Raw genomic sequence first — 115,343 nt, forward strand, 5'->3', positions numbered from 1 at the left:
GGCCCAAACATTTTCAGAATGGTTTGATCAGAAGAATACGCAGAAAAAGTATCTATTACAGCAAATCGCTGCTTTGCAAGTCTATGCTGCCTATTACAAACAGGGCAACAACATTGCTCATAATGGTTTAGGCTCTATTAATGGCTCACTCACTTCAGAAAACGGTTTGCATACTACCTATTACAATAATCTCAAAAACGTTAGCCCGGTCGTAAAAAATAACAAACAGGTAAGCGATATTATGCAATGGCAGAAGGATATACTTACTCGTATGGGTAATCTGGATAAAACAGCCAATCTTAATGATAATGAAAAAAAGTACATCGTGCAGGTAAAATCAGCTTTGTTTAATGACTGCAATGAGCAAATAACCGAATTACAGAACGTTGTGACAGATAACAAACTTCAAATGAGTGATGAGGAACGATTAAAACATATCGGGGTGATTCATAAAGCCATGCAGGATAATTACCGCTTTGCTTCATCCTTTGCAGATCAGGTTAAAGTTTATGCTTTCCAAAAAGTGCAGGAAACCAACAATATCATCGCGGAAAAAAAGATTTACGGCCTTCAATAATAGCAATATGAAAAAGCATTTAAAACATATCATCACTATACTGACGGTTTTCACCTGTTTCGGAATTCCAAAAAAGAGTGAAGCACAGGCGCAAGAAATGCAGCAGTTGATTTTAGATATAGAAAAGCTAACCCAGCTAAAGGGGATTTTAACCGATATGAAAACCGGGTACCAAATCTACACGCAGGGTTATGGGAGTATATCACAATTATCTAAAGGCAACTTTGACCTGCATAGCGTTTACCTAAATGGGTTATTATCAATCAGCCCTACGGTTAGAAATTATGGCAGAATTGCAGATATCATTGTCCAACAGGCCAGCTTGATCAGCGAGTATAAAAGTTCTTATAAGCAATTCAGTCAAAGCGGAACGTTCAGCGCGAGTGAATTAAGTTACATGAGTAATGTTTACACACAGTTGGTAACTCAAAGTTTAGAAAATCTCGATGAGTTAACCAACGTACTGACAGCGGGCAAATTGCGTATGTCCGATGACGAACGAATGAGGGCGATTGACCGGATTTATGGCAACAGTTCCGAAAAACTTCAATTCCTCCGGCACTTCAACAGGCAAGGAGTCGTACTCAGCCTTCAGCGAAGTAGGGATTTAGGCGACACCCAAACCTTGAAACAGCTTTATGGTATAAATAACTAATCCGAAATTTTATGAAAAAGAAGATTTATTTAACCGCAATTCTTGCGGTAACGGGGATAGCTTTTCCTTTATTTTCCAGGGCAGACGGACTTGCAACTGATATTCAGGGTTTGCAGGGCACGTTAAACGGAGTTTATAATGATATGCTTCCAATGTGTAGCCAGTTGATCGGTGTAGGCCGGGCAATAGCTGGTTTTGGTGCATTATGGTATATAGGTAGCCGCGTTTGGCGGCAGCTTGCATGTGCCGAACCTATAGATTTTTATCCTTTAATGCGCCCCTTTGCCTTAGGGCTGGCCATTCTTTTATTTCCAACAGTGATTGCCGTTATCAATGGCATCATGCAACCGACAGTTAGCGCGACAGGTGGTATGGTTCAAAATTCGGATAACGCAATTGCTGCGTTATTAAAGGCTAAAGAAGCGGCGGTTGAAAAAACGGGTACTTGGCAAATGTACGTAGGGACTGATGGGGATGGCGACCGTGATAAATGGTATAAATATACTCATCCGGACGATCCAACAGGTTCTAATGAAGGAATGCTTGCCAGTGTTGGCAATGATATGAAATTTGCCATGTCTAAAGCATCATATAATTTTCGCAACACGATCAAAGAATGGATGTCAGAAGTGTTGCAGGTGCTTTACGAAGCTGCCGCTCTATGTATTAATACCATACGAACGTTTTATTTGATCATTCTCGCCATTTTAGGACCTATTGTGTTTGGGCTGGCTGTTTTCGATGGTTTTCAGCATACACTCACGGTATGGTTAGCAAAATATATCAACGTTTTTCTGTGGCTACCCATCGCTAATATTTTCGGTGCAATTATCGGAAAGGTGCAGGAAAATATGCTCAAACTGGATATTTCACAGGTTCAAAATGCAGGTGATACTTTCTTTAGTGCAACAGATACAGCCTACCTTATTTTTTTAATTATTGGTATCATCGGTTATTTCACCGTGCCAAGTGTAGCCAATTATGTAGTTAACGCAGGTGGCGGTAACGGGTTACTGCAAAAGGTAAACAGTATTGTAAGCAGCACCAGTCATTCCGTTGTTAGCGCGGCAAGTGGGGGTGCCGGTATGGCTGCTGATGCTTTTGGTAATCAAAGGGAAAATACCAGCCAAAGTATGGCATCTGGAGCCGTTTCAAAACCATACTTCCAGGATAAAGGCCAGTCGGCAAATAGCTATCAAGCCTCAAAAATTGACCCTCAAAAATCTTAATAAACTCACCTCTTAATCTTAATACTATGTTCGCACACCTCAAAAATATCGAAACAGCCTTTAAGCATATCAAGCTGTTCAGTTATTTGCTCATAGGAGCATGTACCTTAATTTCAGGCTTCGCCCTGTTTAAAAGTTTTCAAGCAGCAGATCTTGCCGGAAGGCACATTTACATATTAGCCAACGGGAAAGCATTAGAGGCTTTTGCGGCAGACCGCAAAGATAATATCCCCGTAGAAGCGCGGGATCATATCAGGATGTTCCATCACTATTTCTTCACCCTTGACCCGGATGAAAAAGTTATTGATGCTAATATCAGCAAAGCCTTATATCTCGCCGATGAAAGTGCTAAAAATCAATACAATGACTTGAAGGAAAAAAGTTATTACAATAATCTGATTTCCGGCAATATCAGCCAGGAGATAACTGTAGATAGCATTCAACTGGATATGAACCAATATCCTTATTATTTCAAATGTTTTGCCACTCAAAAGCTGATCCGCTCCACTTCAACAGTAAACAGGAGCTTAATTACACAGGGATACCTACGCAACGTTACCCGTTCCGATAATAACCCTCATGGCTTTTTGATTTTACATTGGGAAACATTAGCCAACAGGGATACCACTATTCAACACTAAAAAGATGAACTTATTTAAAAACAAGAGATCAAAAGAGGCCAGCGATAAAGTCAATGACCGGTTAGCGGCAGTATTGGCAAACAGGCTTATTAAAGTGCAGTTCCGCGTAGCCCATTACTTGAATGCCTGGTTTAACACCTATTCGGTTAAGCAAAAGAAATGGATACTGATTTTATCAGGATTATTGGTAGCCGGGTTTTTAATAACCGGTGTATTCAGCTCATTTTATAGCATACCGCTTTGGTCGCAGGGTAATTATACATCCGCTCATATCGGCATGGCTTCCGAAATACCCAAGCCAAATCTTAGTAAACATCAATTAATAGATTCTTTAACCATAAAAAAGTAGATCATGGAAACACAACAGGTAAGCGGCCAAACGCCGCAGCACTCGCAGGAGTTTTTAAAAGAACGCAAATTTTTAATGATTGTCCCTTTATTGATCCTGCCGTTCTTAACAATGGGATTTTGGGCTTTAGGAGGTGGTAAACAGGTAAATGGCCAGTTTGACACTTCAACTGCTAAAGGCCTCAATACCTCCCTGCCCCAGGCACAGTTTAAAGACGAGAAAGCTGAAAATAAGATGGGTATCTATCAAGATGCCAAAAGGGATTCAGCAGGATCGGAAAATAGCGGCGTTAATCAAAACTTCGTCCGCTCAATGGGGTTTGATGCCGCCAAAGCCAAACCTATAGATTCGATGGGCAAAGGTAATACAATCAACCCCGGCGACCCACAAAATACGGCAGATGCCAACGAGTTGAAAATTCAAGCCAAACTTGCGCAGATCAACCGCCAAATCAGTCAGCCCGAGACACCGCAATATTCAGGCGGTGGAACACAGGTCCAGCAATCGGGCCCGGATGTAAAAAGGTTGGAAATGATGATGAAAACCATGAACAATGGCGGTAGTGACCCGGAAATGCAGCAACTGAGTCAAATGTTGCAGCAGATCAATGATATTCAAAATCCGGGGAATGGAAATAGCCGCATACGCAGCCAATCCTTAAAAAACCGTCAACGGGCATATCCGGTAATTGCCGCTAAAGAGGATGACGAAGATGATAACGGGGTATCAAACGATCAGCCATCAGTCAGCTATGCTTCTTATGACGGCGGTGGCAAAGGCAAAAAACGACATACCGCAAATACAGGGCAGGCACCGGGCAATACGATTCAGGCAGTAGTACATGAAGATCAGACGTTGGTAAGTGGCGCGGTTGTCAAATTGCGTTTGGTTGACGGTATTTATGTTAATGGCCGGATGATCCCCAAAGGAAGTTTTGTATATGGCACCTGTGCATTGAACAACGAGCGGCTGATCATCAAAATTGCAAGCATCCGCTACTTAAATAATATACTTCCGGTTGCGCTTTCTGTATATGACCTGGACGGCATGGAGGGTTTGTATGTGCCTGGTTCTATTGGTAGAGATGCCGCTAAGAATGGTGTAGGTGATGCTGTCCAATCCGTACAGTTAATGTCAATGGATCAGTCTATGGGCACGCAAGCTGCCGGGGCAGGTATTGAAGCCGCCAAAGGGCTTTTTGGCCATAAGGTAAAACAGATTAAAGTTAAAATTAAGGCAGGTTACGAAGTGTTGCTAAAGGATAGCAACGAAAGGGACAATTAAACACATCATCATGAAAACATTAATCATCATCATATTTCTTGCCACCATAGGGACGGGTTCCTTTGCGCAGGATACAGCATATATCAGCCGGGATAGAACAACGGCATTGTTTTTTAAATCATCGGTTAAGATCATTGGGAAAACACCACCTGATTTTAAAGTCAGGCAGATTGAAAACGGCTTAATAACGCTAAAGGCGATAAATCCTGATTTCAAATCGGTAAAGCTGAATATACAAGATCAAAATACCAATCAGGTTTATCATATACCGGTACAGTATTCCTATGGTCGCGCTGGCCGGAGAATAGAAGTTGCCGGAAGCAGGTCCATTATTACCGTTATCAGAACGCCAGTAACCAACTATTCGGCAATTGGTAACCAGCTTGCATCCGGTAAACGTTCGGATGTGGTTGATCGTAAAAAAATAGGTGGGGTTAAAGCCTGGGTAAATAAGCTTTCCCTTGCAAATAACAAAGTGTTTTTCAGGCTGGATATTCGCAATCGCTCCAATCTGCCTTATGATGTCGATTTCATCCGTTTTTATATCAGAGATTTAAAGACGGTTGCCCGCATGGCAACCCACGAGCAGGAAATAGTCCCACTATATTCTAACCTGAATAAACACACCACCGTATTAAAAAGTAAGGAGATCGCTAAAGTATTTGGTTTCCATCGTTTCTCCCTATCAGAAGATCAGGCATTGAATATTGAACTCTACGAGCGTAACGGCAACCGCCACCTTTACCTTCAAATCAAACAAAAAGACCTTGACGATCTGCAAACCATAAATCCGGCTCCTCAGCAACCGGCAAATACTTTGGTTGCAAGCTTAAATAAAGGGAATTATAAAAGACGGAATTAAAAATAATGCGCCTGATTTGGACGGGGTAATTAACGACAGTGAAGACTATCGATTGGTTACAGGCCGCCTACAACAGGGCTTTGAAAAATTAGCATGGCAGTTGAATGACTTAGGGTTGGATGCGGTACCCTTGATGCCTGAAATATTACATCTTGCAAAAGACGGTAGTAGCCCATTTGAAGTTGAACAGACTTTGCTCTTTGAACAGGATAAATTGGTCATAAAGCTGCATTTTGATAACAATCATTCGACATTAATATTGACAGGCATCGAAGCGTCGATGGGAGGTTTTTCAAGTTTTTTTGATAGCAATATCACCGCTGAAACATGCTATATCAAATTAAAAGATACAGCTAAAAATAATTCATTTAAACACTTAAATAATAATAACATGAACGCGCAAAATTCTGAATTTTTGAAAAAAAGCTTGCTGAACCTGGGGTTTGGCGACAAATTAAATGGTGAACTTGACAAAGAAATGGAGGCGAAAACACCGGAGTTTACGCTGGGTATGCAACATGAGTTTAACCAGAAAACAATTGATTATACCCTTCATTTCAAGGCTGGCGATAACCAGGATATGTATTTCTTCAATAAATACGATGCAACGATCAGTCACAAGGATGATCCGGCCAAAGATGTGAACCAATCATTTTTTATCAATAAAGGTAGCGGTATCACTGCTAAAGAGGCCTTTAATTTAATGGAAGGCAGGGCGGTTCACAAACAACTGTACAACTTGGAAGGGCATAAATACCAGGCCTGGTTACAACTTGATGATAAGAATTTGACCGATAACGGCAATAAGAAGATCAAGCATTACCATGAAAACTATGGCTATGACATAGATAAAGTGATTGCCGGCAAGGGTATAAAGGAGTTGGATGACCCAAAAAGCAAAGAGGAGTTGATGCGTTCCCTTAGAAAAGGTAATGCCCAACAGGTTACTGTTGACCATGATGGCTCCGAGCAAAAGTATTTTATCGCCGCCAATCCGCAATATAAAACAGTGGATCTGTACGACCATCAAATGAAAAAGATCAAAAGGGAAGAAATATTGCAACCGGAACAGAAGGCAACTAAAAGTTTAAAACAACGGGAGCAACCAACGGAGGAGTTGCTAAAAAAAAAGCAGTCGCGTAAAGCGAAACTGAAAGTTTAAGTTTAAAAAAAAGAAACAGGTCAAATTTGGCCTGTTTCTTTTTTTAACTTATCTATGTGAATTTTACTCAAATGGCAATAATAGTATATATAGTAGGTAAATAACCGTCTATGACAAGACCATTGTTATGCCGGATACAATAGCATTAATTTTCATTGGCTGTAATTAAGTTATATTTGATTATCAATCAAACCTATTCGTATGGCCAAATTAGTACAATTAGAAATAAAGAACTATCGGAGCATCGAAAGTCTGGTGTTAAACTTTGACCCGGCATCAAACCTGGTGTGCTTTATAGGTCGTGGTGACAGTGGTAAGACAACGATTTTAGAAGCTATTTCAGCAGTTTTGTCCCCGTCCTGGAACCTGGCCTTTCATGATACAGATTTTTATAATTGCGATTATACCCGGCCTATTGAGATTTTGGCGTCGATGATAGACTTACCAGAGAAACTGGTGGATGCGGGAAAATTCGGTATGCACATCAGGGGCTTTAACTCACAAACGAAAACCATTATTGATGATGTTGCGGGAGACGGGGCCGAACAATGGCCTATACCGCTCATCACCATCAGACTATATGTGGATGAGCATTTAGAGCCAAAGTGGACATTAACCAATGAAAGAGCACAGGAAGATATACTCGTCAGCGCGTCGGAAAGAGAATTGTTAAATTGCTGCTTGATAGCCGACCATGTAGACCGGCATTTCTCCTGGAATAAAGGAAACCCCTTGTATGCTTTACTGAAAGCCCTGGATAAAAAAGATCAGCCTGAAGAAAAAAACGTAGTTATACGCTCACTAAGAGAAGCTAAAAATCATATTGATAAACACGGATTCAGCGAGTTACAAGAGGCTACTGATATTGTTGCCATGCAGGCGGCTGCCTTGGGGCTAAATATTCTGAACAGTGGGAACACACTTGATTTAAAAGAGCTTTCCATTAAGGACGGACGCATCAGCTTACATGAGGATCTGATACCCTTTCGTTTGAAAGGCAAAGGCTCAAAGCGCCTGGTGTCCCTGGCCATACAGTTAGCATTGGTCAAGAACGGGGGAATCATGCTGGTCGATGAGATCGAACAAGGCTTGGAACCTGATCGCATTAGACACCTGGTTCGTGTCTTAAAAGAAAACGCCGGTGGGCAGGTGTTTTTAACTACGCATTCACGTGACGCGATAACTGAACTCGGAGCTGAACCGCTTTGCCTGATCTTAAAGGACAAAGATCCGATGATTATAGAAGGCCGACCATTGAATTATAGCCAAGAGGTGCTCAACAAAGCTGTTCGCGCTTGCCCAGAGGCTTTTTTTGCAAAAAAAGTGATTGTTTGCGAAGGCGCTACGGAGGTTGGAATTTGCCGGGCTTTGGATAAATACCGGAAGAAGAAGGGAAAGAAGCCGATGTCTTTTATGGAATGTGCCTATGTGGACGGCAACGGCCTCAATTCCGCCGACCGTGCATTGACGATTGTAGGAGCCGATATGTCCACCGCCTTACTTTGTGATTCTGACGATGCTGTATTAACCGCACAAAAGCCTGCCCTGCTAAAGCAAAACGTTTTGATATGTGATTGCGAGGCTGCCAATTGCATTGAGACACAGGCGTTTAAAGATTTACCTTGGCAGGGCTTGCAAGATTTGCTTCAATTGGTAATTAAAACGCAAAAAAATCAAACCGAAAGCGCTATTGAAAACGCTGTTAAAGCGCAATTGTCTAAAGAGTTTAAGTATGAAAAGCAATGGCTATCTATTGAGTCAGATGATCTGAGAACCGCATTGGGATATGTAGCTAATAAAAGAGCCTGGTTTAAACGCATTGATTTTGGCGAATTTTTTGGTGATGTAATCTTCAATCATTTTGACCAACTGGATGAAAAAACACATCTAAAAAAAACGCTGGTGACTTTATCTGACTGGATCGATAGCTAATGGGATTACAGGAATTTGTAGATGGAGATAAAACATTTTTGATTGCACCAGCAGGCTATGGAAAGACGCATACCATTGTGGAATGTTTAAAATACACCACTGGTAGGCAACTTATACTTACACATACCCACGCTGGTATAGCATCTATTCGCGAAAAAATAAAAAACAGCCAGGTGCCTAATGATGCGTTTGCCCTGGAGACGATCAGTGGTTTTATTCAGAAATTTGTGCTGGCTTTTTATGTTGGCGATGATTTACCCGAGCAAGATGATGGGAAATCATATCATACTTTTCTTATTGAAAAAGCTATAAAAATCTTTGCCGCGCCGATTGTCCAACGCGTAATCTGCACTACTTATAACGGGCTGTTTGTTGACGAATATCAGGATTGTTCGAAAGCGCAGCACGAAATGATCATGGTACTTGCTGCGGTGCTTCCTACACATATATTAGGAGACCCCTTACAAGGAATTTTTGATTTTAATGGCGCTTCAGTTTCTATGGAAGACGATCTAACGGGATTTACAAAGTTCCCTGACCTGGAAACCCCATACCGCTGGTATAATAGTGGCAATGACGGACTTGGTGATTTGTTAAAAGAAACACGGGCAAGTTTGCTCAATATGCAGCCTATAAATTTAGTAACCAATAAAGCCATCGGGTTATTTGTGATTCCTGTAGCCGCTGGCGGTATAATTAAAGGGGAGCAAACGTATATCACTAACCTAAGTAAGATCATCGTTAACCGAAAGAATAACCCTGATTTTGAAAGCTTATTACTTATCATTCCCGAGTACGGTGAAGCCAACACAAAAGGTATTGTTGTCAGTCAGGGTGACATCAGCCACCGTTCAATGATAAAAAGCCGGATAGATTTTGCCGGAGCATTAACTTTACTGGAAGCGATAGACGACAAAATGTTTTACACACTTGCCCGGAATGCCGATCAATTGATCGCTGGAATGCCTCGTATCCATAAAAAAATAAAAAGGTTGAAAACCGATATTTTAGAAAAGTTCTTTGCGCCTTCAACTTTAGGTCAATGGGTAAAGGAAACGGCTTGGGTTAAGAAAACAAAAGTGACGGATAAGTTGGCATCGGAGAAAATACAAGCCTTGTTTGAAAGTTTTTTTGCAGAACCGAAGCCAAGTACACTATCATCAATATTATTGGAAGTTAAGAAGACCTTAAAAATCAAGAATAAACGTGATGAAGTGTTCAATAGTTTTCGTTCCGCTCTAAAATCCGCGGCAACAGAGAATTGCAGCGTTTACGAGGCCATGAAGGATAATCGAAATATTATCCGCAGAGTTGGTCGTAAGGTGCTGGGGAAATGTATTGGCACTACTTTATTAACTAAAGGCCTTGAGTTCGATACTGTGGTAATCATAGATGCGCACAAATTTACTTGTCCCAAACATCTTTATGTTGCTCTCACGCGTTGTTGTAAAAATTTGATCGTATTCACTGCCAACGACACCTTATCACCATATGGATAATGTTTATTACCGGGTATTCTTAAGACCTATTCCTGATAGTGTACTAATCTATATATGATATAAAAAGTAATTAGTATTTTTAAACCTTATCGTTGTGTTTTACCATAAACCAAGCCGTCTTGATTTTAAATATTGATAGTTCAAAGCTAACTGATTCGCCTTACACGGTTGATCGAAAGAAATCCTTTTTAATCGAAGATAATGAGGCTATCGATCAAATTACGCTCGAACTTAAACATGCCGCTCCTTCATCTTTTCTTATTTCTGGCTATCGGGGGGTGGGTAAAACATCGTTTGTAAATCGTATTGCTGAAAACCTTTCCAGCGAATTTGTTTGCGTTAATATTAACCTGGCTAAGTATGACGGGTATTCAACTTTGATCAAAAAACTGATCCGGGAGTTATATATCCAATTCGAAACATTCAATATTGACAAAACGCTCTCAGACAAAGATCAATTATTGAATACGGAGTTCAAATTACTGTATGACCGCACCTTCAATGATATTGTTAACAGCCATATCGTAAATTCCAAAAAAGAGCGAAAAATAGCAACAGACCTGGACTTAAACTTAAAGAAACTTATTCCCATCATCCTGATATTCGTTTCTGCTACGAACCTGTCCTTTGATTGGCTATCATCTCAAATATTGGGGTATCTTTTTTTTATAGCGTCCTTAATTTGGGCCTGTATAACGAGTTTTAAATTAACCTGGTCTAATGCAAAAAACGATTCTACTACGAATGAACTTTCTCGTAAAAGCTTATACGATGATGGCATTGCTGAACACCATTTATTAAACATCCTTCAAAAACTTCAAAAACAAGGGTTTAAAGTGTTAATCGCTTTTGACGAAATAGATAAAATTCAGGATATACAAGATGTTAAAGGAATAATTAGTGACCTGAAATTTTTATTACTGTCCGGCTATGCCAATTTTTTTGTCATCGCCGGGCAGGCGCTGTATTACGAGTTTGAAAAATCAGGGTATGAAGATGACCAGGTGATCAGCACTCTTTTCTCAAAAAACTTACATGTGCCATTTCTAAAATTTGCTACGCTAAAAAAATATTGCTTCGGTCTTATGTCTGATGAATCACAGAAATCGGATCATCTCGCCAATATTTATTTTGATACTATCATTTCAGCTTCTTCCAGGGTTCCGCGCAAGTTGGTTAATTTAATCAGGGCAAACCTACTGTGGAAAGAAAAGCAAGCTTACTTGAATATAGAGGAAGGTGATGAGCGGCGGTTGCAAAAGGAATCTGAGATGGGTGAATTATTGGCAAAAATCATGGACAGTAAACTACCTGATATTGCCAAGAATAAAGTTCAGCTTGATTTTTTTATTGCTCAAATCTATTTGTGGATAGTTAAAATGAAGGAATATAACGATGGAAGGTTTTTAATGAGCACCATTATGGATATCCCTTCCTACAAAGACAAGTATCCGGAAACCTATATTGCTCAACTTATTCCGCTAAAGGTGTTACTCATCGAAGAAATGCTTGAACAAAATATCATACAGGAAAAGCGTTCCGATGACCATGAAGTTGAAAGTTCGTATTCCTGGACGCCGGATACTATTGAAAGTTCATCTGAATCCGGTGAAGACGGATTACCGGGTCATGACGATCCTGATCAGGGCGGCCCTGACGATAGCACCAACGGCCGACCAATCGCGCCTTCGTTTGTGACAGACTTTGCTGAATTTGAAGCGTTTTTAAGGGAGATATATATTGAGTTCGTCCCTGAAGACACTAAACGAAAACACGCATTCCCGCAGTTGGTCAACCGTTTAATTGACATCGGAATTCTTACAAAAACTTGGTACAGCTCAACCAAAATCAAGGAGCTGATAGCTACAAAGAATAAAGTTGTTCATGGCGAAGCTGTAGGGCCCGAAGACCTCAATGTTATTCAAGCGTCTGTATTTACGCTAAGCAGGCTAAAATCTGAGGTGATCGAAGATTTAACTTTTTATGTCTCACAACGATATTTACAGTCTTTTAACGTTGCCAGGAATAAAGGTGGCTACGACTTTACCGCAACCAGGGACAATGATGTCATTCTTTTTGAAGTCAAGTATATTCAGGCGGGGCAGCCTGATACCAGGAGTATAAATGAAATATTTGATAAGTATAGTAATTATGCTCTTGGAAGCTCATTAGATATTTATTATGTCTTATTCTTCTTTCAGCCTAATAGAAGGAAATCATTTGATGATTTTTATATCAAATTCAACGACACGCTTAACGCAGAGCACCCGGAATTAAAAGCCAAATTAAATGTCTTCTATATATCTGAGAACAACGATAAGGGTTTAAAAAACACGATTGAAGATTATTTAAAAGAAGTTCTCGTCAAAATCGGCCCTCGCCAAAATCAGCCAATGTCCTATTTTAATGAATTCGAATTGGAAACAACGGAATCAACGATCAAAGAAAAAAGCCTGAAAGATTGGCCTGACAATTATGAAATGCAGGCGAGTGTGATTCAAAACCAGCAAAAAGCTTTGGAATCGTTAAAACGCCTTGACGCAAATGGATTGGGTGAAGATATTTTTAAGGTGATCAAAGAAAAGGCAAAGACGGAGTGGCCGAATGACTTCGAAATGCAATTGAATACTTTTCAAACCCAAACACAAGCATCGCAAACCTTAAGCGAGTTGAAGCCTGATAATTTATCGGAGGCACAATTCAGCACCATCATGAAAAATGCTAAAACTTCCTGGCCTGATAATTATGAAATGCAGCTCCATGAATTTGAAACTCAAAAAGAATCAGTGGTAGCTTTAGCGGGGCCTAAACCAGATGACATTACGGAGGAAGAATTTAAGAGAATTAGTGATAAAGCCCGCAGAGAATATCCGCACAATTATGAAATGCAGTTACACGAAAGAAAAAATCAAATCGAGGGTTTAAGAAAATTAAAATAATGAATCGGTAGAATACCATAATTAGCTTTAACTTCATTCATTATAATTTAACAATGTTTCTTTTATCTCTTTTTGCAAAGCAGTCGCTACATCACACTGATTTGCATAATCCGGCCATAATTTAAGGATACTTTCGATATGCCTGATGATCTCATCGGGTTTTTTTATGGTCATTTGTTTGGCCACTTCCAGTAGGTCTTTCCGGTTTAAGCCCTGTCTTTTTCCGTTAACACTTAATGATTGCTTTTTACATCATTAATAGATAAATAAGCACTTAATGATGGATATTTTAAGCATTAATATTTTCTGATTCGTTTTTATGCTGTCCCTACGGCCAGGCTATACGCTATATCTTTCTCTGAAAGGATGCCGCTGTTATCCTTGACAGGGGATTTTAAAAAGTTGCCTGCTTAAAAATCCTGCTACTGCATTTTCGCTGCGCTGCAAAAGCATCCGCTTTATTAAACTGCCGGAAGATGCAATTAAGAGCATCATTCAGGACTGCACTTGTTTACCCGCTCCATTGCATTGCGCCGGGAAAAGCGCGCTTGCCTTCTCTCTGCACTTAATTTATTGCTAAAAGATCAGACACTTTAAGTAGCTATTTTCCAATCGAAACGGAGAAAAAGGCAGCTAAGGTTTTGCCCGCATCACCTGAAGACTTCCAAAATATCCGCAAAAGACTACGGCATAATGAATTAGCTCGTCCCTCGCCAATTCACCCTGCGGGACTTATTCCGTTTCCTTTTGCCTGCTGCGGGCACCTTTTAATTGCTTTCTTTTTTTCCGTTTTTTCTTTTGAAAAATAGCTTTTTAGGAAAGTCTTCGGGAAAAGAGGGAAATAAAAAAACAAATTTTTTAACCCTTTAAAAGCAGTAAAAAAATGAAAACAGCAGAAAAAAATGCAACCGCAGTACAAGGTACAGCAGCAAAAAACAACCAAACAGCAAACCGAATTGAAAACCGCCCAAGCTTAACCCAAAAGGAAGCCAAAGAAGATGAAAACGTTAAAAATCAAGCACCTGCCCAAACTCCGCAAGTTGAGGCAACCCACAACGCCGAAATTAAGACCGATAGCCCCGCTACAGTGGATAACAAATCCGCTCACATTGACGGGCAACCCGAAAAGCCCGAATTGAAAGAAGAACCAAAGGCAGAGGCGGTAAAGGTGGCAGAACCAACAGCGGAAGTAAAGCCCGTAAAATTCGCTTTGAACTTAGAAAGCACCTTAAAGGTAGTGGATGATTTACACCGCAGGAGCATCCAACGGGTAAACCTGATTGCCCGTATCAACCAGTTAACAGCCTTTGAGGTGGCGTTAGCGCAGGAAAATGACGAGTTGGAAGATAACCCGTATCAGGGTTGTAAACTCATTATTAAAGATGATAAGAACCGGGAATTTATTACCACAACACCGGGCTTGATACGTTTGGTATCTCAATACATTTTCGATGCTTGCAGCGACAAACTGGCGGAAATTGAAGCCAATATCGTTTTTCCTAATGCCTAATCAATCTAATGCACCCTCCGTTAGCCAACGGACGGGGGCATTTTTAAATTTCACCTTAAAAGTTAATCCGATGTACGAGCAATTTATAGAGTTAACCAACCAAATATTTTGGGAAGGTTACGCAGAGCAATTAGCACAGGAAAACCCGGTAAGGTTTCAATTCGAGTTAAACGATTTTATAAACACCTATCAAAATTAAGGCGATGGAAGATAAAATCTTTTTGCTACTAAAAATAACCATCAAAACCACGCATAAGGATATACATGAGGCGATACAGGAACTGCAAACGAAAACGCAATTAACGGTAAGCAGTACCAAAAATGTCAAGGTTTTGAAAACAGAGATCATGCAGTTAAAAACTAAAACGCTTTAAATTAAAATTATCATGGCACATCAAATAAATTTCAATCAGAAAACAGGCAAAAACAGCTTTATGAGCGTGAAAGAAAAAGCTTGGCACAACCTCGGGCAGGTCATAGACCGTTACCCGACCAGTAGCGAAGCGATACAACACGCCGGACTGGATTATATCGTTGAAAAACGCCCTTTGTTTACTTACGATACGGCAAACCATATCGGCAAAACAGCAGATAGTATAATTATCCCTGAAATAGCAGTACCTAATTTCTTTGCGACCGTTAGGGCCGACACAGAACAGGTTTTGGGCGTAGTAGGCAATGATTATGAAGTTGTACAAAACAGGGATGCCTTTTCTTTTTTTGATGCTATCGTAGGCGGTGGCGAGGGTATTTTATACGAAACAGCCGGGGCTTTAGGCAATGGCGAACGGGTATTTATAACCGCTAAACTACCCGATTATATCAAAGTAGGCAGAAAGGATATGATCGAGCAATACCTGTTTTTAACCACCTCACATGATGGTTTAGGGAGCATTACAGCCGCTTTTACCCCCATAAGGATAGTTTGCAACAACACGCTAAACGCTGCCATGCAGAGCAATAGCAACGCCATTAAAATACGGCATACGGCATCCGCAGGGGAGCGTTTAAAACAGGCGCATACTCTTATGGGGATCAGCCACGTTTTAGCGGGTGAAATGGAGGGCTTATTTAACGAATGGGCAAAGGCGCGTATCACCGATACCGAAGTGAAAAAATTAATACAGATTGCAATGGCACCTAATAAGGAAGTGCTGACCAACTTAGCCGAAGGTAAATTAGACCTGTTATCTACCCATTATACCAACATCGTAGATAATGTGTATGAATACGCTTTGGCAAGCCATACCCAGCAATTAGAAACTACAGCCGGAACGGTGTTTGGTGCTTACAATGCGGTAACGGGCTATTTTCAAAATGTGCGGACTTTTAAAAGTGATGAAGCAAAGTTTAAATCTATTATGGATGGAACTGCCAAGCAACGGGCGCAAACTACTTTTAACCTTTGTAGCGATTTTGTACAGCACGGAGGCGAGGCGCTGATTTATAATTGACAACCAAGGGGGAGCGATCCCCCTTTAATTTTTATAGCATGAGTATTTTAGCGGATAAAACAGATTTTAAGGTTTTGAAAATTATATCAAAATGCCTTAAACAGCTTGAGGAGATTAACATTTTAAACTTGAATGTCACTAAAGTTGATGATTTTGAAATTAGCCTTGCGACAAATATGCTAAAGAGCGTAATAGATAATAACGAGCAGGTGATAATTATAAACCCCGTTACATAGGTCATTTTTCTATAAACCTACCACAGAGGGGAGTAATCCCCCTTATTTTGAAAATTGCCCGGCGGCGGGCTACGCCCGCCCGGAAGAACACCCCCTGTTTTCCTATTATTTGATGATCTTTGGTGAAAACAGGGGGTGCTTTTAAAATACTGAAAGATGCTCAGACTGCTTTAATAAGGCAAAAATGGCATCTATAGAATTTATTAAATATTTAGAGAATGGTTATACAGTTCCATAGATTCCGAGGAGGACAATATATATAAGAAACTATAATGAAACTAAAATACTTATCGTAAATTCTCTACTTGAAAAGATATATTTGTTCCTATCTTAAACAAACCTAAGTTCACTATAGCTACAACGCGTATTTAATGACACTCCAGGAATTTTTTGCCACATACACTCTGACTACGGGACAAAGTTCTCTCGTAGATGAGTTGGATATATTTCTTACTGATAGCTCGACATGTTTTTTGCTAAAGGGGTATGCTGGAACAGGAAAAACTTTCTTGATGAAAGGACTTTCGGACTTTCTAACTTTTAATAAAAGAAGTTTCAGAATTGCCGCACCAACAGGCAGAGCAGCGAAGGTTATTTCACAAAAGACAAAGCACAAAGCATACACAATTCATAAAACGATTTATTCAAGCAAGGACATAAAGGAATTTAAAGTAAAAGACGAAGAAGGAACGGAAACATTTAAATTCTATTACGACTTAAAAAATAACGGAGACCCATCAAATACAGTTTATATAATAGACGAATCTTCAATGCTTTCAAACGCTTATTCTGAGGGTGAATTTTTCAGATTTGGCACTGGATACTTATTGAAAGATTTAATTATGTATATAAATGCTGATAACAATGACCATCACAAAAAAATCATCTTCATAGGCGACGACGCGCAGTTACCACCTGTTAATATGAACTTTTCGCCTGCGCTCGATAGCAAATATTTGAGAGAAAATTGCGACATCCAATCAAAAGAGTTTGAACTTACAGATGTTGTTAGGCAAAAAGCAAATAGCGGAATACTTTTTAACGCAACAAAAATCCGTCAATCATTAAAGGCAAATCTATTCAATCAACTGGACATTGAAACAAAATTTGAGGATATAAATCAGACAAAACAAGAAGATTTGCTTTCAAAATATTTATTGGCGTGCAATAATATTATTGATGACGAAACTATAATTATAGCTCATTCCAACTCATCGGTCAAAGAATATAACGATTTTGTTAGAAACCATTTTTTCCCAAATCAACAATTTCTAACTGTAGGCGATAAAGTGATTTTAGTTAGCAATAATTACAATCAAAAAATAGAATTGCTCAATGGCGATTTTGGATTTGTACAACAAGTGGCCCCAATAAATGAACGCAGAGTAATAAAATTAAAAAGGAAAAATAAAGATGGAAAATTAGTTGAAATTGAGGTTCAATTGAACTTTCGTAATACGATTATTGCTTTTACCGACGACCAGCAAAATAAGCAAAGCATTGAATGCAAAATCATCGAAAACCTACTCTATTCAAATAATCGAGACTTAAGCTCAGATGAACGCAAAGCCATTTATATTGATTTCAAAATTCGCAATGCTAAACTGAGTGCAGGAAGCAAAGAGTTTAAGGACAGCTTAAGGGCTGATCCCTATTTTAATGCTTTGCAAATTAAATTTGGTTATGCTGTTACCTGTCACAAAGCACAAGGCGGAGAATGGAAAAATACTTTTTTGAATTGCAAAACATCAATGGGGTATTTTAATTCGAGTTATTTCCGTTGGCTTTACACAGGCATAACAAGAGCAACGGAAAATCTGTTTACTATTAACGAACCACATTTTCAAATTGATAGCAATCTTCAACCGCCAAGAATTGAAAACATTTTACCAAGACAGGATTTGCTTATTTTGAAAAGTGAAATATTGGAAATGGAAATCCCTTTTATCTTTCCGACTGAAATCCCATTTCTGAAAAATATTTTTTTTGCAATCAGTGATCTCTTGAAAGATGCAAACTTGAAAATAAACACAATTAAGCATACAAGTTTTTTGGAACATTATACATTTTCCCAAGGTAATGAGGCAGTAGTTTTTAAAATTCATTTTAACAACCAAAATAAGGTTTCAAGAATTGAGAAGCCTTCAAACGCGACAGTATTTATTGAAATGATCAATTCCGCATTAATACAACTTGAAAATAAAACTATCGTTTTATATGAAGAAACAGTACCTGAATTGACAAGCGACACCCATTTTGAATTTGACAAACCGTTTTTGAAAGAGTTTTATGAGAGTGTGAAAATTAAAATTGAATCTTCAAAATTTGTGATAAAAAGTATAGAGCATAAGTCTTACTGCGAAATTTATGAATTCAAAAAAAACGGATTAAACGCTACTTATAAATTTTGGTATGACGGGAAGAATGTCTTTAAGAAAACGGAAATCATCCCAACAAGAACTACAGGTTTAACTGATGAAATTAATGAACTTCTAAAAAACAGTCATTAATGGATTCTAAAAGGGTATTTGATCTTAGAAATGAAGCGAAAAATTTAGAAGGCATTTCAAAACTTAATAAATTAACTGAGGCTTTAAATATTGCACAAAGATTGTTTTCAATTGAACCTTACGATGAATGGATTCAAAAGGCATTTGCTTATACGCTAATTGATTTAAGTAAATATTACATCTCAAATAAAAATGTCAGTCAAGCCGGTATTTATTATAACCAACTTCTCTCAATTAATTTTCAGGAAGAAGATACCATCATAGAAAGCCAAAAGAATTTTCTCCGGCCTAAAATTGATGTTAATTATTCTGAAGTTCAGAAAGCAGAAGAATTTAGCAAAATCGGAAATCATCAAGATGCTTTAAATATTTTCAAAAATTTTATTGCTGAAAATCGTCTTGCTGAATTACATCACGAAGCATATGGTTGGATTATCTACAGATATATTAAAGACAAGGAAGCCGAACTAACTTCAACTCAGGTTAGAACTCTTTTAAAAGATTATATGAATCTGAAGAATGAAAGACCATCAATGCTTCATTCGATGATATTAAACTTTGGATTGCATTATTCAAAAGATCATTCGGATTTCAATCTTTATAATTTTTTCAAATTATGGAATCCTTCAAATTTAAGAAGTGAAGATAAAGAGAAGCAACATTTCAATGGCAAAGAAATTCCATCAATAACTGCAAGGGTTTTCAGAGAGTTTACGGATAAGGATTTAGCTATAGATATTGATTATCTTATTGAAAATGTTAATTTAAAATCATGGAATAGTAGCGTTTCTCCTACTCGACAGGTATTAGATTTGTTGAGAGAGCCATTTTTTTGGAGATTATTTACTGTTCATAAGGAAAATAAACAACCTGAACTATGGGTTCTTTTCAACAAATACAATCAGACCTTTTCAAAATATGAAAAATCAAAATGGCATTCCGAAGTTTTGAATATCGCTGAACGTTACATGCAAGAAACCGAAGAATGGAGGTTTTTAGAATTTTTCAAAAATTGGAATCCTGAAAACCTTCTTGATGAAGACTGGAAGGAAGTTAAGAAAGATGAAAATACTTACAAGCCACTGGCTATTAAATGCTTAAAAAAAGCATTCGATATTATCAAAACACAAAGCAAAGAATTTAATGAAAGCTGGTTACTGCCCATCTATTCTAAGGCAGTTAAGCTGTTCCCCAATGACGAATGGCTATTAAGGGAAAATGCTTTATTGCTCATTAAAAACAATGAACTTGAATCAGCAATCGAAATTTATAGAAAACTCATTTTAGAGTTAGGCGACAAATCCTATATCTGGAATGAATTCTCTTCTTGTTTCGCTACTAATAGGGACTTAAAAATTGGAATGCTTGCAAAAGCTATCCAACTTGAAAAAAATGAAGATTTTCTTGGCGATATCCATTTAGAATTAGCTAAGGCTCTTTGTGATGATGGCCTGATAGAAAATTGTCTTGTTGAACTAAATTCTTACAAACGCCACAGAGAACTAAAAGGTTGGAGACTGTCAGAATTGTTTAATGAAATTTCAGATAAAACAAAAAATCAGAATACGACTTTAAAGGACAACAGAAGTGTTTATGAAAAATATGTTCCTATTGCCGAACAATATTCATATAAAGAAATTGAATGGACAGAGGCAGTATTGGTTGATAAATGGAAAAATGACGAAGACAAAGAAAGAATCGCTTTTACAAACGGTAAAACGATAGACTTTTCAATTGGAAGCAGAAGGTTTAGCTTATTAAAGCAATCGTCAGTCGGTAACGTATATAAATTCAAGTTACACAAGCAAGAAATTAAAAAAGAGGTTGAAGCCAAATTTGCCTGGTTGGCAAAAACGACCATCACAGAGTATAAATTCATCCCATTAATTGTTGAGAAGACAGACAAAAGCGACTGGTCAATTCTTGATGATGTTTATGCGACAATAGATTACATTAATGCCGAAAAGAAGGTGATTCACGCTATAACTGCTGATAACAAAGAAGTTTTTTTTTCTCAAGGTAAAATTCTCTATCAGGTTGGCGATTTTATAAAAGCAAAACTTTTTACTAAAAGAATAAAGTGGATATACCGCTGATATTGACCACCCAATTCCGGCGGAATGTGACCAGTGATTCCGCGTCAAATTGACCACCCCATTCCGGGCCAAACTGACCAGGCATTCCGGGCCAAATTGACCACCCCGAACGAGCAGCTAATGCTGTAGAAGCACCCATCTTTACGAGGTTTAACATAACCTCCAAAAGCATGGCCAACACTACGATTAGTATGAGTAAGATTAGAAAGATTTTAAGGATGTACAGCAATGGGCGCAGTATCATGTCGATAGCTGCCCAGGCGGATGCATCCCGGAATACTGTAAAAAAGTACCTGGCCTCGTTTAAAGATAGTGGCTTTACGTTCGAGGAGGTAGATGCGCTGAACGATAAGGAACTGGAGGACTTCTTCGGAAAAAGCAGGGAGATGCCTCCTACAAGCCGTATGCAGTCCATGCTGCGGTGCTTTCCACATGTTGACAAAGAGCTCAAACGCACCGGCGTAAACCGCCATATCTTATGGGCGGAATATTATAGAGAGTTCCCTGACGGCTACCAGTACAGCCAGTTCTGCTTCTATTATAACCAGTGGAAGAACCGGGTCAACCCGACCATGCACATGGATCACAAAGCCGGCGATAAGTTGTATGTGGACTTTGCAGGGCAAAAGCTCAGCATTACCGATAAGGATACCGGCGAGATCATTACCGTTGAGGTATTTGTAGCTATCCTTGGGGCCAGCCAGCTTACTTATGTGGAAGCGGTGGGCAGCCAGCAAAAGGAAGACTTTATTACGGCCTGTGAGAATACCCTGCATTATATCGGTGGCGTGCCTGATGCGATCGTACCTGATAACCTGAAAGCAGCGGTGACCAAAAGCAGTCGCTATGAACCAACCCTTAATGAATCATTCGCTGACTTCGCTGATCATTATGGCACTACCATTCTACCAGCTCGGGCGTTCCGCCCTCGTGATAAAGCCCTGGTCGAAGGAGCGGTTAAGATCATGTATACCCGGATCTATGCTCCTTTAAGGAAAGGGATCTACCACTCGTTAAAGGAATTGAATGAGGCGATCAGGCAAGTGCTCGAAGAACACAACAACAGGTTCTTACAGGGCCGGAACTACAGCCGCAGGCAACAGTTTGATGAGATAGAGCGCGAAGCGCTTATGCCATTACCAGTGTTGCGTTATGAGCTTAAAAAGCAGTTCCATGCCACCGTGATGAAGAACGGGTATGTATGCCTTGGGCCTGATAAGCATTATTATAGTGTTCCTTACCGGTTTATCGGCAGGAAGATCAAACTACTTTATTCCAGTTCTTCTGTAGAGGCCTTTTATCATTATGAGCGTATCGCCATGCATAAACGTACAAGAGGACTATACCTTTATACGACCGAAAAAGACCATCTGGCTTCTACGCACCAGTTCGTTGCTGACTGGTCACAGGACAAGTTCCTGGGCTGGGCCTCTTCCATCCATGAGGATGTCAGGCTTTACATCCATAATATATTCGACCGCAAACAACACCCGGAGCAAGCTTATAAGTCCTGCCTGGGTATCCTTGGCTTCTCCCGCAAAGTAGGTAACGAACGCCTGATCCTGGCATGCAGGCGGGGCCTGCACTATGGCGTTTATAACTACAAGACCATTCACATGATCCTGGAAAAGAAAATGGATCAGTATGAAGAAAGCATATTCGCTGATGAGCTACCTATGCCCAGCCATGATAATATCAGAGGAGAAGACTATTACAAATAACTTTTAAACAACCAATGAAATGAACACAAACACGTTAGACAAAATGCGGAAGCTCAAGTTCTTCGGCATGTACCATGCTTTTCAAAGCACCCTGGAAACAGGTAAAACAGAGGATTATACAGCAGATGAGTTACTGGCACACCTGGTGGACGCAGAGTGGGATGACCGGCATAACAGGCGTATCGAACGGCAGATCTATTATGCAAAGTTCCGCTATAAAGCCTCGGTAGAGGACGTTCACTATCATGCCGACCGAAGTATCGACCGTAACCAGATCATGCGCCTGGCGGACTGTACATTCATCGAGCGCAATGAGAACCTGCTGATCACAGGCAGCACAGGTATCGGTAAAAGCTATATCGCCTCTGCTATTGGTTACCAGGCCTGCACACTCGGCTACAGGGTCTTTTATGCCAGTACGCCCAAGCTGTTCTCTAAACTCAAAATGGCTAAAGCTGATGGTTCATATCTCAAAGAGGTAGCCAAGATCGAGCGGCAACAATTACTGATATTGGATGACTTCGGTATCCAGCCTTTTGATGCGCAAAGCAGGGCTGCACTGATGGAGATCATTGAAGACCGGCATGGTAAAACCTCACTGATCATTACCTCTCAATTGCCGGTTAGCAAATGGTATGATGTAATAGGTGAAAAAACAATTGCTGATGCTATCCTGGACCGGATCGTACACAGTGCCCATCGTATCGAGCTGAAAGGTGAATCGATGAGAAAAAAACGAAGAACTGATGATAAAGAAGTCAGTTATCAATAACCACTTTTAATAACTAACTTTGAAAACGCTTTTACAGCTCTCGCTGCTATCGTTCGCCAGCTAATTGCCTGGTCACTTTGCCACGGAATCAGGTGGTCAACATCCCCGGAATATCAAAATAAAGGACGAAATTAGAATAGAACTAAAAGATATAAAGAAAATTGAAAAAGAAAATGTAATCGATAAATTCCAATGTAATATTGCAATAGTCGATGGAGTAAATGAAGAGAAAGAACTTTTTCACTTTGTTATTAACCAGAATTTACAGGGAATTATCAAATTTACTGAAACCAAACTTAGACCAAAAGAAGGAGAGTTTATTAAGTTATCAACTGTTGTAAAATTCGATAAAAAACAAAACAAACAACGAATAAGAGTTCTATCTATTGAACCTACCGCCGAATTTTCTCAAAGTCTTAGAAAAGATATTGTTGGCCTGTTGAAACTAAAATTTAAGATGCAGGGTGTCACTCATGAATACGAGGATTTGGATATTGAAGACATTGAAGAAGCAAATAGAGTAAAGCCGGATTTTGGCTTTATATCAGATTATTATGTTCCACGACAACTTTTGGAAAGTTATAAAATCACTAAAAACTGCCAAGTAAAAGCCACCCTTATTTTTACAGGCGAAAAGTGGAAAATACACAATATTACAGGATTAGATAAATAAGTCGTCATTACTATATCCGAAAGGTGCTCGGACTACTTAAAGTAAGGCATTTAATAAGGATTTTTTAATATTGAACTTAATGTTAAATTTGGATATAAACCCAAATCAATGTCAGGCCAACGGTATTTAACAAAATCCAAATTAAAACTTGCATTAGAATGTCCGACTAAGCTTTTTTATAATTCGAAAAAAGAGTACCCTGATAAGAAGATTCAGGACACTTTTTTGGAAGCTTTGGCCAATGGTGGATTTCAGGTTGGTGAATTGGCGAAATGTTATTTTCCTGGCGGAATAAAAATCGACGAACTTGATTATGACAAAGCACTTCTAAAAACCAATGAACTATTGCTTTTAGATAAGGTAACCATTTATGAAGCTGCTTTCTGTTTTGATTTGTTTTTTATCAGGGCAGACATCGTTGTCAAAGACGGGAACAGCCTGAAATTATTTGAAGTTAAGGCAAAATCATACGATCCGACAAACTTAAAAGCATCAATTTCAAATGCCAATGGAATATCTCCAAAATGGCAACCCTATGTTTATGATGTTACCTTCCAAAAGTATGTAATCAATTTGCAGCGGAATCGGGTGTCAAACGATTCATGAATCAGGTGGTCAATATCAGCGGAATATCCAAGCTATTCTAAACAATAGCTCGTTCCTTCAGGAAAAGTATAGCCGCCCCATCTACAGGGAAAAAAATCAGAGTTTAAATTTCAGTGAAAAGGTATGGATCGGACTTACTCCCCAGGGTGAGGTAATCAGTCCTTATAAGCAGCTGGAGCCTATATTTACCGAAATAGACGAATCTTTATTAGACGACCTGCTGATGGATGAGGAGGCTGAATTAAGTGATGGTGGGGCAGCAATGATGGCTTATGCCCAAATGCAATTTACAGAAATGAAACCCGAGGAAAGGAAAGCTATTCACTCCTCACTTTTAAAGTATTGCGAACTGGATACGTTGGCAATGGTGATGATTTGGGAAGATTGGCAACAGCAACTGAGATTTTTTGATGCGAATGGTAAAGAATAATAGAAGAGCCATTTAACTGGCGGATAGTTATTTTTTGTAATTTTAAATCTCTATGCAAACTGACCCTACTTTTGAAATTGTCTTATCAGACATCACCATGACTGTTACCAGCCATTTTGTAGCCAGTGATGAAGTTTTTAGAATTGAATTTTCAGACGGCAGGCCGCCGTTGGTAGTTCACGAAGCGTTAGGAGGCAATCGCCCATTTTGGACGTCCTTACCACAAGGACGTCAGAAAGAGGCTGAATTTTTTGGAGCAAGAATTGCAGAGTATTTAAAAAATAAATAGGATGTGTTACTATAACGGTCAAAAAGTATCAAGAGCGGAGTTTATTAAATTATTGCAATTAGAGAAAGCAGTAAAAAAATACGATTTTTTGAACCGTGCCGTACATAACGGGTTTGCCTATGCTCCAATCGCTGTTCTAAAAAGGGACACTGATGAAACGAATTTTGATATTGTCCAAATGGAATGGGGCTTTTTACCTCCGTATTTAAAAAACCGGGAGGCAGTAGCTAAATTTAGAAATGGCTATAAGGATGAACAAGGAAAATGGCATATTGGTTATACTACGCTAAACGCCAAAGCAGAAAATTTATTCACCAATGAAAAAGGCAACCCGTCCATTTATGCAGATGCCGCAAGGAAACGCAGGTGTTTGGTCCTGTCAACTGGGTTCTATGAATGGCGACATGTGTTCCCCCTGAATAAAAAAACTGGTCAACCCTTAAAAACTTCTATTAAATACCCTTATTACATATCCGTAAAAGATCAGGAATACTTTTATATGGCCGGTATTTGGCAGGAATGGACAGACAAAGATACAGGTGAAATCGTGCAAACTGTATCAGTAACAACTGCGGAGGCCAACCCACTAATGCAGCAGGTTCATAACTCTAAAAAACGGATGCCAACAATACTTAACGATGATTTGGCTTATGAATGGATGTTTGGCGACCTGAATGATGAAAGAATAACAGAGATCGCGCTATCGCAATTCCCGGCGAAACAAATGGATGCCTGTTCTATCGCAAAAGAGTTTTTAGCTACGTTGGAACCAGCAACGCCATTTACTTATGAAGACTTGCCGGCCATTGAATACGCTATTTGATAAAAATTAATTTCATAAATGATAAGATTCGATCTTATCGCAAATCAGGTGAATGGTTTCCTCGTCCAGTTCACCGGGGTTTTTGCAGATCCTCAAAAAATCCCCATCAGGGTCAAGGCTTAAAATTAGCTGGCCACTTTTGTAAATTTCAAATTTGCATTTCTCTCCTTCGTGGTGGATATAGTCCCGCACGTCAAAAGTTTGTTCATTCACTTTCCCTATGGTTATCTGAAAATTCTCTGTTTCCATAACTCTAATTTACTGAATAACAATCTATCAATACAAATGTGAAAATTTATTTGTCGGCAACGCTATGGAATACTAAAAATATTAGCATAATTTTATAGCCCTTTAACTGTCGAACTCATGAACACGAACCGTCAAATCATACACATGGATCAGGATGCCTTTTTTGTGTCCGTAGAAGTGCGTAAAAATCCGTCGTTAACGGGTAAACCCGTTATCATTGGCAGTCTGTCTGATCGTGGTGTTGTAGCCTCCTGTAGTTATGAAGCCCGGAAATTCGGTATTCATTCTGCCATGCCGGCACGGATGGCAAGGATGCTTTGCCCGCACGGTATTTGGATCAGGGGGAATATGGATGAATATACGACCGCCTCGCATGAGATCACCGAAATATTAAAACAGGAGGTGCCGCTCATTGAAAAAGCCAGTATCGATGAGCATTATATTGATATGACGGGGATGGACAAGCATTATGGCACTTTGAAATGCGCCAAAGAACTGCGGTTGAAAGTCATCAAAGAAACTGGATTGCCTATTTCTTTTGGATTATCGGTAAACAAAACCGTTTCTAAAATGGCAACCAATGAATGTAAACCTAATGGTGAACTTTCTATAGAATATATTGGAGTGCAACCCTTTTTGAATCCCTTATCTATCCGCAAAATCCCCGGACTTGGAGAAAAGACTTTTATAAAGTTGAGTGATATGGGCATCAAACGAATACATGAACTCGCACAAGTTCACCCTGAATATATGACCAGTATTTTAGGTAAGAATGGTATTTGGCTATTGCAAAAAGCAAAAGGAATTGATGACTCCCCCGTTATTCCTTACCAGGAGCAAAAGACGATCAGCAGCCAAATAACTTTTAAGCAAGATAGTATTGATTTGGTTTCCATTAATTATTTACTCACCTCAATGGTAATGGATTTAGCGTTTGAACTTCGTCAAAAAAAGAAACAAACTGCTTGTATCACTGTGACGGTGCGTTATTCTACACGCGAAGATGTGACCAAACAGGCCAGCATACCCTATACAGCATTGGATGGCATACTAATAAAGAAAACAAAAGACCTTTTTAAGCAAGCCTACCAAAAGCGAATATTGATCCGATTGGTTGGGGTTCGGCTATCTAACCTGGTGAACGGATTTGAGCAAATAGATCTTTACACAGCATCCGAAGAACAATACAGTCTTTGCCAGGCTATGGATAAGATACGCCGCCGTTTCGGGCCTCATTCCATTAAGCTGGCCTCCGGCATGGATTTAAACTTATAGTGTCATGTATATCAACGTCCATTCCCAATATAGCCTACGTTATGGCACAATGTCTATCCCTAAATTGGTGGATGAAGCAATGGCGCGCGGTATAACGCAAATGGCATTAACTGATATTAATAATTCCACTGGCATTATGGAATTTATGCGAGAATGTGATGAAAAAGGATTAAAGCCAATAGGCGGCTTGGAATTTAGAAAGGACAAACGACTGCTTTATATAGGCATTGCTCAGAATAGGGAAGGAATGAAAGAACTGAATGATTTTCTGACCGAGCATAATTTGGAAAAAAAACCATTACCAGATGCCTCACCTGATTTCAAACACGCTTTTGTGGTCTACCCGTATGGATACCAGGGGGAATTAAAGGATAATGAATACTTAGGTATTCGTTTTGACCAGTTAAACCAACTATTTAATAAAGACATTTCAGCTATTAGAGGAAAGTTATTGGCTTTACAGCCGGTGTTTGTATTAGACCGGATCGAGTATCGCTTACATGAATATTTGCGTGGCATTGACTTGAATGCCGTCCTGACGATGGTTAAGCCGGAAGACAAATGTACGCCAACAGATTTGTTTTTAGCCCCCGGCCAATTAGAGGCGAAATTTGCACGTTACGCTTTTATTTTGGATAACACCCGGAACCTGATGAACCGCTGCGTAATGGATTATCCCAAAGGACGGATCAACCTCAACCGGAAAACATTTACCGGCAATAAAAAAACGACAAAGAGTTGCTCGAAAAGTTAGCCATGAGCGGTATGGAATACCGCTATGGTAAAACTAACAAAGAAGCTTTAAAAAAAGTAAAACATGAGTTAAAGGTTATTTATGAACTCGACTTTTGTGCTTATTTTCTAATTACCTGGGACATTATCCGTTATTCTTCCTCACAGGGCTATTATCATGTGGGGCGTGGTTCTGGTGCCAACAGTATAGTTGCCTATTGCCTTAAAATTACAGACGTTGACCCCATAGAACTCAATCTATATTTTGAACGGTTTTTAAACGCGCAGCGTACTTCGCCACCCGACTTTGATATTGATTATTCCTGGGATGAACGTGAGGATGTTCAGGACTACATTTTTAAAAGGTACGGTAGCCAGCATACAGCCTTGTTAGGTACAATGTCAACTTTTAAAGACCGCAGTATAATTAGGGAAATCGGCAAAGTAATGGGTTTACCTAAATCAGAAATTGATGGTTTTACCGACCAAACTCGGGCAGCCCTTAACCGAAATAATGAAACATTTAAAAAAATCACGGCCATTTATGAGCGTATGGCTAACATGCCCAATCAGCGTTCCATTCATGCGGGTGGTGTGCTTATATCCGAAGACCCAATAACCTACTACACAGCCCTTGATTTGCCGCCTAAAGGCATGGCTACGGTGCAATGGGATATGTATGAGGCTGAAAAAATAGGTTTTGACAAGTACGATATTTTAAGTCAACGTGGTATCGGGCACATTAAGATGGCGGTCAAATTGGTAGAAGAAAACCAACAGCGCAAAATTGATATTCACCAGGTCAAATCATTTATGAAAGACCCGGTAGTGAACGCCCAATTGAAAACAGGAAATACTATTGGCTGCTTTTATATCGAATCGCCAGCCATGCGGCAATTGATAAGGAAACTGGACTGCGATAATTATTTGATACTGGTTGCGGCCAGCTCTATTATCCGGCCAGGTGTTGCAAGTTCAGGTATGATGGGTGCATATATTAAATACCATCATGCTCCTGAAACAGTTAACTATCTCCATCCCGTAATGGAGGAACAACTGAAAGAAACCTATGGCGTAATGGTTTATCAGGAGGATGTGATTAAAATTTGCATTCATTTCGCCGGTATGGACGGTACTGATGCTGATATATTGCGTAGGGGCATGAGTGGTAAATACCGCTCAAAAAAAGAGTTTGACCGATTGGTAGAACGTTTTTTTGAAGAAGCTAAAAAGTTAGGCAGGCCTGATGAGGTCGTAGCAGAGGTATGGCGGCAGGTGTCTTCATTTGCAGGTTATAGTTTCTCTAAAGCACATTCGGCCAGTTTCGCAGTCGAAAGCTACCAAAGCCTTTTTTTGAAAACCTATTATCCAAGGGAATTTATGGTCGCCGTGCTTAATAATTATGGAGGTTTTTACAACCGTGCCCTTTATGTGCATGAATTGCAGAAAGCAGGGGCCAACATACATTTACCTTGTGTGAATAACAGCGATAGCATTGTGAACATCAGCGGAGTAGATGTGTATTTGGGGTTTATTGGTGTCCACGGTTTAAATGACACCTTCATAGTGCGTATTCCCGAAGAACGACGCGAAAATGGTATTTATCAAAGCCTGGAGGATTTGATAAAACGTACAGGTATCGGATTAGAGCAAGCTATCATTTTAATCCGTGTCGGTGCCTTGCGTTTTACTGGAAAAAGCAAAAAGGAATTGCTCTGGGGAGTGCATTTATTAATGGGTAATAAAGTGAAGCCCGAAAAGGACATTGAGCTATTTTGCATGGAGGCAAAGAATTACAGCCTGCCGGAATTAGTGAATACCAGGTTAGAAAATGCTTACCATGAATTAGAAATTTTAGGATTTTCTTTGAGCATGTCCATGTTTGACCTTTTGGAAACGGAATACAGAGGCGAGATATGTGCGGGCGATTTGATCAACCACGTTGGGCAGTTGGTTAGAATGGTTGGATTATATGTATGTGAAAAAAAGGTACATACGAAAACAAATAAAAAAATGTGGTTTGGGACCTTTTTAGATGTGGAAAGCAATTTCTTTGATACCGTCCATTTCCCCAATTCTACCCCTGCGTACCCGTTTAGAGGTGCTGGGTGTTATTTATTGGAGGGTAAAGTCGTTCAGGAATTTGGGTTTGCAAGCATAGAAGTTCTGAAATTTGCTAAGCTGCCGATTTTAGGTAATCCAGTTATGGAATGATGTGTCAAGAGTAGTAAAATCAATACCGTAATTAATCTTTATTAGTGATACGTTAAGTGATTATCCTTTTCGTTGACCTATACTATCAATGCACTTCCCTATGGCTATGATCGCGGCATTGTCCAGGTGATCTTCATTTCGCTGTACCCATTCGGTACCACATTTATAAAGCATTACTTCTCTGCCATCTGTAAATTTAACATTCCATACTTTCCAGGTTTTAAAAGTTGCGGCGGTGATCTGAAACAGTATGACAACGCCATCGGCTAAAAGGATTTCATAACTCATTCATTACAATTTAATAATATATCAAAATGATTTGTTGCAAGTTAATATAGCCATAACTGTAGCCTATTAAGAGCAATTAATCTCCAATGCACTAAAATCAGGAATTGATCAGCTCAAAACCCACTTCGTCTTTTCGCCCTCGATCAACAGGCCAAGCCTCCTGATGTTAGCTTTGGTAAAATACTTCATTGAAACATGCTCAGCGACCCATGTATGTCCGGGGAGTAGTTTTAACACGGTCGCATGAGGTTCACCTATGATCGTTTCTACCTTGAAACGATAAGGTTTAGCACCAATGCAGGTTACAATAAAGTCCATCGCTAAATTGTATATCGAGATCATTACTGTGAAACTTTTCATTAACAAAAGTTTAATAGCTGATTATTTGGGAACTGGACGGTTGATACGTGGCCTTTTTTGCTTTGGTAGCGTAACCAATAGGGTGTTTGCTGTGGTAATAGCGGGTGTTCTGTCTTTAATTTCAATCATTATCCAAAGGTTAATGTGAATTACACCAATTACTCTGCAAAAATCGTACTACGAAAATGAACTTAAACAATTTCGTGATTGCAGACGCTTAAACCTTATGCGGATCACCTAATGGGTTGTGAGCTTGTTTAAATAAAGCGGCTTCACTTAGTGATGGTACGGGTGCTTCCGTTTGGTCAGGCACCGGCGTATTCATGCCATCATTTAAAGGCTTTGGAGTTACCTTTTCTTCAGTTTTCTTCAGTTCTGCTTTTTTTTCCTGGCGCATGATTTGACTTTTTAAAAAATGAATTGATTAGTGTGTGTAGCGATTATTCGGAAGATTCAACAATACCGGAATTAGTCGGGAATGGTGAACCAGAAAGTGGTTCCTTTCCCTAATTCACTTTCTACGCCCATCTCGCCCCCATGTAATCTGATAATTTCAGTAGAAATATATAAACCAAGTCCTAAGCCCGATGCACGATTATTATCCTTCGCCAATCTAAAGTAGCGCTCAAAAAGCTTGCCTATATGTCCAGGTTCGATACCTTTACCCTTATCGCTAACTGATATTCTGGTAGTCCCTTTAATAGGTTGAGCGTCAATTATAATTTCTAAAGATTCAGATGCATACTTGACTGCGTTATTGACCAAATTGACCAGCACCTGGTCGATTTTGTCCCGGTCTGCAAATATGCTGTAAGAATCACTTCCCTGATAATTGATATGGTATTTACCCTCTAAACGAATGTGGCTGCAACATTCGTCAACCAACTCTTTTAAAATAAAAGTTGTTTTTTTCAGGGAAAGTTGACCTTGCTCTATCTTTGTAGAACTTAATAGATCACTTACTAAAAAACTGAGTTTAATGACGTGTTTTTCTGCATTTTCAGTCAGTTTAATCAAACGATCAGTTACAGACGTTTCCGTCTTTAACATCCGGCTCATCAACTGGAGGTTCGCTTTCAAACTGGTGATAGGCGTTTTGAGTTCATGGCTTGCTACACTAATAAATTCTTCTTTATGAATTTTTAATTGATGTTGTTCAGATACATCATCAATGATCGTGTAGCCTAATGATCCTGATTCATCCGGAAATAAAATGGAAGTTACCTGGCACCAGATCATGGTGCCATCTTTTTTAATAAGACGCGTTTCCAAACTAAAAAAAGGGACTTGTTTTTGCCAAAGTTGCACCTGGAGGGATCTCCAATGCTGATGATCCGCCGACGGGGAATAATCCAGTATCCGCGTGCCGATAATTTCCTCCTTGGTGTCATATCCCAGCAACGTGACTAAAGCCATATTGACTTGAAGAATCTTTAAGTCCGGCGAGATTACCTTATTTGCCAATCTCGAATATTCAAAAATGGTCCGAAATCTATTCTGGCGATCTTTTTCGTTAAGCCGTTGGGTTTCCACCTTTAATGCCGCGTTCTCTTTCTTTAACGATTCGATAGTTTCCATCAGTATGAGAACTGTCCTTGAATTCTATCAATTGTAATATTAGCAGAAGGGGATGATCGCTCGCTTATAGAAGCTTAAAAAGTCCGTATTGTTTTAATTAGTTTAGGCAACGAAGTAGCCATTAGTAGACTAACCGGGGGTTCAATTTTTAAATGTGTTAAATAGTTATTACCTTTGCAACAAGGATAAGACCCAATTTTTAGGTCTTATCTCCGAACAAGAGGTAAAATGGCAGCCAGTGTTTACATATCGAAGAATTTAACAGAAATTCAGATAGCATTTCTGAAGTTGCTGGATGAATATGAAATTCAGCTATTCAGGTTTGACGAAATTGAAAAGCAAATTGAGAAACAATTTGATAACCTGAATGAAGTGCTTGAAAATCTCGTTCACAAAGGGTTGCTGGCCAGGATTGAGCGCGGTAAGTTTTGCCGCCCGAATTTTACTGATGAAAACGTGATCGGGACATTTGTAGTAGCGAATAGCGCTGTCGCCTATTGGTCGGCATTAAATCAACACGGATTAACTGAACAGTTTTCCAATACCGTCTTTATACAGACGACCCAGGAAAAGGAGGACAAAGTTATTTTTGGCACCTCCTATAAGTTCGTGAAGATCATTCACACCAAGCGTATTGGAATTATGTGGAACGGACAAGGAAATTTTAAGTATCCCATAACCGATATAGAAAAGACGGTCATTGATTGTTTTGACCAGCCACAGCACTCTGGCGGATATGCTGAACTTTTACGGGCATTCGTACAAGCTGATTTAAAGGCCGACAAAATGATCGCCTATTGCAGCGCAGCGGCAAACATTGCGGTAACAAAGCGTATCGGCTTTCTGGCTGAATTTTTTGAAAAGAAGTCACTTAGTGCATTCGTGGATTATGCCCAAACGCAGGTCAATGAAAAGTACAGCCTGATTGATCCTTTAGGTAGCGAAACAGGCGACTTTGTATCAGCCTGGAGATTGAGATTAAATATCAGCAGAGAACAATTGGAGGGCATCGCCCAAAAGGAATATTAGTGTGATACTAAAAAGAGAAATAGATAATAAAGCTAAAGAACACCTGGTTTCCAGGAGTACCATTGATAAGGATTGGGTATTAGGGCATTTTATAGATGCCATTTTTTCCATACATCGGTGCAGAAACAGTATCGTGTTTAAAGGCGGAACCTGTTTGAGAAAGTGTTACATCAATGATTACCGGTTTTCTGAGGATCTTGATTTTACAGTAAACAGTCCTGATTTTATACTGGATAAGGCATTACTGACGGAGATCACAACATTAGTTACCGAACGGACGGAATTACCCCTACATATCGAACAGCTCACCCAACTACGCCATAAGAACACCCCCACGGGCTATGCGGCAATTGTCAAGTTTTGGGGAGCGGATCATTCTAAAGATCAGGCCGTACCGCCACCGGAACGATGGACGACCAGCATTAAAATCGAGATGATACAATATGAAAAATTACTGTTCCCGGTAAAAGAGCGGCCTGTTACACATAGCTATTCAGACAAGCTAACCAATGCAACCGATGGGATACCTTGTTACAACTTACAAGAAGTCATGGCTGAAAAGTTGCGGGCGTTGATACAGCGATCCTATACCGCGCCCAGGGATTATTATGATATATGGTACTTGTCCCGTAATATGCCAGATTGGGACTGGCCGGTTGTTGTTAACGCCTTTCATGAAAAAATGAAATTTAAAAACCTTGAATTTACAGGGGTGGAACAGTTGATCAATGACGAAATTGACCGTAAGATTAAAGCCGCCTGGGCAAATAGTTTGGGGCACCAAATTAATCCTGCTATACTTCCGCCCTATGGGCTTGTAAAGAAGGATTTAATGGAATTGTTTAATAAAATATTTTAATCAAATTCCAGGAAACGCTTATTAAACTTTAGCATTATTACATTGATATCGCCTGCCCATTTGATTCACTATTATTTGCATAATTCTCTTCCGGTTTGACAACAATTCCACTGTTTAATTAGAATTAAGCAGCAAATTCGTATATTTGAATAGTCAATTAATAGGCACATAACTAAGCACCTAAGGATTGACTTTCCTTATAAGTTATTGATAATAAGTTATTTACAAAGATAGGTTCGAGCCCAGGTGGGCGCACCCAAGTGGGCAAGACTGATTCTTCAGTTCTTGCCCTTCTTTTTTTACCACTTAACGTGCTGGAAATCAAGTATGTAAGTTTAATCATTTCGTTAACTCTTATGGTTCGATGTTTCTGTCCGTCAAAATGCAGCTTTTCAGGATACATCGAACCAATAATAGCCCTTTTACCTTCATTATCAGCATTTTGATATAATTTACCGATATTGGAAATAACATCAACTGCCTTTATTACGTATTCACCAATGTTTATTGGCTTAACTGCAACGTCAGTAATTCTCGCTTCCAGTTTTTCCAAATTTACTTCCGTTTCCTTTTTGATCAAGGCATAATCTTCCGGTTCAATTTTCGAAGTGAGCATAAATTCACGCGCCTTACGCAACCTTTCGTTCTGTTCATCAATCTGTTTAAGAACGGTCTTTCTGTCGTCTTTACTTTCATTAGCATCGTTGTTATAAACGTCCAGCAATACGCTCGCGCAGAGTTTTTTCATGGCTGCGTCAAGACTGTATTTGTTTAGTTCAGCGATAAAAGCATCATTAACAACGTCTGCTTTATAACGGCAACCACATTGGGTAGAACAGTGATAGTAATAATAGTAACTATTTCTTCCTTTGGATGCGCTGCCAGTCAATATTCTTGAACACCGCGAGCACTCTAAAAACCCACGTAATGGCAGTTCATCAATCGACAATATCTTAGTGCCTTGCTTTCTTTTCCGACCATCCAAGGCATCCTGTACCTCGTTAAATAAATGTTCAGATATAAGTGGCTCATGTTGGCCCTGAACTAAATAAGTTTCCTCATTTTTATATTTGGGAATCGTGATTTTACCATAATAAACAGGGTTACGGATAGCGATCAAAAAATTATTTTTGCCGCATTTTAAACCCTTTTGCCGGGCGACTTTCCAAATTTGTTCAGTTGAAAATTCCGAGGTTGACAAATTTTGAAAGCACCATTTTAATATGGTACTGTCCGGCTCTCTCGGAGCAATGTATTTTCGACCGTTTTCAGCCGTTTTATTGATGTATCCTACCGGGGCAGATGCCATCCAACGGCCCTCTTTCCTCGCACGGCGCATTCCATGAAATACATTAAGTGCCCTGCGATCATTTTCAACTTCCGGTGCTGCTAAATAGATAGCCAACATCATTTTATTTTCGGGGATACTTAAATCCAAAGGCTGTTCGATGGCCTGCGGCTCAACGCCTAAATGATTTAAGATATTCATCATCTGGTAAGCATCCCCGGCGTTCCTACTAAACCTGTCCCATTTAGTAAATAAAATCAAGTCAACGTTACGCCCTTTAGTTTTTTTAAGATTGCTTAGCATGCTTTGCCACTCCGGGCGTATAAAGGTCTTAGCGGAATGATCCTCAAAAATGGTGTTACGAATACTGATTTTATTAATCTCGCAATACTTGCGTAATACTTCTTCTTGTCCTCGTTGAGAGTAACCTTTATCTGCCTGCTCCTCAGTGCTTACCCTTATATATAAATCTGCTATTTTCATACCTTAACGTTCTGATTTACAACTAATTTAGCAAAAAAATACATCAATTCCAATATTTTTTCAGCTTCGTCTTCACTTACTTCTACACCGTTTTTCTTCAATATTTCCTTTGCTCTTTGGGGAGTTATGTTTCGCTTCCGTCCTGAATTGTTGTCCATGCCGCTGAGTTTAAGCGGCAAAATCGCATCACTGGACGGCCTTACTTGACAAGCTTTTCGGTAGTACCGATTAATAAACTTTGGTTACGGCTCTTAAACATAGGTAGTCATTGCTCCGCTTATACAACCGGCAGCGCTAAGGCACGAAATTGTCAAGGGTGGCGCATACCAGCCCCAAAAAACAAACGCCATTTACACGCCCTTGACGGTTTCGGGACTGGGCTAACTTTGTGGGAGCGGTGAAATGCAACGATAGGCAATCAGAGTCCCTTTCTTTATTCGTTTAACTTATAAATTACAAGCTGTGGTTATTGGGTTTGTCACTATAACTTGCACAATAAGGTTTTTAACTGTTATTCTTTTCAGTCAGCTTTCGGTTTTTGCAGGTGTAACGAGGTACGAGTTACTCCTGCTTTCGCAGCGAGGCTGGCGGCGAATGAATATAGCGTGCATGCGCGTGATGTAATGAGCCGCTTGCCGCAGCTGCATTACTCCAAAGAATAATTTACAAGCTACTTATCAGCAAATGGTGCTCATAAACCTTTTCAGCTACATTCAATAGCTGTTTTACTGTTCCTAATAACGCTCTTACATTACCCCGGTTGGCTTCGTACGCATCCTTATACTTGACATTCACGTAGGCATGTTTCAGTTCGTTGAACAGCGTTAAATTTCCCGGTTCATTCAGCTTAAATACGATAGCAAGATCAGCGGTAAACATTTCGGTAATTGTCAATAATCTTGACAGGTTATGGTTATTGATATCATAGTTCAGTACGGCCCGTACTAAAGCCACCAAAATACACTCCGAACATTGATGCAGACAGAAAAGGGCAGCGTTATCTGCTCCTTGCTCTAAATGATATTTTGCACCGCTGTAAAAGTCTAATCCCAACCGGTGCCAGTGTTGCCATTGAGATGATGTTGTGTTATGTTGGATGGCAGATAAAGGTATAGCGGAAGGTAATAACAGTTCCCCTGAAAGATAAACAGCCGGACAACCTAAAGCAGTATTAAAAAACAGGTTGCCCCGCTTTAATCCCGTAAAAAGGGCAGATGCATGATGTACTAATGCCACTACGTTTGCTGATTCCTTGCAACTATCTTCAATCATACCAGCGAGGCTTTGCGCTAAACGCTGTTCCTCGTTAGCGGTAAGTACAAGCAGGTATATTTTATCTTTGGATGCAGTGCCCAAAAAGATCACTGCTTGGACAGAGCCAATTTTATGAATAATGATAGAAACAAGCTTGCTGATCATTACGGCTTGCTTATCTGACATATGACTATTCAGCTTGTATAATTGAACAGCATAAACCTCCCGTTCGGCTTGGGAGAGATTAGCGGATAACGAAAACGGCACCCTGCCCATAGGAGCATCGCATTTCAATGATGGCTTCACTGACAACCGCTGAAAAATAAACCATGCTGCATCAAATAGCTTTTGCAGGTTCTCATGCACCGTCAGCAGGTCTAAGGGCTCTATAAACTCACGGGCAGGCTGTAAGGATAATCCATGCTCCAGCCAGTCGTAAAGCGTCGCTCGGTATTGAGGCAAGTTATACTGATTGAAAAAATCATCTAATAGCAAATACGGGTTAAGCTGTTGTTCTTTGTTCAGTGATACCGGGTAATAGCTCCATTCCCTTTGCTCAAAAGAAAGGTCATTTGCCGATACCGTAACATTAAGTTTGTACGGCATATCTTTAATAAGATGCGCCGCTTCAACCAGGCAAAGCGTAAGCTTATGGAAGTAAAGCAGTCCCGAAGGGCTGCCTTTCTCATCGCGGTAAAAGTCCGGCTTCGATATAGTGAAACACCAATTCTGTAACGTTTCCAAATGGCTCGGCAAGCTGTCGTGATCAAAAAATGTAGTGACAACGCTAAGCGGATTTTTAACCTGCTCGGGTCGCAGGTTAAGCGTGTGGAAATCCCAGGGTTTAAATTCTTCAGCCTGCATAATATATAGTTTTTACCTGTCGGCATTGGCAGGCATTCAAAATAAGTACACAATGCAGCCGTACCGAACCATAGCAAATTGTATTTTACAATGGCACGGTTGTTTGTTACATTTACATTTTAAAATACATTTGACTTATGGCAGAAGGAACTATTCATATTGGCAGAAAGATTAGTAAAATCCGCGAATTGCGCGGCATGAAGCAGGAAGCACTTGCTGCTGAATTGGGTATAAGCCAACAAGCGATTTCCAAAATCGAGCAGAGTGCCGAGGTAGAGGATAGCGCATTAGAAAAAATAGCCAGTGTGTTAGGGGTTACGGCAGAAGCAATAAAAAGCTTTAGTGAAGATGCAATGGTAAATTACTTTAATACTTTTCATGATAGTACTATTAGTGATTCATCATTCAATAATTATCACTGCACTTTCAATCCAATCGACAAAATTGTAGAGTTATACAATGAAAAGGTAATATTACTTGAACGGCTTTTGGCCAGCGAACGCGAAAAGATTGAATTATTGAAAAATAAGTAATTCACCCCTTTCGAATAGTTTATTATGTGTGGGAACACCTGTTTGGGTGTTCCTTTTTTTATGGCAAAATAAAGCCTCCTTACACTTGCTGCTTGGAGGCTTCAACCTAAACCTTATCACAATCGGGCAAAGAATCGCCCTTTTCGATGGGGCAAATCTAATAGATTTTTTTGCATTACGGATTGCAGCGGCATCCTTCGCAGAAGATACAGCGTAAAGCCGGAGCCGCAGGCAATGCCACAATGCAGCTATTACTTACTACCTGCTTCTTTTTCGCCTACGGTATTTAGCATCATCCTCATCGTCGCTTATTTGAATACCACTATTATCGCCAAACCAACTGTCGCGATGGTCAGCGGTATTATCAGCCAATAGATTAACATCCTGATCTGTTTCCAGTGGTCTTTCTCCATTACTTCCATTTTCGTTTTCAACTGGAGGGTGTTCTGATACACCTGCTTCAGCGTATGGAGAAACCAGGCCAGTTCCTGGTCCGGGTTGTTCTTTGGCGGCGGTGTATGTTCCTGCGGAGGTTTGCTCGCCGTATTTTTTTGTTGTCCGGCTGTTTGCCTCGCTAATTGCTGCGCTGTCTCTAACTTGTTCATAGTTGATCATTTTAATGAGTTCCGCCCATTTATACCTATTGCCTAAAGCCTGGCCTTTCGCTTTGAAACCGTTGTGAAAATAACTGATGCCCGATACCCTGCCCGTAGTAGCCTGGTTAAAAAGAAAGTTGATTCCCATATCCTCGCCCACACTAATCATACCCCGTAAGGTTAAGCCCGGACGGTTTAATAAACTGTTCATCAATTCCTGTAACACCATTCGTTCAGATGCCTTCCCGGTTCTTGTGATCATTTCTATCTCATCCTTTGTCGGGGCCTTCCGTGGGACGTTACTGCTCGATTCAACAGATAATAAGTTGTATTGCTTTTCCAGTTTGCGGATAACCGCTTCACTTTTCTTGTAATTGTTACTGTCCGACACCACACTGCCATCAAAACCGATCCGGTTAACCAATAAGTGTATATGCGGATGATCCGCATCGTAATGGCGAAAGATCATATATTGGTTATTCGTAAAGCCCTGCGCCTTTAAATAATCGCCAGCAATGTTTACCAACGTTTTATTATCCAAATTTTCGTCTTTAGGAAAGTTGAGGCTGGTGTGATACACATACCTGTTGAGGTTGGGCTTAAGACTCTTAAGCAGTTCTACTTCTTTTCTGACTTGTAAAGGGTCAAGTGAGGTAAAATTGGTTTCCAATACCTCTGCTCTTGATAACCTATCAGGATGAGCCATTTTCTTTACGTTGTAGCTAAAGGCACCCATAAAGCTTTTACCTATTTTCTGAATCGCGATCATGGAGTAAAACCTTAATGATGAGGTGTTGCTGTTCCTGCAACTGTAATAAGATCTTCCTGATCTCAAAGGGCAGCTTTCCGGCGTTGACTTGTTTGGCTATTTGGTTTACATTTACGCCAATCTTCTTCAGTTCAAGATAAACGCCTAAGTCAATACGCGCAATCTTTGCTTCGGGAAAGCGTCCTGTCAGTAGCTTTGCACGTAACAGCTTGTAAACCTCAACCCCGGAAACTTCAGCGGCAGCCATAAACTTCTGCTGCTCTTTCTCGTTGAGCCTGATCACGTACCTGTAAATTCTTTTTTGTTCCTGAACAATCTTCGGCCTTGCCATATCTAAATATTTAGGCAGCAAATTTCCGGTCGGAAAAAACAGGTATTTCACAAGCTTTTCGGTAGTACCGAAAAATAAATTTTGAGTGCCTGTAAATAAGTATAGAAAAATATCCAATCAGGAGATAAAATTCATCCCAACCGATACATTGTTATATGCAGAACGAAGTGAAAGCTTATACAGCCTTGCAAAGCAAGCAAGCGTTTGAAGGCACTTCAAACATGGCTTGCTTCGCTTCGGCGCGTGAAGACTATCTTAGTTTTTGTATTAAGAAAACACTACATTTAATTCGGCCTCAAATAGGTACTTTTATCCTCTCATTTTATGGATCGTATACAAGGAATTGGTTGATTACTTTTTTGATACGCCAATTGAGTTTAATTTTGTTCTTGTTAAATATAAAGAAAGGCTTGACCATAGTGATTTTAATATGGGGCCACATGATAATTATTACTATAGAATCATTTTCCATTTATTGCACCCTATGCAAGCCGTCAACTGGCAAACATAAATTGAACGATTAAAACCTACTTTTCTAAAAATCCGAATATTCGGTTGGTCTCAAAAACGTAATATCAGCTTTTGATATGGTGTGCTGATATTCAGGTAACGAAGAAAGTTGTTTCCAATCTGCGCCATCTCCAAACTGTTTCCAATGTTCATCTCGGTCGGCTTTATTATTAAAAGTCGTCATGTACATTAAATTGGGCATTAGGCCGCCTGCTATTACTTCTCCGTAAAAAACAGGGTTAAAATTAAGCTTTGTGAAAATATCTACTTCCTTACCGGCGTTAAACATCTTTACTTTTTGGCGATATAAATAATCTGTAGCGCTTTCGTAGCTACGCAGTTCATAAACTCTTTCAGTAAGTGGGGATGTAAGCAATGGTGTTGAAAATTGGGGTCTGTCTGTAAATGCCTTTAATAAAATAGTTTCTATGCGCTCGTATGGGGCCTCATTATAAGCTGCATTTAGGTAAGTTGCACCATCACTTTTAAGTTGGCCATCATTAAACAATTGTTCATCTATTTTTGAGAAAGCTTCAATTGAAGCAGACGGTATGAAAACATATATCCGCTTATCTGAGGTTGTATCATTATCTAATGCTTTAAAAACACCGACTTTACTTATACCAATTCTATGTAAAGCCGGTAAGTAAGCAGTTTTTAAATATTGTTCAGTTTTATTGATCTGATCCTGGGTTTTTAAATGATATACTTTGATCTCATAATAGTACCTTGTTTTTTTAAACCGGGTTTCCGCTTTTATATTCAGACAACAAAATGATAGTGTCGCTAATACAGCTAAAGTGATTAGAGTAGTTTTATTGGTTCGCATCTTTATAATGTGTTAAGGTTACAAATTAAAACAATTTACCTAAGTAAATCGAGTCTAAAAGAGATGGAACTTTTAAAAATTACAGTTAAAAATGCTGTGCTTTTTTATTTAGCTTCACATACAAAACTTTTGATATAGAACGATTTGCTTGATCAAAACCGGTCAACGGTAACTTTCAATCTGTTTTTAATCGATTATAAATCGGTATATTTCCAGCTCAAAACAATATTAAAAATATAAACGATAAAAAATTATGGCAGGAAAATTAATCGGCAAAGTGGCTATTATTACCGGTGCAAGTGCCGTTATTGGTAAAGCAAGTGCATTGGCTTTAGCTGCAGAAGGTGCTACCATCATCCTTACCGCCCGACGGGCCGAAAGACTTGAGCAATTGAACTATTGCTTTTTTTCTGAAAAAAAGACTGTTATTTAGGTTTTAGCTTATTCAAATTTTAGACCCATTAGAAAAAAAATATCAACAAACCATTCAAGCATAAAGGGATATCCATTAAGTTTTATAAGGACATATTTATTTAAGAGACCGTAAGTACTTGGCCAACTTGGATCATATTAAAAATTAAGTACCTTGGTGAGTTAAATCAAAACGGCTTAAGCTTTAGCGAACTGCTGGCCCTGGACGACCGTAAAGTCGATGAGATCGTAGGGCTGGCCAAACCCCAGGCGGAGGAAACTGATCCGCGCAAACTTCACTTTAACAGCTTGATCGGACTTCATACGCATGAACTGGCCAAAGAAGGGCAAACGATAATTGGCGCTATTATTATTTTATAATTGGGAGGGATTACAACCTGGATGACGGTGCATTAGCGGAAAACAACATTGTGCAGACCTGTCTTAATAATTTCACCAAATACCAACCCATCTATGAATTAATCCGGGATAAATCATTTGGTTAAACAGAAGCCATTGTGTTACTTTTTTAAAATTATTTGTAACAAAATTCATATTAATTCCGTTACCTTTACTTACAATAAGTAACAATGATTTCTGCACACGGACAAATAGAACAAGTCATTAGGCGTCGCCGGAAAGGAGATTTGATATTTCCGACCGATTTCCGCGGCTTAGGTACAGAGGGTGCTATAAAAATGTCTTTAACCAGGCTAAATAAGGAAGGTGTCATTGAGCGGTTGGGGCATGGCATCTACCTGATGCCAAAAACTGACTCTGTTTTGGGTAAAATAGCGCCTGCGCCGGAAGATATAGCATATGCTATTGCTAAAAAGGAAAAGATACAGATTAAACCGGCTGGCGCGTATGCACTGCATAAGTTGGGCTTAACCACGCAGGGGCCAACAAAATTAGTTTATTTAACCAGCGGGACGGCCAAAGAAATTAAGATAGGAAAAACGCTGATCAAGTTTAAAGCTACCACACCGAAAAAGCTGGCAATGAAAGGCCAATACAGCAGCTTAATTGTGCAAGTCCTCGAAGAATTGGGCACGAAGAATATTGACAGCAAAACAGAAATGAGAATAAAAGAATTGCTATTAAAAGAAGACCCAAAGGTGTTAAAAGAAGATCTACAGCTTGCACCTGCTAAAATATATGACTACTTAATCAAATTGATATAAGCTATGATAGGTTGGTTAAAATTAACGGACGCATAAAGGAAAACAAGTATTGACCAAGCAGCACTTGCCAGTGGTATAGGAACAAAAGCCATTGAAAAAGACTGGTGGGTAACACTAACAACGCCTGCCAAAGGTTTGTCGGCCTTTTGATAAGTGTGTTATTTATCCGAGTTCTTAATGCTTTGTCCTCTTGGATAATTAAATTTAATTTCCTGCCAATTACCCGTGCCCCAACTAAGGGTAGATAATCTCTATCCTCAGTATTGTAGATTTCCATAATATCGAAATGGTCATCACAAACGCTATCTTGGTTAATCTCAAAAAAATAGCGGAGTATATGGTCAATATCTGTAATGTCTTTTGTCCTTGATGGTTTGTCCCCATAAGCCAAGCTTTAGCAATACTAACCCCTCCAGACTACAAATTTTCAGGCTTCCGGCCTTACCAAGATCAATTTCTTCGGCAAATGGGTATGCTTCTTTAAAGCCTGGCATGTTGATGGTGAATAATTTCGGATCATATAATTTGATCTCTCTTTTATCATTCTCAATATCACCGAAGGGTAACATATCAAGTTCTATGCACCATCTGCAAGCGTAATCAATTTATAAACTGGCCGACTTGAAAAATATAAAACTTAAACCCAATTGATTAGCCTACCTTAGCCCTTGCTTTTTTCCATGAATAAGACATGATCCTGATCGTTGACGATAAACCCGAGAATTTAATCGCCTTAAGCAAAACACTTGATAACCGGGGCTTCCAAACAGATACAGCGCTTTCCGGCGAAGAAGCTTTAAGGAAGGTATTGAAGAATATTTATGAACTTATTATTCTGGATGTGCAGATGCCGGGAATGGATGGCTTTGAGGTAGCCGAAGCGATTAGTGGCTATAGCAAAACGGCAGATATACCGATCATTTTTTTATCTGCTGTCAATGTAAGCAAGAAGTTTATCATCAAGGGTTATGCCTCGGGCGGCCGGGATTACCTGGTCAAACCCTTTGATACGGATATCCTGGTCTTAAAGATCCGGACTTTTATCTTACTAAATCAGGTCCAGCAATCATTGCAGACAGAGATCGAGCGGAGCAAGCTGGCAGAGAGCAAGAAGGACGAATTTATCAGTATTGCCAGCCATGAGTTGAAAACGCCGCTAACCTCCGTTAAAGGCTATCTGCAACTGGCGGAAATCTCCCTGAAAAAACAGCGGATCGATCAAGCACAAATGTTCCTGGAACGCTCATCTAAACAGGTGGATAAATTAAATAACCTGGTGGCTGACCTGCTCGACACCACCAAGATCGAATCGGGTAAATTAAACTTCAATTACCAGTATTTTGAGGTAGCACCCTTCCTTGAAAACGCTATTGATAATATCTACCAGTCTTATCCCAACAAGAAAATACAAACTTGTGGGCCGGATTTATCGGGTCTTCGCATATACGGTGATGAGAACCGTTTAGAGCAGGTGCTCCTTAATTACCTGAGCAACGCGATAAAATATGCCCCCCAAAGTGATGAGGTAACGTTGGAAGTTCTGCTGTTACCGGAAAAGCAATTACAAATCAGCGTGACTGATCACGGGATTGGTATTTCCGCTGACAGGAAGCTGCATCTTTTTGAGAAATTTTACCGCGTGGAAGAAACTTCCAACCGTTTCCAAGGCCTCGGTATAGGACTTTTTATCTGTGCAGAGATCATTAAACGCCATCAGGGTACCTATGGCGTGGAAAGCGAAACCGACAAAGGTTCCACCTTTTATTTCTGTATCCCTTTAACGCCCATAATTGCCGAACTGAATTAACCATCAACCTGATAGCCATCGCCCCATGAGAACAACTTTGAGCCGTAACCTACAAATTGGCTTTGGCTTTTCCCTGCTTTTGCTGATCATCAGCTCCATAGCTTCCTATGTCAGTATCCAGAATCTGCTGGAAAGCTCCCACCTGGCAGATCATAGCAGCCAGGTGGTATCCAATCTGGAAAATATCATATCTACTATGAAAGACGCGGAGACCGGCCAGCGTGGATATTTGATTACAGGTCAGGAGGTGTTTTTAGAACCCTACACTGGCTCGCGTGGCAGTGCCATGAACATGGTGGATAAAGTCCAGAATATGACGCGCGATAATGCCAGGCAGCAAGTTAACCTCGCCCGGATTAAGGAAAAGATTCTTAAAAGACTAGATATCTTACAGCGGTTAATAGATAAAAAGAAGGCCGGAAAGGTCATTACTATTGACGATATGCAGCCCGGAAAACTGGTTATGGATGACTTACGAAAAGCGGTTAACCGGGCAGAAACCGAGGAGGAAGGCTTACTGACTGTAAGGACCGCAACGTTAAATAAATTCAGCACATTTACTCCGCTGATCATTGTGTTCGCCGCGATATTGGCAATTGCCGTTTCCATATTTTCCTATTTTAAAGTTACTGGTGATGTGACGGCAAGAGCACGTTTACAGCAAGAACTTGAAGATAAGGACGCAGAGACCACAAGGCGTATTGAGATCATTCAGCATATCACCGATCAGATCTCCGACGGCGACTACCGCGTGCGGGTGGACGTCCATGAGAAAGATGGTCTCGGCAGCATTGCCCAGGCACTGAATAAAATGGCTGAATCACTGGAGGAATCTTTTAACCGCTTATCGGATAATGAATGGATGCAAACCGGCACTGCCAGTTTAAACGACCAGATGATCGGCGAAAAAGAGCTGTCAGTGTTATCGGGGGATATCCTAGGCTTTGTGGTAGCCTTTACCGCAAGCCAGGTAGGTGCACTTTATGTGCTGGATAATAATGCCCTGTGGCTGCAAAGTGGTTTTGCCTTACACGGTGCACAGGAAAAGATCGCTATGGGAGAAGGTCTGGTCGGTCAGTCTGCATTAACCAACCAGGAAATATGGCTGAAGGGGATTAATGACAATGACATTACGGTAAGTCACGCAACCGGCAATATTCGGCCGCAGCACATCCTGGTCGTGCCGGTGCGCTACGAAAACCAGGTTAAAGGTATTATTGAACTTGCATCCATCCACCCTTACCCGGAGAGCATGCTGGCGTTCCTGAAAAATGTTTCGGAAAATATTGGCATCACTTTGAACAGCGCCCAAAACCACAAACGCCTGCAGGAACTACTGGAAGAAACTCAGGCACAGTCTGAAGAGTTGCAGGCACAGCACAATGACTTGGAGAACCTGAATACGGAACTGGAAGCGCATACCCAAAAACTGCAAACCTCGGATGAAGAGCTCCGGGTACAGCAGGAAGAACTACAGCAGACTAATCTGGAACTCGAAGAAAGAAACCGGATAATCAATAAGCGTAATCAGGAAATTCAGCATACAGCCGAAAAGCTGGAGCAAAGCACCCGGTATAAATCCGAGTTTATGGCTAATATGTCGCATGAACTGCGCACACCCTTAAACTCGATCCTGTTGCTTTCGCGTTATTTATTTGAAAACAGCGATCAGAACCTCAACCCTGAACAGGTAGAATCTGCCGGAGTCATCCTGAGTTCTGGTAACGGATTGCTTGACCTGATCGATGAATTGCTCGACCTGTCCAAAATAGAGGCAGGCAAAATGGAACTCGAATACCAGCAAATATCTATTGACGAGTTACTGAATAACCTGCGAACCCTTTTTGCGCCGGTAGCTAAAAAAAAGAAACTGGATTTACAAATCGAAAATCAGCTTACCGGGATCATGCAAGTAGAGACTGACCTGATGCGGCTGGAACAGATACTGAAAAACTTGCTTTCCAATGCGCTAAAATTTACCAGTGAAGGCTGGGTAAAATTGGAAATCCGCCAACCGGCAGATGCCGCCGATGTGCTGGAGTTTGCGGTTTCGGATACTGGGATCGGTATAGCCAAAGAAAAACTTGGCCTGGTATTCGATGCCTTCCAGCAGGCAGACGGCTCCACCAAGCGGAAGTTTGGGGGAACGGGTCTCGGGCTCTCGATCAGCCGGGAACTGGCCCGCTTGCTGGGTGGAGAAATAACCCTGACCAGTGAACCGGGTGAGGGCAGTGAATTTGTGCTTACGCTACCACTTGACAGCAAGGCCCGCCTGCCGACAATACAGGCACCATCACGGCAACAGGAAAATGAATTTGCAGAACCAGCTTCACAAAACAAAGTACCAGGCAAATATGTAGTTCCACATATTCCAGAGGACATCGCAGACGACCGGCATAACCTGCAAAGCGGCGATAAAATAACTTTGATTATTGAAGATGATACGGCATTTGCCAAAGCCTTGCTGGGCTTTACGCGCAAAAGGGGATATAAAGGCATTGTGACCGTTCGTGGTGATCATGGCATCACGCTGGCGCAGCAATATCAGCCGGTGGCTATTTTACTAGATATCCAGTTACCTGTTAAGGATGGCTGGGAAGTTATGGAAGAACTGAAAGGTAATAGTGCCACCAGGCACATTCCTGTGCATATCATGTCCTCAGTGGAAGCCAGACGGGAAAGCCGGATGAAGGGCGCGGTCGATTTTATCAACAAGCCGATTGCCATGGAACATATGAAGCAGATGTTCCAGAAACTGGAAGAGGTATGGAACAAAAATTCAAAAAAGGTGCTGATCGTTGAAGAAAATGCCCGTCATGCTCAGGCGCTGGCCTATTTCCTGGAAACTTTCAATGTGTCTTCAGTGGTAGCCCAAAGTATTGACGAGAGTGTGGATGCCTTGAAAAAGAAGGAAGTGGATTGCGTAATCATGGACATGGGCATCCCTGATAAAAATGCCTACGCAACGCTGGACACGATTAAACAGAACCCCGGCCTGGAAGACCTGCCAATTATTGTTTTTACCGGCAAGCATTTATCAACAGGGGAGGAAAGCCGTATCCGCCGATACGCCGATACTATCGTGGTAAAAACCGCCCACTCTTACCAACGCATCCTCGATGAAGTCACGCTATTCCTGCACCTTATTGAAGATCAAAAGCAAAACAACGGTAACGGCAGGCGGATGAAATCCGGGCTAACTAATGATGTACTAAAGAATAAAACGGTATTGATCGCGGACGATGATGTACGCAACATCTTTTCCATGACCAAATCACTGGAAAAGCACGGCATGCGGGTGATTTCCGCTACTGACGGCAAGGAAGCACTGGAACAACTGGAACTGCACCCTGAAATTGCTATTGTGCTGATGGATATGATGATGCCAGAAATGGATGGTTATGAAAGCACTGCGCGGATACGGCGACATCCCCGATTTAAGGATTTGCCGATTATTGCCGAAACGGCTAAGGCGATGCTTGGTGACCGGGAGAAGTGTATTGCAGCCGGGGCCTCTGATTATATTTCTAAACCGGTTGATATTGATCAGCTGACTTCCCTGTTACAGGTATGGTTATTTAACAAAAAATAATTGGCGAAAGTGGTGGAAAATAAAACAGTACCCATTCTGATCATAGACGACGACAGCCGGAACATTTTTGCGCTGAGCCTGGTCTTGCGGACCAAAGGTTACGCTTGCCTTTCAGCTACGGAAGTAAAAACCGGTATAAACTTGTTACGAGAGAATCCGGACATCGGCATCGTGCTTCTGGATATGATGATGCCTGATCGGGACGGCTATGAGACGGTAGCCGACATCCGGAAAGTTCAGGGCAGGTCGGCCTTGCCCATTGTTGCCGTTACGGCGCAGGCCATGCGCGGTGACCGGGAAAAATGTCTTGCGGCGGGAGCCAATGCTTATGTTTCCAAGCCGATAAATGTGGAGATGCTGCTGGACCTATTAAAACAATATTTATAACGTCATGGAAGCAGCGGTTAGTGACCAGCAGATCAACTTATTGTTAACCGACCTGTTGTATGTTTACGGCTATGATTTTACAGCGTATGCCAAAGCGTCCCTAAAGCGCCGGATCAACCGCCTATATACACTGGACCACTTTCCGAGTTTTGCGGAATTCCGTTACAGGATCCGTTCTGATGAAAATTACTTTAACCGTTTTATTGAACAGCTGACCGTAAACGTGACCGAAATGTTCCGGGACCCGCTTTTTTACCAGGCCCTTAAAACACAGATATTTCCGGTACTGGCTACCTACCCCTTTATACGCATCTGGCATGCGGGCTGTTCTACGGGTGAGGAGGTGTATTCCACAGCCATTTTGCTGAAAGAGGCTAACTTATTACACAAATCGATCTTATACGCCACTGACATCAATGCCGAAGTGGTAAAAAAAGCCGCAGCCGGTATTTTTCCAATCCACCAAATGCAGCAGAATTCGGAAAATTATCAACTGGCGGGTGGAAGAGAAGAATTCAGCCAATATTATGTAGCCGGTTACGATCATGTACTGTTTAATGAAATTCTGAAAAAGCGTATGGTTTTTTCTACGCACAACCTGGTTTCTGAAAGCTCCTTTAATCAGTTCCAGCTTATCCTTTGCCGCAATGTATTGATTTATTTTGAAAAGGATTTACAGGGCAGGGTTTTTGCTTTGTTTGATGAAAGCCTGGATAAACTGGGTTACCTAGCGCTTGGCAGCAAGGAAACGCTCAATATGTCGCCGATGGTTTCCCGGTTCAGGCAGGTGGACACCGAAAAGATATGGCGGAAAATGCAATAAGCAAGCAATGTGTGGTGATTGGTGGCTCTGCAGGGGGTCTGACTGGCATTATTTATATTTTAGAACAATTATGTCCAGATTTCCCGCTATAGATTATAGCCATTTACAGGAAGTGTTATTTGAAATACATGTACACTATATGTTATCTGAAATAGAACTTATGCCGGAATTAGGACAAACCTATTTATCAGCTGAAGGCAATGCAAAAGCAATGGATATTTTGGTGAAGATTGGAGATCGCACATACAATGTAGAAATCACCAAATATTATGATAGTTTCAAGGAAGCATTGTTGGCACTTTCCACCGAAATTATTGGAATAATTCAAAAAACAACCTTAAAAAAGAACGTAACCCTTGATGAAATTTATTCAGGTTATTTTGGGTTTAAAGTGCGGTATGAACAATATCGGTGTAAACTGATTCCAGTATTACTACTCAAAATGGTCTTGTACGGTTTTTGGTTGTCAGTTTTGGAGGGTTAAAAATCTATTAATATTACTTATTAAATCTAATAAATCTATTGTGATTTACTTGTCGTGTTGGAATGTGGGAAACTCCTTCAGTTTTCCATATTTCAACACTTTTTTCTTTTTCTGGTACTTTTTTTCTTTTTGCTAGACCTCCGTTTTTTGTTAATTAAACTGGAACTACTGCAAGTTTTTTCTTTCTTGTATTCTTCCAGTGTTTTACCAGTGGTTCAATGCTGCCGTGAGCTTCAGTCGGTGTAAGGTATCCGCAACTCATATGCGGCCGAACATTATTGTAAGCCTCTATGGCCATCTTAACAGCCAGTAATGCTTCTGAGCGGGACTTAAATATACGGCTAAGGTTGAACTCCGTTTTAAGGATGCCGTTGATGCGTTCAGCTATGGGATTTTCATAAGCCTCTCCGTTCTGAGTCATGCTGATACTGATCCTTTCCTTGTTCAGTAAACGAACATAATCAAAGCTACAGTACTGAACACCACGGTCTGAATGGTGCATTAATGAAAGATCGCCTGAACGATTCTTTATGGCCATATTCAAGGCACTTATCGTGCCCTCATTGGTAAGGTAGGGATGTAAACAATATCCCATAATCTTTTTAGAATAGGCATCCGTTATCAGACTCAGATAGTTAAAGTCGTAGCTTATACAGATATAGGTGATATCCGATACCCAGAGCTGCTCTGAACGATTGACCTCTAAATTCTTAGCCAGGTCAGGATATCTGCGGAACACATGATTAGAATTAGTGGTGCGTGCACCTCGCTTTTTGCGTGTTATCAGAAGGCCATGATTCCTTAGCAAAGTATTTAGCTTATCTCTGCCCATTGGAATTTTATTAGTCCTGAAAGGCTGATACAGGCATCTATAGAGCTTATGAAGGCCCAACCCAGGCAGCTCCCTTCTGACCTGCGCCACCAGTTCCAAAACAAACACCTCCATCTGCCCTGTGTCATGCAGATGCATTTCTTTTTGATAATAGGCCTGCCTAGATTTACCAAACATTCTGCAAAGCGGCTCAATCCCCATACGGGTGATCCGCTTCTCTTTTATCAGCTTCACGGTTTGGTACCACGCTTTTTTCGCACCGGAACCTTGAGCTCCTTCTCAGCATAATCGATCATGGAGTTAAGGCCATAGATAAGCACATTGGCTTTCTCCAGTGCTTTTTCCAACTGATCGATCCGTTGCTTAAGTGCCGCAGTGTCGCTTTTTTTCTTAGGATCCATCGGATCTAAAGTTATCGCTCCTTTTTCTAATTTCTTCTTATAAATTGTGATCCAGTTATTTAATATATGCACATTCGGTAACTGATAACTTTTTGTGACCTCTTTTACCGACTGGTTTCGGTACATCACTAACAAGACGAGCTTTTCTTTAAACTCTTCCGTGAAGCTAAACTGCTCCATCATCTTTTCTTTCATCTGGAATATAATTATTCCAAAAGTGTCAACCTATACCTGTATAAGACCTCTTTTGAAAATTCCGTATCGGCCCAATTATTCATCATGGCGACTAAAGTCAAGGAAAATAAAGATGTATCGTTTATCCAGTTTTCTAATGTAAAACCTACGCGCCAACTGCAATTCATCCGGTTCTTCACCGGCTACAACTTCGGCAACTTGTAGTTTGCTGACTACATTGCCGGAAAGGTAGGCATCTATTGTTTCCCATGCTTTTGTAGCTGGGTTCATTAAAATTTGCCGGTCCAGTTTACGGATAATGTCATATTCATCAAGCCCCGTTGCACGGCTGATATAGGAAAGGTCTACATAACCCTTGTCGTTCAGGCACCTGGCCAATGCTTCTGCCGGATCATCGGTTTGCAGGCTTTCCTGCTTAGGAAATACAGGGGTATGAAAAATATCCGCTTTGATCCAGGTTTCATTTTCCTTGCGTTCCAAAGAGGATAAAACCAAAAAACCAAAGGCGGCATCGTTCAGCATCCGCGCACGGTTATAAGTTTTATTTAGCTCCCCATATTTATTGCTGAAACTTTCATAAGCCTTGTTTAGCTGCACCCGCAGGAATGGTTGTGCCTGCAAGGTTTCCGTTTCCATACCGGATAATTCCAGATAACTATCCCTTAATGCAACATACAGGCGGTAAAAATCCTTGTCCTTTTGAACCTCAAAAGCCTTAAAATCCGCCTGCCCGTTATCCGGTGATCCTATCAGGCCAGCTTTGTCCTGGTGTACTACTAAGGTATCTTTGGTATAAAATGGCTTAATGGAGGTATAGGGTGCGGGCCTGTCAGCCAGTAACGCGAATGCCGGTTCCAGGCTGCGGTCACCTTCATAGCGGTAATCATGCCCAAAGTATTTCAGCTTCGCGGACAGCGCCTTTAGTTCGTAACCAAGCGTATTGCCATTGAGCCATTTATTGGAAAACCTAAGTTCGCCAACATTGCTGTATAACTTATATAAATAGCGGTTATTCGTTTTCGCTCTTGCGGTAAGCATCACAATACTGTCATGGTCAGGCCGGGCCGTTGTCCTGATGGTACTGATCAAACGCCCGGTAGATGATTCAATAACCGCACTATCCAAATCGTTCAAATAGGCTTGTGCCTGGTTATTATTTTCGACAGGGGCAGCATCAAAAAGACCCATTTGTCCCATTGCAACCCCTTTTTTCGGACTCAAAATATCTGCTTTATTATATTCCGGCACCGCCAGGAAAGTAAACAGCCTTGAAATAGTTGCGGTAGCAGTGTTAATTGCACCATTAATGGATAGTTGTAAGTTGGTAGCTTGCAGGCCCTGTTGTGCTGCTTTCCATCGCTCCTGATTAAAATTGGAGTTCAGCCCTTCCGTGATTTGCTGTTGCAGGGGCAGCCGGATTATATCCAAATCCCCCTTTTGCCAAACCATTTGGGAAGCTTTGCCATACTGGTTTTTTCCTGCGCCTATTTCATCACCCAATAGCAATTCCGGGTGCCTTTCCACGTAGCCATTCAGGGAATATTTACCATACTCATTTTCCAGTTCCTTAGTTTCGAGCAATAATTGCTCTGCTTCGGAAAACGTATCCTTATGGTCATTTTTTTGTACGACCAATAAGTGGCTGGGCGCTTCCGTGTTGGCATTTGACTTCATCAGGTTATCCGGTAAAACCGAAAGGCTGATAAAATCCGCCGATGTAAAAAGGTGCTTCCTTGCCAGTTCATTAGATGGATTGTTTAAAACGGCATCAGCTATGCTTATTATGGCCATTGCGGGCGATGCCGTGCTGCCTATATTATATGCGCAGTTAAATGAGTGGGGCGGCGTTAAAACAGGTTTATACCTGATATTTATTTTATATGCCGTTATATTTTATTACGCGGTTTATGGTCATAAAATTAAAGTGTGGAAGTTTTTGAGGCGGGAAAAAAGCGATAGTGTAATTATTAAAACCAATTGTTAAATTACGCAATATTATAACCTGCTTTAGTGTTAAGCAATTTTAAAAACATCCTTATGGAAAAAGATAGTCTCAGAAGCAGTGGTTGGTTTGGCCGCGAGGGTAAAGACGGCTTTATATACCGGGCCTGGATGAAAAAACAGGGAATCCCGGCACATATGTTTGATGGTAAGCCGGTGATAGGTATTTGTAATACCTGGAGCGAGCTTACCCCTTGTAACTCCCATTTCAGAGAGCTGGCACAAAGTGTTAAGAATGGGATCTATGAAGCCGGAGGTTTCCCGGTAGAGTTCCCGGTAATGTCACTAGGCGAATCTTTAATGAAGCCTACGGCCATGTTATACCGCAACCTGGCCAGTATGGATGTAGAAGAGAGCATCCGTGCTAATCCGCTTGATGGCGTGGTGTTACTGTGTGGATGCGATAAAACAACTCCGTCATTGGTGATGGGTGCCAGCAGTGTTGACATCCCTACTATTGTGGTGAATGGTGGCCCAATGCTAACCGGAAAATATCGGGGTACCGATATCAGCACTTCAGATCTTTGGCGTTTTAGCGAAGAGCAGCGCGCCGGTATTATTAACCAGCAGGATATGCTGAATGTAGAAGCCGGTATGTGCCGTAGTAATGGCCATTGCGCGGTGATGGGCACAGCTTCAACAATGGCTTGCATGGTTGAGGCGCTGGGTTTATCTCTGCCGGGTAATGCCGCTATCCCTGCGCCGGATGCGGCCCGAAAAGTGCTGGCACATATGTCGGGCATGCGTATAGTTGACATGGTAAGGGAAGATCTTAAGCTTTCAGATATCCTAACCCGTGAGGCCTTTGAAAATGCCATTATTGCTAATACGGCTATTGGCGGTTCAACCAATTTTGTTATTCACTTATTGGCTATTGCAGGCCGCATAGGTGTGCCGCTTACTTTAGATGAATTTAACGATATCGGGAAAAATATCCCGCTTTTGGCCAATCTGCAACCATCGGGTAAATACTTTATGGAAGATCTTTATTACGCTGGCGGTCTGCCGGCTATACTAAAGGAACTTTTGCCATTTCTGCATCGCGAATGTACTACAGTGAATGGCAAAACTGTAAATGATAATTATGAGGCCGCGCCAAATTATAACCCGGAGGTTATCGCGTCAATTAACAAACCGGTAAACCCAATAGCTGGTGTAATAGTGCTTAAAGGCAATTTGTGTATTAACGGGGCAGTAATAAAGCCATCCGCAGCCAGTACGCATTTGCTAGAGCATACAGGCAAAGCGGTAGTGTTTGAAAGTATTGAAGATTATAGGGAAAGAATTGATGATCCATACCTGGATGTGGATGAGAACAGCATATTGGTACTGAAGAATGTTGGCCCAAAAGGTTACCCGGGCATGCCCGAAGTAGGGAATATGGGCCTACCTGCCAAATTGCTTGAAAAAGGAATTACAGATATGGTGCGCATATCTGACGGGCGCATGAGCGGTACAGGTTTTGGTACAGTAATACTGCATGTATCACCCGAAGCGGCACTTGGCGGTACGTTGGCTATCGTGGAGAATGGTGACGAGATCACATTAAATGTATTCAGCAAAATACTACATTTAAATGTAAGCGATGAAGAAATAGCGGCACGTAAAAGCAGCCTTGCCCCATTTGAACCTACGGTTGATCGCGGCTATGTAAGCCTTTACCGGGCTACTGTTGAACAGGCGCATCTGGGGGCCGACCTGGCCTTTTTAAAAGGTTGCTCGGGGAGTGAGGTGACAAAGGATTCACATTAAATTACTTTAATAAACATACAAAATGACCAATAAAACTTTTGATAAGCAGGTTGCTATTGTAACGGGGGCCGGTCAGGGCATAGGCTATGAAATTGCTATGCAGCTGGCGCTCAATGGCGCCTCCGTTGTCCTTAATGATCTGGATGCGGAACTGGCCAGCAAAGCCGCTGAAAATATTACAGCAGCAGGCGGGGTTTGTATCCCGACCCCCGGTGATTCTTCAGATGTAGTTTTCATCAATCAAATGGTAGCCACAGCCGTAGAGAAATTTGGAAGCCTCACGCTGGCCATCGCCAATTCGGGCCTTTCGCTATACGGTAACTTCTTTGAATATCCTGAGTCGGATTTTGACCGGGTAATGAAGGTGAATTTGGGCGGCAGCTTTTACCTGGCCCAGGCAGCGGCTAATCAAATAATTAAACAAAAAAGCGGGGGCAGTATCTTATTTGTGAGCAGTGTTGTCGGTCATCAGGCGCTGAAAGATCTGGCAGCTTATGCGGTGACTAAAGCAGGATTAGAAATGCTGGCTAAAAATCTGGTGGTTGAATTATCGCCTTATAACATATCCGTTAACGCTGTAGCGCCGGGTGCCACCGCAACCGAACGTACGCTAACGTATGAAGATTACATTGGCGCATGGTCGGCAATTACGCCAATGGGCAGGCCTTCTACAGTAAGCGATATCGCGAATGCGGTACTGTTCTTTTTATCACCTGCATCAAGACACATTACCGGCCAAAGTTTGGTAGTTGATGGCGGCTGGACATCAATCAGCCCATCGCCACCAAATAAATAATAGTATTTCATGAAGAAGGGTATATTAAATTATTTTTTACTTGCTGTTTTTTGTTTGAGTATTGGCAGCACTGCTACTTCGTGTAGCGCTAAAATGCGCGCTAATAATAAACAGGATGCCGTTGCTAACACGGCCATATATACATTGCCAGGCACGCAATTAATGGCAATGGCTAAAAAGTTCCTGTATAAAAAAACATCGCAGGAAGATATGTACCTGTATGTTCTTGATCCGGCAGGGAAAGCAAAAAAGCCATTGGCCGCTATAGTTTATTTTACCGGTGGTGGCTGGATAAATGGCAATGTGGCTGACGAAATACCTACCGCGGCATGGTTTCGTGACCATGGCATGATCGGGATAACTGCAGATTACGGGGTGCAAAGCAGGCACGGCACTTCTCCGTTAGAGGCTATAAGGGACACCAAATCAGCCATGCGGTATGTACGTGCCCTTGCTAAAGAATTAGGTATCGATCCAAACCGTATTGTTGCCGCCGGCGGATCAGCAGGCGGTCACTTAGCTATTTGCACCCTGCTCGAAGGAGGGGATGACCCTGCTGATGATTTGAAAGTAAGCGCTAAAGCTAATGGACTGGTGTTGCATAACCCTGTATTAGGTGTTGGTTTCGGAAAAGATTTTCTGGATAAGCACCCCGAGTTTACGCCGTTAAAACAAGTGCGTTCGGGCTGGCCGCCTACTATACTTTCGTGCGGAACGGTTGATGCAACAACACCATATGCAGGCGCTGTTCAATTCACCAAATTAATGAAAGATGTAAATAATGCATGCGAGCTTATCACGGTTAAAGATGCCGACCACTCGTGTGATTGGCCAGTAAGTAATCCTGATTTTTTACCCACACTTACCCGAATGGTCGGATTTATGAACGAGCATGGTTTTTTACCATCCTCAAAAGTTCAGCATGCACATTGAGTAAATTATGAACGTTTCTACACTATTTCCATCTCAATGCCTATTAGGCGAATCGCCATTATGGCACCGGCAAAGCAGGAGCTGCTTTTGGGTTGATATCCAGAAAAGTATCTTATACCAGTACGATTGGTTATCTGCCAAAACAAAGCAATGGGAGATAAAAGAGCATGTTTCGCTGGCTGTAGAAGGACCGGATGATAATTTAATAATAGCTGTAAAAGGTGGGATTTTAAAATTTAACCTTAAAACCGCTAATAAGACATGGTTGGCAGATATTGATAAGAATATTTCCAATAACCGTTGTAATGATGGCGGCTGTGATATACAGGGTAGATTATGGGTTGGTGCCATGGATATGGAGTGTAAAGAAAATGCCGGAAGTTTATACAGGGTAGATAATAACCTTGTTGTAAACAAAATGGTCGGCAACCGCACCATACCTAACGGACTGACATGGTCGTTACATAATGAAAGGATGTATTTTATAGATACGCCGTCGCAAACGGTGGTATCGTACCTTTATAATAAAAATAGCGGCGATATTTATTACGAAAAGATAGCTGTTAATATTCCGGTAAATATGGGTATGCCCGATGGGATGGCTATAGATGCAGAAGGGATGCTATGGATCGCTTTGTACAACGGCGGATGTATTACACGTTGGAACCCTTCATCAGGCGAATTGTTGGATGAAATTGATTTACCGGCAATCCACATCACTAACTGCGCGTTTGTCGGCGATGATTTAGGTAGTTTAATAGTGACTTCTGCCAGGGAAAATCTTAGTGTAGAACAATTGAATGAGTACCCGGAGAGCGGGAATGTATTCCTGATCAAGGGCTTTCCGGTTAAAGGCAAACATATCAATAAAGCCAGCCTTAACTTTAATTAGAATATAGATATATATGAAACTTATACGATACGGAGAGCCTGGAAAAGAAAAACCCGGAGTTGTAATTGATGAGAAAAAATATTCGATTACTTGTTTTGCCGGTGATTTTGATGAAATATTTTTTGGCGGGGATGGCCTCCAAAGGTTAGCTGACTTTATTGCTTCAAACAAAGATAGTTTACAGCCATTAGCCGATGATGTGCGTTTAGGCGCTCCTCTTTTACGTCCTTCAAAAATTGTATGTGTGGGTTTGAATTTTGCCGATCATGCTAAGGAATCAGGTGCTACTATACCAAAAGAGCCTATTATATTCTTTAAATCCACTTCAGCTATTATCGGGCCGAATGATGACGTAATGATACCCCGGAACAGTAAAAAAACCGATTGGAAGGTGGAACTTGCCATTGTTATCGGTAAAAAAGCAAGTTATGTTTCTGAGGAAAATGCTTTAGACCATGTGGCCGGCTATGTACTGCATAACGACTACAGCGAGCGCGAGTTTCAGCTGGAGCGGGGTGGCCAGTGGGTAAAGGGTAAAAGCTGCGATACGTTCGCGCCCATCGGCCCCTTTATTGCCACACAGGATGAGATTGCCGATATAAATAATTTACCCATGTGGTTAAAGGTGAATGGTAAAACATTCCAGGACGGAACCACCAGTTCATTGATCTTTAAAATTCCTTTTTTGGTAAGTTATATCAGCCAGTTTATGAGCCTTTTAAGCTTAACAATATCCATCCCACAATTAAAGTTACAGGTTCTGCTCCCACTCTACCAGGCGCTGGGTAGAAAACGATGAGGTATTGGAGAGGGCAACTTATAACCTATTCTTCAGGCCGAGGGAGAAAAGATTGGTATCTATTCTGACCGATTGGCCCAATAAGAACTTCTGGATCGGCACAAAGATTGATCTGTTTACCGAACTTGCCCGTAAAAATTACAACCTGGATCTACCTGTATCCGATTTAGTAAACGTTCATATCGACAAGTCGTGAATTATAGTGTAAATTGGACTTAGGGATGGGGATTCCCATTGTCGTCCAGTTTTAAAAAATGGACGGAAGAGGGCACGATGTCATCAAGTAGATTCCCCTGGTAATTGCGGTAGTTTTGTAGGTTATTGTCCATCACTATTTCTTGCTCAAATATAGACCATAAATATAAATGGTAGCCATTTGGGAATCGAATCTTTTTAAGCAACCTCCAAATCTTTTAAAATCTTCAATTGAGCTACAAAATGGTTCGAATTATGTCCAGTCTGGGGACGGAACTGGTGCTCCAGAGATTGGGCTCGAATCAAGGCTACTTATTCAATGCGCAGTGAAGCCAAACGCTTTAAATCATCTACAAAGTGGTTCGAGAAACACCCAGTTGGGTGCACAACAACCCCTTTGAATGGGTCTTAAAACCCCTTAAATAGCTTATTTAAGGGGTTTTTTCATTTATTATACCCTCAACAACCCTTAAGAAAGCCAAACTTCTGTGCACCTAACTGAGCGCCTGTTTTAAGTACTTAACTTAGTGCTCAGTTTTGATCTTATGTGTTAATTAACAGCATTTTACAAGGAATAAAAATCTTTGAAAGCTGAATGATTGCAAATTATAGCCATCGCAACACAGCGCGGCCATAACCAACAAAAGATCAAATTAAAATTATATTTTATGAAAACTGCACAATCGTTTCGAACCCACTTTGTTTTAAGGGCGTATTTAGCCAAAAACGGAAAAGCTCCGCTTTACGTCAGCGTAACCGTAAATAAGGAAAAATGCCTCATCGGGTTAAAGCAAAGTATTGACCTCAATAATTGGGATACTGAAAAAGGTATTCCTAAAGGAAACCGTGAACAGGTTAAAACGCTGAACAGCTTAATTTGCTGATTATTTGCGACTTCAATTTGCCGGAGTTTTTTCTGTATTGCGTAAATATCTGGCAACGAGCCATGGCTGAGATCCAGGGTTTGCACGAGCAAAAGGAGATGCTGCTGATAGAAAGAAACAAGCTCTACGACCTCCATCTCAATAAAGAGCGGACTTTCCCCGGATCATCAGAACTATACCACGATCTCGATAACTTCTTAAATGAAAAACACAATTTTGTAAAAGAGTTGGTTAAACTAAGGAGAGAAGCTGTAAGCGATTTGGAAGCGGCCAAAGCGGGTGCCAGGTTCCAGATCAACCTTCCCGTTCCGCAATTTGGGTTATTTATCAGGATGCAAATAGAAAAGGGCCTGTTAGTAAAAGAAAATATCGGTGAGCTTTTTGGTTTTTTTGCAACCCACTTTTATACAGCCAATGCGCCATTTATCTCGGCAGAAAGTTTACAAAAGAAATCCACGGATGTAGAATTTTCAACTGCTCAGAAAATGAAAGGGCATCTGATAGGCATGCTCAATTGGCTAAATGCGAACTATAATCTATCGAATTATAATTGATTTTCCTGAAACTGCCGCAATAAATCCTGATCCTTTAGTAGGTTCAGCATGTCAACATACCAGGTATAGGTGAAATGTTTGTCTTGCTTCAGGTTAGCAAGCTTGGACTTCATGATGTCGTTTAAATTAAAGATACACAACTGTTCGGCCTGCTGAATAAATTGCTTATTCATGCCAAGCTTTATAAATGAAATCAAAAGATTTGCTTCCTCCACCATTGTTATCGAGTAACTCGATTTTGAGAGTATTAAAATAGGGATAAAATATTGGAATCTTAATTCTAATCGGGGATATATTTTATAACCGAGATGAATGTGTCTTAAATTGAATTTTAGCCAATTTACGCGGATATCGCTATTAAAGGCTTTTTTTGCGTCTCCCTGAATTCTTTCATATGTGGCGGAACAAAATCAAGGATTTCATTTTTTAAGGTTTCGATTAACCGTTTCTTGGTAAATCCATTGGTAGTGACAATACTGATTTCACGTGCTGGTTGCGGCGACTTAAAGTGCCTTACCTTTTCCAGCTGGCTCTTCGTAAGGTCTTTAAGCGCGAACTCCGGCAGTATAGTGGCGCCGTTATTTTCGTCAACCATTCGTTTCAAAGTTTCTATGCTGCCTGTGTTGTATTCGTAGTGCTTAAATCCTATCGTGCTTTCCCGGCGCTGGCAAATGTTTAAAACCTGGTCACGCATACAGTGACCCTCATTCAGAATCCAAAGTTCGTCGATATCTATATCATCCGGGTGAATGGTTTTTTTCTTGGCCAGTTCACTGTTTTTAGATACATAAGCGACAAAGTTCTCGTAGAACAAAGGCATTTCCAGCAATTGGGTTTCCAAAATCGGCGTTGACAATATCCCGCAATCGATCAGGCCTAGTTTAAGTTGCTGCACGATTTGTTCCGTTGTTTGCTCCCACATAATAAGCTTTACCTGCGGAAATTTAATCATAAACTGGGTGATGATCTTTGGTAGGATATAGGGAGCTATGGTCGGAATGATCCCTATTTTAAGCTCACCCATCAGCTCTTTCCGGTGATCGCTTACAATCTCCTGTATCTTTTGATGTTCTGCAAGCAGCACCCTTGCCTGGGTAATAATGTTAGTGCCTATTTCGGTCGGCAAAATTGGTTGCCTTTTTCGGTTGAAAATTTGGATGCCTAAGGTATGTTCGAGCTTTTGAATCTGCATACTTAGGGTAGGCTGTGTAACAAAGCACTTTTCAGCTGCTATAACAAAGCTTCTATAAGTGTCTACGGCTACAATGTATTCATATTGAATCAGACTCATTTCTATAATATTAACGAATCAAGATAGGTGGCCATACTTCACTATTTTTTCTATTCTAAAAGAATTAAAATCGATGAATAATGGGATTATCCTATCTACTCGTGCGGTGCAAGTAACCATAATTATACGGTAACATCAAATAGATATAATTGAAGCCGCATCGACAAAATTGATAAAGTTTAACAAATCAATAGAAATTATAGATAATTACCATTAGTACTCAAGTCATTGAGTGTTTTTAATGAATTAGGAGAAATTTAAACGATAAAAATCCAAATCCTTTTTGACCTTCAGGTTAGAATTCGGTTTATCGCGTTTATAAAAAAAATGCGTTTGATTGTCATCAGCGCATCAATTTTGAATCACATTACTCTATTAGCGCATCAATATTACCGATTTTCTTTAGGGTAGTTGCGCATCTACTTTTGGGCATTCAAAAATATGATTTCTATGAAATTTAAATTCCTAACACTTGTTGTTTTATCAGCCGCTACCGTGTCCCTGCATGCGCAGCAAAAAACGCTGACCACCAATACCGGTGCTCCGGTTGGTGATAACCAGGATTCCAAGACCGTCGGACAAAACGGACCGGTGCTTTTGGAAGATATCCATTTAATAGAAAAGCTTGCCGCATTCGACCGCGAAAGGATTCCTGAACGTGTCGTACACGCAAGGGGCGTAGGTGCCTATGGAGAGTTTGTTGCCGCAGGTGACTTTTCGGCTTTAACCAAGGCGACCCTTTTTGACCAAAAGGATAAAATTACCCCGGTATTCGTTCGTTTTTCTACCGTAATGGGTGGTGGCGCTTCGCCGGAAACACAGCGCGACCCCAGGGGATTTGCCGTTAAGTTTTATACAGAACAAGGCAATTACGATATCGTAGGTATCCACCTGCCAGTATTCTTTATCCGTGATGCCATCAAATTTCCAGATTTTGTACACGCCTTGAAACCGTCGCCGATCTACAATAAACAAGATCCAAACAGGATCTTCAATTTCTTCAGCCATGTGCCTGAAGCCACTAATATGCTAACCAGGTTATATACCGATAACGGTATCCCTGCCAACTATCGCCAGATGGATGGCTCGGGTGTGCATGCCTATAAATGGGTGAATGTTTCTGGAGAAGTAACCTATGTAAAATATACATGGAAAAGCTTACAGGGCATCAAGAACCTAACCGCAGACGAAGCGGCAGCTATACAGGGCAAAGACTTCCAACATGCTACGGTTGATTTATATGAAAACATCAACAAGAAAAATTACCCGTCATGGGAACTGTATGTACAGATGATCAAACCTGAAGATCTGGACAAATTTGATTTCAACTTACTGGATGATACTAAGATCTGGCCGGACGCTATTGCTAAACCGGTTTTAGTTGGTAAGATGACTTTGAATAAAGTTCCGGGCAACTTCTTTGACGAAGTAGAAGAATCAGCTTTCTCACCAGGTGAAATGGTTCCGGGCATAGCGCCATCAGAAGATAAAATGCTACAAGGCCGCCTGTTCTCGTACTTTGATACCCAACGATACCGGATTGGCCCGAACTTTCAGCAATTGCCTGTGAATGCGGCAAAATCTGAAGTGAATAGCTACAATCAGGATGGCCCGATGAGCAGCCGTGGTAAAAGCTCTGATATCAATTTCCAGCCGAACACCGAACCCAAGGGGAACGTAGACAACCCGAAATATGATTACCCTTCAGAAACATTTACCAATGTAAGTTCTGTACAGAAAAAGATCAGCAAGCCAAACGACTTTAAACAGGCTGGTGACTTTTACAGATCATTAAGTGAAACCGACAAGGCTCACCTGATCAACAACCTGAGTGGTGACCTTGCTGTAGTGACCGATAGAGAAGTAGTAAAGAAAATGGTAGGTTACTTCTATATGGCCGACAGCGATTATGGTAAACGCTTAGCCGCTAAACTACACGTGACCAGGGAAGAAGTTGAAGCTCTGTTTATGCAAAAATAATCAGATAGCATTTATTCATCTACCTTAATGTTATCACTGAAAATGATCAGCGTAATTTCATTGAATTTCTTAAGAACGGACCTTTCAGTCCGTTCTTATTTCCAATTTACAGAAGACGAATTAAATCATATCTATAAGGTGCTAAAGGCCGACGAGCATCTAAATGGCTTGTTAATTCTTGATACCTGCAACCGTACCGAAATTTATATTGATCATGATAGCAGTTTTGACATTACAGCACTTCTTTATGATCTGCAGGAGCTTAAGGAGACACACATTTTACCGGAACAGTTTATTATTATCCGCAATACCGAACAAGCTGTAAAATACATGGCTGAAGTGGCGAATGGCCTGCATTCTATGGTTATCGGTGACAAGCAGATCTTAAATCAGTTTAAGAAAGCGTTCAGGATCAGCCAGCAAAATCATTTTATCAGCGGGAATATCGAGCGTATCTTTCAGGCGATCTTTCGTTCACACAAAAGGATTGCGAATGAGACGGGTTATCACAAGGGATCAAGATCGGTAAGCCACCTTGCAGTGACCGAAGTTAAACAGCGTTTCCGGGATAAATCAACCCACGTATTGGTTATTGGTGCCGGGGAAATTGCCGCAGATCTGCTTAAATATTTAGCGGCGCAATCGTATACCAATGTAACGGTTGTAAACAGGACCGCTATTAAAGCGATGTTAATTACCAAAGTTTACAAATATGCAGTAGCTGATTACAACCTCAATTCAGAATTTCTAAACGAGTTCCAGGTCATCATTTCCTGTGCCGCGGCAGAGAATGTGTTAAGCCCTAAAATACTGCGGGGGGTACACGAGAAATTGCTCATTGACTTGACCACTTTCAGGAGTATTCAAGATTACCCCGGCAATTCAAACCGTTTGGTTACGCTGGATGACTTTGCCAATCTGAGGGAAACGGCGAGCAACGAACAGTTAACCGCTATAGAAACAATAAATCAAATCATCACCGAGGAACTAAAAACTTTCTTTGCATGGATGACTAGAAGAGCGGAATTACCCAAATATATTTTACAATAACATTATGAAAAACAAGATATTACAATTAACCGTAGTTGCCTGCATCTTATTGGCAAGTGCCTTCACTGCTAAGGGGCAGGACCTTTTTATCACGGCGAGGATGAATGATACAATCGGTATTGCCCAGCTTTTAAAAAAGCATATCAAAATTGACACGCTTGACAGTCGCGGCTCTACGCCGTTGATCATCGCGGTTTATAATGAAAATGAGGCGGCAACTTTACTGCTATTGAAGCACGGCGCTGATCCAAATGCAAAGGATTTTTCGGGCAATACCGCACTCATGGGTGCCTGTTACAAAGGGTACTTACCTATGGTGAAATACCTATATGAACATAAGGCAAACCTTAATCAGCTTAACTACAATTCAGCGTCAGCACTGATCTTCGCGGCCACTTTTGGGCATGAGGACATTGTGAAATATCTGATCGCTAACGGGGCGTTAACGAACACCAGGGATAGGTTTGGCAAGACCGCTTTAGACTATGCCATGAACCAGGAAAACGACAATATTGTAGCCATTCTAAAAGGCAAGTAAGGAATAACATTGCCTGTGTTATCTGCTGTAATTTAGTCAGGCGCGAAAGTTTAGTTATTATTTGCTAAGGCCGAGATCTTGTAATCCCCAGTTCTGCATCACTAATATAACCGGCATGAGTGACTGGCTATTCCGTGCGCTTTAGAGCATCGAGTTGTGTTGATAAGAAAGGAAATAGTAATTAACACTCAAGAAGTTGATGTGGTCATTGGCGTTACCGCGTACCTGGTCAGTAGTAACCGTAACCTGGCTGTTTTGCAATATGATGTGCAATCAAGTACTGGCAAATTTTTTGATCGGGCCGAGTGGTAAGATCGTAGCGACCAATCTGAAGGCTCAAAAGATAACCAAAGAATTGACAGAGGTTTTCCAATAATAGTTTAACGAAAAATGCCGGCCCTTGGGAAAGGCCGGCATAAGAGAGCCTGATGTTATAATAGGCTCTTGTGGTTCATTGATCAGGTGTGTTTAATCATGATTTTATGGCAGTACCGATGAAATAGAAACGTTCCCTGCCGCTCCGTTCTGCTGAGCCGATTGATTGCCGTCGATAAAAATTTTACCGCCAATTGAACTGCCGTCCGTACTGATCACGGTTAGTTTAAGCGCCAAGCCATGATTGCTGGAAGTAAATTCATAAGTCCAGTTAGCATCCACGTTATTGGCGGACTGCATATTCCCGTTGGCATCGGAATAGGTAATATTTGATTTACTCGTTCCCTGGATGGTGTACTTAACCGTGTGCACGCCACTGTCGCTCTTTTTACAAGAAAACGCGGCAATTGAGATCAAAGCGATCAGGGAAATAAATAGGATTTTTTTCATGAGATTTATTAATGAACTATTATAACATAATTGTTACAATAGGGATATTCAAATATTGTGCCATCGCAATATTTGCCTGTATGAACCCTTTTAGCACTCATCCATTAGTATCCCGCTGAGGATAGCCGCTGTATTCACCATCAACCAAACGCAAAAAAGCGTCCTGTAAACAAAACATTTTTAAAATAAACTCATTGGTTTTTGGTAGAGCTTCATTCGGAGAAGGAGAAGAAGATGAAATGAACAAGAGCAGAATCTGGTAACTACGCTATTTGTCCTTGTCCATATTACTATTTAAAAACAGGCTCTTAGAAAAGCAATCACAAACTTATTAGGAGTTTATTAGACCCGAAATCAGAAAGCCACTGCCTAATTTTGTATATTTAAAGCCGCATATACACTAAGTGTAAACCATGAAGTCGAGCCTCGAAGTTAAACTTTCCCCAGGCCTGCTGGCCGTAACATACTATAAGGCAATCATAGAGAAAAGACTTTGCCCATCATATCAAACCAAAGGTTACCGTTAAAGAATCCGGTGCCATTGCGCTATCCTGCTGATGTCCCGAATTTAAAAGACAATGCTATTACCTTTTTAAAAAGTTAAGCAATATTAAATTAGTTGAAGTTTTAGGCGCCATTTGAAAAAAAATCCTGTCGCATTTTACTCTGAATACCTTGTTTTCTTTAAAAGCAGATACCTGCAACAGTACTGGTGCTCCTCAAAAATGAAAACCAGAAAAATCATCAAGCCCCCTGCCAAAGGCAAAGGGCTCAACTGATCCGTCCAAATTAAAAATTAAGGAAAAGTAACAGTTCCCATATCCTTAACACCGCCTTTCACAACAACAACATTGTTAATAGTTTTAATCGGATACAGGCTTACCGGTATAAAATTAACATTATAGGTAGCCGCTGGCAGGCCGGAGAAATAAAACTTACCCGTAGCATCGGCAATTGCACCTACCGTGTCCGTTCCGTTAATGGCGTAAACTTTCGGATAGGCAGCTATAGGGCTTACCATACCGGTTATCGCACCCGAAACGGCCTGTGAAATGGCACGGATCACCGGCTTTAATATATACTTTCCGCTTCCTGTGGTTACGATGGACTGCCCGGCATCAAAATCAAGCAATAAGGTATAAGCGATACCCGCTGTCAGGTTATCCATTACCTTCAATTTTACCCCGGATGTCTGCCCGCTTGGCGTGGTCAGATCATGAGATATACCGTTAACAATCACCTTATTACCGGTAGTATTCAGCACCAGGCGGACCTCCTGTAATTGCCCTGCCGGAATATCTGTGGCTGCAAGTAAAGTGTCTTTTCCTAACCTGAAATGCAGGATGTCAATCGGGCCGCCGTTCACATCTAATGTCTGCTGGCCACCCGTGGTAATCACCACAACTTGTTTAACACTCAAAATAACTGCATCATAGGGCCCGGGGCCGTCGGTTAACCGGACAGACAAGGGAGTTGTGTTCGAACTATTGCTTTTTTTACAGGAAGCAAAACCTAAAGCCAGTATCACAACCGAAAATAAAATCATCTTTTTCATCATTCATTGGTTTTAGTTCTGTGTATCTTATTTAATACACATTTAAAAATAACATATTTATACGAAAATTGTTTGAGTTTAAATTAACGATTCATCATCTGTAGTCCTGAAATGAAAAAGCAAGCCCCAGATAGGAGGCCTGCTTTTACTATAAACTACATAAGGGATTTAGTCCTTTCCGTGGCCATGGCCTTTGTCGCCGTGCTTCATATCCTTCATTTCGTCTTTCATATCATGTTTCATTTCTTTCTCGTCTTGTTTGAAACCTTTATCTTCCTGTTTATACCAGCCCTTGTGTTTGCCGTTATCCCAATGGTTACGGTATTTTTCATCGCGGCTGTCCCTGATGATCAATTGATCATGTTTTCCCTTATAGCCGGCATACCTGGCCCGATAGACGTTATCCCTCAACCAGGGGTCACGGTCATTGATCACTACTTTATAGCCATTGTAAAGGTCATAATTACGATACCTATCAGGTAAATAAACGGTATGTACCCAGTTGTTATTCCTATAATAGATATACTGGTGCGTTGGAACGTAGTAATAAGCACCTATATCTGGAAGATAGTAATAGTCTGCGTGGTCATAACCAACCGGGCCCCAGGAAGGCTGACTGCCAATATTTACGCCAACGTTGACATGTATCTGGGCGTGGGATGTGCTGACCACTAAACTGCTGAGCAGTATGACCGAGGTATAAATTAACTTTTTCATAAGTAATAGTTTAAGGGATTATAGTAGTTAACACACCTTTATTAATAAAGTTTCAAAAGAGTAAGGAATCAATTTATTCCACTCAATTAACTATTATTCCGGCCTCCCGGTGCCGTCCTAAATTGATACTCATTTCGATATGAGTTCTAAAAGACATCATCGTTTGCGCTCGAAAAGTTTATAATACTAAAGATCAGCATGTTTTATCTCTCGTCCAAGAAGGCCTTTCGTTTGCCAGACGATCCATACCGATACGGTAGTAAATAGGATCATGGTGTAAATAAAAGGTTTCAATTCGCCGGTGGGTAGTTTTGCAAATAATGCAAATGTGGTATTTATTGCCGCATGAAAAATAATGGTCACCAATAAGCTTCTTGTGCTATTGAAAAGCCATACAAAAACAACCGTAACGGGCAGAAACGCTGTCTTGATCAAAGCAATTATGCCCGGACTTAATGTTGAGCCAATTTCGACCCACCGGGGAACTGAAAATTTAATTTTATTATGCGCCGCGAGTGCTAAGGGTATGTTTATTCACCAAGTTATAACGAAGGTAAGTGAGAAGAATATTATAGCGATACGTAATGTAGGTTTATCATCCATAGATCGATCTTGAAAGCTTCCGGCAAAAACAATTCAATATATAGGTAATATTTACTGTTTCAATCGTTTCCATTTTACATTAATGTACTGCTTAGCTTTTATCCTGCTTTTTTTAAACAGATTTTATATCCCAATTTTCCAGCCGCCAGGCGCTATCCCAAAACATATACTCCAGCTTACAAGATGTCATAAAAGCATTGGTCATCAATTGTTGCTGCATCGGGGTACAAGTCACAGCAACTTCGTCACAAATACCAACGGCCTTCGCCACCAATAAACCAAATTCCTCCCCGGTATAAGTATCGATCCAGTTTTGATAGGGATTATTTGAGCTGTTTTGGTGTTCATAGATAAAATCGCCAACAGTTCTGTATATCCAAAAACAAGGTAATACGGCCGCCATGGCTATCTCAACCGCAGACAAGGATGCTTCTTTTAACAGGTAGCTGGTGTAATGATGGCACGACGGGGATAAAGGTATATTATCACCTATGTTTAATGCTGCAAAATACCCGGCATGTAAGGCGTTTTCGACCACGATAGCCCCTTCGGCAAAACGGATAAAATCCAGCACATGTTCAACCCGGTGTGCCCGCGCAGCAATTAAAGACAGGGTACGACCGAAATGTTCGAGATAATGGGAATCCTGTGCGATGTAAAACTGAAATTTTTGTGTGTCCAGCGTTCCATTGATCATTTGCGTGATGAATGGCATCGCGATGATTTTTTTGTATACAGGGGTTGCCTCCTGCCAGGCGGCTTCACTCCATTTCATATTTAACTAATTTTTGAGGATCAAAAAAGTGATTCAACGGCCCGTGACCTTCGCCGGTCTTTACATCCTTACCTTGCTCAATTGCCTGTTGGATATACTTCTTACTGTTCGATATGGAAATATTCAGATCATTACCTAACGCAATAAAAGAAGCAATAGCGGATGACAGGCTGCATCCCGTTCCATGGGTATTGATGGTATCAACGGCAGTTGACCTATAAATGCGCTCATTACCGTCTTTATTAAGATAAACATCGAACAGATCAGGACCTTTAAAGTGGCCGCCCTTGATTAGCACGGCGTTGCAGCCATAGCGCATGATCCGTACCGCAGCCTCTTTCACGTCCCCAATAGTTTTGATCTCCATTCCGGCTAGAATAACCGCTTCGTCCAAATTGGGTGTGACTAAGCAGGCTATAGAAAATAAATGTTCTTTTAAAGTTTCTACGGTGTCGACAGCGAGCAAACGGTCTCCGCTGGTCGCTACCATTACCGGGTCAAAAATGACCGGTACATTTGGATAATGGCTCAAGGCTTCAGCAATACCAATAGCCAGTTCAGCGCTGTGTACCATACCTACCTTAATTGCAGAAGGTTTCAAATCATCCATAACCGCTTTGATCTGTGCTTTTACAAAATCAACCGGAATAGGATGGATACCGCTAACGCCCAAGGTGTTTTGTACCGTAACCGCCGTAATAGCTGTGGTTCCAAAACATCCCAGGGCACTCATCGTTTTCAGATCGGCTTGTATACCTGCCCCACCACCACTGTCTGATCCGGCAATGCTCAATACAACCGGGTATTTATATTTGCTCATCTTAGATCACCCCGTTTTTTAAATTATACATCACGCCTTTGTACAAAGGCTTTAGTAACTGGATCGCCATTTTGCTGCGCTGCCCAGTTTGACAATAAAATATCAATTTTTTATCCGTAGGCAACTCTTCGATACGATCTTTCAATTCATATAAAGGAACGTTGATCCCACCGATATTATAGTCTTCAAACTCATACGATTCACGCACATCAATGAGGTATATCTCATCTGCAGATTCGCTTAGCCAATTATTCAATTGATCCATCGTGATTTCATCTGGAATAGTCGAGATAGGTATTATATCCGCTGCTTTAACTTCGTTTTGCTGTTTTCCAATCTTGAAAATACCGGTCGTGTTATCCAACGCATTCATGGTCATTAATTTACCCGACAGCGTTTCGCCGATACCGCAAATGATCTTGATAGCTTCGTTAGCCATATAGGTGCCGATAATACCGGGTAAAATACCCATTACCCCAATCTCGGCACAATTAGGTACTTCATCGGCAGGTGGCGCTTCGGGAAATACATCCCTGTAATCGGGCCCATCCTGGTAATTGAACACAGATACGTGGCCTTCAAACTTAAATATAGAGCCAAATACTAGCGGCTTTTTTAAAGCCACGCAGGTATCATTGACCAGATAACGTGTTCCAAAATTATCGGAACCATCGATCACCAGGTCATAAGGCGCGCAAATATCTTCAGCGTTAGCCGATGTGAAGCGCACCGGATAAGCGGTAATAAAAACATGCGGGTTGAGCTTTTCGAGTTTTTCTTTGGCAAGAGCCGCCTTTAAACCGCCAACATCGTTCACCCCATATAAGATCTGCCGGTGCAGGTTGCTGATATCAACAACATCATCGTCGACTATGCCAATCTCACCAACCCCGGCGGCAGTCAGGTACTGTAATACAGGGCAGCCTAAACCGCCTGCGCCGATCATCAAAACTTTGGCGTTCTTTAGTTTTTCCTGCCCGGTTATTCCGATCTCTGGCAAAATGACCTGCCTGCTGTAACGTTTGAGTTCTTCGCCTTTTAACATGCCTATTGCGCTAAACTGTTATCCCAATCTTTCCAAACCGGTTCGTAACCTTGCGACCTGATGACTTGTGCGATTTGTTCAGGGCTGCGTTCGTCGCTGATCTCAAATTGTTCCAATGATCCCGGTTCAACCGCGTATCCGCCGGGATTGGTTTTTGATCCCGCACTGATATTGGTGATACCTAACTTGATGATGTTGTTCCTGAAATTTTCAGATTCCCGCGTGGACATGGAAAGTTCTACCTCTTCGTTAAATATCCGGTATGCGCAGATCAGTTGTACCAGTTCACGGTCACTCATTTCTACTTTAGGCTCTAATCCCCCGCTAAAGGGCCTTAACCGTGGAAAGGATAAGCTATACTTAGTCTGCCAGTAATTTTTCTCCAGGTAACTGAGGTGCAATGCCGTAAAAAAACAGTCGGTGCGCCAGTCTTCTAACCCAATCAAAACGCCTAAGCCCATTTTGTGAATCCCGGCTTGACCCAATCTGTCCGGGGTATCCACACGGTACTGAAAATTGGATTTCTTTCCTTTAGGATGATGTTTTTTATAATCGTCCTGGTGATAAGTTTCCTGGTAGACAAGCACTGTATTTAAGCCATAAGGGGTTAGTTGCAGGTAATCTTCCAGGTCAAGCGGTTGCACTTCCATTGATATATGCGCGAAGTGCGGACGGATCAGGTCCAGTGCCTTTTTAAAATAATCTACATGTACAGTCTCGTTGTCTTCGCCTGTTACCAACAACACATGGTCATAGCCCATCGCCTTGATAACCGCAACTTCCTGCATGATCTCCACCGGCGAAAGTGTTTTACGTTTTACCTTATTATCATAGCTAAAGCCACAATAGGTGCAAATATTTTTGCACTCGTTGGATAGGTAAAGCGGTACATACATTTGTATTACTTTACCAAAACGCTTTAGGGTCAATTGCTGGCTGATAGCCGCCATTTGCTCCAGGTATGGTGCCGCCGCAGGAGACACCAACGCCTTAAAGTCTTCCAGTGTCCGTTTTCTCACAGTTAATGCCTGTTCTACATCAGCGCTCGTTTTAGCGTAGATGCTGGCTTTGGTTTCATCCCAGTTATAGGTTTTGAAAATATCGCTAAAGTTATTCATCTAAAAACGAGGTTAAAGGGCTGCTTGCTACTGCGTAGGTTACCGGTAAAGCGAGTTTGGCTTCATACGCTATCCGTCCGGCTTCTACAGCCATTTTAAATGCCACAGCCATTTGTACAGGGTTACCCGAAACCGCAATAGCAGTATTAACCAAAACGGCATCGGCACCGATCTCCATCGCCCATGCCGCATCAGATGGTGAGCCGATACCGGCATCCACGATCACAGGTACATTGCTCTGGCTAATAATTATCTCTAAAAAGTCAATGGTCTTTAGCCCCTTGTTGCTACCGATGGGCGAACCCAAAGGCATAACCGCTGAAGTACCTGCATCTTCCAGCCTTTTACATAAAACCGGGTCGGCATGAATGTAGGGTAAAACTATAAATCCTAATTTGGCCAGTTCTTCAGTCGCTTTTAAGGTTTCGATAGGGTCAGGCATCAGATACTTAGGGTCAGGGTGGATCTCCAGCTTGATCCAGTTGGTTTCTAATGCTTCCCTGGCCAATTGTGCCGCGAATACTGCTTCTTTGGCCGTACGTACGCCCGAGGTATTGGGCAACAGGTTAATATGAGGGTATTTTAGTCGGATCAGTAAGTCGTCCTGATCGTTATTTTTCATATCCACCCGTTTAAGTGCTACGGTGACCAGTTCCGAGCATGAGGCGAGCAGGGCTTCTTCCATTAAAACGGAAGAACTGAATTTGCCGGTACCGGTAAACAAACGGGAGTTAAAAGTTTTATCAGCTATGGTTAACATGGTTTTTAGTTTAAATAAGTTCATTGATGGGTGGGACATTCAACCGTTGGTAGCTATGTTCAACAATAGCTTTCGGGTCTGCCGCCCTAGTGATTGCGCCGGACATTGCAACTCCATAAAGCCCGGCATCCATGAGCGCGGTGATATCTTCAGGCAATACGCCTCCGATACCGATAATCGGAATGGTCATGCTTGCGGCATGCATTTGTTTTACAATAGACTTAAAGCCGTCTAACCCTAAAATTGGACTTAGCTTTTCTTTAGTCGTCGTAAACCGGTAAGGGCCGCAACCAATATAGTCGACACCTTCAGCCACCCTTTGCTGTACATGCTGAAAAGTATTCGCGGTTCCGCCAATGATCAGTTTTTGACCGACAATACGCCTTGCCTGAGCGACCGACATATCCTGCAGACCCAGGTGAACGCCATAGGCTCCCGCTTTTAGTGCGATTTCTGGGTGGTCGTTTACGATCAGTTTAGCACCATACTGCTTGCATAACCTGTTTGCTTCTATGGCATATTCCAAAATAACATTAACGGGCTGGTTTTTTACACGGAGCTGCACCCATTTGCAGCCGGCTTCGAGGGCTTGGCTGATGGCAGTCAAGTGAGAATCATTTTCAGGCTGCTGCGAAATATAATGTAATTTATCAATTATGGTATTCATGTTATATTTAATCTGGCAAGTTTTCTTTTAATTGAATAAAGCACTCTACAGCTTTATTCGGCTCATTCCAAAGCGTACCTAATACTGCAGCGCCATCAAACCCCATCATTTTAAGTTTTGTTAGGTTGGATATTTCAACTCCCCCTAAAGCGATCACTTTAGGTTTGATATTGGCTTTATCCAGTTTAAAATCAGCGTCTAATGTACTTTGGTAGCCAGGCTTTGATATACTATCGAACACAGGCCCGTAAAAAACATAATCAAAATTCATTAAATCGTGAAGTAGCGAAACATCATGAATGGATGTGCTTAACCTAAACCCATCATCAAGTTGACTTCTCCATTTCTCAGAGTTTGACGCTTCTCTCATCATTTCGGTATAATGCAATCTTTTGATTCCATACTCAGCCGCGATCTCATGATACTGGTGCAAGGCGATGCGCTCATAAAATCGGGGTGCGATGCCGTTCAATAAATCTTTTACTGACCGGATATCGCTTTCCGGTTTCCGGAGATGAAAACATTTCAAGCCCGCCATAAACAGGTTATTGATGAGTATCGGTTCATCAATAAGAGGTGTCGGATTTGAAATGACGATCAGTTCCATATTATAAATAGATCTCACTGCCTTTTTGTAAAAACTCTTTCGATTTTTCTTCCATGCCTTTCGACAAGGCATCCGTTTCACCCATACCATTCTCCTTAGCATAGTCGCGTACGTCCTGCGTGATTTTCATTGAGCAGAAGTTTGGCCCGCACATGGAGCAGAAGTGAGCGACCTTGGCACCGTCGGCTGGCAAAGTTTCATCATGAAATTCCCTGGCCGTGTCCGGGTCAAGAGACAGGTTAAACTGGTCTTCCCAACGGAATTCAAAACGCGCTTTGCTTAAGGCGTTATCACGGTATTGCGCTCCCGGATGACCTTTGGCGAGATCGGCCGCGTGTGCTGCAATTTTATAGGTAATCACCCCATCCTTTACATCCTTTTTGTTAGGCAGCCCTAAGTGTTCCTTAGGGGTGACGTAACAAAGCATCGCCGTACCGAACCAGCCGATCATCGCCGCGCCGATAGCCGAGGTAATATGGTCGTACCCCGGTGCGATATCGGTAGTCAGAGGTCCTAAGGTATAAAATGGTGCTTCACCACAATGTGCTAACTGTTTATCCATATTTTCCTTGATCATATGCATCGGGATATGTCCGGGGCCTTCAATAATGGTTTGCACATCGTGCTTCCAGGCAATTTTGGTCAGTTCGCCTAATGTTTCAAGTTCACCAAATTGCGCGGCATCGTTGGCATCGGCAATACAACCGGGTCTTAAACCATCACCCAAAGAAAAGGCCACGTCGTACGCTTTCATGATCTCGCAGATCTCTTCAAAATGCGTGTACAGAAAATTCTCTTTATGGTGCGCTAAGCACCATTTCGCCATAATGGAACCGCCGCGCGATACGATCCCGGTGATACGCTTAGCAGTAAGCGGCACGTAACGTAACAGTACGCCTGCATGGATCGTGAAATAATCTACACCTTGTTCGGCTTGCTCGATCAGGGTGTCTCTGAAAAGCTCCCAGGTCAGGTCTTCGGCTTTGCCATTTACTTTCTCTAAGGCCTGGTAAATTGGAACGGTACCGATCGGTACAGGGGAATTACGGATGATCCATTCCCGGGTTTCGTGGATGTTTTTACCAGTAGAGAGGTCCATGATGGTATCCGCGCCCCAGCGGCAGGCCCAAACTGTTTTCTCTACTTCTTCTTCGATACTGGATGTAACGGCAGAGTTACCGATGTTGGCATTGATCTTCACCAGAAAATTACGCCCAATGATCATTGGCTCGCTTTCGGGGTGATTGATATTAGAGGGGATGACTGCGCGGCCACAGGCTACTTCCTGACGTACAAATTCCGGTGTGATATATCCCTTTGGCGTGTTCGCACCAAAACTATGGCCCGGATGCTGGTGCGACATCACCTCATATTGGCCGTTCAATTGTTCCTTTAACAAATCAATACGCTGATTTTCACGAATGGCGATATATTCCATTTCGGGCGTGATGATCCCATTTCGGGCGTAATGCATTTGCGATACATTCATACCCGGCTTGGCTTTATACGGTTTACTAATATGTGCAAACCTTAAAGCATCCAGGTTTTGGTCATTGGCCCGCAGGTTTCCGTAATCGGAGGAAATTGCCTTCAATTGATCTACATCACCCCGGTCAACGATCCATTTCTCACGTAGGCGTGGTAAACCTTGTTTTACATCTATTTCAATATCAGGGTCAGTAAAGGGGCCGCTGGTATCGTAAATAGTTACGGGTGCATTCGGTTCGGTTTCGCCGAAACGGCCATGTAATTTGGTTTCGCTCAGGCTTACCTCGCGCATGGCCACTTCAATGTTATGAAGCTGCCCTTTAACATACACTTTGCGTGATGCCGGAAACGGCGTTCGGCTGATCACTTGTTCGTTTGGAATTTTTTCAGTTTTCATAATTGGGTTTGCTTTATTTATCCGCCTTGGGTTGCTTTGATAATGGTGAGGTTATCGCCTGGTTTTAGGGAATGGGTAGGCCAATAACTCTTAGCAATGATATCCTGGTTAACCGCAATAGCAATTCCTTTAACTGGCTGCAAAAGGATGGTATCAAGCATTTGCTGAAGAGAGCAAATTTCTGAAACAGAATAAGTTTGTTGATTTACGGTGATTTCCATCCTGTTTAAATTTATTAAACTGTAGGAATGGACCCGTTAGAGGATTGGTAAACAACACGAGGGTTGTTCTACTTTTCCCTTCGTCAGTACTAACTGCATCAGGTTCAAAGGGTATTTCTCAGCACAAGGCACCCCTAAAGTTTTTTGTAAATGTATAGAATAAGTTTCAAAAGAAAAATAATCTATGAAATGTTCTTAGTCCTTGGTCGACCTTAGTGGAGATTCCGGAGCCATTGACACCTCATTCCGGAATGTCAGGCAGACGATTCCGGAACACTTTGACCATATTAAATCCTTGATTATTAATTTCATTTTTTCTACCTGTTTACATAAATAGGTGCTCTGAGGCGCACGGAATCGCATGGTCAATGGCTCCGGAATCTCCAGGTTAATACGCCCGACTATAAATATTCCATTGTCTCGACCTTTATGGAAACGAAATAATCGTAGTTGAATTAAAAGCGTTATAGGGTGGCTTCAGCTACAAACAAGTTTATTGACTGTTTGTAGCTGGAATTTCACTGATTAAAAGGCGTCTTAAAGCCATCATATAACCTACATGAAGACCTTCGTGGAACAGAACAAATGATATTGCTTCTTCAATATTAGCAACTTCGATCCCGTAGTTTGTTTTCCAATGAGGGTGATTTGAAAAGAAGCCTTCTTCATGATCCTTACCAAATTGATCTATTGCGGTTATATAAAGCTTTTTCATTCGGATAACCTCTGCACTCGTCACCAATTTATTTGGTGTTGTCCCAGGCTTGTATGATGCTAAATATTCTTCATCAATAAATATTTTCAAGCCTGAGCGCAGATAGCAGATACTTTGCTGGCTCGCAATCAGGTGGCCCAGATTCCAGATGATATTATTGTTATAACCCACCGGTACTTCATTTAATTGTACAGTAGTTAAGCCTTCAATTAGATTTAACAAGTAAACCCTCGTCATTTTTATTCTTTCGATGCCTTTTTGCATATCCGTAATTTAATTTTTAGCGATCAGTATCCACTTTGCCCAGATGATCTCTTCTTTCCTGTAATTCCCGCCAGGTTGTTAAAATAAATCCCCGCTGCCCTATAAATTCCTTTAATTCAGGATCGGTCATTGCCAGCAGATCGCCCTTTCTGGTATTGCCAGAATCACTTATGTACTTAAATTGTCCTCCTGCATTGGTACAGTGAATTAGTATGACGGTTATTCCCGGTTTTACAGATTGAAGCAAAGCCTTATATTTTTCGGTTTTGAATTTCCTTAGGTTGTCATCGGTGGGCTCTATGCCAGCAGGCAGTTTCCAGTCATAACTTAAAAGGTACAAGTCATCTACCACCGCCAGACCTCCGTTCCATATCCTTTTTCCGGTATCTTGAATGGCTTTCATTACGGCCGTGGTATCATAGTTTTTATTCCCGGTTCCTTTTACCAGCGTGTTCAGTCCGGCAAGCGGTCCTTTTCCAAGTTCCTGCCGCAAAAAGGTATTGCCTCCTGCTGAAAATAAAATTGGGATATGTTCTTTAATGCCTACTTTAATATATCGCTCAAGATATTCTGGAGAGGCCCACAATGTACCCATGTGGGTGTCCAAGTGGGTTGGGTTAAAACCCATTTTTCTTGCACGTGACAGTTGAGCCATTATTTCAGCTTCTATCTCATCCGGCGAAGCATGGCTGAGCACATCTGCAACATTGTTCCATAAAGCGCCCTCATTATCTGATAAACCGGGAGATTTATTGACTCCGGAAACAGAACCCCAACGGTATTCTTTCCATTCAGAAGTAAGTGTAAGGTGAAGACCTGCATCTAAATTTGGATGTTGGCTGAGATAATGAATCATGTTGGGCATCCAAGGACAAGGCATCATCACACTGAGAGAAGTTGCTAGACCTTTTTCAAGTGCACAGATTACGCCCCGATTCGAATCATACGACATTCCGGCATCGTCAACATGAAAAAGGATCACCTTGTCGCCTTTTTTCCACCCCAATTTTTCCGCATAGGTTTGCGGGACCTGGCTATGCAATTCGTTTGAAAAGCAATTCAATAGTAAGCCTAGTACTAAAATGAACTGTCTGAATTTAATGAACGTTGAAAACTTTATCTTTATAGCTGACATATGGGAATGATTTGACTTCGCCTCAAAGTAAAGCAAGAAAGCCAGCACCCACAATAAGTCAAATTTTTATGACTACCGAAAAAACCGATCTAACTCTGCATTGCCCCAAAGAATATTTATTAAAAATGTTAACCGGGAAATGGAAACCCTGCATTTTCAGATATGCAACTCAAGGCCCTGTCCGGTTTGGTCAGATAATGAAATTATTACCTGAAGCTACCAGGCAGGCTCTCACCAATGCCTTACGTGAATTGGAAGGAAGTGGTATTCTTGAACGAACGATAGTTAAATTGAAGCCATTGCATGTTGAATATCGTCTTACCGAGCTGGGCATAGAATTTATTCCGATTTTTAAGGCCGTAGAAGAATTAAATCTTTTGCCGGTTATGCAAAAGAACTAATCACGACCAATCAGCCCGAAAGAATTTAGTTAATGACTTAATTACTCAGCAAACGAAAAACTGAATTACCGAATTCCCAATGATGGTTTTCGGGTCGAAATGATCTTATTGCAATTATGTAGTATATCGGTAATATGTAGGCGTTTACGCTAAGTGGAAATTCCGGATTGCTTGACCAGGCGATTCCGTAGGATATAGAGCACCGATTTGTGTAATCCATTAAAAAAGTTCCAATTAATAATCAATGAAATAAGATGGTCAAAGTGTTGCGATCAAATTGTCTGCAATTTCGGAATGAGGTGATTAATGGCTCCGGAATGTCTACCTTGGGTGCCATCACTGCCTAAACCAGAAAGCACTACAACAATAGCTTTGGTACCGCAATCCGCCGCGAGGGAATTAAAAAATGTATTTATAGTAAAGTGAGGGCCTGAAGCTTTTTCCTTGTTTGTTAAATATAATGTATCATCGCTTATGGTCATGAACTTATCGCTGGGGATAAGATACACCTGGTTGCTTTTTACATGCATACCATTTTTAGCTTCTTCAACTACAATTGCTGTGCTTGGCCAGCAATTCAACCATCCTGCTTTTAAAATCAGAAGATAAATGCTGCACAAAGATATAGGATACGCCATCTAAAGGCGTGTGGTCAAAAAAGAATTGATTTCTTCCATGCCGCCAGCAGAGGCGCCAATAGCAATAATATGGTGGGGGGCATCTTTCGGTATGTCAGGACTTTAAAGAGCGGCATAAGAATTTTTAAAAATTCCGAGATGGTAAAAAGTGAGTGAAATTAAACTTACAACTATATTTTGAAAGTGAGCATTTTATTGACGTTTAACAGGGGGTATTTATAGTTAAAAGCCTTACCCAAAGCTATCAGGAATGGAATAGTTTAAATCGCAATTTTACTGGCATCATTTTAGATACATTGCTTTTATATATTACAGGATATGATCATTAGAAAACCGGGAGTTGATGATGCAGAATTAGTCCGGCTGATTTTATTAAAAAGCAGAGCGGGCGCTGAAGTGCTATATGATAGGTATGCTATGGTTTTATTGTTAGTGATCATTCGCATTATTCCTGAAAAAAAAGAAGCTGAAGCTGTGCTTGAGCAAACCTTTATTAAAGTCTGGAACTCTTTCGATGTTTATATCCAGCAAAATGGAAAGCTGCTGCCCTGGATGATTGTTATTGCCAGAAATTTGATAAAAGATACTGTTAAGGGTAAAATTATTCGACCAAAAACGGCAGTCAAAACTTGAAAAAGGTATAAGCTAATTAACCGGCTTATCTAATTTTAAATACAGACCCGTTTTACTATGATTCTTTTAGTAAGAACAATGATATATTAATCACTTAAATAAAAAGTTATGCTACATCAAAATCACCACGAGCTTATTCAAAAACTTTTAAATTGCGCTTTGTCTTGCGAAAATTGCGCTACCGGCTGCTTAAAAGAAGAAGATGTTAAAATGATGGCCCGTTGCATCAGCCTTGATCGGGATTGTGCAGATATTTGTATCCAGGCAGCACGATTATTAAAACGCGATTCAGAAATAGGTCATCAATACCTGTTGATATGTGAAGAAATTTGCAGGATGTGCGCCGCAGAATGTGGTAAATATGAGCATGAACATTGCAAGCAATGTGCCCAGGCATGTAAAGATTGTGCCGATGCCTGTCATGCCCACCACAAGCCAATTACTCAGAATTAATCTCTTATTGAATAGGACAGGTAAGATGTTACTATCAACTACGATTATTATTTGTATCTCGAAATTATATTAATAACATACACCAAATTATAAAACCATAAAAAAAATACGAATTGCCATGTCGTCCCAGTTAGTATACATTATTCGTTGAAGGCATGCAAATTTCTTTATAGTATATAAATTATTCATAATATAAAACTTTTAACCTTTTTATGTCTTATATGGTCAATAGTGTTTAACGGTCATAAAATTGCAATCAAACATTAAAGGCCTTTAAATTATTTCTTTTCCTGCCCAATACTACTATCATCATTTAAAACCTGCTATTGCGAGATCAAACAAGGGTACTGTATTGAGCATTAATGGCGGTTCCTCCAGTATTAAGTTCGCTTTATACACGGCAGATATGGCTTTAATGCCCTTATTATCAGGCCGCAAAGCAGGATGAGGCAACATATTGGGCATTATAATCATATTATAAAAATTGTTTCATACAAAAGGTATCAAAAAACGAAAAGCATGGATAGTGATTAACAATAAATATTTAACCAACTTATTATCAATTACTTTTTTGTTTAATAAATAAATAATTTCATTTTACCCGATAGAGGCGTTAATTTGTATCCCACCCGATTGCCCTTTCTTACTACGCCCGTTTATCCAGTTGCGTGCAGGCACTTCTACAAAACGATAGGTTAAAGAAGATACCAATATGGTTACCGCAATAAAGCCGATGCTAATGAGCCAGGCTGTAGACATATCTGGCTTAAGCGGCGGCCCTGCCTGTACCGTTTTACCTATGGGATGCAGGTAAGCAGTGATGCTACCCATAGTATACAACAAAGGCTCGTGAACAAGATAAATGGAAAAAGACCAATCGCCTAGTAGTTGAAGTGGTTTAAGGGCGAACAGTTTATCGATTCCGGCACTGCCGTATGATCCCGAAAGCAAAAGCAACGGGAAAAAAGCTACGGTAATCACATCGGGTAAAGCCAGGTGCATGCAGGTAAAAACACCAATGCCAATAATCGCTATTGCGTACCCATTACTTAATAGTTTGGCGCCCCAACTCGCTTTATAACATTGGTACATAGCCATGCCCAATGTAAAGCCACATAAACACCTTAAAAATCCAAACTGGTAGGCAACGTTAAGCGATAGTGCTGCAGGATTTATTTTTACAAAAGGCAATTCAGGTGGCACCGTTATGATTGGAATGATATAATAAGTTATCCCCAGGTAGCCTATGAAACAAAGCGCTATTACCATTATTATTCCTGACGGCTTAAGCTTCATAATTGGCTTAACCAAAAAGGGAAATACCATATAAGCCCACCATTCCGTACTGATGGACCAGGATGCGTGGTTCCAGCTAAACCAATTATGTAAATTCATAGAATGTATCAAAAGCAGATTGGTAAAAACGGAGTAGCCGCTATCAGCTGATTGAAGTACCGGCACTTTAGGTATCTGCAGTAAGGAAGATATATAAAACAGAATGATAGTATATATCAAAGTTACCAGGTGCATAGGGTATATCCTTGCAAAACGGGCGATGGTAAATTTTTTAAATTGTGTGCCGTTAATAGCCTCTGCAAACCATTTACTGTAAACGTGGCACATAATAAATCCGCTTAGAATAAAGAAGAAATCAACCATTAGGTACATCCTGCTTAGTATCATCGAGTCGTTAAACTTTACCAGGCAATCGCCACCGGAACCGAGTGTTAAATCGAGATGAAAAAATACGGTAAGCAATGCTGCTATGCCGCGTAATGGCGTAAGGTTAGCTAAATAACGTATGGTTTTTTGCATGGGTATTGTTTAGTATGCACAAATTAGTTATGATTTAAAGGAGAATCACTTTAAGCGGCGCTGCATTTGAATATTTTGTAAACTTCAATTGGCTCTTCAGCAATGGTTTAACATTTTAAAAAAGTCAACTGCCTGCCTTAGGTAGTAGGCGGTTATTATAGTAATTACTTTTAATGTAAGCGGGTTGTGCGCTGAATTTGATGGTGTCATGTTTTGAATTATGCTGGTTAAAAAAACAGTTGTGCAAACTTGCCTGCAAAAGCCTGCCAGGGTGCCGAAAGTTGGAACTCCCAGATCAAATGCATGGCCAGTAAGATTCCCAACGTAATCAAATAAGGTCTATATGGCTTTTTATTAATCACATCGTATATAATAAATCCAATAGCCAAAGCATCCGTTAATAAAAGTGAATATTCCAGTGCCAATGGGAATGGCATACCACCGTAAATAATCATCGCCCTGCCTATTCCGGGGCCAAGCAATAAAAATGATGTGGCTATCATGTACCTCATGTGGTAAGCGCTATTCTTTTTATAAACCATAGCCAAAATATATAGGGTTCCAAAAGCAACAATATCTGGCAGGTTCAATGCCAGGCTTCCCAGGTTTTGTTCTTTGGGGATGATAGGTGCCAATCGTTGAAATTGGCCTTTTGTAACTAAAAAGATCGAAAGCAAAAGCAAAGGTATCAGCACATAAGATACTTTCCCTAAATTGCGGTGCATCTCATATTTTTTATAACGGATTAAAAAAGGCTGAACAATTAGCATTGCAAACCAGCTCAACATCATCAGCCCATGAAAGTGCTGTACGGTAGTTACACCGCTAAAGGATGGGAACAGGCCGAAATAAGGTCTGTAAAAGCCCCAGATTACGAATGCAAAGATAACTACTACGAAGTAGCTAACATTTTGATAGGTTTTTTCCATGATGGATTTGGTTTTTATTATAAAAGTGACTTAAAAGCAAGTAGGTATGGTGGTAAAAAATCGGCATATTTTATTTTAATCGTACAATACTTTTCATTACACTCGGAAAGGTTGAAAATGCCAGCATGTCGTGGCCCGGAATGAATAGGTCGGTATTTTTCACCATCCCCATCCGCTTCAAATTATTTGCAATTATAAGCGCCGAAAGTTTAAGGTGATTTTTCATGTCTTTTATTTGATAATAACTTTCATTTTTAAAAAACAGGTAATAAGTGATTGATAGCTCTGAAGCCCAAATGTTAACAGTCTGTTTTTTTAAAATTACTTGGAATGTTTTCGCAAAAAAATTGTTTTTGTTATAAACAGGTTAAATATATCGATCATAAAAACCTTGTTATTGTACAAATGCGACATTGCTCATTATGGGTTTGGTATTTAATGTTTAAGCAGGTAATTGATAAAGTCTAAATCTATTTTTACCAGGTTGTTGGGCGAAACCTTAAGATATTCTTTAAAATACCTGATCATATGGGCCTGGTCAAAAAACCCGTTATTATAGGTCAATTCTGTCCATGTTATATTCGGGTTTGCCTGGAGGTAATTCATCGCATTTTTAAAGCGGATAATCTGCACATACACTTTAGGGCTTATACCAACTCTTTTATGGAAGTGCCTTTCCAGCGTTCTCCGGTTTATTCCGCTGCTATCCGCAATCTTTATTATGCTGATACCACCTTGTGATTCGTGAATAAGTACCAATACTTTTTTCAAATCGCCGCAATTGTCTTCAATTGGGATTCGATTCAAAAAAAAGCTGTTTAATATTTCAAGCTGCTGTTCCCTGTCATCGGCCAAAACCAGCTCCGCTATTAAACGCTCTCCGATCTTTTGGCCTAAAAAATCAAGCAGATCTACCGACTTATTTGTTATTGCATCAGTATTATACCCAAACAGTTGGTACATACCCATAGGCTGAAAGAAAACGACCAGGAAAGTAAGCTGCCCAACTGCATGGCCGGTAATTGGATAGGTGGTTTGACCAATTGCGTAACTTGGTTGATGGGCAATCGGATTCCCCTTAAAGTCTTTCCCGACAACCACTCCATCTTTATCGCATTTTACCCGGATCAAAAAGCCTGTCAAACCGTTTGGCGGCGAAATTAAAGGCGCTGTAGCCCCAGCAGGCAACTCCATTAACCCGTAAGAAAATATATATTCGGAAAGACGTGGATCAGTTGGAAAAAATGAATATTGGATCATACGATAATTGGTGAACAGGTACACTGCGAATGATATTATCTGCAGATAGGTTTTATTTAATACTTGTATTTTACGGGCTTGTAAGCACCTCGTTTTACGAAGTAAAAATTATCTTTGAATATAACTAATTGAAATACAGATACCTAATTTAATATCTTACCAGGGAGGATTTCATAAAAATGAAGCAAGCTATTGGGTTATTTTTAGATCCCAATCAAAAAAAGATTAACAAAGTGACTATTCAAAGGGGTATCCGCTATGTTTTATAAGGGCCTAAGTCTTACCATGCCTATCTTCAATGATCTCCATCAGTGCAGCTCTGCTTTGGGCATCAAAGGGTTGGATACCGAAGTCATCCAGTATCAGCAGTTGTTGTCTTTCGACCTTAGCGATCTCTTTGAGATACGAACCATCTGCTTTAGCCATTTTTAGTTTAGCGAACAACTTAGGTGTACTGGCGTACCATACCCGGTAGCCCAGCATACAGGCCTGGTAACCATGCAAAGATCAACGTTAGCTCAAAAAACCTCACTTATCGTATTCAGCCTGTTTCTGCTTTTCGCAGGCATTGGTCATCTTACTTTTGTAAGTTTTTTTTTAAGCATAAGTTCCACCGTGGTTGCCCATAAACCCGGATTTGGTAGTTATTTTATATAGAGTTATGGAAATACTACTCGGGCTATGTCTAATTTTACTACAAAAAGCACGGTGGTAAAGTTGGTTGGATAGTTGCGATCTTTTTTGTTTTGGTTTTCCCAGGAAATATCGCCCAATTGGTTGAATACAGAAATGCTTTTGGCCTGGATTTACCTAAGTCCAGATCCTGATCCTCCTTGACAAACGACTCCAATTCAACGAACTTTTTGTTTTCTTTAGCCCGGCAAATGAATGTTATATCATTGGAACGAAACGCTTTCATCGTCCTGATTGATTGCAGGCCTCTATCCATCATATAAATATTGCGATGACTACTTTCTTTCTTTACGTGTCCCATTACCACCTCAGGCAAGGCGAAATCTTCACTGCCATAGCTTTGAGAGGTAAATACAGCGGAATGACACGGCAATACACCATCAAAGGCAATACTATATTTAACCGCTCTTTTACCGCTTTTGTTATCCAATCCTTCCATCAGCTTGCCAACCGTTTCGCTCACCATTGAGCTATCAACACGGATAAGGTTATATTTCTCCCTTTCCGTTAGGGAGTACAACTCGGAAAACTGATCGTAAATGTATTCATAGATCTGCTTAAAATAATCTGGAGACTGAAGTAATCACCCTTATTTTGAAAATTGCCCGGCGGCGGGCTAGCCCGCCCGTAAGAACACCCCCTGTTTTCCTATTATTTGATGATCTATGGTGAAAACGGGGTGTGCTTTAAAATTTCTTAATAATAATCCAAAAACCTATAACTATTAGGGTAGCAAATTTCTATAATTCCACAAAAGCGCATACTCATTAGTTGAAAATAATTATCGCTGATCTGATAAATATAGATAGGTTTGTCTTTCTTTACCCGTTATGCTTAAAGTTAAGTGCAATTTAATAGATGGATCCTGCAAATGATTGTCAACACGACGCAACTGATTGAGTCTTGGGTGACACTATACACCAACAATTTGTATAGCTGGGCATTTTTTAAAACCTCCAGTAAGGAATCTGCCGAAGATTTGGTGCAGGACACATTTTTAACCGCATATCAGCAGTTCGAAAAATTCAGAGGAGAAAGTACGCCTAAGACTTGGCTTTTAGCGATATTAAACAATAAAATAAGGGCGCATTACCGTAAAAAATATCAGCAACTTGCCGAAAAAGAACGCAGCGAAACAAGTAACAGCCCAATTTTCGATCAGTTATTTGATGAAAATGATCGTTGGAAAAATAAGGAAAAGCCGTCAGCATGGCACGACGATGAGGGGCACCTTTTGGATGACCGTGAATTTAACGGTGTTTTAACATCCTGTCTGGGTAAATTGCCTGAACAATGGCGGGTCGCAGTTAATCTGAAATATATAGAGCAAAAAAAAGGCGACCTCATTTGTCAGGAACTTGATATTGCGGCAACTAATTTCTGGCAGATCCTTCATAGAGCAAAATTACAACTAAGGAAATGCCTTGAAATAAATTGGTTTAAAGTATAGATCATGCATAAAATAATGAATTGGTTGATGTTGTCCTGTAAGAAGGCAACCGAGCTGATCGAAAAGAAATCACTTGTCGGGCTTTCATGGAAAGAAAACGTACGCTTGCACATGCACATAACTATGTGCGACGGCTGCACGGCATATCAAAAACAAAGCCTCCTGATCGACAAACTCCTCCAGCATCATCTCAGCGATGACACATCAACAACGATTCCCCTGGTCGAAAATAATGCTCTGAAAGATCGAATTATCACTAAACTAACAGAGAAATGACAGTGGACTCAACGGCTTCGCTTTTAAAATCAGTTCTTTCATGCCCTAATTGCGGTCATAAGAAAGAAGAATCGGTGCCGTTAGACTCTTGCCTTTTTTTCTATGAATGTGAAAGTTGTAAATCCATATTAACACCTCAACCTGGGGACTGCTGTGTATTTTGCAGCTATGGTACCGTGAAATGTCCGAGTCATGATTCAAATGAAACAACCCAGCCTGGATGCTGTGCATAGGTAAAAGAGGAAGCTGAATTTTTGTTTTTTTAATAATTACTTCTTTCTTTTGGATGCTTTTGCTTTGGCATTGTAGTTTAAAGCCAGTCCGACTGTCTGAATATATCAAAGAATGTGCTGAGAGGCTGGAAAAAAAAATATCGGAGCTTGTATCCGCACCATTAATTTTAGTGGGGCACTCTCAGGGCGCGATGCTTGCATTAGAGTTGTTATTGAGACAAAAACTACCAATCGTTGAACTTTACTCATTTTTGCGGAATTATTCCTAAACCAATCGTAGATCCTATTTTGAAAATCGATTTTACCAAGGTTTTTTTTTATTATTCCGAAAAAGATAAATTTATTTCGCCACAAGAATATCATGAAACCCTGCAAGGGCTTTCCTCAATAACAGGGATCGAGTTATCGGTGAATGGCTCAAAAAGCTTAGATCACGATTTTTCAAGCTCTTGGCTGAAGACATCAAATTATTATTAGCCTAATCGATTATGACAACATCAAAAGATAATGAAATAGTTAGCAGCGTAATGTCTCGATGGGAATCTCTCCCGGAAATACAGAAAAAAAACGCCTTGGTCGACGGGGACGAATTAGCTACTGTAATAAACCGGAATCTATCAGAAAAGGGATTTTGGATATATTCCCTATTAAAACAATGTGAAGAACATAGTTTGGAGTCTTTGATTTGCCTTTGCACAGATATTTCAAAAAGACTTGGCTTTGTGTTGCCTCAAAATCTGAACAATGATTTAGTTACTCTGATTCGAGACGAAGGGAAAAATTATTCGAATCCGGCAACAAGGGGGCATCAAACCAATAATCACTTAGCCTACCATAGTGATAGAGCCGACCTATCAATCCTGTTGTATGTGAGACCAGCTGCCAAAGGTGGCGCGTTGAGCATCGTTTCTTTTAAAGAAGCATTGGCAGTTTTAAAAGAAAAAGAAGTTGCAGCATACAATATACTGTTCCAAGAATTTCCTTTTGACTTAAGAGAAGATCGATTATTCTTGCTACCTAAATGGCATTTACGTCCGATTTGCTGGCAATCCGAAGATCAGATTTTTGGCCATTATATTCGAAGATTTATCAATGATTCGAGCAGACATGAAGATTGTCATCCACTGACACCGGTACAGGAAAATGCACTTGATATGTTTGATGACGTTTTAAAAACATTAGGAAAAAACACGCAATTTTTGCCGAGTGTTGGAGAAATTGTAATCACAGATAATTTTAAAGTTTTGCACGCCAGGACTGCATTTGACGACGACCAAGAATCAAACGCCCGCTTAGCACTAAGAAGTTGGGTGGCACCGTATCATAGCATGGAAACTGCCGCGTTTCATGCAGCCTTTAATGGGAAGTGGCTTAGAGGGAGCTTATCGTGGAGGTTTGGGATCCAACCAAGAGCATATCGAAAATATTGGACGAACTAAATAAAGAACATTATGAGTGCAAAAACATTTTCAATAAGCTCAGATAAATATGCGCAATCAAGGCCTCTTTATCCCGAAACACTATTTAAATGGTTAGCTGAAAATTCGGTCGCAAATCACTCGGTTTGGGACTGCGCGACGGGAAATGGCCAGGCCGCAATCGGACTTTCCCATTATTTTGATAACGTGTATGCTACAGATATTTCGGAGCAGCAAATCGAAAATTCTATCAGAAGTGAAAAAGTTATCTACAGTGTAAGTCCAGTGGAAAATTCAGGTTTTGCGAGCAATTCATTTGATCTTATTGTTGTTGCCCAAGCACTTCATTGGTTTAATTTCCCGGAATATTGGATGGTGGTTAAACGTGTCTCTAAACCTGGAGCGTTGTTTTCCGCGTGGGGATATGATTGGGCATTCAGCACACCTGAAATTGATGAGTTATTAATTAAACCGTTTCGAGAGATTTTATTGCCCTTTTGGAATAAAAGAAACTCCGTTCTTTGGCGTGGATATTTAGATGAGGATATCCATTTTCCATTTAAGAGGATTTCGATGCCGTCGTTCGAGATATATGGACAATGGCCGCTGCAAAACTTGATAAATTATTTCAAAACTTGGTCCGCCTATAAGTTAGCGGATGCGGACGCAATTGAACAACTGGATAGGTTAGCCGGAAATATTATGAAAAAATTTCAGCCCTCAGACATCATACCAGTAAGAATGCCTTTAAGGTCTTTTGCGGGATTAATAAAATAAATCTTACGACAATGAATACGCATCCTTATCCTGGAATCTTCGCAATCAACACTATACTTGGAAATATAACAAGTATTGAGGAAGCTGCTCAAAAAGATGGCCTGCCCGATATCGTAAAAGATCTGAATGAACGCGGAGTAAATAGCTATTCACATATAAACGACAAGTTGAGCAAGCTATTGGCGCAATCCATATTGGCGACTTTATAAGATTCCAAACTAGACTACAAAGATATTAACGGTGTAATGATCGTTATAGAAAGCTATTCAGAACTCATTGAAGGACCAATAATTAATGGAGTAACTCCTTTTCGAACTGGTAGAAATTTAATTTTTGAATTGTTAGGAGAAATCGGTTTGGATCACGCCCGATTATTTTCCAGTACATTTGGAGGCTCTGGAAATTTCCTCCATGCTATGTTTTTAGCGGACTCTCTAATTAGAAGCAAACGGTTAAACAACATATTAATGGTTTGCTTTGACAAGCATCCTGATAATACTTCTCGATTAATGCAAGAGGCTTTAGCTGTTGTAGGCGATGGCGTAGCTACTTTTATTTTTGGCAATAGTAATCAGCAAACGACTTTTCACACAGTTGATTTTGTTAACATCAATCCCTTTATTAAAGTAGAAAGATATGATAACATGGCCGAAAAAATGTTGGAAATGTATCGATGCACAAAATTTGCGGCTGCCTTTGAAATTGTAAAATCATGCTTCAAATAGCGCGGGGAGTACACCATTTGTACGTTAAGTTTATAAAGTCAAAATTAGGGCTGTGAGGTATTTGTGGTGTATGGCGAAAACTATACACTAAATTCTTGTCCTGACTGAAAAAAACAAACTGCTTTCTGGTTGTCTTTTGGATAAATAGGCAGAGCGTATATTCAAAACACTGACCTTTTTCTATCAATCTAAAAAGTGTATTTTCGAGTATGTACGCTATAACAAAAATTTATTACGTCCAATTTTATTTATTATCCTTCTTTTGAATATGAAAATGCTGATTTAGACCGTCTACCGATGTCTTTTTACTTTTATCTGCCAACATCAAAAACGCCTTAATGCCGCATGATTTTAATTAATCATGCGGCATTTCAACTAAACGCAACACGTCCGGAAAATAAATAAATATCTTTTGTCAGGTTCACGGATTCGATGCAACTATTAGAACATATTAATCAAATAATTTACTTAAATCAACAAACGATGAAAAAGTTATTAGTTGCCTCCATGCTGTTTATGGGTATCGCGATCTCCGGATTTGCGCAGCAAGCCAAAGTTATCGCTTTAGTGAATAAAGCTTCCTGGTGCCCGGTATGCCAGGCAAATGGCCCCCGTTTTGAAAAAGACATCATGCCTATGGCGATGGCAAACAAAGATGTCCAGATCGTGATGAACGACTTGTCTGACGACAAAACAAAGGCCGCTTCTTTACCTATGCTTCAAAAAGCTGGTATCGCATCATTTGCCAAGAAAAACACAGGTACCGGTACTTTGTATTTTATTGACGCGAAATCGAAAAAATTAATTTCAGAAGTAAGCCTTGCTAAAAGCGATGAAGAAATTAAAAAAGTCTACATGGCTGCCCTTGCTAAAGGATAAGCTATTTCTGACCTTTTATTACAGGGTTAACCCAATTTCAAAGTTAACCCTGTTTAAACCAACCAAAGATGAATACAATAAAATTAAAACAAGGGATGCTGGGTGGCATAATAGCTACCGTGGTGATGACGATGCTTATGCTGGCCGCACCGATGATGGGCATGCCTGATATGAAGGTAGGTAACATGATGGCCGGCTTTATGGGTATTCCTGTTTGGCTGGGCTGGGCTATGCATCTGATGATCGGGATCGTTTGGGCTTTGGTTTATGTTTTTCTGATCAAAGACCGGCTTACGTTAAGCCCGGCGATCAAGGGTATGCTGTTTGCCCTGCTTCCCTGGATACTGATGCAACTGATGATGATGCCGATGATGGGTATGGGTATATTCTCGGCTAATGCGCCAAATCCGGTCATGATGGTAGTAGGAACAATGATGGGACACCTGGTGTATGGGCTCGTACTGGGACTGAGCACGAAGGGCGAATAACATTAATAATTTTGAATGATGAATAATCAAATCATTTTAAAAAAGATAACCCGCCTAAACTTCAGGCAGGTTATTTACGTGATCATCGGGCTTGTACTATTGGTTAACGGCATAGTTGGAAAAGATTGGACAACCGGTATATTAAGTTTGCTTTTTTTATATCAGGGCATATTTAACACCTGCCTGTTCGGGTCATGCACTGTTCCCAGGCGCTGATAACGCCGGCATGTCAGAAACATTCGCCTTATTCCAGGGTTAATGATGATATTGAAAAGAAAAAAGAAATGAGCGAACACTATTATAACGCTGGCGATCTGGCCAAATTTGGCAATATAGCTGAATATCAAAAGGAAATGGCTGATAAATTCTTCTCCTATTACGGGGATGTATTTAAAGACAGCTATTTAACCGCTAAAGAAAAGTCACTTATCGCCCTGGCGGTTGCCCATGCGGTACAGTGCCCTTATTGCATCGACGCTTACAGCAGCGATGCTTATGAAAAAGGCTATAGTGAAGCGCAAATGATGGAAGCTGTACACGTTGCGGCGGCAATCAAAGGCGGCGCGGTATTGGCGCATGGTGTGCAGATGATGAACAAGGTGAAAGAGATAGGCATGTAATGATAAAATCACTCCACGTTTTACAACATCATTTGGCAGATTCCAACAATCAGCTGTCGATCCTTGAAGACGAAGGGCTGCACAAGCACGCGTCCTTTACAGAGAAACTGTCCGGGCTGGGCGAATTTCCTTTACGGGCGACCGGCGTGGAAATCTTTCAGGTAAATGTTGGCAAAATGTGTAACCAGGTATGCAAGCATTGCCATGTAGACGCGGGCCCTGACCGTAAAGAGATCATGACGCGGGAAACCATGCAGCTCTGTTTGGACGTACTTGCTGCCTCAGACATCAAAACGGTTGACCTGACCGGCGGAGCGCCCGAAATGAATCCCGACTTCCGTTGGTTCGTCACCGAGATCAAAAAACTGAACAGACACATTATCGTCAGGTGTAACCTGACCATTATATTAGCCAACAAAAAATTCCATGACCTGCCTGAATTTTTCAGGGATCACCAGGTGGAAGTGGTATCATCTTTACCCAGCTTCACTAAAGACCGTACAGACAGGCAGCGGGGCGACGGGGTTTTTGAAGATTCTATCAGAGCCTTGCAGCTGTTGAATGAAGCTGGCTATGGTGTACCGGATGGCGGCTTGTTGCTCAATTTGGTCTATAACCCGGCAGGGGCTTTTTTGCCGCCTTTACAGCAGGCGCTGGAACGGGAGTATAAAGATGAACTACTCAAAAACTTCGGTATCCGGTTCAATAATTTGTTTGCCATTACCAATATGCCGATCAGCCGTTATCTTGACTATTTGCTATCAACCGGCAATTATGATAAATACATGGAAAAACTGATTAGTGCCTTTAATCCTTCTGCGGTTCAAAATGTGATGTGCCGCAATACTATTTCGGTGGGTTGGAACGGCTATCTTTATGACTGCGATTTTAACCAGATGCTGGATCTTCCGGTCAGCACAACAAATTCCAGTCACCTTAGTAGTTATGATGGCACTGTTTTAGATAAACGGTACATTGTTTTGAACCAGCATTGCTATGGCTGCACTGCCGGTGCCGGTTCAAGTTGCAGCGGAGCGGTAGCCGATTAGTTACCTAAAAAAGTAAATTATGAGCACAGGATATTTAGAAACAACCAAAAATATTTATAAAGAAGCGGCTGAAAACCCGCAGGTCGGTCTATGCTGTACAACGACCCCGATCTGGTCATTACCAGGCTTGGAAATTCCCAAAAGAATGCAGGAAATGAATTACGGATGCGGAAGCACGGTAAACCCACGCGACCTCGTAAACGATCCAAAAATATTATATGTGGGTGTTGGCGGTGGGATGGAACTATTGCAGTTTGCCTATTTCAGCCGTCAGATAGGCGGTGTGGTCGGTATAGATGTGGTGGATGAAATGCTCGAAGCGAGCAGAAAAAATTTCGTGGAAGCTGAACAGGTCAACCCCTGGTTTAAAAGCGAGTTTGTTGAACTCCGCAAAGGAGATGCCCTACATTTACCGGTTGAAGATAGCAGTATCGATGTAGCCGCCCAAAACTGCCTGTTCAACATCTTTAAGGAAGACGAACTGAAACAGGCGTTAAAAGAAATGTACCGGGTATTAAAACCCACTGGCCGCCTGGTATTGAGCGACCCAACCTGCGAAACTTTCATGCCCAATGCCTTGAAAGATGATGAACGCCTTCGGGCCTTGTGCCTGAGCGGCGCTTTGCCGCTGAAAGAGTATATTAAAATGATCACTGATATCGGCTTCGGCACCATCGAGGTACGGGCCAAACGCCCGTATCGTATCCTTGACCCCAAACATTACGCAACCGAAAGGCTGATTTTTATAGAAAGCGTAGAAGTTTGTGCTATCAAAGACCCTATGCCGGAGGACGGGCCTTGTATTTTTACGGGTAAAACGGCCATTTATTACGGCGAGGCTGAATGTTTTGACGACCATAAAGGCCATGTATTAATGCCCAACCAGCCGTTGGCTGTTTGTGATAAAACCGGTGGCAACCTGGCCGGCTTGAACCGTGATGATATTTTCGTATCGGAATCAACCTGGTTTTACGACGGCGGTGGTTGTTGCTAAGTTCGAATAATTGAAATTACCATGAGCAATAATATCTTATTGATATTTACACGTAATCTGATCTACGGCAAAGTAAAAACTAGGCTTGCAGCATCGATAGGCCATGATTATGCGCTGTCTGTGTACCGGTTATTGTTGGAACATACCGCGCAACTCACAAAAAATATCGATGCTACCCGGATCGTATATTATTCGGATGCGATAACAGACGGGGATGCCTGGGATAATTCTTACCTGAAAACCGTTCAGCAAGGCGGCGACCTGGGTGAGCGGATGGCAAATGCGTTTGATGATAATTTAAAAAACGGGACTAAAAAGGTGGTGATCATTGGGACGGATTGCTACGAACTAAACAGCGGGATCATTGCGGATGCTTTTTCGCAATTAGATCACCATGATGTGGTCATAGGGCCCGCGCTCGACGGTGGTTATTACCTCTTGGGCATGAAGGCCTTTCATCCGGAACTATTCTATAATGTCGCCTGGAGCACGCCTTCGGTTTTAAAAGAAACCTTGTCGTGTTGCGACGATTTGTCGTTAACCTATTTCCGGTTACCTGTTCTGTCTGATATAGATGAGGAAAAGGACCTCGCGCGTACCGACCTTTTGAGCAAATTATGATCAGCATAATCATACCGACGTTTAACGAAGCGGATCAGATCGCATCAACTATCAACCGGCTGAAGAAGGCTATCGGGGCTTCGGATGTTGAGATCATCGTATCGGATGGAGGAAGTATGGACGGAACGATACTGTTGGCAAAAGAGAGTGGTGCCTGTGTTTCCTTATCAAAAAGAAAAGGCCGGGCAGCCCAAATGAATACTGGTGCCGCGCTTGCAAAAGGCGATCTGCTCTACTTTTTACACGCGGATACCATTCCGCCGGAAGGTTTCCTCGCCGATATTGTCCAAGCCGTTACGCAGGGGTATGCTGCGGGTTGTTTTATGTTATCCTTCGATTACCCGCATTGGTTTTTAAAAGCAAACTGCTGGTTTACCCGGTTTGATGTGAACGCCCTCCGTTTTGGAGATCAGAGTTTGTTCGTCACCAAAGCATCGTTTGAACAGGCCGGAGGCTTCTGCGAGCAGCATATCGTCCTCGAAGACCAGGAACTGATCAAACGGCTAAGGAAACAGGTTCGTTTTAAAGTCATTAAGAAGGCTGTAGTGACATCCGCCCGTAAATACCTGGAAAACGGAATTTACAGGACACAGGGCATTTTCTTTATCATTTATCTTCTTTACCGAATTGGTTTTTCACAGCAAAAGCTTGTGCGTACTTATAAAAAACTCATTAGGCAAGATAAGCTTTAACCCAGCGAATATGGCAAAACATGAATTTGATATCATTGTGATCGGCGCAGGTTCCGGGGGGGTAACCGTAGGGCTCTTTATGAACCAGGCAGGCCTTAAAGTGCTGATGATCTCCCTGTCGGATAAGGACATTGGCGGGGATTGCCTGAACGACGGCTGTGTGCCGAGCAAAGCATTGATCCATACGGCAAAACTGGTCAGGCATGCACAAGAGGCGGCGCAGTTTGGTTTGGATGTGAGTGGGAGTGTTGACATTAAAAAGGTCATCAGCTATATCCGCTCAAAGCAATCTTTGATCAGGGTACATGAAAATGCACAATGGCTGCATGATCAAGGGATCACTGTGGTTTTGGGAAATGCTTGTTTTGCAGGGAGGAACCAGGTCGAGGTAGACGGAAAAATATATTCCGGGAAAAAGATCGTCATCGCCACCGGCTCTAAACCCCGGAAATTAACCATTGAAGGAGTTGAAAAGGTGAGCTACTTTGATAATGAAAGCATCTTTCATTTGGAGACCCTGCCGAAAAACGTATTGTGTATTGGCGGCGGCCCTATCGGAATGGAGATCGCGCAGGCTTTATCCCGCCTTGGCAGCAAAGTTACAATTGTACATAAAAACTCATCGATACTCGAACACGACGATCCCGAAGTGACCACAATACTGATGGAACAACTAGAAAAAGAGGGTATAAAATATTTATTAAACACCCGTATTGACCGGTTCACATCCGCTAACGGGGCGGCTGTTAAAACTGCCGCAGGTGAAACAGAAGTTATTCATTTTGATGCGGTCTTTGTGGCGATAGGAAGGGAATTATCTTTGGAACCGTTAGCGCTTTCAAAAGCTGATATTGAAGTTGAAGGAAAAAGAATCGTTATCGACCGTTATCTAAGAACTACCAATAAAGATGTTTTGGTTTGCGGAGACGTAGCGGGCGACCTTCAGTTTTCCCATGCTGCCGAATTTCACGCCCGGCTGATCCTGAATAACCTATTTTCCCCTTTTAAAAAGAAACTCAATAACCAGTATATGTCCTGGGTCACCTTTACCGATCCGGAAGTGGCCACGTTCGGTTTAAGCGAAAAACAGGTAAAGGACAAGCGTATCAATTTCCGCAGGCTGGAAAAAGATTTTAAGGACGATGACAGGGCGGTAGTGGACAATTACCGGTATGGAAAATTGGTATTGCTTGTTAGCAAAGGCGGGTTTTTCAGAAAACAAAAATTATTGGGCGGAACAATGGTTGCCCCAAATGCCGGGGAACTTATTCAGGAACTTATATTGGCTAATTCAGTCAAACTACCTGTTAAAGCGATTTTTGACAAGGTTTATCCTTACCCGGTTGCTTCCCGTATCAACCAAAGCCTGGTTACCGACCTGATTTCCGAGGGATTGACACCCGTGATCAAAGCGCTATTGCAAAAGGCCTATCAAATATTTAACTGATGGAATGGTGGCTTGCCTGGAAGCAAAGCGCGAGTTCAATTTCCATAGTTTTGAATCGGTTGAGTTGGGGCAGTTAGGCCTCCCTTTGCTGTAATTCTACAAATCGATTATAAAACACCTTGGTTTATAGACACGCTGCTTATTTTCCGACTCATTGCAAAAATTATACCACATGCCGTTTATATATTATAAATTAACTTTTTTATTCTTAAGTTAATAAAAAAACATTTATTTACATTTATGGCATGCTGCTTGACTAGATACTAATAATATTTATTATACACTAAAATAGCAAAAATGAAAGCACTTGTTTATTATGGACCTAAAGATGTCAGGGTATCTGAAATGCCAGATCCCAAAATTGAACAACCAACTGATGTACTGGTAAAGGTTACCACCACTAATATTTGCGGCTCAGACTTGCACATGTATGAGGGGCGGACGGATATGGAGGCAGGTCGGATATTCGGACACGAAAACATGGGTGAGGTGATTGAGATAGGCAAAGCAGTTGTTAATATTAAAGTAGGGGATATGGTATGTATGCCCTTTAATATTGGCTGTGGTCATTGTAAGAATTGTGAAAGCGGACTTACTGGTTTCTGTCTCAATATGAATCCCGGCTTTGCCGGTGCTGCCTATGGATTTGCCGGAATGGGACCCTTTGAAGGTGGGCAGGCAGAGTATTTAAGAGTACCATACGGCGATTTTAATTGTTTAAAATTACCCGAAGACGCTAAGGAAAAAGAAAATGATTATGTAATGCTATCGGATATTTTCCCTACAGGTTACCATGCAACCCAGTTGGCAGGAGTAAAACCCGGAGATAATGTAGTTATTTACGGTGCTGGCCCGGTTGGATTGATGGCGGCCCTATCTGCCTCCATTAAGGGCGCTAATAAAATTATGGTAGTAGACAATCATCCTGACCGTTTAAAGCTAGCTGAGGAGTTTGGAGCCATACCTATTGACTTTTCGAAAGGGTCTGCTGTTGAACAGGTGTTAGAAGAAACTAATGGGATAGGTGCCGATAGTGGTTGCGAATGTGTGGGTTACCAATGTTGTAATAAACATGGACACGAACAAAACAACGCCACAATGAACGACCTTGTACAGGCTGTGAAGGCCACCGGTTCGATAGGAGTTGTGGGTGTTTTCGTCGCAAAAGATCCTAAAGCTAAGGATCCGATATCACAGAAAGGACACATGGACTTTGATTTTGGTAATTTCTGGATGAAGGGCATGAGCATGGCAACAGGCCAGGCCAATGTTAAAGCCTATAACCGGCAGCTTTGCGCATTAATTTCCAGTGGCAAGGCTAAACCATCTTCTATTATTTCTCATGAGATTTCGCTTGATGAAGCACCGGAGGCATACAAGCATTTTGATACACGCGATAATGGTTGGACTAAGGTGATACTCAAACCGGGGAAAAGTCCGGATAAGTCTAAACAAGCTGCTAAGGAACGGGAACCAGTTTCCGTTTAGTTCTAAAAAAGACGAAGTTATTAAACCATAGCTTTGTCTTTTTGCAATCTTCCGAATGAAATTACGATCGTTCGTATTTACATAAATTTTTTGGGAAATAGCTTTTGGTTTATTGAGCGATGATGTGTTGGGCTGTTTATAAAAGGTTTGCCCTAATCTGTTTTTTTTAAATCCTACAGCAACAAAAAAATGATTATAACTAAATTTTCATGTTAGTTTTTATAATTGATACGTTTTGTAGAAAACAATATTCCGATCAAGTACGATGACCGGAGATATTGGTTTCTTTGATTTTACATTAAATTATTTGTTGGATAAATACATTCCGCATAGCATATTTTTATCTTTGCCGCTAACAATTACTAATAAATTATCTTTAAAATATCATTTTAATTATCCTTTAAATACAGATTTCCTGCGCCTTCTGCTGCAAAACATACACTTGCGGATTCAAATGGTTCATAATATACCCCTGGTTTAAAGACACTATTAAACTTTGTGATCAAGGTGCTATTTACTGATTTCCTCCGGGTTTCGTAATAAATGGTTTTAGTAGCTGAGTCTGCGTCTATTAGCCGCTTCATTATGAAGTGGCTTTTTTTGTTTTAAGCTGGAAGTTTATCGCTTATCAGATGGTTTACAAACCCTTCAGGTCTGATTTGATCCGGTTGCGTTTCTTTTGCAGGTGCTCCTTTGCGTTGTTGATAAATTCGCCGGTTACCGCATCTATTTCGCCTTTTTTTCGACTGTAGAAATACCTGGCTGCGCCTGCCACCAGTGCCCCGAGGGCTACACCAACTATTAGTAAGCCTTTCTTATTATCTTTTTTGAATGGATTTTCCATAATAGGTAAATTTAACAGGTTTATACGTGCAGCCTAATTATTAAGCAATTTAACTTTTTTATTATGTATAATACAACTGTTAAAATTACTAATTATTTAGGGGTGAGGGTGATATGGGAGGGATGGCGAATTTTATTTAAACTTATAAACTTTGTAGGTAGGCGTGTTCATGTTCACGCAGTGAACACACATGTAAGTTCATAAATTAATAATTATCACCGCTAATCAGATCGATACTTATTTAAGAATAGCCATAGTTCTGACTATTACCACTGCCTTTGCTTTTCAAAAATCAAACAAATAGCCCGGTCTGCAATTACTGTTATCCCGCACCCCGCACCATCCTCCTGCACCCACCTCTCATCCTTATTCATTTAATAATATACCCCTAACATTCCTGTCACACTAAGCCGGTAGCTTTATGGTGTTAAACATAAAACAAATGGAAATGGGATATTCATCGCTCGATCTGGCAATGCTACTTATTGCGGCATTTGTAATATGGGCCGCCTCGCGCGTACCGGTAAAACGTACCAACGAACAAAAAAGGCTGATGAGGCCGCGGCTTAAACAAAAGAACCAGCACCAGCACTCGTTGTAGTAGCTGCTGTGCCGGCGGGCTAAGTTTATTGTGAAAAGGAGAACCTTTGAGAAAAATTAAGGTTGCGTTTTTTGCCGATATATTGGTGGAAGACTTTGACGGTGCCGTGCGCACCATATACCAGCTGATAAAACGGATCGACCCCCAAAAGTTCGAGTACCTGTTTATCTACGGTACCGGGCCGGATAAGATCTTGGGGTTCGACAGCCTCAGGATGCCGAAGATGTCGGTACCATTGAACGCCAGCTATTCTGTAGCCCTGCCCATGCTGGCTCAAAAGAAGTTGAATAACAAGCTGCAGACTTTTGGTGCCGATGTGGTGCACCTGTCCACGCCGTCGTTCCTGGGCAATTTCGGGCTGGATTACGCCAACCGGAACGGCCTGCCTGTCATCAGCATTTACCATACCCACTTTATATCTTACGTAGATTATTACTTTAAGTACGCGCCTATGCTCATTAAAGGGCTTAAGCAGCGCATCGCCAAGGGCCACAAAAGCTTTTATAACCGTTGCGACAGGGTGTATGTGCCATCAGACAGTATCAAGGCCGAGCTTTGCAATATGGGCGTCTATCCCGCTAAAATGAAGATCTGGAAACGGGGGATAGATGCGCGCCTGTTCTCGCCCTACAAACGTGGGCGTAACCTCATCCGGCGCTTAACGGGCAATACAAACCCAACCATCATATTTGCCAGCCGGTTGGTTTGGGAGAAGAACCTCGAAACCCTTTTTAATATTTACGACCTGATACAGCAGCGGGGCAACGCCGTAAATTTCTTAATAGTGGGCGATGGCACCGCCCGCCAGGCCTGCGAAGAGCGGATGCCCAAGGCGGCCTTTACGGGTAAGATAGACCATCAATACCTATCTAAACTGTACGCATCGGCAGATCTGTTTTTGTTTCCTTCCGTGTCCGAAACTTATGGCAATGTGGTGGTAGAGGCCATGGCATCTGGCTTGCCCTGTGTTATTGCGGATGGCGGCGGGTCGAAGGACTTTATTGACCAGGGTGTTAACGGTTTTAAGTGCAACCCTTATGATGCGGCCGATTATGTAGAGAAGATAGAACTTATTCTCAACAACAAGATCCTCAGCATTCAGCTATCTGCCGAAGGCCTGAAAATAAGCCGACAGTTGAGCTGGGAGCAGTTGGTTTACACTTATTTTGATGATGTAAGCAATTTGGTCATCAAGCGCCGCGAAGGGCAGGAACTGGTTACAGTATAAACATATTACGAGAATGTGCTGACGGATGCTTTTTTCCTGCGCATCAACCGATCGGTTATTGTAAACCGGGATTATATATGTAAAATACCGCAAAGGTGGCGGCGGCACGCTGGAAATGAGTGATGGTACGGCGGTAAGGGGAACAAAAGCAGGTGATAATGATCCTGAATTTGTTAACTTCACGCTGAATAACCCGATAATAGACGCTGATTTTAATACCGCTTGGGATTTTCATTTACAAGGTAATTCACCGGCGTTAACCAAAGGTACTACTACCTTTATTCGTAACCACAAAGCAGGTATCACCACAACGAATGGTAAAACCTACACATCGCCGTAGCCTGCAACTTACGTTGGCGCTTATGGTGTTAAATTGTAATTTAATGAAGAGGACAAATTCATTTTTGTTAACACCACTGGCTCTACTGGCACTAATATCATGCAAGCCGGCGGTTGATACCAATGCAATTAAACCGGTCATCATCACAGAAGCGGTTAAGTATGATACCGACGACCCTGCCATTTGGGTGAACAAGGCCGACCCGGCCAAAAGCCTCATCATCGGCACAGATAAAGATGCTGATGGCGCTTTATATGTGTTTGACCTGCAGGGGAAGATCATCAAGGATAAAGTGGTAAGGGGCTTGCATCGTCCTAACAATGTAGACCTTGCTTACGGGTTGATGTTAGGCGGCAAACCGACGGATATCGCTATCACTACCGAGCGCATTAGTCATAAGCTGAGGATCTATTCCCTGCCGGATATGAAGCCCGTGGATAAGGGTGGCATCGATGTATTTGTGGGCGAGATAGGGATGGAGTACCGCGATTTGATGGGCATCGCTATCTATACTGCTAAGAATGGCGAAATGTACGCTATAGTAGGCCGCAAGAATGGGCCTAAAACAGGCGGCTACATCTGGCAATATTTACTGGGCGATGATGGTACGGGCAACGTAAAAGCCACGCTTGTGCGCAAATTTGGCGAGTACAGCGGCAAAAAGGAGATTGAAGCTATAGCGGTTGATAACGAGCTGGGCTACGTCTATTATTCTGATGAGCAAACCGGCGTGCGCCAGTACTATGCCGATCCTGCAAAAGGTAACCAGCAGCTGGCCATTTTTGGTACAACAGGTTTCAAAGCCGACCATGAAGGGATCTCGATATATAAACTTACGGATAGCACAGGATACATTATGGTGTCCGACCAGGGTGCAAACCGTTTCCAGATCTTTAGCAGAGAGGGTACAAAGCAGAACCCCTTTGAGCATAAATTGCTGAAAGTTGCCAACGTACAAGCCACCCAAAGCGATGGATCTGATGTGGTAAACGTGCCCTTAAACGATACCTTTAAGCATGGCTTGTTTGTAGTGATGAGCAACGACCGTACATTCCACTACTACCGCTGGGAAGATATTGCCGGTAAGGAACTGAAAGTGAAATAGGTTTTAAGTCCGAAAGTCAGATGTCCGAAGGATGCTTGGTTCGTGTTTCGGACTTGCGGACTTTTTAATGCCCCTGCATTTCGTTATCTACCTGCTCCGGTTTATATTGAAAACTCCAGATCAAATAGAACAATGCGGGCAGGATAAATAAACTACCCACCAATAAGGCAACGCCCAGCGCCTGGATGGTCTTTTCGGCACCCTGGTCTTCGATGAGGGAAAGGTGGCCGCCATTTTTCAGGATAATGATATTGGGGTAGTGTTTGTAGGTGGTGGTCAGCAAGATCATGGTCATCTGGAACCCGGCCAGTACGCGGATGATAAAACGTTTGCCTTTGGCTATGAGGTACCATAAAGCGATAAGTGATATAGTAGCCGCGCTAACCGCAGCTATGCCGATGATATTACCAAATACCCATTGCACCAGCGGGATATGCTCTTTTACCGATGCGATAAACACCACAGACCCTGCAACAACCGCCGCCACATTCATCAGTTTTGCCTTACGGATAAAACTCTTGTGTTCGGCCTCATCCTTGGTTTCGCCGATGAGGTAGATGGCCGCCAAAAATCCGCAAAGCGCGACGGTAAATAACCCGATAGCTACCGAGAACCAGTTGAGCCAGCTATAAATGTAGGCATCCATAAAATTGGTAGCCTGCGGGTCGACCCGGCCGGATACCGCGCTGCCCGCTATAATGCCTAAAAACAATGGTGTTATAAAGCTGGAATACACAAAGATCTTGTTATAAACCTTCTGCATGTTATCATGCACCGCATCATAATTTCTAAAAGTAAGTGCCGTGCCACGTGCAATAATGCCCATCAGCATCACCGTAAGTGGAATATGAAGATAAGTGGACATGGTGGCATAGATCACCGGGAAACCAACGAATAGTATCACAATAGCGATAATAAGCCACATGTGGTTTGCTTCCCAAATTGGCCCAATAGCATTGTACATGATCTTCCTTGTGCGCGATTTGTTTTTGTTTGAGGTAAACATCTCTATGATGCCTGCCCCAAAATCGGCCCCGCCCATTACCAAATACAGCAGGAGTGCCACCCATAAAAAAACGATAACTACGTAGATCATGCTTTTTTCATACTAAATGTCATCAATTTATTTGTTGATTTGTGTAGCAGGGCACCCCTATTGAGAGGGGCAAGGGGTGTGCCTCTACTCGCGACGAACACACCCCTGCCAACACAGTGCCCATCACGCCCCCTCTCAAAAGGGGAACTTTATTCTTAAACTTCTTTATCATATATCTCTGGCACCATTTTAATTTGCCTGTATAACAAAAATATCACGGCTAAACTCAGCGTAAAATAAACCGCCGTAAACAGATAAAACGAATAGCTGATACCCGGCATTGGTGTAACGGCATCAGCAGTGCGCATAACGCCCTGGATGATCCACGGTTGGCGGCCAACTTCGGTAACCGTCCACCCGGCCTCTACGGCTATAAAACCAATTGGTGTTGCCCAGATAAACAGTTTCAGGAACCAGTGCTTATCAAACCAGGTTCTCTTCCTCCAAAGGGCTATAAGGTATAGTACGCCAAGTCCCATCATCAGCATCCCCAAAGTCACCATTATCTGGAAGGCATAATGCGTTACCGCGATAGGGGGCTGGTCCTTTACAGGGATCTGGTCGAGGCCTTTTACGGGCGTTTTAAAGTCGTCATGCACCATAAAACTCAGCATGCCTGGGAGCTCTATGGCGTAATCTACTTTCTTGTTCTTTACATCGGGGATGCCGCCAATAATAAGTGGGGAGTATGGTTTGGTTTCAAAATGCGCTTCCATGGCGGCAAGTTTGGCGGGCTGCCTTTTGGCTACCATCTTAGCAGAAACATCGCCGCTTAGCGGTTGCAATATGGCCGCTACCACGCCAAATATGGCCGCTATCCTAAACGCCTTCATGTGGAAGTTGACGTTCTGTTTGCGCAATATCATTAGCGCGTGTACGCCCGCAACTGCGAAGCCTGTAGCCGCAAATGCCGCTACCGACATATGCAGGGCCTGCGAGAACCAGGCCGGGTTAAACATCGCCTTTATTGGGTCGATGTTGGTGTACTTGCCGTTTACCAAATCGAAACCTGCAGGGCTGTTCATCCACGCGTTGGCGGCTACCACCAGTATGCCCGATAAAAGGCCGCTAATGCCCACAACAACACCTGTAAACCAATGGAACCAGCGGTTAAACCTGTTCCATCCGTAAAGGAAAAACCCTAAGGCAATTGCTTCGATGAAGAAGGCTGTTCCTTCTAAAGAGAACGGCATGCCGAAGATGGGCCCGGCGTGTTTCATAAACGTTGGCCAGAGCAGCCCAAGCTCAAAGGAAAGCACCGTGCCCGATACCGCGCCCGTGGCGAAGAAGATGGCAACGCCTTTACTCCAGGCTTTGGTTACGTTTTGATAAACCGGGTTGCCCGTACGCAGCCATAAAAAGTGCGACACAGCCATAAAGAATGGCATCACCATGCCAATGCACGAAAATATAATGTGAAAGCCCAGGGACAATGCCATTTGCGACCTGGCGGCCATAAAATTATCCATGCCGGTAAGTTAAATACTATGTTTAAGTAACCGAAGTTTTCGGCTTATTTATAGTGAAAATAAATTATAAAAATAGCCACTAATTTATTGTATATCAATCATGAATGTGTTATGCGGGTATAGGCTCGCGCACATGCCTGCGGCGTACTTTTGGGTTGTTTTTCTTTTTACGTTTACCCCACCAAATGATAAAGCCGGTAACAGGTAAAGTAGCCGAAAAAAGGCTTGCCAAAAAAGCCAGTATTTTGGTGCCGATGCCGCCTACAACACCCATATGGATATCCACATTCATCTTACGGATCTTATCTGCAAAACTGGCTTGCGAGTAGGTGCCACTTCGCGCGCTTTTACTGCTAATATCCTGCATGGTGTATCGGTCGTAATACCTAAACTCGCGGCGGTATGACGTTTCGGGAGCGGGGTTAATGACCTCTACAAAAGCCGATTTTTTTTCTGACGGGAAGTTGAACGAGAAACCCGCTTCGGCAGGGTATTGCTTTTTATGGGCAAACCAAAGGCTATCTACATGAGTAATTTGGAAAGGAACTTCGGCGGTTATCTTAGCGGTATCAGATAGGGGGGCTTTAAACTCTTTCAGTTGCTTACCACCCGATGTTAACCAATACACCCCGCTATGGAACCATTTCATGCTCATGCACAGGCCGGTGATCACTATAAAGAGCATCACAAAGGTCATGTAAAAGCCAAGCACGTTATGCAGGTTGTAATTGAGGCGCTTGGGGCTTACTTTAAAATCTAAAGCGAGGCTTTTTTTGCGGGCATTTTTGGTCCAGCGTTTTGGCCACCATAGCACAATGCCGGTTATCATCAGCACCAAAAATGCCAGGATCATGCTGCCCTGTATCGGTCGGCCTATCTCCATAGGCAGCCATAAAAAGCGATGCCCATGTTCCATAAAGCCAAAAAAATCATCCTTTTGTTTCCCGTTCTTAATGATCTGCCCGGTGTATGGGTTGATGTAAGCGCGGAAGGTTTTCTTTGGCCCTGTGCTGTAACGGATACTCGCCGACCTGCCTGGCCCCGGGTATTGTACAGAGGTTACTTTTGCTTTTAGGGTATCGTTCTCTGCTTTGAGTTTGGCGTTTAATTTTGCTGTTAATGCCGATGCACTAAGCTGAACGGTATTTTGGTGTTTTACAAAAAGCCAGGGCTTGCTGTAAACCTCTATCTCATCCTGTAAAGCCAGAAAGCAACCCGTAAGACCTACTATCAGCACAACCAGGCCCGATGCAAGGCCAAGCCATAAATGGATATTGAGGGTAAGTTTCTTAAACTTCATAGCGGCAGGTAAGCCGCAAAAATACCATTATTTAGAATTAATCCAAATAAAGATAAGTGTTTATTTTACGTGTGTGCTCAGCTTTTTAATTAGCTCGTCAGATGCTGCATCGGCAGAAACGCCATAGCCGTTTACTAAGGTGCCTTTTGAACCATCTTTAGTTGACGATATGGCGTAAAGCACGGCTTCATCATCCGGGTTTGATTCTCCCTCGAAACGAAAAACGCCGTCGATCTCAAAATCAGCAGGCGACAGCTGCACCTGGTTGTCCTGACAAATAATGCAATCGTGCCGGATGTTAAAATCTAAGGTGTAGCCTTCTTCTTTTAAGCCGTTGATGGTTTGCGATAGGGTGCCGTAGTCTGTTTTCATGGTAGCGGATGTATATGGTGCTAATATCGGTTTTTTTAACCCACTTACCGGTTAGGCAGCGATAAAACCCTGTTTAACGATATTGGCCCTGAGCCTATAAACGCGAACATCAACAGCAGCACACAAGCGAAAATGGACAGCCACAGATCTGAATTTGGGGCAGATTTAAAGATATTGATAAAAAATATGGCCCCAACAACGATGGGGATCTGCAGGATAGATGATAACCGTGTAAGCAGCCCAAGGGTAATGAGCACGCCACCGGCCAGATGCATAAAAGTGATGTAGTAAATCAAAATTTCTAATGCCTTTGGCGACAGGTTGATCAGATGCTGGTCTTCAATAGTGTATTCCAGAAAAGCCATATTATTGAAAAAGGCATAACCTTTTAAAAACAGGAAAATGCCCAAAGTTATCCGCAGCAGATCGAGAATAGCCGGGTGATGTGTATCGCCCCAAACCTCAATTTTATGTATAGCATTCATAATTGGTTATTTTAATTTAATAATTAAAACCCGGGTTTTGTGGCCTGGCAGCCGTCTATAATCGCCCTTATATAAATGTAGTGATGTTTTTGGGCTAATGCAAGTTATAGTTGGGTTGTTGTAATAGGATGAGGGGAAGAGGGATTAAATCTACGTTTCGGCGGGGTCTTTCGTAGAGAGCCCTGCAGAAGGCGCTACGTGAATGCAGCGCAGGTCCTCTGCCGAGAGACCCTGCGGCGACAGGAGGTCATCAAACGTCATTGCTTTGTAACCCTTCAAGCAATGACGCGCGGAGAAAGAAGTACTAATCACCAAATATTTCTACATTTATACCACTAACTAAAAAAATGGAACCCGATCAGGAACAACCTCGCGAAGCAAGCATAACAAAGCAAATATATACACCTGCCCACATCAGGTTCGGCACCTTTTTAGGCGGCCCGCTTGTGGCCGGCTATTACCTTGCCGAAAACTACAAGGTTTTTGGCGAACCCGGGAAAGCCAAAGCAACCTGGATTTACGCCATTGCCGCAACAATAGTGATCTGTGGCGGTATTATTTCATATGCCGAAACGGTAAAGATCCCCAGTGTTGTTTTCCCTATTGCTTACTGTTGGGTGGCTTTTTATTTGACAGAATATTTCCAGGGTACCCAAATTAATGCCCATGGCAAAAGTGGTGAAGGATTTTTTGGATGGGGCAGGGTAATTTTGGTTAGCCTTATCGGGGTAGCCATCACACTTGCGGGTATTTATATTGGTGTTATAATCACGGGCGATTGAGGGACGAAAAAAAGTCAAAAAAAGCCGTCCAAAGTGCGAGTATATTTCTAATACAGGTCATAAAAAGGGTGTCCCATTCTGTCCCATTCAGAAACAGGTGGGACACCCGTTTTAAAAATTAAATACTTGTAAATCAATTATTTAGATATTTGTATGGATTTTTAAATAGAAAATGTAAGTTTTTAATTAATTGAATATCAATGCTTTGTAATTTAAGATGCGTTGTGTAATATTTAGTGGGACAGTGCGGGACAGGCGGTAAACAATAAAGCCGCTCACCAGTTGGTAATACTGGTAAAGCGGCTTAACACTCATCAATCATCAATGGGTATTTTTATTTCCAGCCACCGCCTAATGAGCGGTAAAGATCGGATACGGCGCTGAGCTGTTCACGTTTAATGGAAGCCAGTTCCAGTTCGCTTTGCAATACGTTACCCTGTGCGGTTATCACCTCCAGGTAAGTAGCCAAACCATTTCTGAACAGCATATTGGCGTTGCCGGTTGCCTGCTGCAGGGTAGTAACCCTGTTAGCCGCAATGGTTTGCTGTGTTTTTAGTTTTTCGATAGATACAAGCGCATTAGATACCTCACCAACTGCATTCAATACCGACTGGCGGAATTGTAATACCGTTTTCTCGCGGTCTATTTTGGCAACCTCGTATTGGGTTTTTAACCTTTTTTTGTTGAACAATGGTTGGGTTAAACCACCCGCAACCGTACCGAATAAGGATGCCGGGATATTAAACCAGTTACTCGATTTAAAGCTGTTTACACCACCGGAAGCGGTAATGGTTAACGATGGGTACATATTCGCTTTAGCGATACCTACCTGCGCGTTAGAAATGTTCAGGGCCAATTCGGCACTCTTTACATCCGGCCTGCGGCTCACGATAGCCGATGGTAAACCTGATGGCAGGTTGTCTGCAATTTGCAGGTTGCTAAGCGTGTTGCTGCGTTCTATCCTGTCGGGCAGTGCACCCGTCAGGATACTTAAAGCGTTCTCCTGTATAGTGATATTCTGCTCGAACTGAGGTACCAACTGGGCTGCTGCCTGGCGTTGTGCTTCGGCTTGTTGTACTGCTAATGAAGTTACCTGCCCTGCATCAAATTGCAAACGGATGATGCGTAATGTGCTGTCATTCAGTTTCACATTCTTTTGGGCGATGGTCAATTGCTCATCCAGCATCAGCAGGTTGTAGTATCCTTGAGATACGCCCGCTACGATGTTGGTTTGGATAGCTTTTTTGGCCTCGGTAGTTTGCAGGTAAGTTGCCAACGCGGCTTTACTCTGGTTGCGGATCTTGCCCCAGATATCAGCTTCCCAAGACAGTCCAAGGTTTGCAGAATAATCTTCGATGTGTTTAGTGCCAACGCCAAAAGAGCTCAGGCTTAAACCGTTCAGGCTGTTATCGCTTGGGCGGCTGGTGTTTGCGGTTACATTAAGGTTTACAGTAGGGGTGTAGTTCCATTTAACCTGTTTGAATAATAGCTGTGATGACTCGATGTTCTTCACGGCTATCTGCATATCGTAATTGTTAGTGATAGCGCTATCAATTAGTTTTTGCAGGATAGGGTCAGTGAAGAAGTTCTTCCACTGTATATCAGCAATGCTGGTAGTATCGGCAGTAGCTGCATTCCTGAAAGCCACAGGCAATGCAGGTTTGGGTGTTTCAATATCTTTTGAAACTTTACATGCGCTTAATGCCAGTAACAGCATAAAGGCGAATGTATTGATGTATCTTTTCATTGTGTTATGTTTTTAGCCTCACCCAAACCCCTCTCCGGAAGAGAAGGGCTTGAAGGATTGGATGTTATTATTGTATGTTTTTTCTAATTGGTGATTTACTCACCCTACATCGCTCCGCTTGTCGACCCTCTCTGCTGCGCAAAGAGGGTGAAAGTAGCTTTGTTGTTAAATGCCCCTCTCCCACGGAAGGGGTTGGGGTGAGGCCAGCTTAGTGTGCTTCTAATGCTTCAACAGGTTTATTGCCATTGGCATCGGGGTTGTAATTTTTATCCAGGTGACGTGATAGCGGGGTGCCGCTAATTTTTTCTTGCAAATGCTGGAATATCACGAACAGTACCGGGATGATCAGTAGACCTAAGATTACACCAGACACCATACCGCCAGCAGCACCAATACTAATAGAGTGGTTACCCTGTGCAGATGGGCCGGTCGCGATACTCATCGGGAATAACCCGAATACAAATGCCAGCGACGTCATCACAATAGGACGGATCCTTAATCTTGCAGCCTCAATGGCTGAATTGACCAGGCTCATGCCCGACTTGCGCTTCTGTACCGCGAACTCTATGATAAGGATAGCGTTTTTAGCCAGCAAACCGATTAGCATGATGAGCGCTACCTGTACATAGATGTTGTTTTCTATACCGGTTAAGCCCAGTACAGCAAATACACCAAACAAACCTGTTGGTATAGAAAGGATAACCGCCAATGGCAGGATATAACTTTCGTACTGTGCCGATAACAGGAAGTATACAAATACCAAACATAGCAGGAATACAACGGTAGATTGCCCGCCCGATGAGATCTCCTCACGGGTTTGGCCCGAGAACTCGTATGCAAAACCTGCAGGTAGCTGCTCTTTAGCCGTTTCCTCGATAGCCTTAATAGCATCGCCCGAACTATAACCCGGCTTAGGGATAGCGTTAACCTCAATAGAATTGAACAGGTTGTAACGTGATGCCGTTTCTGAGCCATACACACGAGTTAATTTAACCAGAGTATTGATAGGCACAGTTTCTCCTGCTTTATTTTTCACAAATACGCGGTCGATAGTTGTAGGGTCGGTACGGTCGGCAATATCAGCCTGTACCACCACGCGGTAGTATTTACCAAAGCGGTTAAAGTCTGACGCCTGCGCGGTACCAAAGTAGGCCTGCATGGTAGATAGGATGTCTTTAACACTTACACCTAACTGGTTAGCCTTGTCATCGTCAATTTCTAATTGTAATTGCGGGTAATCGGCTTTGTATGATGTAAAGGCATAAGCAACAGCAGGTTTCTGCATTAGCTTGGCTATAAAATTATTGGCAATACCGCTAAACTTATCCAGTTTACCATTTGTCCTGTCCTGCAACACCACGTCCAGCGCTTCTACGTTGCTAAAGCCCGGTACGGTTGGGAAACTGAACACAAAAAATGTTCCACCCGGTACACCACCTAATTTGCCACGTACAATGTTTTGTATCTCATCAATATTTTTTACATCGCCACGTTGATCGGTAGGTTTTAGTAACAGGAAGATAACACCCGCAGAGGGGCTGCTTGACTGTGTTAAGAAGTTGAAACCCGACAGCGCAGTAACAAACCTCGCTGATGGTAAGGTTTTTAACTGCTCTTCTGCTTGTTTGAAGATCTTGTTGGTGCCGTTTAACGATGTACCCGATGGTGTTGAAACCGCTACAGCCACAAAGCCCTGATCTTCGGTTGGGATAAAACCGGTTTTTGTTCGGCCCACCATAAATACGGTGGCAATAATAACCAACCCAAGGCCGGCCATGCTTATCCATTTGTTTTTGATAAGCAATTTTAACCCGCCAACATACCTGTTGGTGATGAAGTTAAAACCACCATTAAAACCGGCATAAAATTTATCTACAAAACCCTTTTTAGGTGCATCGTGCCCACCAGCTGTGTGCTTGTTCTTTAAGAACAGTGCAGCAAGGGCCGGGCTTAAAGTTAATGCATTAACAGCTGATATAATGATGGCGATAGCCATGGTTAATGCAAACTGTTTGTAAAATATACCAGCGGAGCCACTCATGAAACTTACCGGCAGGAATACCGCCGCCATTACAAGTGTAATGGATATAATAGCACCGGTTATCTCGTGCATAGCTTCGGTAGTTGCTTTTTTAGGGCTGAGGCTTGGATCGTGTTCCATTTTGGCGTGCACGGCCTCTACTACCACGATGGCATCATCTACCACAATACCAATAGCCAATACGAGAGCAAACAGGGTTAGCAAGTTAATAGAGAACCCGAACAATTGCATAAAAAAGAACGTACCGATAATAGCCACCGGAACAGCTATGGCCGGGATAAGGGTAGACCTGAAATCTTGCAGGAAGATGAACACTACTATAAATACAAGCACAAAGGCCTCTATCAGCGTATGCTCTACCTGGGTGATCGATTCATCTAAATCTGTTTTGGTACGATAGAATTGGTTGTATTTGATACCAATAGGGAAGCTTTTAGAGGCTTTCTCCATTAGCTTATCAATTTGTATCTGGATCTCATTCGCGTTTGAACCCGATAATTGGATGATACCGATGATAACACCGTCTTTACCGTTTAGGTTGCTGTAGCTGTTGTAAGAATAAGCACCCAATTCAACACGTGCAACGTCTTTAAGGTGTAATACAGAACCATCTGCATTGGCACGAATAGCAATGTTCTGATATTCCTCGGGTTTGGTAAGCTTACCTTTATACTTAATTACGTACTCGAATGATTTATCGCTGCGCTCGCCAAAACGGCCCGGGGCTGCTTCAACATTTTTATCCTGTATAGCGGCCATAACTTCCGCAGGGGTAATTTTGTAGGTTGCCATTTGTGCCGGGTTCAACCAAACACGCATGCTGTAATCCTTAACACCGCCAAACACCTGTGCCGAACCTACACCCGGGATACGTTTAATCTCGGGTACGATGTTGATCTGCGCATAGTTGGCAACAAAGGTGGCGTCGTATTTTTTTGGATCATCGGTATAGATGGCCATCGCACCAATAAAACTATTTTGCTGTTTTGTAGTGGTTATACCGTATTGCACAACCTCGGAAGGTAACTGGCTGGTAGCCTGCGAAACGCGGTTTTGTACATTTACAGCTGCCTGGTCAGGGTTGGTGCCTTGTTTAAAGTAAACAGTGATACCAAGTGTACCATCGTTACTTGCGGTAGAGGTCATGTAGGTCATGCCTTCTACACCGTTAATTGCTTCTTCCAGAGAAGGTGTTACCGACCGTAATATGGTTTCGGCATTTGCGCCCGGGTAAACAGCGGTTACCAATACGGCCGGCGGGGCAATATTTGGGAAACGCTCTAAGGGCAGTTTGGTTAAGCCAAGTATACCTACTATCACCAATAGTATGGAGATAACGGTTGATAATACCGGCCTGTCTATGAATTTCTTAAACATGATCTTTTTATTTAGAGAGGCAGGATATAAGGAAGCAGGAGACAAGACACCAAACGGCATCAGCCCAATTCCTCATATCTTGTTTCTTGATTCTTAAATTCTTGTGTCTATTCTCAGATTAGTTTTTAGCTACAGCTGCTGCTTTATCTACAGATTTTTGCGGGGCTATAACCATACCTTCCTGTAATTTGTCGATACCGCTTAGTACGATCTGGTCGCCAGCTTTAACGCCATCTTTAACCAGGTAGTTCTCGCCGCTTGTACCTTCAATGGTGATAGGTAATTTTTTAACCTTATTACTATCTGCCAAGGCAAAAACAAAGATCTTGTCCTGCATTTCGATAGTAGCCGATTGCGGTATTATCAATGTATTTGGATGCGGAAGGCTTAAGCGAATTTTACCGGTATTGCCCGATCGTAATAAGCCCTGCGGATTAGCAAAGGTTGCCCTTACGGTGATAGCGCCGGTAGTTTTATCAAACTGACCGTTAATCACATCTATTTTACCTGCTTTAGCGTATTCGCTGCCGTCGGCTAATAATAATGCTACTGATGGTAAGTGTTTAAGCTTATCACCTATGGTGTTGCCTGCGTATTGTTCTTTAAAGCTTACAAAATCTTTTTCGCCAAGGGCGAAGTAAACGTGTACCTCGTGCACGTCAGATAATTGTGTTAAAGCTTCAACATCCTGCGGGGTAACTAAACTGCCTTGTTTTTTTAACAGGCGGCCTATGTAACCGCTAACCGGTGCTTTTATTAGGGTGTAACCTAAGTTGATCTGCGCGGTTGCCACA

General features: G+C 41.6%; 120 protein-coding genes and 1 riboswitch (2 of these 121 running past the window's edge). Of the genes, 73 read left to right on the forward strand and 47 right to left on the reverse strand.

Going from position 1 to position 115,343, the window contains the following annotated elements:
• From RHM67_RS08655 to RHM67_RS08705, 11 genes are all read left to right on the forward strand, one after another.
• A protein-coding gene (locus RHM67_RS08655) for a hypothetical protein (protein WP_322231730.1) crosses the window boundary here: on the forward strand, positions 1-577 show its 3' portion. Its footprint begins 116 nt before the window's first position; the window shows 577 of its 693 coding nt (coding positions 117-693); its start codon lies beyond the left edge, outside the window; it ends in the stop codon at positions 575-577.
• Positions 578-584: 7 nt separating this feature from the next.
• Complete coding sequence (locus RHM67_RS08660; RefSeq protein WP_322231731.1) at positions 585-1,232, forward strand: TerB family tellurite resistance protein; 648 nt, start codon at positions 585-587, stop codon at positions 1,230-1,232.
• 11 nt (positions 1,233-1,243) lie between these two features.
• The gene (traJ, locus tag RHM67_RS08665) at positions 1,244-2,461 is read left to right on the forward strand and encodes a conjugative transposon protein TraJ (RefSeq protein WP_322231732.1); all 1,218 of its coding nucleotides are present in this window, start codon (positions 1,244-1,246) and stop codon (positions 2,459-2,461) included.
• 26 nt (positions 2,462-2,487) lie between these two features.
• Entirely contained in the window at positions 2,488-3,102 is a 615-nt protein-coding gene (gene traK, locus RHM67_RS08670; protein WP_322231733.1) for a conjugative transposon protein TraK, read from the forward strand.
• 4 nt (positions 3,103-3,106) lie between these two features.
• The gene (locus RHM67_RS08675; protein WP_322231734.1) at positions 3,107-3,451 is read left to right on the forward strand and encodes a hypothetical protein; all 345 of its coding nucleotides are present in this window, start codon (positions 3,107-3,109) and stop codon (positions 3,449-3,451) included.
• Positions 3,452-3,454: 3 nt separating this feature from the next.
• Positions 3,455-4,735, forward strand: coding sequence for a conjugative transposon protein TraM (traM, locus tag RHM67_RS08680; protein WP_322231735.1), 1,281 nt, complete (start codon positions 3,455-3,457; stop codon positions 4,733-4,735).
• Positions 4,736-4,745: 10 nt separating this feature from the next.
• Positions 4,746-5,597, forward strand: a complete 852-nt coding sequence (locus RHM67_RS08685; RefSeq protein ID WP_322231736.1) for a DUF4138 domain-containing protein — start codon at positions 4,746-4,748, stop codon at positions 5,595-5,597.
• Between the two features lie 16 nt (positions 5,598-5,613).
• Entirely contained in the window at positions 5,614-6,759 is a 1,146-nt protein-coding gene (locus RHM67_RS08690; protein ID WP_322231737.1) for a hypothetical protein, read from the forward strand.
• Positions 6,760-6,960: 201 nt separating this feature from the next.
• Entirely contained in the window at positions 6,961-8,691 is a 1,731-nt protein-coding gene (locus RHM67_RS08695) for an ATP-dependent nuclease (RefSeq protein WP_322231738.1), read from the forward strand.
• Positions 8,691-10,190, forward strand: a complete 1,500-nt coding sequence (locus RHM67_RS08700) for a UvrD-helicase domain-containing protein (RefSeq protein WP_322231739.1) — start codon at positions 8,691-8,693, stop codon at positions 10,188-10,190. Before RHM67_RS08695 ends, RHM67_RS08700 begins: the two co-directional genes overlap by 1 nt.
• Before the next feature lie 92 nt (positions 10,191-10,282).
• Entirely contained in the window at positions 10,283-13,129 is a 2,847-nt protein-coding gene (locus RHM67_RS08705; protein WP_322231740.1) for an ATP-binding protein, read from the forward strand.
• A 33-nt stretch (positions 13,130-13,162) separates the two neighbouring features.
• Here RHM67_RS08705 and RHM67_RS08710 read toward each other — a convergent pair whose 3' ends face one another.
• Complete coding sequence (locus tag RHM67_RS08710; RefSeq protein ID WP_322231741.1) at positions 13,163-13,303, reverse strand: hypothetical protein; 141 nt, start codon at positions 13,301-13,303, stop codon at positions 13,163-13,165.
• 709 nt (positions 13,304-14,012) lie between these two features.
• On the opposite strand from RHM67_RS08710, the gene RHM67_RS08715 reads away from it, so the two are divergent.
• From RHM67_RS08715 to RHM67_RS08780, 14 genes are all read left to right on the forward strand, one after another.
• Entirely contained in the window at positions 14,013-14,639 is a 627-nt protein-coding gene (locus tag RHM67_RS08715; RefSeq protein ID WP_322231742.1) for a hypothetical protein, read from the forward strand.
• 70 nt (positions 14,640-14,709) lie between these two features.
• Complete coding sequence (locus RHM67_RS08720; protein ID WP_256474505.1) at positions 14,710-14,838, forward strand: hypothetical protein; 129 nt, start codon at positions 14,710-14,712, stop codon at positions 14,836-14,838.
• Between the two features lie 4 nt (positions 14,839-14,842).
• Positions 14,843-15,013, forward strand: a complete 171-nt coding sequence (locus RHM67_RS08725; protein WP_322231743.1) for a hypothetical protein — start codon at positions 14,843-14,845, stop codon at positions 15,011-15,013.
• A 12-nt stretch (positions 15,014-15,025) separates the two neighbouring features.
• Entirely contained in the window at positions 15,026-16,093 is a 1,068-nt protein-coding gene (locus RHM67_RS08730) for a DUF932 domain-containing protein (protein ID WP_322231745.1), read from the forward strand.
• Between the two features lie 38 nt (positions 16,094-16,131).
• The gene (locus RHM67_RS08735) at positions 16,132-16,329 is read left to right on the forward strand and encodes a hypothetical protein (protein ID WP_322231747.1); all 198 of its coding nucleotides are present in this window, start codon (positions 16,132-16,134) and stop codon (positions 16,327-16,329) included.
• A gap of 371 nt (positions 16,330-16,700) precedes the next feature.
• Positions 16,701-18,839 carry an ATP-dependent DNA helicase gene (locus RHM67_RS08740; RefSeq protein WP_322231748.1) on the forward strand — a complete coding sequence of 713 codons (2,139 nt, stop codon included), beginning with the start codon at positions 16,701-16,703 and terminating at the stop codon, positions 18,837-18,839.
• Positions 18,839-20,935: a DUF7017 domain-containing protein gene (locus RHM67_RS08745; protein ID WP_322231750.1), complete on the forward strand. Its 2,097-nt coding sequence runs from the start codon at positions 18,839-18,841 to the stop codon at positions 20,933-20,935. The genes RHM67_RS08740 and RHM67_RS08745 overlap by 1 nt, the downstream gene beginning before the upstream one ends.
• A 191-nt stretch (positions 20,936-21,126) precedes the next feature.
• Positions 21,127-22,656 carry an IS21 family transposase gene (gene istA / locus RHM67_RS08750; protein WP_322231709.1) on the forward strand — a complete coding sequence of 510 codons (1,530 nt, stop codon included), beginning with the start codon at positions 21,127-21,129 and terminating at the stop codon, positions 22,654-22,656.
• 19 nt (positions 22,657-22,675) lie between these two features.
• Positions 22,676-23,428, forward strand: coding sequence for an IS21-like element helper ATPase IstB (gene istB, locus RHM67_RS08755; RefSeq protein WP_183568824.1), 753 nt, complete (start codon positions 22,676-22,678; stop codon positions 23,426-23,428).
• Between the two features lie 64 nt (positions 23,429-23,492).
• A complete protein-coding gene (locus RHM67_RS08760; protein ID WP_322231752.1) occupies positions 23,493-24,101 on the forward strand; it encodes a hypothetical protein in 609 nt (202 codons plus the stop codon).
• A gap of 108 nt (positions 24,102-24,209) precedes the next feature.
• Entirely contained in the window at positions 24,210-24,707 is a 498-nt protein-coding gene (locus RHM67_RS08765) for a hypothetical protein (protein ID WP_322231754.1), read from the forward strand.
• Between the two features lie 223 nt (positions 24,708-24,930).
• On the forward strand, positions 24,931-25,137 hold the full coding sequence (locus tag RHM67_RS08770; RefSeq protein WP_322231755.1) for a hypothetical protein: 207 nt from the start codon (positions 24,931-24,933) through the stop codon (positions 25,135-25,137).
• Positions 25,138-25,189: 52 nt separating this feature from the next.
• A complete protein-coding gene (locus tag RHM67_RS08775; protein ID WP_322231756.1) occupies positions 25,190-25,426 on the forward strand; it encodes a hypothetical protein in 237 nt (78 codons plus the stop codon).
• 1 nt (position 25,427) lies between these two features.
• Positions 25,428-26,249 (forward strand): SOS response-associated peptidase, encoded by an 822-nt coding sequence (locus RHM67_RS08780; protein ID WP_322231757.1) that lies wholly within the window; start codon positions 25,428-25,430, stop codon positions 26,247-26,249.
• A 12-nt stretch (positions 26,250-26,261) separates the two neighbouring features.
• Here the strand turns inward: RHM67_RS08780 and RHM67_RS08785 are convergent, their stop codons facing one another.
• Positions 26,262-26,498 (reverse strand): hypothetical protein, encoded by a 237-nt coding sequence (locus RHM67_RS08785; protein ID WP_322231758.1) that lies wholly within the window; start codon positions 26,496-26,498, stop codon positions 26,262-26,264.
• A 117-nt stretch (positions 26,499-26,615) separates the two neighbouring features.
• Between RHM67_RS08785 and dinB the strand changes: the two genes are divergently transcribed.
• From dinB to dnaE, 3 genes are read left to right on the forward strand one after another with little or no spacing between them, the layout of a single operon-like run.
• Positions 26,616-27,773: a DNA polymerase IV gene (dinB, locus tag RHM67_RS08790; protein ID WP_322231759.1), complete on the forward strand. Its 1,158-nt coding sequence runs from the start codon at positions 26,616-26,618 to the stop codon at positions 27,771-27,773.
• A 49-nt stretch (positions 27,774-27,822) separates the two neighbouring features.
• On the forward strand, positions 27,823-28,527 hold the full coding sequence (locus tag RHM67_RS08795) for a PHP domain-containing protein (RefSeq protein ID WP_322231760.1): 705 nt from the start codon (positions 27,823-27,825) through the stop codon (positions 28,525-28,527).
• Entirely contained in the window at positions 28,512-30,719 is a 2,208-nt protein-coding gene (gene dnaE / locus RHM67_RS08800; protein ID WP_322231761.1) for a DNA polymerase III subunit alpha, read from the forward strand. The genes RHM67_RS08795 and dnaE overlap by 16 nt, the downstream gene beginning before the upstream one ends.
• A gap of 60 nt (positions 30,720-30,779) precedes the next feature.
• Here dnaE and RHM67_RS08805 read toward each other — a convergent pair whose 3' ends face one another.
• From RHM67_RS08805 to RHM67_RS08815, 3 genes are all read right to left on the reverse strand, one after another.
• Positions 30,780-31,007 carry a hypothetical protein gene (locus RHM67_RS08805; protein WP_322231762.1) on the reverse strand — a complete coding sequence of 76 codons (228 nt, stop codon included), beginning with the start codon at positions 31,005-31,007 and terminating at the stop codon, positions 30,780-30,782.
• Between the two features lie 577 nt (positions 31,008-31,584).
• On the reverse strand, positions 31,585-31,764 hold the full coding sequence (locus RHM67_RS08810; RefSeq protein WP_322231763.1) for a hypothetical protein: 180 nt from the start codon (positions 31,762-31,764) through the stop codon (positions 31,585-31,587).
• Positions 31,765-31,835: 71 nt separating this feature from the next.
• The gene (locus RHM67_RS08815) at positions 31,836-32,945 is read right to left on the reverse strand and encodes a PAS domain-containing sensor histidine kinase (protein WP_322231764.1); all 1,110 of its coding nucleotides are present in this window, start codon (positions 32,943-32,945) and stop codon (positions 31,836-31,838) included.
• Between the two features lie 228 nt (positions 32,946-33,173).
• Between RHM67_RS08815 and RHM67_RS08820 the strand changes: the two genes are divergently transcribed.
• Together RHM67_RS08820 and RHM67_RS08825 are read left to right on the forward strand one after the other, a co-directional pair.
• Positions 33,174-33,974: a hypothetical protein gene (locus RHM67_RS08820; protein WP_322231765.1), complete on the forward strand. Its 801-nt coding sequence runs from the start codon at positions 33,174-33,176 to the stop codon at positions 33,972-33,974.
• A gap of 1 nt (position 33,975) precedes the next feature.
• Positions 33,976-34,833, forward strand: coding sequence for a nucleotidyl transferase AbiEii/AbiGii toxin family protein (locus RHM67_RS08825; protein WP_322231766.1), 858 nt, complete (start codon positions 33,976-33,978; stop codon positions 34,831-34,833).
• A gap of 172 nt (positions 34,834-35,005) precedes the next feature.
• Here the strand turns inward: RHM67_RS08825 and RHM67_RS08830 are convergent, their stop codons facing one another.
• The 3 genes from RHM67_RS08830 to RHM67_RS08840 form a co-directional block, all read right to left on the reverse strand.
• A complete protein-coding gene (locus RHM67_RS08830) occupies positions 35,006-36,604 on the reverse strand; it encodes a recombinase family protein (RefSeq protein WP_322231767.1) in 1,599 nt (532 codons plus the stop codon).
• Positions 36,601-36,762, reverse strand: a complete 162-nt coding sequence (locus RHM67_RS08835; RefSeq protein ID WP_322231768.1) for a hypothetical protein — start codon at positions 36,760-36,762, stop codon at positions 36,601-36,603. Before RHM67_RS08835 ends, RHM67_RS08830 begins: the two co-directional genes overlap by 4 nt.
• 505 nt (positions 36,763-37,267) lie before the next feature.
• Positions 37,268-38,722: a HEPN domain-containing protein gene (locus RHM67_RS08840; protein WP_322231769.1), complete on the reverse strand. Its 1,455-nt coding sequence runs from the start codon at positions 38,720-38,722 to the stop codon at positions 37,268-37,270.
• 137 nt (positions 38,723-38,859) lie between these two features.
• Here RHM67_RS08840 and RHM67_RS08845 point away from each other — a divergent pair, with 137 nt between their 5' ends.
• Entirely contained in the window at positions 38,860-39,255 is a 396-nt protein-coding gene (locus RHM67_RS08845) for a helix-turn-helix transcriptional regulator (RefSeq protein ID WP_322231770.1), read from the forward strand.
• A gap of 258 nt (positions 39,256-39,513) precedes the next feature.
• Here RHM67_RS08845 and RHM67_RS08850 read toward each other — a convergent pair whose 3' ends face one another.
• From RHM67_RS08850 to RHM67_RS08860, 3 genes are all read right to left on the reverse strand, one after another.
• A complete protein-coding gene (locus RHM67_RS08850; RefSeq protein ID WP_322231771.1) occupies positions 39,514-40,620 on the reverse strand; it encodes a relaxase/mobilization nuclease domain-containing protein in 1,107 nt (368 codons plus the stop codon).
• Complete coding sequence (mobC, locus tag RHM67_RS08855) at positions 40,595-40,951, reverse strand: plasmid mobilization relaxosome protein MobC (protein ID WP_322231772.1); 357 nt, start codon at positions 40,949-40,951, stop codon at positions 40,595-40,597. The genes RHM67_RS08850 and mobC overlap by 26 nt, the downstream gene beginning before the upstream one ends.
• A 535-nt stretch (positions 40,952-41,486) precedes the next feature.
• Positions 41,487-42,290, reverse strand: a complete 804-nt coding sequence (locus RHM67_RS08860; protein ID WP_322231773.1) for an NIPSNAP family protein — start codon at positions 42,288-42,290, stop codon at positions 41,487-41,489.
• Positions 42,291-42,543: 253 nt separating this feature from the next.
• On the opposite strand from RHM67_RS08860, the gene RHM67_RS08865 reads away from it, so the two are divergent.
• The gene (locus tag RHM67_RS08865; protein WP_322231774.1) at positions 42,544-42,723 is read left to right on the forward strand and encodes an SDR family NAD(P)-dependent oxidoreductase; all 180 of its coding nucleotides are present in this window, start codon (positions 42,544-42,546) and stop codon (positions 42,721-42,723) included.
• A 568-nt stretch (positions 42,724-43,291) separates the two neighbouring features.
• Positions 43,292-43,885, forward strand: coding sequence for a DUF6088 family protein (locus RHM67_RS08870; protein WP_322231775.1), 594 nt, complete (start codon positions 43,292-43,294; stop codon positions 43,883-43,885).
• 341 nt (positions 43,886-44,226) lie between these two features.
• Here RHM67_RS08870 and RHM67_RS08875 read toward each other — a convergent pair whose 3' ends face one another.
• Positions 44,227-44,454: a hypothetical protein gene (locus RHM67_RS08875; RefSeq protein WP_322231776.1), complete on the reverse strand. Its 228-nt coding sequence runs from the start codon at positions 44,452-44,454 to the stop codon at positions 44,227-44,229.
• A 122-nt stretch (positions 44,455-44,576) separates the two neighbouring features.
• Between RHM67_RS08875 and RHM67_RS08880 the strand changes: the two genes are divergently transcribed.
• The 5 genes from RHM67_RS08880 to RHM67_RS08900 all read left to right on the forward strand — a co-directional run bounded on the left by RHM67_RS08880 (position 44,577) and on the right by RHM67_RS08900 (position 50,978).
• The gene (locus RHM67_RS08880; RefSeq protein WP_322231777.1) at positions 44,577-45,692 is read left to right on the forward strand and encodes a hybrid sensor histidine kinase/response regulator; all 1,116 of its coding nucleotides are present in this window, start codon (positions 44,577-44,579) and stop codon (positions 45,690-45,692) included.
• 25 nt (positions 45,693-45,717) lie between these two features.
• The gene (locus RHM67_RS08885; protein ID WP_322231778.1) at positions 45,718-49,284 is read left to right on the forward strand and encodes a response regulator; all 3,567 of its coding nucleotides are present in this window, start codon (positions 45,718-45,720) and stop codon (positions 49,282-49,284) included.
• A 12-nt stretch (positions 49,285-49,296) separates the two neighbouring features.
• Positions 49,297-49,671, forward strand: a complete 375-nt coding sequence (locus RHM67_RS08890; protein WP_322231779.1) for a response regulator — start codon at positions 49,297-49,299, stop codon at positions 49,669-49,671.
• Between the two features lie 4 nt (positions 49,672-49,675).
• Entirely contained in the window at positions 49,676-50,494 is an 819-nt protein-coding gene (locus RHM67_RS08895) for a protein-glutamate O-methyltransferase CheR (protein ID WP_322231781.1), read from the forward strand.
• 139 nt (positions 50,495-50,633) lie between these two features.
• Positions 50,634-50,978, forward strand: a complete 345-nt coding sequence (locus RHM67_RS08900; RefSeq protein WP_322231783.1) for a hypothetical protein — start codon at positions 50,634-50,636, stop codon at positions 50,976-50,978.
• 154 nt (positions 50,979-51,132) lie between these two features.
• On the opposite strand, the gene RHM67_RS08905 is transcribed toward RHM67_RS08900, so the two are convergent.
• The 3 genes from RHM67_RS08905 to RHM67_RS08915 all read right to left on the reverse strand — a co-directional run bounded on the left by RHM67_RS08905 (position 51,133) and on the right by RHM67_RS08915 (position 54,197).
• Positions 51,133-52,044: an IS3 family transposase gene (locus tag RHM67_RS08905; RefSeq protein ID WP_322231785.1), complete on the reverse strand. Its 912-nt coding sequence runs from the start codon at positions 52,042-52,044 to the stop codon at positions 51,133-51,135.
• Positions 52,041-52,406 carry a transposase gene (locus RHM67_RS08910; RefSeq protein ID WP_322231786.1) on the reverse strand — a complete coding sequence of 122 codons (366 nt, stop codon included), beginning with the start codon at positions 52,404-52,406 and terminating at the stop codon, positions 52,041-52,043. The genes RHM67_RS08905 and RHM67_RS08910 overlap by 4 nt, the downstream gene beginning before the upstream one ends.
• 75 nt (positions 52,407-52,481) lie before the next feature.
• The gene (locus RHM67_RS08915; protein ID WP_322231788.1) at positions 52,482-54,197 is read right to left on the reverse strand and encodes a hypothetical protein; all 1,716 of its coding nucleotides are present in this window, start codon (positions 54,195-54,197) and stop codon (positions 52,482-52,484) included.
• Here RHM67_RS08915 and RHM67_RS08920 point away from each other — a divergent pair.
• The 8 genes from RHM67_RS08920 to RHM67_RS08955 all read left to right on the forward strand — a co-directional run bounded on the left by RHM67_RS08920 (position 54,190) and on the right by RHM67_RS08955 (position 61,212).
• Complete coding sequence (locus RHM67_RS08920) at positions 54,190-54,390, forward strand: hypothetical protein (protein WP_322231789.1); 201 nt, start codon at positions 54,190-54,192, stop codon at positions 54,388-54,390. The genes RHM67_RS08915 and RHM67_RS08920 overlap by 8 nt on opposite strands.
• 53 nt (positions 54,391-54,443) lie before the next feature.
• A complete protein-coding gene (locus tag RHM67_RS08925; RefSeq protein WP_322231790.1) occupies positions 54,444-56,159 on the forward strand; it encodes an IlvD/Edd family dehydratase in 1,716 nt (571 codons plus the stop codon).
• Between the two features lie 22 nt (positions 56,160-56,181).
• Positions 56,182-56,955 (forward strand): SDR family oxidoreductase, encoded by a 774-nt coding sequence (locus RHM67_RS08930; RefSeq protein WP_322231791.1) that lies wholly within the window; start codon positions 56,182-56,184, stop codon positions 56,953-56,955.
• A gap of 9 nt (positions 56,956-56,964) precedes the next feature.
• Entirely contained in the window at positions 56,965-57,888 is a 924-nt protein-coding gene (locus RHM67_RS08935) for an alpha/beta hydrolase (protein WP_322231792.1), read from the forward strand.
• Between the two features lie 7 nt (positions 57,889-57,895).
• On the forward strand, positions 57,896-58,780 hold the full coding sequence (locus RHM67_RS08940; RefSeq protein WP_322231793.1) for an SMP-30/gluconolactonase/LRE family protein: 885 nt from the start codon (positions 57,896-57,898) through the stop codon (positions 58,778-58,780).
• Positions 58,781-58,793: 13 nt separating this feature from the next.
• Positions 58,794-59,579, forward strand: coding sequence for a fumarylacetoacetate hydrolase family protein (locus RHM67_RS08945; protein ID WP_322231794.1), 786 nt, complete (start codon positions 58,794-58,796; stop codon positions 59,577-59,579).
• Positions 59,580-60,442: 863 nt separating this feature from the next.
• On the forward strand, positions 60,443-60,658 hold the full coding sequence (locus RHM67_RS08950; RefSeq protein WP_322231795.1) for an Arm DNA-binding domain-containing protein: 216 nt from the start codon (positions 60,443-60,445) through the stop codon (positions 60,656-60,658).
• A gap of 62 nt (positions 60,659-60,720) precedes the next feature.
• Entirely contained in the window at positions 60,721-61,212 is a 492-nt protein-coding gene (locus tag RHM67_RS08955; protein ID WP_322231797.1) for a hypothetical protein, read from the forward strand.
• On the opposite strand, the gene RHM67_RS08960 is transcribed toward RHM67_RS08955, so the two are convergent.
• Positions 61,203-61,385 (reverse strand): hypothetical protein, encoded by a 183-nt coding sequence (locus RHM67_RS08960; protein ID WP_322231799.1) that lies wholly within the window; start codon positions 61,383-61,385, stop codon positions 61,203-61,205. The genes RHM67_RS08955 and RHM67_RS08960 overlap by 10 nt on opposite strands.
• A 167-nt stretch (positions 61,386-61,552) precedes the next feature.
• A complete protein-coding gene (locus tag RHM67_RS08965; protein ID WP_322231801.1) occupies positions 61,553-62,503 on the reverse strand; it encodes a hydrogen peroxide-inducible genes activator in 951 nt (316 codons plus the stop codon).
• 450 nt (positions 62,504-62,953) lie between these two features.
• Here RHM67_RS08965 and RHM67_RS08970 point away from each other — a divergent pair, with 450 nt between their 5' ends.
• Genes RHM67_RS08970 through RHM67_RS08980 form a run of 3 tightly spaced genes read left to right on the forward strand, consistent with a single transcriptional unit; the run spans position 62,954 to position 66,071 of the window.
• Positions 62,954-64,483, forward strand: coding sequence for a catalase (locus tag RHM67_RS08970; RefSeq protein ID WP_322231803.1), 1,530 nt, complete (start codon positions 62,954-62,956; stop codon positions 64,481-64,483).
• A gap of 27 nt (positions 64,484-64,510) precedes the next feature.
• Positions 64,511-65,533 (forward strand): hypothetical protein, encoded by a 1,023-nt coding sequence (locus tag RHM67_RS08975; RefSeq protein WP_322231805.1) that lies wholly within the window; start codon positions 64,511-64,513, stop codon positions 65,531-65,533.
• A gap of 4 nt (positions 65,534-65,537) precedes the next feature.
• Positions 65,538-66,071: an ankyrin repeat domain-containing protein gene (locus RHM67_RS08980; RefSeq protein WP_322231807.1), complete on the forward strand. Its 534-nt coding sequence runs from the start codon at positions 65,538-65,540 to the stop codon at positions 66,069-66,071.
• A gap of 480 nt (positions 66,072-66,551) precedes the next feature.
• On the opposite strand, the gene RHM67_RS08985 is transcribed toward RHM67_RS08980, so the two are convergent.
• The 14 genes from RHM67_RS08985 to RHM67_RS09050 all read right to left on the reverse strand — a co-directional run bounded on the left by RHM67_RS08985 (position 66,552) and on the right by RHM67_RS09050 (position 79,783).
• Positions 66,552-66,896, reverse strand: a complete 345-nt coding sequence (locus tag RHM67_RS08985) for an MmpS family transport accessory protein (protein WP_322231809.1) — start codon at positions 66,894-66,896, stop codon at positions 66,552-66,554.
• A gap of 796 nt (positions 66,897-67,692) precedes the next feature.
• Positions 67,693-68,454, reverse strand: a complete 762-nt coding sequence (locus RHM67_RS08990) for a DUF4382 domain-containing protein (protein ID WP_322231811.1) — start codon at positions 68,452-68,454, stop codon at positions 67,693-67,695.
• A gap of 165 nt (positions 68,455-68,619) precedes the next feature.
• Positions 68,620-69,168 (reverse strand): hypothetical protein, encoded by a 549-nt coding sequence (locus tag RHM67_RS08995; RefSeq protein ID WP_322231813.1) that lies wholly within the window; start codon positions 69,166-69,168, stop codon positions 68,620-68,622.
• Between the two features lie 715 nt (positions 69,169-69,883).
• Positions 69,884-70,546: a thiaminase II gene (gene tenA, locus RHM67_RS09000; RefSeq protein ID WP_322231815.1), complete on the reverse strand. Its 663-nt coding sequence runs from the start codon at positions 70,544-70,546 to the stop codon at positions 69,884-69,886.
• Entirely contained in the window at positions 70,533-71,366 is an 834-nt protein-coding gene (gene thiD / locus RHM67_RS09005; protein WP_322231817.1) for a bifunctional hydroxymethylpyrimidine kinase/phosphomethylpyrimidine kinase, read from the reverse strand. The genes tenA and thiD overlap by 14 nt, the downstream gene beginning before the upstream one ends.
• A 1-nt stretch (position 71,367) precedes the next feature.
• Positions 71,368-72,411, reverse strand: coding sequence for a HesA/MoeB/ThiF family protein (locus RHM67_RS09010; protein WP_322231818.1), 1,044 nt, complete (start codon positions 72,409-72,411; stop codon positions 71,368-71,370).
• Between the two features lie 2 nt (positions 72,412-72,413).
• On the reverse strand, positions 72,414-73,529 hold the full coding sequence (gene thiH / locus RHM67_RS09015) for a 2-iminoacetate synthase ThiH (RefSeq protein ID WP_322231820.1): 1,116 nt from the start codon (positions 73,527-73,529) through the stop codon (positions 72,414-72,416).
• Positions 73,522-74,289 carry a thiazole synthase gene (locus RHM67_RS09020; RefSeq protein ID WP_322231821.1) on the reverse strand — a complete coding sequence of 256 codons (768 nt, stop codon included), beginning with the start codon at positions 74,287-74,289 and terminating at the stop codon, positions 73,522-73,524. The genes thiH and RHM67_RS09020 overlap by 8 nt, the downstream gene beginning before the upstream one ends.
• A gap of 10 nt (positions 74,290-74,299) precedes the next feature.
• Positions 74,300-74,956 carry a thiamine phosphate synthase gene (locus RHM67_RS09025; RefSeq protein WP_322231822.1) on the reverse strand — a complete coding sequence of 219 codons (657 nt, stop codon included), beginning with the start codon at positions 74,954-74,956 and terminating at the stop codon, positions 74,300-74,302.
• A 7-nt stretch (positions 74,957-74,963) separates the two neighbouring features.
• The gene (locus RHM67_RS09030) at positions 74,964-75,563 is read right to left on the reverse strand and encodes a thiamine phosphate synthase (protein ID WP_322231824.1); all 600 of its coding nucleotides are present in this window, start codon (positions 75,561-75,563) and stop codon (positions 74,964-74,966) included.
• Position 75,564: 1 nt separating this feature from the next.
• Positions 75,565-77,448, reverse strand: coding sequence for a phosphomethylpyrimidine synthase ThiC (thiC, locus tag RHM67_RS09035; RefSeq protein WP_322231825.1), 1,884 nt, complete (start codon positions 77,446-77,448; stop codon positions 75,565-75,567).
• 17 nt (positions 77,449-77,465) lie between these two features.
• On the reverse strand, positions 77,466-77,669 hold the full coding sequence (gene thiS, locus RHM67_RS09040; protein WP_322231826.1) for a sulfur carrier protein ThiS: 204 nt from the start codon (positions 77,667-77,669) through the stop codon (positions 77,466-77,468).
• 58 nt (positions 77,670-77,727) lie between these two features.
• A riboswitch (TPP riboswitch) is annotated at positions 77,728-77,815 on the reverse strand.
• Positions 77,816-78,162: 347 nt separating this feature from the next.
• Positions 78,163-78,648, reverse strand: coding sequence for a DinB family protein (locus RHM67_RS09045; protein ID WP_322231827.1), 486 nt, complete (start codon positions 78,646-78,648; stop codon positions 78,163-78,165).
• A 16-nt stretch (positions 78,649-78,664) separates the two neighbouring features.
• Positions 78,665-79,783 carry a polysaccharide deacetylase family protein gene (locus RHM67_RS09050; RefSeq protein WP_322231829.1) on the reverse strand — a complete coding sequence of 373 codons (1,119 nt, stop codon included), beginning with the start codon at positions 79,781-79,783 and terminating at the stop codon, positions 78,665-78,667.
• Positions 79,784-79,851: 68 nt separating this feature from the next.
• On the opposite strand from RHM67_RS09050, the gene RHM67_RS09055 reads away from it, so the two are divergent.
• The gene (locus tag RHM67_RS09055; protein ID WP_322231831.1) at positions 79,852-80,184 is read left to right on the forward strand and encodes a helix-turn-helix domain-containing protein; all 333 of its coding nucleotides are present in this window, start codon (positions 79,852-79,854) and stop codon (positions 80,182-80,184) included.
• A 272-nt stretch (positions 80,185-80,456) separates the two neighbouring features.
• Here RHM67_RS09055 and RHM67_RS09060 read toward each other — a convergent pair whose 3' ends face one another.
• Positions 80,457-80,822, reverse strand: coding sequence for a chemotaxis protein CheB (locus RHM67_RS09060; RefSeq protein ID WP_322231833.1), 366 nt, complete (start codon positions 80,820-80,822; stop codon positions 80,457-80,459).
• Between the two features lie 318 nt (positions 80,823-81,140).
• Here RHM67_RS09060 and RHM67_RS09065 point away from each other — a divergent pair, with 318 nt between their 5' ends.
• Positions 81,141-81,455, forward strand: coding sequence for a sigma factor (locus RHM67_RS09065; protein WP_322231835.1), 315 nt, complete (start codon positions 81,141-81,143; stop codon positions 81,453-81,455).
• Positions 81,456-81,563: 108 nt separating this feature from the next.
• Positions 81,564-81,908, forward strand: coding sequence for a four-helix bundle copper-binding protein (locus RHM67_RS09070; protein WP_322231837.1), 345 nt, complete (start codon positions 81,564-81,566; stop codon positions 81,906-81,908).
• A gap of 597 nt (positions 81,909-82,505) precedes the next feature.
• On the opposite strand, the gene RHM67_RS09075 is transcribed toward RHM67_RS09070, so the two are convergent.
• The 6 genes from RHM67_RS09075 to RHM67_RS09100 form a co-directional block, all read right to left on the reverse strand.
• Positions 82,506-83,723, reverse strand: coding sequence for an acyltransferase (locus RHM67_RS09075; protein ID WP_322231838.1), 1,218 nt, complete (start codon positions 83,721-83,723; stop codon positions 82,506-82,508).
• Between the two features lie 227 nt (positions 83,724-83,950).
• Positions 83,951-84,652, reverse strand: a complete 702-nt coding sequence (locus tag RHM67_RS09080) for a hypothetical protein (RefSeq protein WP_322231839.1) — start codon at positions 84,650-84,652, stop codon at positions 83,951-83,953.
• A gap of 70 nt (positions 84,653-84,722) precedes the next feature.
• On the reverse strand, positions 84,723-84,878 hold the full coding sequence (locus RHM67_RS09085) for a hypothetical protein (protein WP_322231841.1): 156 nt from the start codon (positions 84,876-84,878) through the stop codon (positions 84,723-84,725).
• 209 nt (positions 84,879-85,087) lie between these two features.
• Entirely contained in the window at positions 85,088-85,846 is a 759-nt protein-coding gene (locus tag RHM67_RS09090) for an AraC family transcriptional regulator (RefSeq protein ID WP_322231842.1), read from the reverse strand.
• A gap of 339 nt (positions 85,847-86,185) precedes the next feature.
• Positions 86,186-86,416, reverse strand: coding sequence for an ATP-binding protein (locus RHM67_RS09095; RefSeq protein WP_322231843.1), 231 nt, complete (start codon positions 86,414-86,416; stop codon positions 86,186-86,188).
• A gap of 190 nt (positions 86,417-86,606) precedes the next feature.
• Positions 86,607-87,071 (reverse strand): hypothetical protein, encoded by a 465-nt coding sequence (locus RHM67_RS09100; RefSeq protein WP_322231844.1) that lies wholly within the window; start codon positions 87,069-87,071, stop codon positions 86,607-86,609.
• A 378-nt stretch (positions 87,072-87,449) separates the two neighbouring features.
• Here RHM67_RS09100 and RHM67_RS09105 point away from each other — a divergent pair, with 378 nt between their 5' ends.
• The 16 genes from RHM67_RS09105 to RHM67_RS09180 all read left to right on the forward strand — a co-directional run bounded on the left by RHM67_RS09105 (position 87,450) and on the right by RHM67_RS09180 (position 99,762).
• A complete protein-coding gene (locus tag RHM67_RS09105) occupies positions 87,450-88,055 on the forward strand; it encodes a sigma-70 family RNA polymerase sigma factor (protein ID WP_322231846.1) in 606 nt (201 codons plus the stop codon).
• 3 nt (positions 88,056-88,058) lie between these two features.
• The gene (locus RHM67_RS09110) at positions 88,059-88,331 is read left to right on the forward strand and encodes a hypothetical protein (protein ID WP_322231848.1); all 273 of its coding nucleotides are present in this window, start codon (positions 88,059-88,061) and stop codon (positions 88,329-88,331) included.
• Positions 88,328-88,564 carry a GDCCVxC domain-containing (seleno)protein gene (locus RHM67_RS09115; protein WP_322231850.1) on the forward strand — a complete coding sequence of 79 codons (237 nt, stop codon included), beginning with the start codon at positions 88,328-88,330 and terminating at the stop codon, positions 88,562-88,564. The genes RHM67_RS09110 and RHM67_RS09115 overlap by 4 nt, the downstream gene beginning before the upstream one ends.
• 488 nt (positions 88,565-89,052) lie before the next feature.
• Positions 89,053-90,003 (forward strand): TauD/TfdA family dioxygenase, encoded by a 951-nt coding sequence (locus RHM67_RS09120; RefSeq protein WP_322231851.1) that lies wholly within the window; start codon positions 89,053-89,055, stop codon positions 90,001-90,003.
• Positions 90,004-90,015: 12 nt separating this feature from the next.
• The gene (locus RHM67_RS09125; RefSeq protein ID WP_322231853.1) at positions 90,016-90,759 is read left to right on the forward strand and encodes a class I SAM-dependent methyltransferase; all 744 of its coding nucleotides are present in this window, start codon (positions 90,016-90,018) and stop codon (positions 90,757-90,759) included.
• 11 nt (positions 90,760-90,770) lie between these two features.
• A complete protein-coding gene (locus RHM67_RS09130) occupies positions 90,771-90,968 on the forward strand; it encodes a hypothetical protein (RefSeq protein WP_322231854.1) in 198 nt (65 codons plus the stop codon).
• Positions 90,969-91,004: 36 nt separating this feature from the next.
• Positions 91,005-91,484 (forward strand): hypothetical protein, encoded by a 480-nt coding sequence (locus tag RHM67_RS09135; RefSeq protein ID WP_322231856.1) that lies wholly within the window; start codon positions 91,005-91,007, stop codon positions 91,482-91,484.
• Between the two features lie 483 nt (positions 91,485-91,967).
• Complete coding sequence (locus RHM67_RS09140; protein WP_322231857.1) at positions 91,968-92,363, forward strand: hypothetical protein; 396 nt, start codon at positions 91,968-91,970, stop codon at positions 92,361-92,363.
• A gap of 68 nt (positions 92,364-92,431) precedes the next feature.
• On the forward strand, positions 92,432-92,851 hold the full coding sequence (locus RHM67_RS09145) for a DUF6789 family protein (protein ID WP_322231859.1): 420 nt from the start codon (positions 92,432-92,434) through the stop codon (positions 92,849-92,851).
• Positions 92,852-93,045: 194 nt separating this feature from the next.
• Entirely contained in the window at positions 93,046-93,471 is a 426-nt protein-coding gene (locus RHM67_RS09150) for an arsenosugar biosynthesis-associated peroxidase-like protein (protein ID WP_322231861.1), read from the forward strand.
• On the forward strand, positions 93,471-94,520 hold the full coding sequence (gene arsS, locus RHM67_RS09155; protein ID WP_322231862.1) for an arsenosugar biosynthesis radical SAM (seleno)protein ArsS: 1,050 nt from the start codon (positions 93,471-93,473) through the stop codon (positions 94,518-94,520). The genes RHM67_RS09150 and arsS overlap by 1 nt, the downstream gene beginning before the upstream one ends.
• A gap of 19 nt (positions 94,521-94,539) precedes the next feature.
• A complete protein-coding gene (arsM, locus tag RHM67_RS09160) occupies positions 94,540-95,514 on the forward strand; it encodes an arsenosugar biosynthesis arsenite methyltransferase ArsM (protein WP_322231864.1) in 975 nt (324 codons plus the stop codon).
• Positions 95,515-95,535: 21 nt separating this feature from the next.
• Entirely contained in the window at positions 95,536-96,135 is a 600-nt protein-coding gene (locus tag RHM67_RS09165; RefSeq protein WP_322231866.1) for a TIGR04282 family arsenosugar biosynthesis glycosyltransferase, read from the forward strand.
• On the forward strand, positions 96,132-96,827 hold the full coding sequence (locus RHM67_RS09170; RefSeq protein WP_322231867.1) for a TIGR04283 family arsenosugar biosynthesis glycosyltransferase: 696 nt from the start codon (positions 96,132-96,134) through the stop codon (positions 96,825-96,827). Before RHM67_RS09165 ends, RHM67_RS09170 begins: the two co-directional genes overlap by 4 nt.
• A gap of 10 nt (positions 96,828-96,837) precedes the next feature.
• Positions 96,838-98,274 (forward strand): dihydrolipoyl dehydrogenase family protein, encoded by a 1,437-nt coding sequence (locus RHM67_RS09175; protein WP_322231868.1) that lies wholly within the window; start codon positions 96,838-96,840, stop codon positions 98,272-98,274.
• A gap of 297 nt (positions 98,275-98,571) precedes the next feature.
• Positions 98,572-99,762: a glutathione-independent formaldehyde dehydrogenase gene (locus tag RHM67_RS09180; protein WP_322231869.1), complete on the forward strand. Its 1,191-nt coding sequence runs from the start codon at positions 98,572-98,574 to the stop codon at positions 99,760-99,762.
• Positions 99,763-100,399: 637 nt separating this feature from the next.
• On the opposite strand, the gene RHM67_RS09185 is transcribed toward RHM67_RS09180, so the two are convergent.
• Positions 100,400-100,606, reverse strand: a complete 207-nt coding sequence (locus tag RHM67_RS09185; protein ID WP_322231870.1) for a hypothetical protein — start codon at positions 100,604-100,606, stop codon at positions 100,400-100,402.
• A gap of 421 nt (positions 100,607-101,027) precedes the next feature.
• Here RHM67_RS09185 and RHM67_RS09190 point away from each other — a divergent pair, with 421 nt between their 5' ends.
• The 4 genes from RHM67_RS09190 (at position 101,028) to RHM67_RS09205 (ending at position 103,880) form a co-directional block, all read left to right on the forward strand.
• A complete protein-coding gene (locus tag RHM67_RS09190; RefSeq protein WP_322231871.1) occupies positions 101,028-101,207 on the forward strand; it encodes a hypothetical protein in 180 nt (59 codons plus the stop codon).
• 46 nt (positions 101,208-101,253) lie between these two features.
• Entirely contained in the window at positions 101,254-102,435 is a 1,182-nt protein-coding gene (locus RHM67_RS09195; protein ID WP_322231872.1) for a glycosyltransferase, read from the forward strand.
• 115 nt (positions 102,436-102,550) lie between these two features.
• The gene (locus RHM67_RS09200; protein WP_322231873.1) at positions 102,551-102,775 is read left to right on the forward strand and encodes a hypothetical protein; all 225 of its coding nucleotides are present in this window, start codon (positions 102,551-102,553) and stop codon (positions 102,773-102,775) included.
• 43 nt (positions 102,776-102,818) lie between these two features.
• A complete protein-coding gene (locus RHM67_RS09205; protein WP_322231874.1) occupies positions 102,819-103,880 on the forward strand; it encodes a phytase in 1,062 nt (353 codons plus the stop codon).
• A gap of 64 nt (positions 103,881-103,944) precedes the next feature.
• Here the strand turns inward: RHM67_RS09205 and RHM67_RS09210 are convergent, their stop codons facing one another.
• The 5 genes from RHM67_RS09210 to RHM67_RS09230 all read right to left on the reverse strand — a co-directional run bounded on the left by RHM67_RS09210 (position 103,945) and on the right by RHM67_RS09230 (position 108,602).
• Positions 103,945-104,976, reverse strand: a complete 1,032-nt coding sequence (locus RHM67_RS09210; RefSeq protein WP_322231875.1) for a cytochrome d ubiquinol oxidase subunit II — start codon at positions 104,974-104,976, stop codon at positions 103,945-103,947.
• 155 nt (positions 104,977-105,131) lie between these two features.
• Positions 105,132-106,445, reverse strand: coding sequence for a cytochrome ubiquinol oxidase subunit I (locus RHM67_RS09215; protein ID WP_322231876.1), 1,314 nt, complete (start codon positions 106,443-106,445; stop codon positions 105,132-105,134).
• Between the two features lie 109 nt (positions 106,446-106,554).
• Entirely contained in the window at positions 106,555-107,745 is a 1,191-nt protein-coding gene (locus RHM67_RS09220) for a PepSY-associated TM helix domain-containing protein (protein WP_322231877.1), read from the reverse strand.
• Between the two features lie 60 nt (positions 107,746-107,805).
• Positions 107,806-108,117 carry a phosphoribosylpyrophosphate synthetase gene (locus tag RHM67_RS09225; protein WP_322231878.1) on the reverse strand — a complete coding sequence of 104 codons (312 nt, stop codon included), beginning with the start codon at positions 108,115-108,117 and terminating at the stop codon, positions 107,806-107,808.
• 44 nt (positions 108,118-108,161) lie between these two features.
• The gene (locus RHM67_RS09230; protein WP_322231879.1) at positions 108,162-108,602 is read right to left on the reverse strand and encodes a DoxX family protein; all 441 of its coding nucleotides are present in this window, start codon (positions 108,600-108,602) and stop codon (positions 108,162-108,164) included.
• Positions 108,603-108,949: 347 nt separating this feature from the next.
• On the opposite strand from RHM67_RS09230, the gene RHM67_RS09235 reads away from it, so the two are divergent.
• Positions 108,950-109,384: a hypothetical protein gene (locus RHM67_RS09235; protein WP_322231880.1), complete on the forward strand. Its 435-nt coding sequence runs from the start codon at positions 108,950-108,952 to the stop codon at positions 109,382-109,384.
• A 334-nt stretch (positions 109,385-109,718) separates the two neighbouring features.
• Here the strand turns inward: RHM67_RS09235 and RHM67_RS09240 are convergent, their stop codons facing one another.
• From RHM67_RS09240 to RHM67_RS09250, 3 genes are all read right to left on the reverse strand, one after another.
• A complete protein-coding gene (locus RHM67_RS09240; protein WP_322231881.1) occupies positions 109,719-111,131 on the reverse strand; it encodes a TolC family protein in 1,413 nt (470 codons plus the stop codon).
• 208 nt (positions 111,132-111,339) lie between these two features.
• A complete protein-coding gene (locus tag RHM67_RS09245) occupies positions 111,340-114,549 on the reverse strand; it encodes an efflux RND transporter permease subunit (RefSeq protein WP_322231882.1) in 3,210 nt (1,069 codons plus the stop codon).
• 118 nt (positions 114,550-114,667) lie between these two features.
• Positions 114,668-115,343, reverse strand: the 3' portion of a protein-coding gene (locus RHM67_RS09250) for an efflux RND transporter periplasmic adaptor subunit (RefSeq protein ID WP_322231883.1). Its footprint extends 461 nt past the window's final position; the window shows 676 of its 1,137 coding nt (coding positions 462-1,137); the start codon falls outside the window, past its right edge — the gene reads right to left on this strand; it ends in the stop codon at positions 114,668-114,670.

It is taken from the genome of Mucilaginibacter sp. 5C4, from assembly GCF_034345625.1.
Lineage (GTDB): Bacteria > Bacteroidota > Bacteroidia > Sphingobacteriales > Sphingobacteriaceae > Mucilaginibacter > Mucilaginibacter aurantiaciroseus.

Coding starts and splice junctions, on each gene's coding strand:
- RHM67_RS08660 (WP_322231731.1), top strand. CDS start 585: ATGAAAAAGCATTTAAAACATATCATCACTATACTGACGGTTTTCACC.
- traJ (WP_322231732.1), top strand. CDS start 1,244: ATGAAAAAGAAGATTTATTTAACCGCAATTCTTGCGGTAACGGGGATA.
- traK (WP_322231733.1), top strand. CDS start 2,488: ATGTTCGCACACCTCAAAAATATCGAAACAGCCTTTAAGCATATCAAG.
- RHM67_RS08675 (WP_322231734.1), top strand. CDS start 3,107: ATGAACTTATTTAAAAACAAGAGATCAAAAGAGGCCAGCGATAAAGTC.
- traM (WP_322231735.1), top strand. CDS start 3,455: ATGGAAACACAACAGGTAAGCGGCCAAACGCCGCAGCACTCGCAGGAG.
- RHM67_RS08685 (WP_322231736.1), top strand. CDS start 4,746: ATGAAAACATTAATCATCATCATATTTCTTGCCACCATAGGGACGGGT.
- RHM67_RS08695 (WP_322231738.1), top strand. CDS start 6,961: ATGGCCAAATTAGTACAATTAGAAATAAAGAACTATCGGAGCATCGAA.
- RHM67_RS08700 (WP_322231739.1), top strand. CDS start 8,691: ATGGGATTACAGGAATTTGTAGATGGAGATAAAACATTTTTGATTGCA.
- RHM67_RS08710 (WP_322231741.1), bottom strand. CDS start 13,303: ATGACCATAAAAAAACCCGATGAGATCATCAGGCATATCGAAAGTATC.
- RHM67_RS08715 (WP_322231742.1), top strand. CDS start 14,013: ATGAAAACAGCAGAAAAAAATGCAACCGCAGTACAAGGTACAGCAGCA.
- RHM67_RS08720 (WP_256474505.1), top strand. CDS start 14,710: ATGTACGAGCAATTTATAGAGTTAACCAACCAAATATTTTGGGAAGGT.
- RHM67_RS08725 (WP_322231743.1), top strand. CDS start 14,843: ATGGAAGATAAAATCTTTTTGCTACTAAAAATAACCATCAAAACCACG.
- RHM67_RS08730 (WP_322231745.1), top strand. CDS start 15,026: ATGGCACATCAAATAAATTTCAATCAGAAAACAGGCAAAAACAGCTTT.
- RHM67_RS08735 (WP_322231747.1), top strand. CDS start 16,132: ATGAGTATTTTAGCGGATAAAACAGATTTTAAGGTTTTGAAAATTATA.
- RHM67_RS08740 (WP_322231748.1), top strand. CDS start 16,701: ATGACACTCCAGGAATTTTTTGCCACATACACTCTGACTACGGGACAA.
- RHM67_RS08745 (WP_322231750.1), top strand. CDS start 18,839: ATGGATTCTAAAAGGGTATTTGATCTTAGAAATGAAGCGAAAAATTTA.
- istA (WP_322231709.1), top strand. CDS start 21,127: ATGAGTAAGATTAGAAAGATTTTAAGGATGTACAGCAATGGGCGCAGT.
- istB (WP_183568824.1), top strand. CDS start 22,676: ATGAACACAAACACGTTAGACAAAATGCGGAAGCTCAAGTTCTTCGGC.
- RHM67_RS08765 (WP_322231754.1), top strand. CDS start 24,210: ATGTCAGGCCAACGGTATTTAACAAAATCCAAATTAAAACTTGCATTA.
- RHM67_RS08770 (WP_322231755.1), top strand. CDS start 24,931: ATGGATGAGGAGGCTGAATTAAGTGATGGTGGGGCAGCAATGATGGCT.
- RHM67_RS08775 (WP_322231756.1), top strand. CDS start 25,190: ATGCAAACTGACCCTACTTTTGAAATTGTCTTATCAGACATCACCATG.
- RHM67_RS08780 (WP_322231757.1), top strand. CDS start 25,428: ATGTGTTACTATAACGGTCAAAAAGTATCAAGAGCGGAGTTTATTAAA.
- RHM67_RS08785 (WP_322231758.1), bottom strand. CDS start 26,498: ATGGAAACAGAGAATTTTCAGATAACCATAGGGAAAGTGAATGAACAA.
- dinB (WP_322231759.1), top strand. CDS start 26,616: ATGAACACGAACCGTCAAATCATACACATGGATCAGGATGCCTTTTTT.
- RHM67_RS08795 (WP_322231760.1), top strand. CDS start 27,823: ATGTCTATCCCTAAATTGGTGGATGAAGCAATGGCGCGCGGTATAACG.
- RHM67_RS08805 (WP_322231762.1), bottom strand. CDS start 31,007: ATGAGTTATGAAATCCTTTTAGCCGATGGCGTTGTCATACTGTTTCAG.
- RHM67_RS08810 (WP_322231763.1), bottom strand. CDS start 31,764: ATGCGCCAGGAAAAAAAAGCAGAACTGAAGAAAACTGAAGAAAAGGTA.
- RHM67_RS08815 (WP_322231764.1), bottom strand. CDS start 32,945: ATGGAAACTATCGAATCGTTAAAGAAAGAGAACGCGGCATTAAAGGTG.
- RHM67_RS08820 (WP_322231765.1), top strand. CDS start 33,174: ATGGCAGCCAGTGTTTACATATCGAAGAATTTAACAGAAATTCAGATA.
- RHM67_RS08830 (WP_322231767.1), bottom strand. CDS start 36,604: ATGAAAATAGCAGATTTATATATAAGGGTAAGCACTGAGGAGCAGGCA.
- RHM67_RS08835 (WP_322231768.1), bottom strand. CDS start 36,762: ATGGACAACAATTCAGGACGGAAGCGAAACATAACTCCCCAAAGAGCA.
- RHM67_RS08840 (WP_322231769.1), bottom strand. CDS start 38,722: ATGCAGGCTGAAGAATTTAAACCCTGGGATTTCCACACGCTTAACCTG.
- RHM67_RS08845 (WP_322231770.1), top strand. CDS start 38,860: ATGGCAGAAGGAACTATTCATATTGGCAGAAAGATTAGTAAAATCCGC.
- RHM67_RS08850 (WP_322231771.1), bottom strand. CDS start 40,620: ATGATCGCGATTCAGAAAATAGGTAAAAGCTTTATGGGTGCCTTTAGC.
- mobC (WP_322231772.1), bottom strand. CDS start 40,951: ATGGCAAGGCCGAAGATTGTTCAGGAACAAAAAAGAATTTACAGGTAC.
- RHM67_RS08860 (WP_322231773.1), bottom strand. CDS start 42,290: ATGCGAACCAATAAAACTACTCTAATCACTTTAGCTGTATTAGCGACA.
- RHM67_RS08865 (WP_322231774.1), top strand. CDS start 42,544: ATGGCAGGAAAATTAATCGGCAAAGTGGCTATTATTACCGGTGCAAGT.
- RHM67_RS08870 (WP_322231775.1), top strand. CDS start 43,292: ATGATTTCTGCACACGGACAAATAGAACAAGTCATTAGGCGTCGCCGG.
- RHM67_RS08875 (WP_322231776.1), bottom strand. CDS start 44,454: ATGTTACCCTTCGGTGATATTGAGAATGATAAAAGAGAGATCAAATTA.
- RHM67_RS08880 (WP_322231777.1), top strand. CDS start 44,577: ATGATCCTGATCGTTGACGATAAACCCGAGAATTTAATCGCCTTAAGC.
- RHM67_RS08885 (WP_322231778.1), top strand. CDS start 45,718: ATGAGAACAACTTTGAGCCGTAACCTACAAATTGGCTTTGGCTTTTCC.
- RHM67_RS08895 (WP_322231781.1), top strand. CDS start 49,676: ATGGAAGCAGCGGTTAGTGACCAGCAGATCAACTTATTGTTAACCGAC.
- RHM67_RS08900 (WP_322231783.1), top strand. CDS start 50,634: ATGTTATCTGAAATAGAACTTATGCCGGAATTAGGACAAACCTATTTA.
- RHM67_RS08910 (WP_322231786.1), bottom strand. CDS start 52,406: ATGAAAGAAAAGATGATGGAGCAGTTTAGCTTCACGGAAGAGTTTAAA.
- RHM67_RS08920 (WP_322231789.1), top strand. CDS start 54,190: ATGGCCATTGCGGGCGATGCCGTGCTGCCTATATTATATGCGCAGTTA.
- RHM67_RS08915 (WP_322231788.1), bottom strand. CDS start 54,197: ATGGCCATAATAAGCATAGCTGATGCCGTTTTAAACAATCCATCTAAT.
- RHM67_RS08925 (WP_322231790.1), top strand. CDS start 54,444: ATGGAAAAAGATAGTCTCAGAAGCAGTGGTTGGTTTGGCCGCGAGGGT.
- RHM67_RS08930 (WP_322231791.1), top strand. CDS start 56,182: ATGACCAATAAAACTTTTGATAAGCAGGTTGCTATTGTAACGGGGGCC.
- RHM67_RS08935 (WP_322231792.1), top strand. CDS start 56,965: ATGAAGAAGGGTATATTAAATTATTTTTTACTTGCTGTTTTTTGTTTG.
- RHM67_RS08940 (WP_322231793.1), top strand. CDS start 57,896: ATGAACGTTTCTACACTATTTCCATCTCAATGCCTATTAGGCGAATCG.
- RHM67_RS08945 (WP_322231794.1), top strand. CDS start 58,794: ATGAAACTTATACGATACGGAGAGCCTGGAAAAGAAAAACCCGGAGTT.
- RHM67_RS08950 (WP_322231795.1), top strand. CDS start 60,443: ATGAAAACTGCACAATCGTTTCGAACCCACTTTGTTTTAAGGGCGTAT.
- RHM67_RS08955 (WP_322231797.1), top strand. CDS start 60,721: ATGGCTGAGATCCAGGGTTTGCACGAGCAAAAGGAGATGCTGCTGATA.
- RHM67_RS08960 (WP_322231799.1), bottom strand. CDS start 61,385: ATGAATAAGCAATTTATTCAGCAGGCCGAACAGTTGTGTATCTTTAAT.
- RHM67_RS08965 (WP_322231801.1), bottom strand. CDS start 62,503: ATGAGTCTGATTCAATATGAATACATTGTAGCCGTAGACACTTATAGA.
- RHM67_RS08970 (WP_322231803.1), top strand. CDS start 62,954: ATGAAATTTAAATTCCTAACACTTGTTGTTTTATCAGCCGCTACCGTG.
- RHM67_RS08975 (WP_322231805.1), top strand. CDS start 64,511: ATGTTATCACTGAAAATGATCAGCGTAATTTCATTGAATTTCTTAAGA.
- RHM67_RS08980 (WP_322231807.1), top strand. CDS start 65,538: ATGAAAAACAAGATATTACAATTAACCGTAGTTGCCTGCATCTTATTG.
- RHM67_RS08985 (WP_322231809.1), bottom strand. CDS start 66,896: ATGAAAAAAATCCTATTTATTTCCCTGATCGCTTTGATCTCAATTGCC.
- RHM67_RS08990 (WP_322231811.1), bottom strand. CDS start 68,454: ATGATGAAAAAGATGATTTTATTTTCGGTTGTGATACTGGCTTTAGGT.
- RHM67_RS08995 (WP_322231813.1), bottom strand. CDS start 69,168: ATGAAAAAGTTAATTTATACCTCGGTCATACTGCTCAGCAGTTTAGTG.
- tenA (WP_322231815.1), bottom strand. CDS start 70,546: ATGAAATGGAGTGAAGCCGCCTGGCAGGAGGCAACCCCTGTATACAAA.
- thiD (WP_322231817.1), bottom strand. CDS start 71,366: ATGAGCAAATATAAATACCCGGTTGTATTGAGCATTGCCGGATCAGAC.
- RHM67_RS09010 (WP_322231818.1), bottom strand. CDS start 72,411: ATGTTAAAAGGCGAAGAACTCAAACGTTACAGCAGGCAGGTCATTTTG.
- thiH (WP_322231820.1), bottom strand. CDS start 73,529: ATGAATAACTTTAGCGATATTTTCAAAACCTATAACTGGGATGAAACC.
- RHM67_RS09020 (WP_322231821.1), bottom strand. CDS start 74,289: ATGTTAACCATAGCTGATAAAACTTTTAACTCCCGTTTGTTTACCGGT.
- RHM67_RS09025 (WP_322231822.1), bottom strand. CDS start 74,956: ATGAATACCATAATTGATAAATTACATTATATTTCGCAGCAGCCTGAA.
- RHM67_RS09030 (WP_322231824.1), bottom strand. CDS start 75,563: ATGGAACTGATCGTCATTTCAAATCCGACACCTCTTATTGATGAACCG.
- thiC (WP_322231825.1), bottom strand. CDS start 77,448: ATGAAAACTGAAAAAATTCCAAACGAACAAGTGATCAGCCGAACGCCG.
- thiS (WP_322231826.1), bottom strand. CDS start 77,669: ATGGAAATCACCGTAAATCAACAAACTTATTCTGTTTCAGAAATTTGC.
- RHM67_RS09045 (WP_322231827.1), bottom strand. CDS start 78,648: ATGCAAAAAGGCATCGAAAGAATAAAAATGACGAGGGTTTACTTGTTA.
- RHM67_RS09050 (WP_322231829.1), bottom strand. CDS start 79,783: ATGTCAGCTATAAAGATAAAGTTTTCAACGTTCATTAAATTCAGACAG.
- RHM67_RS09055 (WP_322231831.1), top strand. CDS start 79,852: ATGACTACCGAAAAAACCGATCTAACTCTGCATTGCCCCAAAGAATAT.
- RHM67_RS09060 (WP_322231833.1), bottom strand. CDS start 80,822: ATGGCGTATCCTATATCTTTGTGCAGCATTTATCTTCTGATTTTAAAA.
- RHM67_RS09065 (WP_322231835.1), top strand. CDS start 81,141: ATGATCATTAGAAAACCGGGAGTTGATGATGCAGAATTAGTCCGGCTG.
- RHM67_RS09070 (WP_322231837.1), top strand. CDS start 81,564: ATGCTACATCAAAATCACCACGAGCTTATTCAAAAACTTTTAAATTGC.
- RHM67_RS09075 (WP_322231838.1), bottom strand. CDS start 83,723: ATGCAAAAAACCATACGTTATTTAGCTAACCTTACGCCATTACGCGGC.
- RHM67_RS09080 (WP_322231839.1), bottom strand. CDS start 84,652: ATGGAAAAAACCTATCAAAATGTTAGCTACTTCGTAGTAGTTATCTTT.
- RHM67_RS09085 (WP_322231841.1), bottom strand. CDS start 84,878: ATGAAAAATCACCTTAAACTTTCGGCGCTTATAATTGCAAATAATTTG.
- RHM67_RS09090 (WP_322231842.1), bottom strand. CDS start 85,846: ATGGAGTTGCCTGCTGGGGCTACAGCGCCTTTAATTTCGCCGCCAAAC.
- RHM67_RS09100 (WP_322231844.1), bottom strand. CDS start 87,071: ATGGTGAGCGAAACGGTTGGCAAGCTGATGGAAGGATTGGATAACAAA.
- RHM67_RS09110 (WP_322231848.1), top strand. CDS start 88,059: ATGCATAAAATAATGAATTGGTTGATGTTGTCCTGTAAGAAGGCAACC.
- RHM67_RS09115 (WP_322231850.1), top strand. CDS start 88,328: ATGACAGTGGACTCAACGGCTTCGCTTTTAAAATCAGTTCTTTCATGC.
- RHM67_RS09120 (WP_322231851.1), top strand. CDS start 89,053: ATGACAACATCAAAAGATAATGAAATAGTTAGCAGCGTAATGTCTCGA.
- RHM67_RS09125 (WP_322231853.1), top strand. CDS start 90,016: ATGAGTGCAAAAACATTTTCAATAAGCTCAGATAAATATGCGCAATCA.
- RHM67_RS09130 (WP_322231854.1), top strand. CDS start 90,771: ATGAATACGCATCCTTATCCTGGAATCTTCGCAATCAACACTATACTT.
- RHM67_RS09135 (WP_322231856.1), top strand. CDS start 91,005: ATGATCGTTATAGAAAGCTATTCAGAACTCATTGAAGGACCAATAATT.
- RHM67_RS09140 (WP_322231857.1), top strand. CDS start 91,968: ATGAAAAAGTTATTAGTTGCCTCCATGCTGTTTATGGGTATCGCGATC.
- RHM67_RS09145 (WP_322231859.1), top strand. CDS start 92,432: ATGAATACAATAAAATTAAAACAAGGGATGCTGGGTGGCATAATAGCT.
- RHM67_RS09150 (WP_322231861.1), top strand. CDS start 93,046: ATGCACTGTTCCCAGGCGCTGATAACGCCGGCATGTCAGAAACATTCG.
- arsS (WP_322231862.1), top strand. CDS start 93,471: ATGATAAAATCACTCCACGTTTTACAACATCATTTGGCAGATTCCAAC.
- arsM (WP_322231864.1), top strand. CDS start 94,540: ATGAGCACAGGATATTTAGAAACAACCAAAAATATTTATAAAGAAGCG.
- RHM67_RS09165 (WP_322231866.1), top strand. CDS start 95,536: ATGAGCAATAATATCTTATTGATATTTACACGTAATCTGATCTACGGC.
- RHM67_RS09170 (WP_322231867.1), top strand. CDS start 96,132: ATGATCAGCATAATCATACCGACGTTTAACGAAGCGGATCAGATCGCA.
- RHM67_RS09175 (WP_322231868.1), top strand. CDS start 96,838: ATGGCAAAACATGAATTTGATATCATTGTGATCGGCGCAGGTTCCGGG.
- RHM67_RS09180 (WP_322231869.1), top strand. CDS start 98,572: ATGAAAGCACTTGTTTATTATGGACCTAAAGATGTCAGGGTATCTGAA.
- RHM67_RS09185 (WP_322231870.1), bottom strand. CDS start 100,606: ATGGAAAATCCATTCAAAAAAGATAATAAGAAAGGCTTACTAATAGTT.
- RHM67_RS09190 (WP_322231871.1), top strand. CDS start 101,028: ATGGTGTTAAACATAAAACAAATGGAAATGGGATATTCATCGCTCGAT.
- RHM67_RS09200 (WP_322231873.1), top strand. CDS start 102,551: ATGAGTGATGGTACGGCGGTAAGGGGAACAAAAGCAGGTGATAATGAT.
- RHM67_RS09205 (WP_322231874.1), top strand. CDS start 102,819: ATGAAGAGGACAAATTCATTTTTGTTAACACCACTGGCTCTACTGGCA.
- RHM67_RS09210 (WP_322231875.1), bottom strand. CDS start 104,976: ATGATCTACGTAGTTATCGTTTTTTTATGGGTGGCACTCCTGCTGTAT.
- RHM67_RS09215 (WP_322231876.1), bottom strand. CDS start 106,445: ATGGATAATTTTATGGCCGCCAGGTCGCAAATGGCATTGTCCCTGGGC.
- RHM67_RS09220 (WP_322231877.1), bottom strand. CDS start 107,745: ATGAAGTTTAAGAAACTTACCCTCAATATCCATTTATGGCTTGGCCTT.
- RHM67_RS09225 (WP_322231878.1), bottom strand. CDS start 108,117: ATGAAAACAGACTACGGCACCCTATCGCAAACCATCAACGGCTTAAAA.
- RHM67_RS09230 (WP_322231879.1), bottom strand. CDS start 108,602: ATGAATGCTATACATAAAATTGAGGTTTGGGGCGATACACATCACCCG.
- RHM67_RS09235 (WP_322231880.1), top strand. CDS start 108,950: ATGGAACCCGATCAGGAACAACCTCGCGAAGCAAGCATAACAAAGCAA.
- RHM67_RS09240 (WP_322231881.1), bottom strand. CDS start 111,131: ATGAAAAGATACATCAATACATTCGCCTTTATGCTGTTACTGGCATTA.
- RHM67_RS09245 (WP_322231882.1), bottom strand. CDS start 114,549: ATGTTTAAGAAATTCATAGACAGGCCGGTATTATCAACCGTTATCTCC.